Genomic DNA, 115,343 nt, shown 5'->3' with positions numbered 1-115,343 from the left:
TAAGTGTTGAAATTGCCTTGGCGTCAATTTCGTTGGCCATAGTTGCCGCATGATAACAAATGGACTTCGTAATATAGCGATTGGTCCTGATATGAGGTGGTAACTGTGGGACCTGAATTAACTCAGAATCCTCGACACTCTTTAAAATATTGGACATTTGTTTGATCACCTGAATGGGATATTTCCCCACTGATGTTTCTCCCGAAAGCATAACGGCATCAGCGCCATCCATCACAGAGTTTGCAACGTCATTTACCTCGGCTCTCGTCGGTGTTAAACTGGAAATCATGGTTTCCATCATTTGCGTCGCAATAATGACAGGAATTCTCGCTTTCTTGGCACGAAGCACCAATTGTTTTTGAATTAACGGCACCTCCTGAGCAGGAATTTCCACACCTAAATCCCCACGAGCCACCATGATTCCGTCACAATGAGCTACAATCTTATCGATATTTTCAATAGCTTCAGGCTTTTCAATTTTAGCTATAATTGGAATTTTATGATCGCCATGTTCGCTAATCAAATCCCGCAATTCCATTAAATCTTCTGCATGACGAACAAAGGATAAAGCAATCCAATCGACATCCTGACTGATGGCAAAAATGGCATCTTCAACATCCTTTTCAGTAAGGGCGGGTTGTGAAATATTGGTGTTTGGTAAATTGACTCCCTTTTTAGATTTCAGTGGTCCTCCTTGAATAACCTTTGCCTTAACTTCATTTTCATTATTCGTGGCTACCACTTCAAAAATTAATTTCCCGTCATCCAATAGAATGCGCTCACCCGGCTTGGCATCCTGAGGAAACCGATCATAGGTCATATACACGCGATCTTTGGTGCCTTCAAATGCTTTACCGGTTGCAAATATGATCTCATCGCCCGGATTTACAACAACTTCTTCTTTCATAACACCCACTCGAAGTTTAGGCCCTTGTAAATCACCAAGAATAGCGGCATTGTATCCATACTCCTCATTTAACTCCCGAATAAGTCCTATTCTCGCTTTGACATCTTCATAATTAGCATGAGAAAAATTTATTCTAAATACATCGACGCCCTCATCCAGCATTCCCTTTAAAACGTCCTTTGTACTCGTGGCCGGTCCTAATGTTGCTACTATTTTCGTCTTTTTTCTTGTTGGCATTAGCTAAAAATTAAATTGTTTTTAGATTTTAATTGATTTGCATCAATACAATATGCTGTTACAATTTGTGGAATCCTCAGAATCCTGTTAACAAAATATTTTTCTCGGGAATCCGTATATTCATTTTCGATTTTCAAAAAATAATTAACTTGTTTGTATTCCGGGATCAAATTATAGGTTTTGATGACGGGATCCTGAATTTCAAATAAGGAACCATAATTACGTTTTAGATCAACCTCCCGTTTACAAATATTCGAAACTAAGTTCCACGTTGTTAAATGTTTGTTATCCTTCCATTCAAAGACGGAATATGAGGACATGCTATTGTTAAAATCTAAATCTAACGGTTTTCTCAATAGATTAATTCCCAGATACCTATTGAGCAGATATGCTATACGGTAATCTTCAAGCGTGCAATGTAATCCAATTAAGGTATACGATGTTTCCTCGAATAAATTATCCAGTACAAGCTTGTGAACAGCCATAACTCAAATTAATTGGCTGTAAATATAGTATATAATGCGCGTATTCTCATTTTGTTTACTTTATTGTTCACAATTAAGCAAACTAAAACGTTATAGTTCTCGGTAAAATTACTAAAAATGCTAAATCATTTTCGAAATGCTCTTTTGAAATGCGAAAAAAGCACGTTTTGAAGCTTTTTCTTCGGCCTTTTTCTTAGAGGTTGCCCTGGCTTTAGCCACTACTTTATTATCTATTGACAGTTTCACAGAAAAATGTCTCACATCATCATTACCAGTATCTTCATAAACATGGTATCCAAATGTTTTCTTTTCCTTTTGGCACCATTCGATCAATAAACTTTTGTAGCTTATCACCTTACCCTCTAACTTTTCAATATCCACATAAGGGATGATAATGCGCTGGTAAATAAATTTTTCACAGTACTTATAGCCTCTATCCAGAAATATGGCTCCAACAAGAGCTTCAAATAAATTGCCATGAATGTTATCCCCAAACTGACCTGCCGGAATTTTACTCTCTACCAAGTTAATGAGATTTAACTCTTTCCCCAATTCATTTAAATGTTCCCTGCTCACCACCTTAGAGCGCATCTTTGTCAGATAACCTTCATCTCCACTGGGGACTTCAGTATACAGATGCAATGCAATTACTGCACCTAACATGGCATCTCCCAAAAACTCCAATCGCTCATAATTAATAGCATTGCCTTTCTTATCCTTCAGGTTCATTGAACGATGCGTAAAGGCTATAACATAGTGTTTGAGATGTTTCGGTTTAAACCCAAGAATTTTCGTTAATTCAACAAAAAAATTCCCGTTACCTTTATAACGGGAATTCAGTATGTTACGAATGATACTCATCTGATAATTGCAATTCTACTTTAATGTCAGATGTAAATAACCATGTTTCATTTATTGAGGATCTAATGTGAAGATATGGTCTGATTCATTCGGGATTTAATCTATTTTCTTGAACACTACGCAAGCGTTGTGTCCGCCAAATCCAAAGGTATTACTCATAGCTACTCTAACATCTCTTTTTTGAGCCTCGTTTAATGTTAAATTTAATTCAGGATCAATCTGCTCATCAACCGTACTGTGATTTATAGTTGGTGGTACGATACCATGTTCAATCGCCAGGATACTGGCAATGGCCTCTATGGCACCGGCGGCACCCAGGAGGTGTCCGGTCATTGATTTGGTTGAATTAATATTTATGTTTTTGGCATGGTCTCCAAAGACACTCGAAATGGCTTTTAATTCAGCTACATCACCAAGGGGTGTAGATGTTCCATGCGTATTGATATGGTCTACATCCTCAGGATTCAATCCTGCATTTTCCAGACAGTTCTTCATAACAGCAATAACACCTATTCCGTCCGGATGCGGTGCCGTCATATGATAGGCATCAGATGACAAACCACCTCCTGCAATTTCGGCATAAATTTTAGCGCCTCTTGCTTTGGCATGTTCGTATTCTTCTAATACCAGTGCTCCAGCACCTTCACCAAGCACGAAACCATCCCTGGTCGCATCAAACGGACGCGAGGCGGTTTCAGGACTTTCATTACGTGTTGAAAGTGCATGCATCGCATTAAAACCTCCCATACCGGCAATGGTAACAGCAGCTTCACTGCCTCCGGTTACGACCACGTCGCAATGACCAAGGCGAATCGAGTTTAGGGCGTCGAAAATCGCGTTGGCTGATGACGCACAGGCCGAAACTGTGGTATAGTTAGGCCCCATAAACCCATGTTTAATAGAGATATTTGCAGGTGCAATGTCTGCAATCATTTTAGGAATAAAAAATGGGTTGAATCTTGGTGAACCATCCCCTTCAGCAAAATTTAAAACTTCCTGTTGAAAGGTTTCCAGTCCACCGATTCCGGCACCCCAAATAACACCAACACGCAATTTGTTGAGACTATCGATATTTAAATTGGCATCTGCAATCGCTTCATCTGAAGCAACCATGGCATACTGCGCAAATTTATCCATTCTCCTCGCCTCTCTACGATCTATAAAATCGGTTGCGTTAAAGTTCTTAACCTCACATGCAAATTTGGTTTTAAACTTTTCGGTATCATAATATGTTATAGGCGCAGCACCGCTTTTTCCACTAATTAAGCCTTCCCAATACTCATCTTTGGTATTGCCAATAGGTGTTAAAGCCCCTAATCCTGTGACTACAACTCGCTTTAATTCCATAAAGTAATGTGCTTATTTTGCTTCTTCTATATAAGAGATAGCTTGACCAACTGTGGCAATATTTTCAGCTTGGTCGTCAGGTATTTGAATATCGAATTCTTTTTCGAATTCCATAATTAATTCCACGGTATCCAATGAGTCTGCTCCTAAATCGTTTGTGAAGCTAGCTTCAGTTACTACTTCGTTCTCATCAACACCTAATTTGTCAACGATAATCGCTTTTACTCTTGATGCAATGTCTGACATAATCTTTAAATTTTAAGTTTTAATTAGTTGGCAAAAATAAAGGATTTTATTTTTAAAACACATCTTTAGTATAAAAATGTGTCTGTAATTTACTAAAATTACCTTTAAGTATTTATATTTTCACTTCTATTTCTTAATAATTATTCTTTTTTTTGCTCGAGGAATAGCAACACCTTTAATTTTCTATGAAACGTATTGTAATCTTTGCTTCCGGCAGTGGTACAAATGCTGAAAATTTGATCACATATTTTGGAAATGATCAGAACATAAAGGTTGTTCAGGTTTTAAGTAATAATGCACACGCCCAAGTATTGGAACGGGCAAAAAGACGAAACATTAGTGCCTTGTCATTTAATCGCATTGCCTTCACTAAAACAAATGATGTCCTCAATATTTTAAAGGCTAATCATCCTGATTTAATTGTACTAGCCGGTTTTTTATGGAAGATGCCCATCTCCATACTTGAAGCGTTTCCAAATAAAATTATAAATATTCACCCTGCTTTGTTACCAAAATATGGTGGGAAAGGCATGTATGGCATGCACGTACATGAAGCTGTGGTTGCCAATCATGAAAGCGAATCAGGAATTACAATTCATTACGTCAACGAAAACTACGATGAAGGGGCGATTATTTTTCAGGCGAAATGTGAGGTCCTGGCCGGCGATACTGCCAATGATGTGGCTGCCAAAATCCATAAGTTGGAGATGGAACATTTCCCAAAGGTTGTCGAGAGACTATTGCGTAACGAAGATTTTGAAATCCCTTTTGAATAATCTTTTAATCCGTTTGAAGGCATAATTGTCGTTTTCAACACAGCTCATATGGCTAAAAAAAAACAGAAATACTACACCGTTTGGAAAGGTCACAAAACAGGGGTATTTGAAACCTGGGATGATTGTAAAGCGCAAATAAAGGACTATCAAGGGGCCATTTACAAATCGTTTAACTCCTTCGAAGCTGCCAAGAGAGCATTGAATGAAGACTACAACAATTATATTGGGAAACCATCGCCTTTTAAAAGTGAATTGTCTCAGGCAGAATTAGACAGAATCGGAAAACCAAACCCAAATGCCATTGCTGTAGATGCAGCCTCAAGCGGCAATCCGGGTATAATGGAATACCGTGGTGTCGATTTAAAAACCAAAAAGCAACTGTTCTATCAGGGGCCCTTCGCTGATGGAACAAACAATATAGGCGAGTTCCTGGCCATTGTCCATGCCCTGGCTTTAATAAAGAAAAAGAACAGTGGTCATATTATTTACTCTGATTCAAAAACAGCCATGAGTTGGGTAAAAAAGAAAATATGCAACACGAAATTAGAACGCAGCACAGATAACAAACCGCTTTTTGAATTAATTGAAAGGGCTATAAACTGGTTAAAACAAAACACATACACAACCAAAGTTGTAAAGTGGGAAACTAAAGCCTGGGGTGAAATCCCAGCCGATTTTGGAAGGAAATAATTCGAATCTTCGATTCGGTATAAATAGTCTTTTACAGCCATTTATGGACTGGGATTTCTTCTGTGAAAAACTAAATGTTGTTTAAAAAAATAATGTACTTTTGCACAAAATTAGCGCTCCTCCTCTATGGGTAAATTAGTTATAGTTGGCACTTTGGCATTTGATGCTATAGAGACGCCCTTTGGTAAAACCGATAGCATTCTTGGTGGAGCTGCTACGTTCATTGGCCTTGCTGCTTCTCATTTTAATATTGATGCCGCTGCGGTCTCTGTTGTCGGGGGCGACTTCCCGCAGGAATACATGGATCTGTTATCCAGTAAAAATATTGACCTGTCGGGAGTTGAAATCATTAAAGAAGGAAAAACATTTTTTTGGAAGGGCCGATATCATAACGATATGAATACCAGAGATACGCTGGTAACCGAACTCAATACCCTTGCAGATTTTAACCCAACAGTCCCTTCAGAATACAAAAATGCCGAATTTGTAATGCTCGGTAATTTACATCCCTTAATACAGTCCAGTGTTCTGGATCAGATGTCTGAAACACCAAAATTAGTGATTTTGGATACGATGAATTTTTGGATTGACAATACCTATGATGATCTATTAACTGTGATTAAAAGGGTTGATGTCCTGACTATAAATGATGAAGAGGCACGACAACTTACCGGAGAGTATTCCCTGGTTGTCGCTGCAAGAAAAATTCATGACATGGGTCCGGAGTATGTCGTCATTAAAAAGGGGGAGCATGGTGCGCTGTTGTTTCACAATAAACATGTGTTTTATGCCCCGGCCCTGCCATTGGAAGAGATATTCGATCCCACGGGAGCGGGTGATACTTTTGCAGGGGGCTTTGCTGGCTACATAGCTAAAACGGGTGACATTTCTTTTGATAATATTAAAAATGCGATTATTTATGGGTCGGCTCTGGCTTCGTTTTGCGTAGAGCGGTTTGGCACCGAGCGCATGATACATTTAGAGAGGAGTGAAGTGCATGATCGTGTGATGCAGTTTAAGCAGTTAACACAATTTAATATTGAATTGACATAAGTGGGACGCGCTCTGTAAAGAAGCGCGTTTTTTAATTTCTATATGCGTTTTGCAATAGAAGAATTAATTGATAATCAAAAATGAGTGATGTTTTAAAACACGAATGTGGAATAGCCGTCATAAGGCTTTTAAAACCTCTGGAATATTACAAAGAAAAATATGGTACTGCTTTTTATGGTGTGAACAAGATGTATCTCATGATGGAGAAGCAGCATAACAGAGGGCAAGATGGTGCAGGATTTGCCAGTATTAAATTAAATGTCGAACCTGGAAACCGCTATATAAGCCGCATTCGTTCCGTACAGCAGCAACCCATTCAGGATATATTTGCACAAATTAATGAACGCGCTAACATAGAGTTCAAAGCCCACCCGGAATATGTCGATAATGTGGCTTTACAAAAAAAGCACATTCCATACATTGGAGAGCTCTTACTGGGCCATGTCCGTTATGGTACATTTGGTAAAAACAGTGTGGAGAGTGTACATCCGTTTTTAAGACAAAACAATTGGATGCATCGGAATTTAATTATGGCCGGAAACTTTAATATGACCAATGTTAAAGAACTCTTTGGGAACCTGATCGAATTAGGACAGCATCCCAAGGAATATACGGACACCATTACCATTATGGAAAAAATAGGTCATTTCCTGGATGATGCCGTAAGTAAGATTTATAGAGACCTGAAGAAGGAAGGGTACAATAAAAGAGAGGCATCGCCGCTCATCGCCGAAAGATTAAAGGTGTCTAAAATCTTGAAGAAGGCTGCCAAAAATTGGGATGGTGGATATGCCATGGCAGGACTTATAGGTCATGGTGATTCCTTTGTTTTAAGAGATCCTGCGGGTATCAGGCCTACCTATTACTATAAGGATGATGAGGTCGTGGTCATTGCTTCCGAACGGCCTGTAATACAAACGGTTTTTAATGTCAACTTTGAGGCTATTCAGGAATTGGAACCCGGGCATGCCATAATCACCAAAAAATCCGGTAAGGTATCCATAAAAAAGATTTTAGAACCTTTAGAAAGAAAGTCCTGTTCTTTCGAACGGATTTACTTTTCGCGAGGGAGTGATGCTGAAATTTATCAAGAACGGAAAAAACTTGGAGAATTACTCATGCCTAAAGTGCTGCAGGCCATAAATAATGACACAAAAAATACGGTGTTTTCATACATCCCCAATACGGCTGAAACCTCTTTCTTCGGAATGATTGAACGCGCAGAATTTCTGCTTAACAAAAAGAAAACAAAAGCCATTCTGAGTGGACAACGTTCGATATCTGCACAGAAGGTAACCGAAATCCTTTCAGAACGTACGCGTGTAGAAAAAATTGCAATAAAGGATGTTAAGCTCAGAACTTTCATTACAGAAGACAGCAGTCGGGATGATTTGGTTGAGCATGTGTACGACGTGACTTATGGTGTTATTAAGCCAACCGACAATCTGGTTATTATCGACGACAGTATTGTTAGGGGCACGACACTAAAAAAGAGTATTTTAAAAATGTTGGATCGACTGCATCCGAAAAAAATCATCGTGGTGTCATCTGCTCCTCAAATTCGTTATCCGGATTGTTACGGTATTGATATGGCCAATTTAGAGAGCCTGGTCGCCTTTAGGGCCGCCCTCGCTCTCCTTAAAGAAAAGAATAGCTATCATATAGTGGAAGAGGTATATAAAAAATGTATTGAACAAACCGACCTGGAAGATCGCTACGTCCAGAATTTTGTCAAGGAAGTATACGCGCCTTTTTCAGATGAAGAAATATCGGATAAAATTGCACAATTACTAAGCCCTGAAAGTATTAAGGCGGATGTTAAAATCATATTTCAGAGCGTCGAAAATTTGAATCTCGCCTGTCCAAAGAATTTAGGGGATTGGTACTTCACTGGGAACTACCCGACGGTTGGCGGAAATAGAGTTGTGAATCGCGCCTTTATTAATTTTTATGAAGGCAATAATGAACGTGCCTATTAAGTTTTCCATTTTTTTAATTTTGACGTTTAATCTATAAAATTAGCTTTTAATCTAAAAAATATGCCGTTCGTCTAGAAAATACTTGAAATATGTGAATTAGATTTACTTTGGTACCACCATAACATAAGTAGGTTAAGTTCATGGTAGATTTGGGGCAAAAAAAGGTGAACTCTCGTTCGCCTTTTTTTATGCCCTTTTTTTATACTTCCTTATTCTTCCGGTTCCAACGCTGTTTTTCCTTACAATTCTTTTAAGCCGATATTTGTGTAGTTCAACTAAAATATTTCCCAGATGCAAAAGACTCATTTATATTCGAATCACCATAACATAAGTAGGTTAAGTTTATGGTAGATTTGGGGCTAAAAAGGTGAACTTCCGTTCGCCTTTTTTTTATGCGCTATTTTAAGAGGCCTAAATAACGAAATCTAATGATGTCAATGTCGCCGCTACATCTTTATCCCCTTTTAAGCCAATAAAATAGTATTTTAACTAAAATATTTTTTGAATCCGGATAACTGACGTAAGTTTGTCATTACCATAACATAAGTAGGTTAAGTTTATGGTAGATTTGGGGCAAAAAGGTGGACACTTGTTCACCTTTTTCATTTATATATAGACCCTGTTCAATAAAAAAATCACCTTAACTCCGGTTAAGGTGATTTTTTTTTATCCTACCCTATCAAAGGCATCCTATGCAACACGATACATAGCTAAACCTTCAGCTTCCTTCCAGGACATGAGGCAGTTGCTCAGGGTAAGCGACTCACACCATCCCAAATGGCTTTGCGATGGGTTCGCTTAGTGTAAATCGATCAACCCGAAAAGACCCTTCGGCTAAGCTCAGGGTAAGCGACTCACACCATCCCAAATGGCTTTGCGATGGGTTCGCTCAGTGTAAATCGATCAACCCGAAAAGACCCTTCGGCCAAGCTCAGGGTAAGCGACTCACACCATCCCAAATGGCTTTGCGATGGGTTCGCTGCTTACTTTGATGCGGCATAGCGACGTTCCACTTCATTCCAGTTAATGACACTAAGGAAAGCCTTGATATAGTCAGGACGACGGTTTTGATAATTTAAATAATAGGCATGCTCCCACACATCAATCCCTAAGATCGGGGTTCCTCCGCAACCAACACCCGGCATGAGCGGATTGTCCTGATTGGGTGTAGAACATATATCTACTTTACCGCCTTCATGAACACATAACCAGGCCCAGCCGGAGCCAAAACGCGTTGCCGCAGCCTTAGAAAACGCTTCGACAAATGCTTCCTTGGATCCAAAAGCAGATTCGATCGCGTCCTTCAATTCCCCAGACAAGTAGCCTTTACCCTCTGGATTCATGACGCTCCAATACAAGGAGTGGTTGTAAAATCCACCGCCATTGTTTCGTACGGCAGCATCACTCATGTCCAGATTGGTGAGTATATCTTCAATAGACTTACCTTCTAAATCGGTACCTGTAATTGCATTATTTAAATTATTGGTATATCCTGCGTGATGCTTGGTATGATGTATTTCCATGGTCCGAGCATCTATATGTGGTTCTAATGCATCGTATGCATAACCTAATTCCGGTAATTCAAAAGCCATAATGTTTTGTTTTAACTATTACTATTTATTTTCTCACAAAATTACGGATAAAACGCCTCAATTAAAAATAATATATCGTTATGGAACTATTAATAGTTTTTATCTTTAGTCAAATTTTTATTTGTGCATAACAACAGCTCTTTTACGGTTTACAATGCATCAGCGGGAAGCGGAAAGACCCATACGTTGGTAGAGGCATTTTTAAAGCTTTTATTGCAATCGGATAACCCCTACCTTTTTAAAAACACATTGGCCATTACCTTCACAAATAAGGCCGTTACCGAAATGAAAGACCGCATCATAAAAAGGCTAAAGGAATTTTCAGACGTGACTATTTTAGATCGTCCAAGTGCTATGTTTGGCCATCTCTGTTCCGATTTGTCTTTGGCCCCGGAACAACTTCACCTTAAGGCAAAAAACCTGTTACATCGAATGGCACACAATTATGCGGGTTTCAATATATCGACAATTGATGGCTTTACGCATAACCTCATCAGAACCTTTGCTTTCGATTTAAAGTTACCTCTCAATTTTGAGGTAGAGCTCGATCAAGATTCCTTCTTAAACGAAGCTATAAACAGTTTAATTGCGCGGACCGGTGAAGATAAGGCTTTAACAAATATACTGGTGGATTTCGCGATTGAAAAGGCCGATGAGGACAAACACTGGGATATCGTGTATGACCTCAATACCATTGGCAAGCTTCTGTTCAGTGAAAATGACAGTCCGTACATGAGATCCCTATCAACCAAAAGCCTTCAGGATTTTAAGGACCTTAAACAGCATTTGAGCACTGCTATAAGGGCCTTAACGTCCCAAATCATAGCAGATGCCAGTCACATCCTTAATATCATCCATGAAGCCGGTCTGGAACCGAGTGATTTTTCATCAGGGTATCTCCCCAAACACTTTTCAAACCTTAGCCAGCAAAATTTCGATATTAACTTTAACGCCAAATGGCAGGAAGATTTAGAACATAAAATCCTATACCCAAAACGCGTTTCAAATACCGTTGCTTCAGCAATCGACGCGATACAGCCACAAATAGCGAAAGCCTTTTACGATACAAAACGCGATGTTTATCAACTTAAATTTTCAACTGCCTTTTACAGGAACTTAACACCGCTGTCCGTATTGAACGCCATAAGTAATGAAATAGAAACCTTGAAGACAGAACAGAACAAGATTTTAATTTCGGAGTTTAACAGTATTATAAGCCATGAACTCAATAAGCAGCCCATACCCTTTATCTATGAACGCCTGGGTGAAAAAATTAAGCATTATTTTATTGACGAGTTTCAGGACACTTCAAAAATGCAATGGGAAAATTTAATCCCTCTTTTAGAAAATACACTGTCTTCAGAAAATGGGAGTGTCATGATCGTTGGTGACGCCAAACAAGCCATCTACAGATGGCGTGGCGGGGTGGCAGAGCAGTTTATTGATTTGTTTAACCGAACTTCAGAGCCCTTTCCAATTAAACAAGTCATTGAAAACCTCGAATTTAATTACCGAAGCTTATCAGAAATTGTAAGTTTCAACAATGGTTTTTTCGGTTTTTTATCCGAACTGCTATTTAGTAAGGATACCTACAAAAACCTTTATCGCAGCTCTTATCAAATACCAACCAAAAGCGACACCGGCTATGTTGAACTGTCGTTTTTGAATATTGAAAAGGACGACGATCGGGATGCAGTCTATGCCCAGGTTATCTATCAAACCATTCAGAAATGTCTTCAAAATGGGTTTGCCCTGAACGATATCTGTATTCTAACCCGTTACAAGAAAGACGAAAAAAACGTGGCCGCATATCTTTCAGCGCAGGAGCATATGAACATCATTTCAGAGGACGGACTGCTGCTGTCCAGTTCGCCTGAAGTACAGTTTCTAATTCAGGTATTAACGCTTTTGTCACAACCAAAAAACCCGAGCATTAAAGTCGCCGTTTTAAATCATTTAACCATCATGTTTAAGGTTGAGGATAAACATGCCTTTTTCCTGAAGCACCTGGACCAGTCCTTACCGGAATTATTTGAGGGCTTAAAGGCTTATGGGGTTCATATTGACTATACAGCATTATTGCAGTTGTCCTTATATGACCTTACGGAGACCCTGGTTCGATGTTTTCATTTGATAGACCATTCCAATGCGTACGTACAATCCTTTTTGGATGTGGTCTTTGAGTTTTTCAATAAAACGGGTTCAGATCTATCGGCCTTTCTGGACTATTTCGATAAAAAGAAAGATACCTTCGGCGTGGCATCCCCAAAACAGGAAGATGCCCTTAGTATTATGACCATCCATAAATCCAAGGGCCTGCAATTTCCAGTGGTTATCTTTCCTTTCGCGGATTTAAACATCTATGCCGAGCGCGACCCCAAAGAATGGTACCCTCTAAATCCCGAAGATTACAACGGCTTTACTCATACACTTCTTAACTTCAATGCGGATTTTGAACATTACGGCGCTACCGGAGAAGCCATTTTCAATGACCACAAATCCAAACAAGAACTCGACAATGTAAATTTGCTGTATGTCGCTTTAACGCGAGCGGAGGAGCAACTTTTTATCCTAAGCAAAAATGAAAACACTGCTAAGAAAGAGGTCTTGCCAAAGCGCTATTCGGAGATGTTCATCCATTATTTACAGGAGCTCAATCTTTGGAAAGACGACCAGCTAAACTATGCTTTCGGAACCCCGGAAAGAGCATATAAAAAGGAACCGGTCTCGACCGGTTCGCAAGCCGCTCCTCAGGTGTTATCGACAGACAAAAAAACACATCGTATTAATATTGTTACAAAATCAGGGTATTTGTGGGATACACGACAGAAAGAAGCTATCGAAAAAGGAAATCTGGTACACGATATTATGGCCCAGATACGCACCAGGGAAGATATTGATTTTGCCCTAAACAATCTGCTCAATCATGGTATTATGGATTCTCATCAAGCCGAACTGCTAAAAACGCAAATTACAACAGTTGTAAATCATCCAAAATTGAGTTCTTATTTTGAGCCAAACCTCACTATATACAACGAACGGGATATCATAACAGAACAAAACACGGTCTTAAGACCCGATCGCCTGGTTATTAATTCGAATAATGAAGCGGTAATTATAGATTACAAAACCGGGGCAGAAAACACCACTCACAGGCAGCAATTGCAACTATATCAGGATGTTATAGAACAGATGCACTATAAGGTTATAAAAAAGTTCTTGGTTTACTTTAACGCTGCACCACTCATTTTGGAGGCATGAAGTCCCACCTCAATGAAGGTATTTCCACACACCGGCAGAGGTTTTAAATTACAAAAGCAGCCACTAAATCTCATTAGGAAATCATAATCCCCTTCGAAATATCCTGAATATATATTGAATCTTGATTTAAACTGTCTTTAATATTTTTATATATTTGTCTTTGTTAATACATATTAACAACTTACTTTTGTTTACGATTAACACTTAAAAATTAAACTTTTGAATATGAAAAATCTTAGCAGATTATTGTTAGCTATGTTGCTTGTACTTGGTTATAGCAACGCAAATGCGCAAGACGAAAACAATCCATGGCAAATTACAATTGGTGTAAATGCAGTTGATGCTTACCCCTCTGGTGATGGTGCGCCATTCAGTGAAACCGTATTTAGTAAATACTTCGATGTAGATAATTATAACATCTTACCTTCATTATCTAGTGTTGCAGTATCTAAGTACATTGGTGATGGTTTTTCTTTTGGTGTAACAGGATCCATAAATAAAATCGAAAATTGGGGTGAAGATGCGAATGGTGAAGCTATCTCCGTTGATGATTTATCTTACTACGGTGTAGATGGAACCATTAAATACAGCTTTGGCCAAGCACTAGAGTGGAGTACATTTGATCCGTTTCTTGGTGTCGGTGGTGGTTATAGCTGGGTAGACGAAATTGGAGCTGGAACATTAAACGGAACTTTAGGTTTCAATATATGGTTTAGCGACAATGTTGGTTTTACCGTTCAGTCTGCTTACAAACACGCTTTCGAAGATTACTTACAAACCCATTTCCAGCATACTGCCGGTCTATCAATTAAATTTGGTGGAACAGACACGGATGGTGATGGCATCTACGATAAGGATGATGCTTGTCCTGACGTACCTGGTATAGAAGCATTCAACGGATGTCCGGATTCTGACGGTGATGGTATAGAAGATAGTAAAGACGACTGTCCTAATGAAGCTGGTCCTGCTGAGTTGAATGGCTGCCCAGATTCTGATGGTGATGGCGTTGCCGACAAGGATGATAACTGTCCTTCTGTTGCCGGTTTAAAAGCCCTGGCTGGTTGTCCGGATGCTGATGGCGACGGTGTAACTGATGGCGACGATGCCTGTCCAAACACTCCTGGTCCTGCCGCTAATAAAGGTTGCCCATGGCCAGATGGCGATGGCGATGGCGTTCTAGATAAAGACGACAAATGTCCGGACGTTAAAGGTACTGTAGCCAATAACGGATGTCCTGAAGTAACCGAAGAGATTCAAAAGACTTTGAATGAGTATGCTAAGACCATTTTATTCGATCTTGGAAAATCCACTATCAAATCTGCATCTGAAGCTGTATTGAAAGATATTATTGGAATTCTTAACGAATATCCAACAGCGAAGTTTACTGTAGAAGGTCACACTGACAGTACTGGTAGTCAAAAATTAAACCAGTCGCTTTCTGAAGCGAGAGCGCTTTCAGTAAAAGAATACTTGGTTGAAAATGGTGTAGATGAGTTCAGACTTTCTGCCCTTGGTTTTGGTGAGTCTAAACCAATAGACACCAACAAGACAAGAGCTGGTAGAGCAAATAACAGACGTGTTGAAATTAACTTGGCGAAATAAGCTAAAGCAATTATAAAATAAGTTATAAAACGCTTCGGTAATCCGAAGCGTTTTTTATTTTTATATGATGACTACATTTATTCTTGATGTTCTAACCGATTTACACCAAAAGCAAACGCCTCTCTCTGAAACAACTTTTATTTTACCCAGTAGAAGAGCCGGGCTTTTTTTAAAGCATCAATTACATAAATTTAGCAACATTCCGATCTTGGCACCAGAAATCCTGAGTATAGAGGAGTTTGTTGAAGACTTATCTCAGATTAAAAAAATAAGCAGCACGGAGCTCCTTTTTTTATTTTATGACAGTTATCTAAAATTAACACCAGAATCCGAAACTGAATCATTCGAATCATTCTCGAAATGGGGCCCTCATTTACTTCAGGACTTTAATGAGATTGATCGCCATCTAGTCTCCCAGGAAAAGATCTTCAACTATTTAAGTGCAATCAAGGAGATCGAACAGCATCATTGGTCCCTTGATGAACCTCAAACTGATTTCATTAAAAAATACCTGTCCTTCTGGAATAAATTACACACCTATTACAGCCATTTCTCGAACGCACTTCTTGAAAAAAAAACAGGATATCAGGGGCTGGTATACCGCGAAGCTGTAAATAACATAGAATCCTATATTCAAAACCATCCAAATAAATATCATGTTTTTTTAGGATTCAATGCTTTAAATGCTGCCGAAGAAACGATCATTCAGGAGTTACTGGAAAACGATTTGGCCAGCATATATTGGGATATAGACGCTGTATTTCTTGAAAACACTATACATGACGCGGGTCTCTTTATAAGAGCTTATAAAAAACAATGGCCGTATTTCCGGCGGCATGATTTTAACTGGGTGAGTACCTTTTACAGCACTCCAAAAAACGTAGCTGTATTTGGTGTTCCAAAACAAGTGGGACAGGCTAAATATATAGGGACACTTTTAGAGGACATCAACCGAAAAAAAGGATCATTGGAAAATACAGCTGTAGTCCTGGGCGATGAAAACCTGTTAACCCCATTGTTGAATAGCCTTCCGAAGGAGCTTGATGCCGTAAACATTACCATGGGCCTGCCATTAAAGTCCGTCCCCCTGGCATCGCTCTTTAAAAGTTTATTCGAGATTCATAAAAAGCAGGCAAGCGCATTTTATTTTAAGGATGTCATTAAATTGGTGTCCCATCAGTTTATCAGGCCCTTGTTTTTAAAAAAGGACACCGATTATAGCACCGTTATTATGAACAGTATTAACAGAAATAATCTGGTGTATTTAACGATGTCCCAGTTAAAAGGAATGACTGAGGACTGCGATGCTGTGCTGGATATGCTATTCTCCAGTTGGCAAGGCCCGATACATGGTATTATTGAAAACTGCAGGCGGCTCATTCTGCTGTTGAAAACACATTTAGACCAGGATAAATCCGCTAACATACTAGCTCTTGAGTATCTCTTCCGCTTTAATACCTTATTCAATGAACTGCACAGATTGAACGAGACCTACCATCATATAAAGGATATTTCAACCTTATATGGCCTGTACAAGGAGCTCCTGAATCTGGAAACCCTGGATTTCCATGGAGAACCCTTACAAGGTCTCCAAATAATGGGGATGCTGGAATCAAGGGTATTAGACTTTGAAACAGTGATTATAGCATCTGTAAATGAAGGTCTGTTGCCTTCCGGGAAAACGACGCATTCGTTTATTCCCTTCGATGTTAAATTAGAAAACAACCTGCCAACCTACAAAGAAAAGGACGCCGTTTACACCTATCATTTTTACAGGCTTTTGCAACGTGCCAAAAACATATACCTCTTGTACAATACAGAAGCTGATGCCCTGAATGGCGGAGAAAAGAGCAGGTTCATTACCCAAATGGAAATTGAAGGCATACATGAGCTATCGCACGACATCGTAGCACCCAAGGTTCCGATAATAAAACCCTCATTAATTCAAATACAGAAGACCAATACGGTCTTAAACAGGCTCAAATCTGTCGCTGAAAAAGGATTTTCACCTTCTTCATTAACCAACTATATACGGAATCCCTTAGATTTTTACCAGGAAAAAATTCTCGGCATTAAAGACCTGGAAGATGTTGAAGAAACCATAGCGTTCAATACCCTGGGTACCGTAGTTCATAACACTCTGGAAGACTTTTACAAGCCCTTTGTTGGGGAATATCTCTCGGTCGGCAACATCAAAGCTCTAAAACCGCAAATTGCCGATAGAGTGAGGTATCACTTCAAACAGGTCTATAGGGAAGGGGATATCAGGAAGGGTAAAAACCTTATTATTTATGAAATTACCAAAAGGTACATTTACAATTTCCTAAACTATGAAATTAAAGAATTGGAATCAGGTCATAGGATAAAAATACGTGCTGTTGAAGCCAACAATCACATCCCAATTGAAATCCCTGAAATTAATTTTCAAGTGCACCTCAGAGGTAAGGTCGATCGGGTCGATGAATACAATGGCATGACCAGAATAATTGATTATAAGACTGGGAACGTCCTTCAAAATCATTTGGATGTGGTTAACTGGGAAGACCTCACCACAGATTATACAAAATACAGCAAAAGTTTCCAGGTATTGACCTATGCTTATATGATGCACAAATCAAATCAAATTGATTTACCCATGGAAGCAGGGATTCTATCCTTTAAAAACTTAAGTTCGGGCATTATCAAGTTTTCCAAAAAAGACAAAAATGGAAGGGGGTCGAAAAAGGTGACATTAATCACTGAACACACCCTGGCCGCATTTGAAAATGAACTTAAAAAGATCATCATAGAAATCTGTAATCCAGAAATCGATTTTATTGAAAAAGACATCTGAAATGAATCGCATAAACCACATCATTCTTCAAGGGAAACACCATAAACCCATACTTGTAGACCTACACGACAATCATCCGGATATACGAAAACCTTTGGTTATTTTTTGTCATGGCTACAAGGGCTTCAAGGATTGGGGTGCCTGGAACCTGATGGCCAATGCCTTTACAAATGCCGGATTCTGCTTTGTCAAATTCAACTTTTCTCATAATGGGGGTACGATCAGGCAGCCTATTGATTTCCCGGATTTAGAGGCTTTTGGACAAAATAATTACACCAAGGAATTGGATGATTTGGAGACCGTAATTGATTGGGCTTTTAGCGGTGAAACCATTGGAAAACAATGGGATAAAGCAAGTTTGAGCTTAATTGGCCACAGTCGCGGAGGAGGGATCGTTACGATCAAGGCTGAAGAAGACGACCGTGTCAAAAAGGCAATAAGCCTGGCTGGTGTGTGTGATTTTGGAAAACGCACCGCCACCATCGGTGCATTGGAAGAATGGCAAAAGGAAGGGGTGAAATATGTGCTCAATGGACGCACAAAACAACTGATGCCACACTACTATCAGTTTTATGAGGATTTTATTGCCAACGAAGAACGATTAACCATTAAAAGAGCAGTGTCCGGTTTAAAGATTCCTTACTTAATCGTACATGGTAATGCGGATACGAGTGTATTGATAGATGAGGCTTATCAACTGCATCAGTGGTATAAGGAAAGCACACTGTATGTTGTGGATGGAGCAAATCACGTCTTTGGTGCCCGTCATCCATGGCCACATGATACCATGCCTGAGCAGCTCTTAGAAGCCTCCGAGCAGATGATCAAATTTCTAGGCACATCCTTATAATCGCTCTAAAAGCACAATATTAAAAGGGCTGTCGACCACCGCAATACCCGCTTTTACCACAATGGATGATCCGGAATAGGCATCAAACACCTGATCGCCATCATCAAAAACCTTTGAGACATCGAGGTGTTTTACACCAATGGGCAAATCCAAACCGATGACCACTAAATCCTCATAACCATTGTTCTGATAACTCCTGTAAAAAAGATAAGGTTCCTGGGTAATCATTTGGTGTATACCTGCGCCAATGGCCGGATGGTCCCTTCTGAATTTTCCTAATTTCTGCCAATGTTCAAGAATGGCTTGTGACTCCCTGTTGTTATTTATGGCCTCCCAATTCATAAACGATCGCAAAGTAGCATCGCCTTCTGTCCCTTCAATAATTAAAGATCGTGCGGATTCGTCTCCATAGTAAATTTGCGAAGCTCCTGGTGAAAGCAACAGTTTGGTAGCCGATTCAAAAGGCTTCGATCGATCCGGATCAAATGGTTGTCCATCATCATGTGAACTTAAATAATTTAAAACACCATAGCCGTTTAAATCCCCATTCAGGACGTCGGAATAGGTTTTGAAAAGCCCCTCATAGGTCCATTGTGCAGCATTCCATTTTAAATCAAAATTAATCAGACCATTAAAGGCATCATCGAAGTAATTGACTTTTCTATCACCAAAATCAAAAGCCTTGCCCGCAGAAATACCATAATTATAAACTTCTCCAACCAGATAAAAGCCATTGTCATCTAAAACCTTTTCCGGATTGTTCTTTTTATATTCCGCAAATGCCACATCGCATTCCTCTTTGAATTCTTGCCAAACGTATGGCTCGGTATGTTTTACAGTATCTACCCTGTAACCATCTATACCGAATTCCCTGATGTAGTCGGTAAGCCATTTGATAATATAAAATCGAGGTGCCCTGGGATATCCGGTACGTTCGAAAAACGCATCCAACGCTTTTAATTCCTGTTCCAGACGTCCTTCATTCTCCCACTTTTCAATTAGTTGTGAAGGCAATTCCACCGGGGCATCGCTCTCGGTTCTGACATCCGGTAAATTCTCAACCAGGGTACAAGTCACTGTTTTCTGGAAAGAGCTATAATCACATACCGGTGCTGTTCGAACCCAATCCTCCGGCCATACGGGGTCCTTTTCCGTTACTGGACCTGTATGGTTTACAACCGCATCCAACAGGATTCTAATCTGGTTTTCATGGGCAACATCAACCAATTCCTGTAGGTCTGCCCTTGTTCCAAAATTTGGATCTATGGCCGTCCAATCGCTTGCCCAATAGCCATGAAACGCATAGGTTAATCCGGTACCTTCGTCTGTTCCCCCATGTATCTGTTCAACAATGGGGGTCAGCCAAATCGCATTCACACCGAGCTCCGTGAAATACCCCTCTTTAATTTTTTGGGTTATCCCTTTAATATCGCCACCTTCGAAACCCCTTAATTTCCCCGTTTCTGAGGTCCTTCCAAAATTTACATCGTTTGTATTGTCGGCATTATAAAACCGATCCGTCAATAAAAAATAAAGATTAGCCCCCTCCCAAACAAATGGTGCCTCCTGCTTTACTATTGCGGGCTTTTCAGTACAAGACAGGGTGCAAATCAGGATCAAAACTGTAATTCTAAAGACGCTCATTTTATTCTAATTTTAATATTAATGATTCTAAGGGCTTAATGTCTATCGGGATGAATGCCCTATCTCCTTCCACCACTACATCCGTTGTATATTGCTCATACAATTGATCCGTTGCTTTAAGGTTTTGTTCTTGTAATCGCCAGGCAGCAACCACGTTTTCCGGAAGTGCCAAATTGAGACGATACCCCTTTTGATGATCAAAATTGGACAGGATTACAAGTCGTTCATCCTCACTCCATCTCACATAGGACAGCAACTTGCTGTTGTAGTCTTTTGTATGTTTACGATTAAAGATATGAATGTCCTGGTAGTTCCCGGCCAAAGCCGAGCTGTGTATTGTAAAATTTAATAGCCGTTTATAAAAATCTCTCAGTTCCCTTTCCGCTTTGGTCAACTGACCCCCATCAAAAGCGCCATTATTCATCCAGCGCTGATGCGCGGGCACTCCGGCATAGTCGAAAATTGTAGTTCTTGTAGGATCGCCAAATCCCGTCTCTTCCGAACCATCTTCGCCTACTTCCTGTCCAAAATACAGCATGGTTGGAGCGGTCGTGGAAGTGGCCGAAACCACCATGGCCGGCTTCCCCTTTTTAGCGTCACCAGCAAAATCCGGACTGGAAAGGCGTTGTTCATCATGGTTTTCCAAAAAATGCAACATATGATGCTCAATGTCCTGTAGTTCCTCAAGTATTGGAGGAACGTGGTCTGTCTTACCATGACCCTGTATGATATGCTTTAAGGTGTCATATAGCTGGACCTTATCATAGAGGTAGTCCATTTTACCCTTTTTAAGATAGTCTCTGTAAAGTGCCGGATTATAAACTTCAGCCAATAAAAAAGCATCCGGGTTCTTCATTTTAATGGCGGAATTCATGTAGCTCCAGAATTCAACAGGCACCATTTCGGCCATATCATATCGAAATCCATCTACCCCCTTATTCAGCCAATATAGCGCAATATCCTTGAACTTCATCCAGGAATTGGGCACGGTCTTATCCTTCCAGAATTCAAAATGCGCTTTAAAATCATTATTTTCAAATCCTTCAGGGAGTACATCAAAATCCTTTTCACCGTCAGGTCGTATCCCGTAATTCACTTTTACAGTTTCATACCAGTCTCCCATTTTAGGACGTGACAGTCGAGAGCCATTCCCGGTCCATTTCGCAGGATATTCATCGAACTTACCATCACTAAGTACGTGGGGTTCACCCCCAAGGGGGCTATAACCATCCTCCCATTGTGGCACAGCAAATGCTTCATTCGGATTATAATAAAAATTATTGTTGACGTGATAGGTCAGGGTGGTATCGTCCTCTTCACCAAAATCCTTGACATGCTCCGGCTTTGATATACTTTTGTAGTTTCGGGCCACATGGTTAGGTACAATGTCTATAATCACTTTTAATCCTACAGCATGTGTGCGTTCAATCAGTGCTTCAAATTCCTCAATCCTATTTTCAACATTAACGGCCAAATCCGGATTTACATTATAATAGTCCTTTACCGCATAAGGCGAACCCGCTCGTCCTTTAACCACATCCGGATCGTCATTTGATATGCCATATTGAGTGTAATCGGTGATGACATCATGGTGTGGTACACCTGTATACCATATATGAGTTACACCCAAATCTTTTATTTCTGTAAGGGCTTTTTCTGTAAAGTCATTAAATTTCCCCACGCCATTTTCTTCAATTGTTCCCCAAGGCTTATTGGTGGTGTTCGTGTTTCCAAATAAACGTGTAAACACCTGATAAACAACGTGTTTTTTAGGCAATTTAACCGAAGGGATCTGACTTTGTGTCTCTTTCTTACTCCTATTGCCACAGGCCAATAAGAAGAATAAAACGATCCCTGTTAATTTGAATACTATTTTTTTCATAAGTCCTAATTCACATTAAAGAGCCAGCTAATGGCGTTTTTAAATTCTGATTTCCAAAAGGTTTCATTATGTCTCCCGTCTTCCACTATAGAAGTCAAAAGATGCTCTCGTGGAAAACTACTGGATTTCAATATATTGGTCATTCTTTTAACATTTTCAATTGTATGCGCCCCCTCCTGATCGCCGACAGCCAGATACACTTTAAGATCACCTTGATGGGCCTTTCGTTCTGTAAATTCATAACATTCCGGGGCGCGCCAATACGATGGAGAGAACACTCCGGCCTTTCCAAAGACCTCCGGATAGGCGAAAGCCGCATAATGCGTAAGTAGACCTCCCATAGACGATCCCATAATAGCCGTATGCTTTTTATCTGGTTTTGTTCGGTATGTGTTATCTATGACGGGCTTAAGGGTGTTCACCAAAAAATCCGTAAAGGCTCGACCTTCACCCTTACCATATGTTTCATGATCCCAGGGAGCATATTCTTTTAAACGTGATTCTCCACCGTGATCAATGGCGACAACGATTAATCCAAACCGTCCTTTTTTAAACAGGGTATTCAGGGTTTCGTCTACCTCCCATTCCCCTGTATAAGATGTTTTGGCATCAAATAGATTTTGTCCGTCGAGCATATACACTACCGGATAGCGGTCGGTAGAATCCTCATAATTTGGTGGTAAATAGATGCTGATCCTGCGTTGTCTTTCTAATTGCGGTATGTCGAAAGCTTCATCAAATACGATTACGTTGTGCTGTGCAGTTGACGGCGATTCCTCATTTGTCAGGTCCTTCCAGTTAACAATGCTGATGGGTATGGTATCGTTCTTTCCTGTAAATGTATACTCCCTGTTTTTAATGGGATGACCGTCGCTTTCGCACTCTACCGTCGCCCATTGGCCCCTGGTGAACTTAAAATTTATGGTATGCCTATATTTCGGAATGCTTAGGGTATACTTTTGGTCTTGTTTCACCAATTTAAACTGTTCTCGGCCGCCCGACCAGCCTTCAAAATCTCCTGATATGTAAATATCTGTACTGAAATCATGATGCTCCGGTAATGCTGCGATATTGAAAGAAACCTGTTCATCGCCCAGAATCGGGTTGTCACTCACCAAAACGGATTTATCCTTACAGGCACAACAAAGGCATAACATAACACAACATAAATTAACCTGAAGATTCACCGCTTTCATTAAAATTTCGACGTTAAAATAAGGCTGCCCGGCTTTGATAATGTCAACCGATCCTTCCAAAGGACTTCATCGCCATTGATGATATCCTTAAATACCGTACCAGTGAGCCCCAATTCGTCATAACGCTCCAAATCAATAGCTATAGGCTCAGTGTTGCTGTTGAGAACATGTATGACGATTTCATCTTCTGCCTTTCTAATCAAAAGATAAACGCCATCTTTAGGAGCAAAATGTAGAGTCTTTCCCTGTTGGATGGCCTTACTGTGTTTTCGATAGTTTAAGAGGGTCTTCAAGAAGCCTTTCATGTCTTTTTGATCGTCGGTTAATCCTTCACCGGTAAAAACATTAACAGGGTCCCCTTCCCAGCCTCCCGGATAATCAGTGCGAATCAGACCATGATCTCCGGGTTTTTCGAAATCGTTCATTAAAATTTCCGTCCCGTAATAGACCTGCACAACTCGTGGTAATACCAACATGTAACTTAAGGCCATTTTTGTCTTTACAATATCACCTCCCAACTGAGTAAAAATTCGGTTCATATCATGGTTGTCCGGGAAGATCAGAATGTCGCTCGGATTTGGATAGGCAAAATCGTTTGCCAGACCGTTATATAAGCGAATCAATCCGGTGCCCCAGGTTTCCGGTTCCAGGAGCCCTTTTACGATTTGCTCCTGCATGGCAAAGTCCATGGTCGATTTTAAATTGGAATCGTAACCGTCCTTATTGTTTGCTCCTTCCTGCCAATACCCAATTAATAATGGATTGGTAGACCATTCTTCACCAACGATACTAAAATTCGGATATTCATCCATAATAGCCCCTGCCCAATCACTGAGAAAGGACTTATCGGAATACGGGTAGGTATCCTGTCGAATACCGTTAAGTTGAATAGTTTCGATCCACCAGATACTGTTTTGAATAAGATAGCTGGCCATAAAGGGATTGCGCTGGTTTAAATCGGGCATGACTGGTACGAACCAACCTCCCGTTTCAAGTGCTTTATCAACTTCTGAGGCATACAGATCCTGATTTGTTGTTCTGTGGTGTTCCGTAATAATGGCACGTCCTTCATTTTCAAAATAGTGCTGATAATTCAACCAATCTTTAAAAGGCAAATCGCTCATCCACCAGTGTTCAATACCGCAATGGTTGACCACCTGATCCATGACATGCTTCATACCGCGTTGGTGTAATCCTTCAGATAAGGCCTTATAGGTTTCCAATGTCCCAAAACGTGGATCCACGCGGTAATAGTCGGTTATAGCATAGCCGTGGTAGGATGCTTCAGGCATATCATTAATAAGTAAGGGACAGGGCCACACTGCGGTAAATCCCAGGTCATGAATATAATCTAAATGATCCGTAATGCCTTCTATGTCGCCACCGTGACGCGCATAATCATCTGTCCTGTCTATACGTCTTTCTTGGAGTGTTTCAACTATATCATTCTCTGAATTGGCATTTGCAAACCGATCTGGTGTAATCAAATAAATGACATCACTGCTATCAAAGCCAATGTAGTCTTCGGCTGGCTTTAACCTGGGCATTAAGGTATAGGTGTACATTAAGGCCTCATGGTCCTGATGTTCGAATAGGATATTAAATTTCCCGGGTTCGGTTGTTTTCTCAATTTCAAGATCAATGAACAGATAATTCGGGCTGTCGGCCTTATGGATCGCTTTAATATGCACCCCCGGATACGAAATACGGGGTGTTCTCTCTGAAATATCCGAGTGTTTTACAAGCAACTGTAATTCCGTATTCTTAAAACCCACCCACCAATTAGGGGGTTCCACACGTTCAATATCACGTATTTCAGTTGTGATTTTCTCAGCTCCTTCAGACATGGCTGCCGTATTAGGCTTTTCCTTGCAGGACACAAGACCCAGGGCTATTGCTATAACAAAGGCCTTTAAAAAGAAGGCGGTTCTAAAATTTCGATAGTGCATTCGTCTTTGTGTTTATCATCTTAATCCGGCCTCAAGACTCACTAAACAGTAACCAGGCTATTGGGGTTTACTGTTACCGGAGTATCGTTTACCAGCACCTGTAGTGGCCTATCGCCTTCCAACTCGAAGGTGGTATCCTTGTGGCACACGTTCACTTTTAGAATATGATTTCTGAAATTGACCTTAAATGAATAGGCCTCCCATTGTTTTGGAATTCTCGGGGTAAAGGACAGGGTATCATCCTTGACACGCATCCCTCCAAAACCTTCAACAATGCTCATCCAGGTTCCTGCCATTGAGGTAATATGTAATCCTTCATGAACCTCATGGTTATAGTCGTCCAGATCTAACCTGGAGGTTCTTAAATAGAGGGTATAGGCCTGATCCAATCGGCCCAGTTTAGCAGCCTGAATACTATGGACGCAAGGCGATAATGAACTTTCATGAACCGTGAAGGGCTCATAAAAGTCAAAATGGCGCTCCAGCTCCTCCAGGGAAAATCGATCTTCAAAAAAATAAAAGCCCTGCAAGGTGTCGGCCTGCTTTATATAGGGCGAACGTAAAATGCGGTCCCAACTCCATTTTTGGTTAATGGGTCGTTGCGATTTAGGCAATTGATCCGCCGGTATCATTTCCTTGTCTAAAAAACCATCCTGCTGCAAATAGACCTTGTGTTTTTCAGAATAAGGGAAATACATATTATCTGCCACAGCCTTCCATAGTGCCACTTCTTTTTTTGAAAGTTTTACTTTTTCTGCTATTCTGATAAAATCATCCGGGTATTCAAGTTCTACTTTTTTTATGTTCTCTATGGTATAATTGATACACCATTGTGCCAGATAATTGGTATACCAGTTATTGTTTACATTGTTCTCATATTCATTGGGTCCGGTTACCCCTAAAATGACATATTGCTTTTTGGGTTGAGAATAGGAGGCCCGTTGTTGCCAAAATCGTGAAATGGCAATAAGAACCTCAAGTCCTTTTTCCGGTATGTAACTGTAATCGCCTGTATAACGGCAATAGTTGTACATGGCATAGGCTATCGCTCCATTCCGGTGAATTTCCTCAAAGGTTATTTCCCATTCGTTATGACATTCCTCACCATTCATGGTCACCATTGGATAAAGTGCCGCACCATTTGCAAAGCCTAATTTCTCAGCATTTTCGATCGCCTTATCCAAATGGTTATACCGATATTCCAAAAGTGTTCGAGCTACATTTTGGTCTTTGGTAGTCATATAAAAGGGAATGCAATAGGCTTCGGTGTCCCAATAGGTGCTTCCGCCATATTTCTCACCCGTAAATCCTTTGGGACCAATATTTAATCTCGAGTCTCTTCCCAGGTAGGTCTGATTGAGATGAAAAATATTAAAGCGAATACCTTGCTGGGCTGTTACATCGCCATCAATAGTGATATCCGATTTGCTCCAGATATCTGCCCATGCCCGTTTTTGGTCCTCCAGCAACCTTTGAAAGCCTTTTGCTTTGGCCAGACCCAAGACCTGTTGAGCTGCCCAAACCAGTTTGGTGTTCTTGTGATTTCTGTCTGAGGTATACCCTCCAAATTTATGAATGGTCACGCTTTCACCCTTTTTGGCGTTATAGGTATAGCTAAAAACCAACTTTGTATCTGTGGCATCCACCTTTGGCAACAAATCCAGAGGCTTGTTATTTGCGAAGAGTTGAGACTCCATAAAGGGGCATACATGGAACTCTGTTTTCATTGTTTTGGCCACAATAAACCCCTGTTTATCCTTTTGATCCACTTTTAAAATCTGCCAAAATTGATCTTCCCAGTTGGTGTCTTCGTTGGAGATTCCGGCATCCAGGTAAGGCTCCATCACGACAGTAGCGTCTGTGTTGAGTGGTCTGACCTCATAGGAAATAGCACCGAGCTCATCGGCCTCTAAACTCAGAAACCGTTTCGTTGTGACTTCTACCTGGGTATTGTTTTTCAAAGTGGCGGTGAAACTGCGTGATAACCAGCCCTCCTTCATATGAAGCTCTCGTCTGAAATGGGCCACCTTTTTACAGCTGTACAAATCCAGCGTTTCACCGTTTATAATTATGTTTATACCAATCCAATTCGGGGCATTCAAAACTTTTGCAAAATACTCGGGATAGCCATTTTTCCACCATCCCACTCTGGTTTTATCCGGATAATATACCCCTGCCACGTAGCTTCCCTGAAAGCTGGGACCCGAGTAGTGCTCTTCGAAGTTGGCACGTTGTCCCATGGCACCATTGCCTATACTGAATAGACTTTCGGACGATTTAACGCGATTCGCATCAAAACCCTCCTCAATGATGGACCAATTATCTGGTTTTATGTAATCTTGATTCATTAGTATCTGTTCTTTGGTCTGAGATGAAGGCTTTAAAAAAACCTTCGTTTATTTCAGTTAAATTGTTAACATTATAATCTGCTGCCTTCAGGATGGTTTTATCACCCACCCCAACAGCCATCATACCTGCATTTTTTGCGGCTTCGATGCCCGCTATGGCATCTTCAAATACAATACAGTGTTCGGGTATACGTTCCAATAGTTTTGCCCCCAGTAAAAACACTTCGGGATCCGGTTTCGCCTTAGAGACACTATTGCCGTCAACGATTCCCTTGAAACGCTCCAACAAATGGACCTGTTTTAAAATGAGCGATGCATTTTTACTCGCCGATCCGAGGACATAGGGAATGCCTAAGCGGTCCAACCGATCTAAAAGCTGCACCACACCGGCTAATATCTCTTCAGGTCCCATTTTGGTGATGTAATTTAAATACGCCTTATTCTTTTGCTCTAAAACGACCTGTCTTTTCGCGTCTGACAAGGAGACCTTCCCAAGATCCAGAAGGATATCGAGAGAGCGTTCGCGACTTACGCCTTTTAGCAGTTCATTATGCGCTTCCGTAAAGGCGATTCCAAGTTCGTCTGCCAGGCTTTTCCAAGCCAGAAAATGATATTTTGCAGTATCCACAATAACACCATCCAAATCGAATATGACCCCTAAATTATTCATAGACTAAGCGCTTTCTTCCTTAATGTCCAATTCGGCCTTATCGTCTACTCTCAAGGTCAAAATTCCAGCCAAAATCATAGATACACCTCCCGTAATCAAGGCATAAATAGGCTGTGAATTAAAGAAATTTGAAACGATGAACCCTAAAATGGTAGCTGCCACCATCTGAGGAATCACTATAAAGAAGTTAAACACCCCCATATAATAGCCCATTTTATTCGACGGCAACGCGCCTGTCAGCATAGCATAGGGTATAGAGAGAATACTGGCCCAAGCCACACCAACACCTAACATGGAAAGCATCAACAACTGTGGTGATGTGATAAAGTATACTGAAATCAATCCCAATCCACCGGCAACCAGGGCGATGAGGTGGGTTATTTTTCTACTGGTCTTCTTAGCGATCACCGGTAATACAAAAGCGACCAGGGCAGCCACCCCGTTATAAACCGCAAATAACACCGTGACCCAATCGGCACCGTCGTTATATAATTTCGATGTTACATCGGAGGTGCCATAAATATGACTCGTTACCGCCTGTGTCGTGTAAATCCACATAGAGAACAAGGCGAACCAGGAAAAAAACTGAACTGAGGCCAGTTGCATCATGGTTTTAGGCATGTACAATAAATCGGTCATAATGATCACAAAACCAATGCGCCCCTTTGCTTTTCTGACTATCGAAGCCAATACAAACAGGAGTCCTACAACAAGGATACCGACGGCCAGGACATACAATTCTTTTTCCAGATCCAGATATAGCAACCCTGCGGAAAGAATGGCCCCTAAAAGGGTCATCACCAAACCATAGTGTTTTAATTTTGCAATTCTTCTCAGATTTTCTTCGGGTGTCATGGCTACGGTTTCGGTAGCACTATGCGCTTCAAAGGCCTCCATTTCCTCTGGTGAATATTCCCTGGAACGCAGCACTGTCCATAGTACCGTAATAAAAAACACGGCAGCCCCGAGATAAAAGGACCATTTTACCGAATCTGGTATGACCCCTTCAGGTGCTGTGTTACTGATTCCAAGCCAATTGGTAAATACGTAGGGCATCATAGATCCAACTACGGCACCTACACCTATAAAGAAACTTTGCATTGCGAATCCCAAAGTACGCTGATCTGCCGGCAGATTGTCGCCAACAAAGGCTCTAAAGGGTTCCATGGAAATATTGATGGAGGCATCCATCATCCACAGCATTCCGGCAGCAATCCAAAGGGAAGGGGAATTGGGCATAAAGCACAGGGCCAACGAGGCCAGTATGGCGCCCACCAAAAAGTATGGTCTTCGTCTGCCCAGACGCGTCCAGGTTCTGTCACTAAAGTAGCCCACTATGGGTTGTACAACCAAACCGGTTACCGGTGCAGCAATCCAGAGAATAGGAATATCCTCGACCTGTGCCCCAAGGGTTTCAAAAATTCTGGAAGTGTTGGCATTTTGCAGAGCAAAACCAAATTGTATTCCGAGAAAACCAAAACTCATATTCCAGATTTCCCAGAAACTTAATTTACGCTTTTCCATGAAATAGTATATTTAGATGAATACTATTTGATAAGCGATGTCTACTTATCAAAACTTATATGAGAGAAGTGAAAATATAAGTTTCGATCGGGTCAAAGATATAAAAGAAATTTTGTTATATCCAAATAAAAATTTATTTCGTCGATTCTCTCTCAATAATTTCGGTCTCTATGACCACCTTTATAAAATCCGATTTTGAATCGGCACTTCCCAGGTATTGCGTAGATTCAGTCTCTATGGCTTCAAGCCTGTCAATCAACAGATTAGCCGCCTGCTCCCCTATTTTCTGACCATGCTGACTCACCGTAGACAGACTGGGTGTGGCATGTTTAGACAATACCCCGTCGGTAAATCCAATGACCTGTACATCGTCGGGAATGGATCGGCCTAATTTTCGGGCTACCTTCATGGCGGTGACAGCATACAATTCATTCACTGCAAAGACCCCATCAATAGCAGGATTCAACTTAAAGAAATGTTCTATTTCGCTTTCCAGATCCTCGAGGTGGTTATCTACATTCAGACTATCTTCTATCTTGAGAATCAACTGCGGATCCGCCTCAATTTTGTTTAACTGCAGCGCTTCTAGATAGCCTTGTGTACGCAGACGACCCACACTTACATAGTCGACTGTTGTAATGAGTGCAATATGTTTACACCCTTTATCCAGAAGCATCTTCACCGCCTTTACAGCACCGTTAAAATCGTCAACAATCACTTTATCGCATTCCACTTCATTGACAACACGATCAAACATCACAATAGGAATGCCCTGGTTAATGGTGGCATTGAAATGGTGGTAGTCCTGTTTCAAAAGGGTTTCCTTGGAAATGGATAAAATAAACCCGTCAATACTGCCATTGGCGAGCATTTCCATATTGATAATTTCCTTGGTAAAGGACTCATTTGACAACCCGACGATAACATTGTACCCCCGTCTGTTGGCAATGCGTTCAATACCGCGGATCACAGTAGAGAAAAAATGATGGACAATCTCCGGAATCAGAATCCCAATGGTTTTGGTTTTTCTGTTCTTTAGGCTCAACGCAATATTGTTGGGCCGGTAATTATAGAGCTTGGCGAAGGCCTGAATCTTTTGGGTGGTATCTTCGCTTATTTCCTTACTCCCGCTTAAGGCCTTTGACACGGTCGAAACAGAGACATCTAACTCCTTGGCAATCTGCTTTAATGTGATTTTTCTTTTCATGCGAACCCGTTAGGTCTAAAATACTAATTCTTAAGAAAATGACATAGGCCTTTAGCATATTTAAAATCTAAAAAATTATACGGAATTATCAGTATTCAGCTCATATATAAAAAACTTTTCAACACGAAAACGTTTTCGCTAAATATTTCGTAATTGTTAATTATTTTTTAACATTTTCTTTACATAAGTTTGACCTGAGAAGTGAGAATATAAACGGACTATTTAAAAGACATTTTAAACTAACTCGTATGAAAACAACTACTAGAAGTTTGCTGTTTTTCCTGCTGTTTGCACCCCTTTTAGTAATGGGTCAAACCATAGTAACAGGAACAGTAATCGAACAATCGACCTCTATACCACTTCCTGGCGTCAACGTATTGGTAAAAGGAACCACTACAGGGACGGCCACCGATTTCGATGGTAATTACCAGCTGGAAGTCAATGAGGGCGATGTTATTTTATTTTCTTATGTCGGATATCAATCCCAGGAAATTACGTTTTCAGGTCAGGCCACGATAGACGTGATGCTCATGGAAGATGCAGCACAGCTTGATGAAATTGTAATTATTGGATATGGTTCCGTAAAGAAAGAAGATTTAACAGGGTCTGTCGATGTGATCTCATCAGACGACTTTAATCAAGGTGCCGTGGTATCTCCGGATCAGCTACTGGTCGGTAAGGCCGCCGGTGTACGGATTACAAACGATGGAGGACAACCGGATGCAGCTCCCAATATCCGCATCAGGGGCGGTTCTTCCTTATCCGGAAACAATTCACCGCTTATCGTGATCGATGGTGTTCCTTTGGACAATGGCGGAATTGCCGGTGTAGGCAACCCTTTGAGCCTAATTAACCCGAATGATATTGAAAGTTTCAGTGTGCTCAAAGATGCATCTGCCACTGCTATTTACGGGTCGAGGGCATCCAATGGGGTACTCATCATTACGACCAAAAAAGGAACTTCAGGTGAAGCCAAATTTAACTTTTCTGCGAGGACTTCCTTAAGCAGTATAAGTACCAGAAACCAAATTGAGGTTATGGATGGCAGTACCTTTGTCAGGTTCGTAGAAACCTACCTGCCCGATAGTCTGAATGCCTTAGGTGTACCGGTGGGGTCTGCAGTTACCAACGAAGAAGTGGCCAGGATTATTTCCACCCCGAGTGGTAATCGGGCGATTTACAATACCGACTGGCAGGATGCCATTTACAGGACAGCCGTGACCAAAGATTATAACTTTGGCGTACGGGCTAATCTATTTGAAAAGATTCCCTTCCGGGCGTCGATCGGATATAACGAGACCGAAGGGGTTGTAAAAACCAATGACTATGAAAGAATTACCGCATCGGTGAGAATTTCGCCAAAGTTTTTTGATGATCATTTAAAGGTTGATATCAATGCAAAAAGCACTTCCGTTCAAAAGAATTCTGTTGATGAAGGTGGCGCTATTGGTGGTGCCGTATCTATGGATCCTACTAAACCCATTTACGATGCCAACTCCATTTTTGGCGGGTATTATCAGCAACTAAGACCGTCTGATGATCCGAATGCCCCCAATGAGAAAATTGGATCAACCAATCCACTGGCCGTATTAATGCAACGCACACGACCTGAAGATGTCGATCGTTTACTGGGTAATATTGAGCTGGACTATAAGTTCCACGTTCTTCCTGAATTACGAGCTGTGGTTAACCTGGGTGTTGAAGCCTCACGTGCCACAATAGGTGAATACTTTACTGAAGGTGCTGTTAACAGTTATACACTGGTAAGCAGCGCAGACCCTAATAATCCACTGCCCAATGGCACTTATATCCTTCAACCGGGTGAAAGTTTTGGAGAAAATCAGCATATCACCAATACGACCATGGAATCGTATTTGGCTTACCGCAAGGAATTCGATAACTTCTTCATTCATAATTTCGATATCCAGGCGGGGTATTCTTATCAAAACTTTAAAAATGACGGTAACAAAAGGGAATACACCAGCGATCCGGCATACAGCGCGGATCTCAACCCGGATCAATACGATTTGGATAACGACGGTATAACCAACGACCGTGTGAGAAACATCAATCCAAATAACCCGAACAACCGTTATTTTAACGAGGTAAACCTGCAATCGTTTTTCGGCAGGGTTAATGTGAATTTAGCTAACCGCTATTTATTAACGGCTTCCTTCAGGGCTGATGCCTCCTCGTTTTTTACAAAAGAAAACCGTTGGGGTTATTTCCCATCTGCAGCATTAGCTTGGAAAGCGAAGGAAGAACCCTTCTTACAGGATGTAGCATTTATTAACGATTTTAAAATTCGTCTGGGCTGGGGGCAAACCGGTCAGCAGGATGTATCCGGACAGGTTGGATTTTACCCCTCCATCCCGCTATTCGAGATCGGGTCTCAACAGAGTCAATACATTAGTGGAGTCAACCTCTACAATGCACTCGAGTTCAACCCGGATTTAACCTGGGAGAAAACATCTACTTATAATGCCGGGGTCGATTTCGACTTCTTCAATCGAAGTATATTATCCGGATCGTTCGATATATTTTACAGGGAAACTACCGATTTATTGGTGTTGACAGGGGTTCCTCCGGGACAGGCCCTGAGTGACCAGGTAATTCAAAATGTAGGTGAAACGGAAAGCAAAGGTTTCGAATTAAACCTCAACCTGAATCCGATTCAGAATGACGTTGTTAACCTGTCCCTGAACGGCAACCTATCCTATAATATTACCGAAGTGAAGGATTTAAAAGGCGTGGAAAGAATCACCGTAAATACGGATGAAGCCCGATTAGACATTGGAACCGGTAACTTCCTGTTGCGTCACGCTGTTGGCGAACAAGCCGGATCGGCCTGGGTTTTGAAACAGGTCTATGATACAAACGGGGATCCTATTTTAGGTTCTTTTGTAGATTTAAACGGGGATGGAAGAATAACCGACGAGGACCGTTATTTTAAAGCGATGCAGCCCAATTGGACCTTCGGTTTTGGATTTACCTTCAATTATAAAAACTGGGAACTCAGTTCAAGTCTTAGAGGACAGTTAGACGGTTACATTTATAATTCCAGAAGATTGTCACAAGGTACCATTCAAGGAGCAACATCCTTAGATGGGAACTCCCTGTTTAACCAGTTGAATTTCTATACGGGTGCAGCCAATCCGGTATTTACCAGAATTGCTGACCCTGTTCAGTATTCCGATTATTTTATTGAAGGAGCCTCCTTTTTAAGATGTGAGAACATTGTTTTGGCACACACCCTTAATGACGTCATTAAAAATGCAACGTTACGTGTTTTTGGGGCTGTTAACAATCCGTTCTTAATTACCAATTATTCAGGACAGGATCCTGAGAACTTTGCAGGTATAGATAAAACCTTCTATCCACGGGCAACGATCTATAATTTGGGTGTAACTATTGATTTTTAAACAAAATGACTATGAAAAATAACATATTAACTTTATGTCTTGTGCTATTCGTTGTCAGTACCTTTAATATAAGTTGTACCAGCGATTTAGATACAGAACCTTTAATCGAGCTATCGCTTGATGAGCTTTTGCAACAAGATCCGGATGCTGTAGAAGGTATTTTATCCCGACTTTACGGATCCTTTGCGTTGTCCGGTGCTCAGGGCTCAGGTAGCTCCGATATTAGTGACGACGCGGGTGAATCGCCCTTCTTACGAGGGATTATCAACCTTCAGGATTTCGCGGCGGATGCCATGAAGAACCGTTGGGGCGATAATGGTCTGGACCAATTGACAACAACCAGCGACTGGACCCCTGAAAATAAATTCTTCAGGTATTTGTACAACAGAATCTATTTTACGGTTCCACAGTGTAACAACCTGTTATCCATTTTACCCAATGTGGATGTGGAAAACAAGGAAGGCATCATTTCAGAAGTCCGCTTTATCAGGGCACTGGCCTATTACTATCTTATTGATGTCTTTGGAAAAGGGGTGTTAGCTACCGAAGAGAACTACGGTCAGACGGAATCCCTTCCTGAAGTAAAACGTGTTGATCTATTTAAATATGTTGAAGGAGAGTTGTTGGATATTGAACCGCTTATTCCGGAAACAAACACCTATGGCCGTGCAACGAAAGGAGCTGTGCAAATGTTGTTGGCGAAATTATATCTAAACGGCAAAGTTTATAACGGAAACGAATATTATTCTGAAGATGAATATTATCAAAAAGCGGCAGAGTATGCCAACAAAGTGATTACCAGTGGTAATTATTCCCTGGCACCTAATTTTGTAAGTATATTTTCAGGAGACAACAATACCTCTCCGGAGATTATATTTCCATTAATTGCCGATGCTACGGTAAGTCAGAGTTTCGGGAACACCACCTATATCGTGAATGGCAGTCTCAATTCTGCTACCATGCCTTTGGCCGAATTTGGAGCCACCGAGGGATGGGGCGGACACCGATCCAGCAAAGCCTGGTATGGCCTGTTTGGTGATTTAGACACCTCGCCCGACGATCGTGCGAAACTCTTCTGGACGGAAGGACATAACTACGAAATGGAGGACTACAAGACATGGACTGATGGTTATCCTTCCATTAAATTTAGAAACTCCAATTTTTCAGGAGGATCTACTCCAACCAGTTTCTCCGGTACCGATTTCCCGCTTTTCAGATTGGCGGATGCCTATCTGATGTACGCCGAATGTGCAGTTCGAGGCGCCTCGGGAACCGATATGAATACGGCGGTACAATATGTGAATGCCGTTCGTAACCGATCGAATGCCGGCAGTATCACACAGAGTGATCTCACGGAACGCTTTATCATAGACGAACGCGGAAGGGAACTCAACTTGGAAGGACATCGAAGAACCGATTTAATTCGTTTCAACATGTTTACCGGGAGTTCTTACCTCTGGCCTTGGAAAGGCGGGGTAAGAGATGGCGTTGCCATATCGGATACCTATAAATTGTACCCTATTCCATCGTCGGCCTTACAAGCCAACCCCAACTTAAGTCAAAATCCAGGATATTAAAAATCAATACAATGAAAAAAAATATAACATATTTATCGCTTTTAATTATCGCTTTATTAAGCTTTAATTCCTGTGATCAGGAGGACGATCTCGTGTTCACAGCTGTAGAGCCTGTAGAAGGCGTTAGTTTTTCGAACAGTTTTTCGGAAGAATATATATTGAACAAAAATGCCTCAGGAAACCTCGGTGAGCGCTTTACCTGGGAGGATGCCTATTTCGGTGTACCTACCAATGTGTCATACGAACTTGAGAATTCCATTCTTGGCGATTTTACCGATGCCACGACCGTAGGAACCACCGACGGAAATGAATTGGCCGTAACCATAGGACAGATGTTGGCCTTTGCAACAGCTGCCGGCCTTGACGACGATCCGGATACCCCGGAACCCAACATGGGTAAATTGTACTTTAGGTTAAAGGCCTTTGTAGGAACGGAGGGACTGGAAACCTATTCCGGAGTGCAGGAACTTAACATAACCATCCCTGAAATAATAGTTGGTGGTGGTGCCTTTGAAATATCATCATGGGGTGTTGTCGGATCTGGTTATAACAACTGGGGTGCCTTTGAAGATTCTCCATTCTATACCACTGCAGACGCTGGTATTTTAGCAGCCTATGTAACCTTGGTTGATGGTGAAATCAAATTCAGAGAAAATAACGACTGGGCCAACAACTTCGGTGATACAGGTAATGATGGTGTATTAGATGCGGGTGGAGATAATATCGCCGTCACTGCAGGAACCTATAAGATTACCTTCAACACCAACGATAACACCTATACTATAGATCCTTATTCTTGGGGGGTTGTAGGATCCGGATATAACGACTGGGGTGGTGCAGGTCCAGATGCAAAATTCTATTATGATTATTCCACAGACACCTTTAAGGTAAGCGTACAGTTATTGAACGGAGAGATTAAGTTCAGATTGAATAACGACTGGGGTACCAATTTTGGTGATACCGGTGCAGATGGTACCCTGGATGCCGGCGGAGACAACATTGCCTCTACTGCAGGTTACTATAACATTACCCTGGACTTTAACGCCAATTCCTTTACCATGGAAGCCGCCAATGTATTAGGTATTGTTGGATCGGGTTATAACGATTGGGGTGGTGCAGGTCCTGATTTTAGTATTACTCAGGTGCGTCCGGATGAATACGAAGGCGATATTGTAACCCTGGTAGACGGTGAAATTAAATTTAGGGTAAATAATGCCTGGGACACAAATTATGGCGATACAGGAGCCGACGGGACCCTGGATGCAGGTGGCGATAACATTGCAGTTACTGCTGGTGCTTATCGTGTGAAACTGAATTTAGCTGACGGTAGCTACGCACTTAACCAAGTGCAATAAATAAGAACTCTAATAGTTAGAAGGGCAGATTCATTCTGCCCTTTTTTAAACCCTAAACAAGTGAAAAGACTATTACTCCTAATTCTCGGTTGTATTTCGTTCTTTGGGTATGGCCAGGTTCAAAACGTCGATGTAAGCACAACACCTGCATCCTTTGTGGTCACCGAAGAAATTACGATAACCTTCTCTAATGTCGATCCGACGCTATGGAATGCCAATGAACCGGATAATATTTATCTTTGGGCCTGGTATTATGATTTAAGTGGTGCATTTGGTGCGGATTCACCCACGAATGGGTCGTGGACCAATTCCGATGAATCCCAGAAATTAACCAATAATGGCGATGGCACCTATAGTATTACATTAACCCCGAGCACGTTTTACGGCACAACGGATATATCGCGTATGGGCGTATTGGTAAAGGCAAAAAATGGTTCGGACACCGGTTCCGGAGAAAAAAAATCGAACGATAAGTTCCTGTATCCTGCAACCAACGAACTCACTCTAACGGCGCCCGTCGATAATGTCACTATCGTTGATGCGGGAACCACCATAACCATTTCGGCCACTACCACCTTTACGTCAAATTTTTCTCTAAAGGCCAATGGGAATGAAATAGATACAGCATTAGGAACAACCACATACAGCTATGATTATATCTTAAACGAAGACACCGATTTTGTACTTGAAGCAAATGACGGAAACGTTGTTCTAAGTGCCTCATTTAAAGGTCGCATAACACCCCTGTTCCCTGTGCCTGACGGGATGCTGGACGGATTTAATGCAGACCCCGACGACCCGACCAGAGGGACATTGGTACTCTATGCTCCGGGAAAAACAACCGTTCATGTTATTGGCGATTTTAATAACTGGACCGAAGACGCTGCCTATTTGATGAATAAGGACACAGCGCGTGATCGGTTCTGGATTGAACTCACTGGACTCACCCCGCAGTCCAATCATATGTACCAGTATCTTGTCGATTCAGCTATTCGTGTGGCAGACCCCTATTCCACAACCATTTTAGCAGAGACGAACGACCAGTATATCGACGCTGTTACCTATCCGGATTTACCCGCCTATCCCACAGGTTTAACAAACCATGCCGTAACCTTGTTAAGAACGGGCGATACGCCATATAATTGGGAAGTCACCAATTTTCAACGTCCGGAGAAAACGGATCTGGTCATCTATGAATTGCTCATCAGAGATTTCGATGAGTTGCATAGTTTTGATGCGGTCAAGGCCCGGCTGGATTATCTCGAAACCCTGGGGGTTAATGCCATAGAATTCATGCCACTCAACGAATTTGACGGCAATTTGAGCTGGGGCTATAACCCATCATTTCATATGGCCCTGGATAAATATTACGGAACACCAACCGCCTTCAAACAACTTATCGATGAATGCCATAAACGCGGTATGGCTGTAATCGTAGATGTGGTTTATAACCATGCCACTGGACAACATCCCTTTTATCGCATGTGGAATACCGACAACGGTGGTTATCAGGGACAACCCGCCGCCGATAATCCGTTTTTCAATCAAACGGCCACACATGCCTATGCTTTTTTCAATGATTTTAACCATCAGTCGGATGCGACCAAATACTATGTGGAACGCACCGTAAAGTATTGGATGGAGGAATATCATATCGATGGATTCCGATGGGATTTAACCAAAGGCTTTACCCAAAACTGTACGAATGATGAAGGCTGTACCAACGGTTTGCAAGAGGACCGAATTGCGGTTCTAAAAGAATATGCCGATTACCAGTGGGAAGTAGATCCTGATTTCTATATTATCTTTGAGCATTTAGGCGGCATCGAGGAGGAAAAACAATGGGCCGATTACCGTGCCGATGAAGGTAAAGGGATTATGTTCTGGAACCGACTGGACGAACGCTACGCGGCACTGGTTAAGGGTGGTAACAGTAATATTTCCGATGTCTCCTATAAAGTGAAGGGATTTGATGGCCCTTCGGCGGTTTCCTATATGGAGAGCCACGACCAACAGCGCCTGATGTATGGCGTGAGCAATATCGATGCCTCACTTGAGTTGTTAAAGTCGGCAGGGGCGTTCTTCTTTACAGTTCCGGGACCAAAAATGATATGGCAGTTTGGAGAATTAGGTTACGATATTGATATCGATTTTAACGGACGAACCGGTGAAAAACCCATACTCTGGGAATACTACGACGACGTGAAGCGCAGAGCAGTCTATGAGACCTGGTCTAAACTCCTTAAATTAAAGTTGGAAGCCCCTGTTTTTAAAACTACAGATTTCAGTATTGATCTGGCGAATCCTCTTAAAACGATTCATCTCACGCTTGACAGTGCCACCGGGGATGAGATCAAGCATGTGACGATTATCGGGAATTTTGGGACCTCCGATGCGAGCATCACCCCGAATTTTCAACAAACAGGTACCTGGTACGACCTGATGGACAGAAACCATCCTGTCGAGATTACCAGTGTAACAGATCCCATTACCTTAGCCCCCGGGGTTTACGTGATCTATGGCGATAAACCATTTATCGATCCTGATGATCTGGATAGTGATGGTGTAAGCAATCCAAACGATACCTGCGCCAACACGCCATTGGGAGCAACAGTCAATTCGAGCGGTTGTGAAATTTTCAGCTTACCATCCAACAACTTTGCTTTACAAATATTCAACGAAACCTGTCGCAGCAGTAATAATGGAGGGGTTTCTATTACAGCCGTAACTACCTTAAACTATCAGGTTGTTATTACAGGTAATGGCATGACCATTCAAGAGAACTTTACATCCACATATAGCAACATGACTTTAGAAGCCGGAGACTATACCCTGTGTATTACGGTCGACGGACAACCCGATTTCGAGCAGTGCTTTGATATCAGTATAACAGAGCCTGAAGACCTTGCAGTGCAGTCGAAGGTAGATAAGACCAAAGGCACGGTATCCTTAAACTTGAGTGGTAGTTCCATTTACCGTATTGACTTAAACGGGACAACGATTACAACCTCAGATTCTCAGATCTCCTTAGTTTTGCGATCTGGGAGTAATAGCTTAAAGGTCACCGGAGATAAAGTATGTCAGGGGGCTTTTGAGGATACCTTATATTTTGGAGATACTGTCAGTGCCTATCCGAATCCGGTTAGGGACATTTTAAAGGTTTACCTCGGGGATGCTACCTCAGAACATACCATTCGCTTGTATACGGCCTTGGGTAAGTTAGTGTATCAAACCACACAAAATGAAGGTTACGTTAGCATTAATATGTCGCGTTTTTCCAAGGGGATCTATGTATTGAACGTCTCCGGTGCCAAGAATACTCAAAGTTTAAAAATTGTAAAACAGTGATGAAAACCATATATTCTATTTTCTACATTATATGTGCCGCCATCTTATCTGGATGTAGCGGGGGAAGTGATGATCCGAATCCCGATCCGGGTCCGGTGGAAGTCGATCCGCCGGGAGCAGCCACACTTGTGTTCCCAAATGAGAATTCGGAATGCACGGAAGGTACCAATATAACCGATACCGAAAGTGATGTGCTGTTCAATTGGAATGACGCTACGAATACAACATCGTATCAGCTCGTTGTTAAGAATTTGAAGACCCAGTCCACCGCACAGTTCACCACGTCCGATTCGCAATTAAACGTCACCCTGCTCAGGGCCACACCCTATTCATGGTATATTGTTTCCAGAAATTCCGGGACGGAAACCACACAGAGTGCCACCTGGAAATTTTATAACGCAGGCCCGGCGACCTCGTCTTATGCCCCTTTCCCGGCTGAGCTGGTAGCGCCGCAAATGGGGATGTCTTTGCCCTCGGCATCACCAAACACCTTATTGGAATGGGAAGGTAGCGATGTCGATAATGACATTACGGGATACGATGTCCTATTTGGAACAACCAGTCCCCCGACCAACACCGAGGCCACCAATTTGAGCGCTACGGAGTTGGAGGTCGATGTGACCTCTGGTACGACCTATTACTGGCAAGTGCTTACACATGATAACGAAGGTCATAGTTCCAGCTCGCCCATTTTTGAATTTAAAGTGAATTAATACGATTTTGAATATTATAATTTGAGTTAGTCAACAACCTCAATTGTATCGTTTCGTTTTTGAGAATTTACACCTGTCTATTGGCAGGTGTTTTTTTTGCGGTTCTGATGTCGAATAATAAAATGAATCGCTTTGAGAGCAGAGCCAGGTTCATATTACCAAAACATAGCCCGGATGATAAACATAGTTACTTCCAATCAGATCCTTCCAAAGCCCTAAGCACAGAAACAATTGATCATCCGTATGTTTTAAAAATTTAGTAGGCATAAATGGTAGAAATTGTCCTGTGAATTTTTGAAATTGTCCTGTGAATTTCAAAAATTCACAGGACAATTTTGAGACATCCTGCTTAAGGAATTTCAAAAACAAAACTGGAAATAAATTGAGATCTGCCTGCAGATAGCATTAGGATTGCGGATTGAGACTTCAATGGATACAAACACCCTGCTGGTGTACTACCTTATTTCGCCTTTAGAGGAATCTGCACATTAAACGATGCGCCATCTTTTCGGGGATTGATGTCGACTATGGATCCTGCACAATATAAAACCCGTGGATCACCATTTTGATCTACTAAAAGTTGTGGCCGTTCCAATCTGTTCATTTTAATGGTATCCCCGTTTTTAAGAACGACTTCCTTCTTCATGAAAAAGGAATTATTCGGTTTTGTCCATGCAATGCCATCAACCGATTCCAGAAGTGCAAGACCCGGTTTATTGAATGTTATTTTTCCGGTAAAGTCTTTAAGGACCACATAAAATTTTTGATGCCCATGATGATACCACACATAAGGATCTTCACCATTGGCAATGGTACCATCGGCATTTCGTATATCAAACACAAAGTGGTCTGTTGCCGTAAATGGCCCATTGGGTGTGTCCGCTATCGCAACGCCATGAACGCCTCTCCAATGTGGGTCATAAAAGTTGCCCTTGAAATATAATAAGTACTTCCCATCCGAAGGTCGTCTGATTACCGACGGATTAACAACAATAATATTATCCGGTTTCGGTTTGGTGCCTTCAGGAGAAGGATCGACAACATTAGTTTCCTTTACCCGTGTTCTGGGTGAAAGCAGCGGCTGGTCCGGCCTTACAAAATCACCTGAAAGAAGCGCGTCAAAGTCCTTAAATGCTATGACCCCCAACTTCTGCGTTTGTTGCACACGATTGCGCTTGTTTAGCTTTTCTCCCTTCGATCCAATGGGCTGTATTCCGGGATCGACTGAGCCTACATAGTACAAATAGTATTTTCCGTCGAATTCCTTTACATGAGGATTGGTTACCATTTGCGCATCCCAGGCTGTGGAATCGCCCTCAAACCTGCGCCCTTGAAGCACTATTTTTTGAAATTTAAACTCTTTATCCGGATAATCAGAAACGGCATAGGCAATCTTGGAGTGGAGCACCCATGAGTTGGTGAATTCAGGAACCGAATCGCCACATTCCCATGTATTGTAAAGCATATGGTATCTTCCATCCGTGCCCTTCAGGACGCTTCCTCCCCACACAAAACGATCGGGGTCATTTAAAACGGAAGGCCCCCTGAGGATATCATCGTGGACCTGAGCATCTACAGGGAGGGCTTCTATATGTAATTCAGGTTCCTTCTCCCCATTACAATTTAACAACATCCCCATTAAACACATAAAAAGGGCCTTAATCCCTGTTGACTTCCATTCCATAAAACCATGCATAATTGTATTTCTTTAAATTAATGTTTTGTTTTGACGATCACCGACCCATCCATCTGATCTCTTCTTTCAAACTGGAAGGTTACAACCCTTGCACAAAACAAAATAAACAAAATATTTAACCCTCAGCATCGATTCGCTAAAATGGATTTAACCCCGGATACAACCTTTTAGCTAGATATTACCTTTTAAAAGCTGAGTTATTAACAAAAAAATAGGGCATATTACTATTTTTTTTTTTCGGGTAATATCTAGGTCAGCATTACAATTGAATTATTCTTAAATTGTAATCCATTATGACCAACCACTAATCCATGTTTAAATTCTTTAGATTATCGAAACACAATTTTGCAAAGCAAAATTAAAGATCCTGAAGACCTTTGGTTGAAATAGCCGCTTGCGGAAAATAAAACAAGATAATATTATGATTAAGTTTTTTAGAAGCATACGCCAGCGATTACTTTCTGAAAATAAATTCAGTAAATACCTTATCTACGCCACTGGGGAAATTATCCTGGTAGTTATCGGTATATTAATTGCCCTGAGCGTTAACAACTGGAACGAAGGAAAAAAAGACCTGTCGCGTTGCATCACCCTGCTTGAAAATTTAGTGGAGGAAATCAAACAGGACAGTATCTACTTTAATCATGTTTATCAAACCGAAAAGACCCTTTTTCTGTATTCGTCAGAATTGCTGTTTCAGGCCCATGCCAACCCGGATACTGTCATTGAAAATGATTCTATTATGGGTATGGCCTTTCGATTTGCATGTTTTACACCAGTGATTCATTTCTCAGACAATGCCTATAAAGAATTGATCATGTCTGATCTTTTAAGCTTACTGGATTCTAATACGCTAAAAGGCAATTTACACGAGTATTATGCCCAAATAAAATTTCTAAATATGTACTCGGAACAAAACCAGCAAATCAGTAACGATCTGATTTCACAACTTGCCAACTATTATAGCGTGATACCATCACAGCACAAGGAATCACGGATGATTTCAAATTTTTCCGGAGCAGCGGAAGAATCATTTTCTACAACTTACAATTTAGCCGCATTCCGGGCAGATAAAAGTCTTAATCCAAAGTTATACGATATGATGGATATTCATAAAGACCGTCTGGGTGGAATGGAAATTATACAAAACCTGGGGAGCACTATTCGAGATCAGATCGCGGATATTAAAGCAACCCATTGAAAATTGATTTAAATAATTAGAGCACTATGAGAACTAAATTGAGCCGAGACGAATTCATTAAACTGGGAGGTTTATCACTATTAGGTGTTTTAACACCTAATTTGACATTTGCCAGGTCTATTTCAGACCCTAATGATGCGATGATTTCAGATAAAGAATTGATAAAGAAGTTCGTTCAAAACAACGATATTCGAGTAGCGGACATATTAAAAACAGACGACCTTGACCGGGTTCATAAACTGAGTATTTTTAGGGGTTTAGGTTCTGAGATTTCAATTATGGTGGCCTCCTTATGCCATAATATGTCCCAGTTTTACAAGTCTGAAGCCGTGGCCAAGCGCATCGACCGATCTCTGGATGCCATGCTACGGGTACAATACGACAATGGCACTTTAGATGCCGGAGGTAACAGACAATCGCCACCCGATACCGGATTTATTTTGGAATATATGTGTGCCTCGGCCGCGGTGTTAAGGTCGAGTAAGAATAAGGAACTGCAGGTTTTGGAAGATAAATTTAAAACCTTTATTCTGAATGCCGGAGAGGCCATGGTTACAGGCGGGGTGCATACCCCAAATCACAGATGGGTGGTTTCTGCCGCATTAGCCAATATAAATGCCCTCTATCCCCATCCTAAATATATACAACGAATTGACCAGTGGCTGGCCGAAGGTGTTTATTTGAACGCAGACGGGCATTACTCCGAACGCAGTGGCGTCTATTCGGCTGTTATAAACAAAGCTTTGATAACAATGGCCAGACTACTAAATAAACCGGAGTTACTCGAAAAAGTAAGTAAGAACCTGGAAACCTACTATTATCATACAGAACCGAATGGCGATGTGGTATCAGTGGATTCCAGAAGACAGGATCAGTTCATGACCGGAACGGTAACGAAATTTTATCTGCAGTATCGCTATATGGCCATTTATAAAAAGAATCCCTTATTCGCCTACATGGTAAGATTTATTGAGAATCTGCCGGACTTTAAGAAAAGTATACTATCCAGGGATCTGGTGCTATTAATGGAAAATGAAATGCTTCAGCAGGAAATAACGGTTAAGCCTGAACCCATTACGGATTATGAACTGTTTTTTGCACTGTCAAATTTAGCACGAATAAGACGCGGCGATACGTCCATTACGCTTTTTGGAGGCAATGATAAACCCATCAGGATTGTTTCGGGGCGATCATCCAATCCAAACTTTTTAATGTACAGGAAAGGCGATGCCATATTAAAATACATGCGCCTGTCAACATCATTTTTTAGAATGGGGTATTTCAGTAGTGACGGTATAAAAAAACAAGGGAACACATACATTTTAAACGAAACTAAAGAAGCCCATTATTATCAACCACTTGAACAAAAACATCTCAGGGAAGATGGAGATTATGAATTATCAGAGTCTTTAGACCGGCGATTCTGGAATAAGATGGATTTCAAATCCAGAAGAATCAGCGATCTAAAACAACAACTTACCATTATAGAAATTACCGAAGACCATGGGACATTAGATTTAGATTTTAAAGTAGACGGCCCTCCGAATATCGAGGTGACTATAGAAATGTGCTTTAAAGAAGGAAGCAACTTTTCGGGAGCAGAAAAGGATGCCGATGGAAACTTTTTATTGCAATCGGATTATGGTATAGCTTCGGCAGGCGCAGACAGCATTAAAGTGGGACCAGGGAAACTGGAGCATTTAAACGTTAACAGATTAGACAGCGAGCAGTACACCTATCATCAGGGCAGTTTACGCACCGATGGCGTACATGTTTACATAACAGGATTTACTCCTTTTCATCATAAAATGACCATCGAATAGCGCACATAAGGTTTTGATATCAGTCTTATGGCTTCCTGTTTTACAAATCATTACACTTTATTTTGATACTTTACTATGCATAACTCAAACCGATTCACAATGAAAACACCGCTTTACCCAATTAATACATTGTCAAAATGCATCATTTTAATGGTACTGGCCTTAACAGTGCAACTGACCTTCTCTCAGGATAAACCCATTAACGATGTGACAAAGCCTTTACATCTCATGGAACCCGACTACCCCACACTTTATGATGCACCAACAGCCGAAAGTGTTAAAGCAGCTATTCATCGCATATATACCTTTCTTGACGAAGCCACACCGGCAAAACTCATGGACAGCAGAACAAAGGAGGTATGGAGCAATCCTGAAACACTGAATAGTCATGCTGTTTTCGCTGAAGGTCTCTTCAGACTCACCAGTTACGAATGGGGGGTAACCTATGCAGGTATGCTTCATGCCGCCAAAGCAACCGGAAATGACAATTATACAAATTATACCCAAGAGCGGTTGAGCTTAATTGCGCATCTGGCAAACTACTTTAAACAACATAATGCAACTAATGAAGCCAAAGATTCTCCGGTTCATTCTGTCATCCATCCGGGAGCGCTGGATGATGCAGGAGCTATTTGTGCCGCCATGATAAAACTCAACCGAATGGGAATGGGAGATCAATTAAGGCCCTATATCGATAATTTTATTGATTACATTAGTGCTAAACAATTTCGCTTAAGCGATGGCACCCTGGCCCGGAATCGTCCGCATCCGAATACCCTCTGGCTTGATGATTTATTTATGAGTGTTCCGGCACTGGCACAAATGGGAAAACTTACAGGCGAAAAAAAATACTATGACGATGCTGTGAAACAGGTCATCCAGTTTTCCAACCGAATGTTCAAAAAGGAAAAGGGCCTATACATGCATGGCTGGTGTGAAGACATGGAGGTACACCCGCAATACCATTGGGCCCGTGCCAATGGTTGGGCCATAATGGCAATCGTAGAGTTATTGGATGTGCTTCCGGAAACACATTCCGGATACGCTGCCGTATTAAAGCAGTTACAATTACATGTCGCTGGATTGACTGCGTATCAGGACCAGACAGGATTCTGGCATCAGCTCATTGATCGTAACGATAGTTATTTGGAAACCTCCGCAACCGCAATATATACCTATGCCATGGCACGCGCCATTAACAGGGGGTTTATTGATAAGACGGCCTATTCGCCTGCGGTTCTTTTGGCCTGGAATGCCGTAGCAACCAAAGTGAACGAAAAAGGGCAGGTTGAGGGGACATGTGTGGGTACGGGTATGGCTTTCGATCCTGCATTCTATTATAATCGGCCTATCCATATCTTTGCCGCTCATGGCTATGGCCCTGCGATTTTGGCCGGAGCAGAGATCCTTGAACTTATAACTAACAATGATTTTGAAATTAATGACGCGTCACTGCAATTAAAGCGTAAATGATATAAGTGTTATATGACTTAGGACCGGGCGGCTTGATTCATTTGTAAAACGTTTTATCGTGCGGTGAAGAAATCGTACGCTCTTCACTTTGACTGCGCTCAGGGTAAACGCTCTCCATTTTTCGGCTGGCTCCTCTCAGGATAGGCTTCCTACCATAGGCAGGTAAACTCGCCTGATTTAGAATAAAAAAACCACTGCTGTGGCAGTGGCTCATGTGGAGAAGATCGGGCTCCCTTCGTCTGCGTGCTCCCTTTTCAATGGCACGCGCTCAGGACAGGCTTCTCGCCCGTTTTAGATCAAAAAAAAACCACTGCTGTCGCAGTGGCTCATGTGGAGAAGATCGGGCTCCCTTCGTCTGCGTGCTCCATTTTCAATGGCACGCGCTCAGGACAGGCTTCTCGCCCGTTTTAGAATAAAAAAAACCACCGCTGTCGCAGTGGTTCATGTGGAGAAGATCGGGCTCGAACCGACGACCTCTTGACTGCCAGTCAAGTCTTTAATGCAAATCAAACAATAAATAAAGCTCAATAAAACTGAAATAAAACGAATTATTTAAGGCCTTTATTGAATTATTATTCAAGTTAAATAGCTGTTTATTTTGTGTTGTTTAGTTACATTTGTGTTACAAATGTGTTACAAATAATGAAAAAAGCAGACGCAATTATCTATTTAGATACATTAAGGCCAAATAAAAACGGTAAATGTTCAGCAAAAATTAAAATCACCTATAATAGAAAAAGAAAGTATTTCTCAACTGGGCTGTATTTTGAGCCCAATGAGTTTGAGCAAATAATGTTTGGCAAAAGAAAGACCGATAAACAAAAAGAGTCTTTCTTAAAACTAACCTACTATTTGGATAAAGCCTCAAAAATAATAGAAGGCATGACTATTTTCACTTTTCAATTATTTGAAGAACAATATTTGGAAAATAGAAATATAAAAGACAGTGTTTCTTATGCCTTTGAAAAGCGTATCCAGTCCCTAAAAACTGAAAAGCGACTAAGTACTGCTATAAGCTATGAATATGCTTTAAAAAGCCTTGAAGCATTCAAGCCTGATTTGACATTTGCCGATATAAACAAAGATTTTTTAGAAAGGTATGAATCGTCAATGCTAAGTCAAGGGAAAAGCAAATCTACAATCGGTATCTACCTAAGAAGTTTAAGGGCTATTTATAATATGCAAAACCTAGATAAGAGTATTTATCCGTTTGGAGAGGGGAAAAATAAATATTCAATACCAACAAGCCGAAACATTAAAAAAGCTTTAACAACAGACGAAATTGTCAAAATATACAATTACTCTGCAGAGGTTGGTAGCATAAAGGAAATGGCAAAGGATTATTGGATATTCTTTTATTTGTGTAATGGTATGAATGTAAAAGATTTCTGTTTTCTCACATGGAAGAACATTGATAACAAAATCCTTACCTATAAAAGAGAAAAAACCAAAAGAAGCAAGAAAGACGAAAAACCTATTACGGTTGCATTAAAAATGCAGGCTTTGGAAGTTATAAAAAAGTGGGGGCAACCATCAATTGATAATGAGGCTTATATTTTTCCTCACCTAAAAAAAGGGATGTCAACTCAAAAAGAAATGGCAACCTATAAGCAATTGACCAAAACAATTAACAAATACATAAAACAAATAGCTAGTGAAGTTGGTATAGATAAGAATGTAACAACCTACTATGCTAGGCACAGCTTCGCCACGGTACTTAAACGTTCAGGCGCAAATATTCAAATGATTAGTGATTTGTTAGGACATAGCGATATAAGGGTTACCCAAAACTATTTAGATAGCTTTGAAAATGAGCAAATACAAGCCCAAACTGATGTATTAACAACAGGATTTAAACAAGCCAATTAAAAAGAATTTCGGAAATTAAGGAATTAACGGAAATATTTATGGATAAACCCCAATACTTGGAATATAGAAGATAAACGAACAGCAGCCAATTAAATTAAACTGGGTATGTAATACCTTAAAGCATTATAGATAATGGACAAAGACTTTGAAAAATGGCTTAAAAAAGATGAATTATTTGAATACTACAACGCCAACCCCGAACAACAGGCTGAAATCTACAAAGACTATCAAAGGGAAAAGGAATATATCAAAACTGAAAACATTGATGGATGGGTTAAGTGGTTATGCAACAACCCTGAATTAGCAGAAAAGCATTACCCTTTATTGGTAAATGGTTTAAAAAAGCGAATACAGAATACCGAGCCTTTCCAAGTTGCAAATATTATTCAGGAATTACCCGACCATTTCCCTAAGTGGAAAACCGAAGCTGAAAAACATTTTGGTATCAAACGAACAAAAATAATACAGGGATATATTGACCTCATAAAAGCTGTTTTGATTGAATACGATTACCAAACCGAAATAGAACAAAAGGCAGCTGAAAGCATAAGGGCTGAACTTACCGAACAACTGGAATACTGGGAAAGCGAATTAAAAGCCTTATCCCCTCAACAAAACGCAAGGGTACACTCTGAACAGGAAACCCCGAAAACGTTTGAAGAACTTTTTTATAATCCTGCACATGCTGAAGCTTGTTTGAAAATTTTAAACGAATTACAAACACCTGTAATTGATGCAATAAATAATTACATAGGCAAAGCAAAAGGAATATTTCCTTTGTGGATTAAGGTGTTAAAGAACCATAAACCCAAACCCTTAATAAAGCATTTTAAGGATACCGTTTACAAAGATTTACTGAATCAGAAAGTAAAAGGGCTGAACCTTTCAAAAGATGCAAGTGAATTCAGGAAGCAGTACAAAAGGATTGAAGACAATAAAGTTGAATTAGATATTAAAGCAATACTTTCCCAATATTCCCAAAGTGGAAAACTGGGAAAATAGAGCCTGTAAATAGCTATTTGTTTGTATTAAAATATATTTAATATGAACAAAACAGTATTTATTTCATTACCGATTGAGGACTTGCAAACGGTAATTATTGATTGCGTTAATTCTTGTTTAAAAAACAATACGCAGGAAAGTAAACCTCCCACCGAACAGCTAGAACAACTCTTAACTGTTCAGGAAGCTGCACAATTCTTAAACCTTACGATGCCTACCATTTACAGCAAAGTAAGCAAAGGTGAATTACCTGTAATGAAAAGAAGCAAACGCCTGTATTTTTCCAGTACCGAACTAATGGAGTACCTTAAAGAGGGGCGTAAAAAGTCAAACGCTGAAATTGAGCAGGAAGCAGAAGCGTATTTGTATAACAATAAAAAAGGGCTGAAATAATGGAAAACCATGAAAACAGCCCAAATAAAAGACAAGGGCAAGATACGATATTTAAGGCACAGTTACAAAGGGTTTTAAACGCTTTCAGGGTTAAACCTATGACTATTAAAGAGCTTGATGTTTATATGGGTATTATGCGTGAAAATATATGTAGGCATTTAGATAATCTTTTGGAACAAGGACGAATTGCAGTTATTAGAAAACGTAAATGTTCAGTGACTGGGTATCCGTATGTAAATGAATATACGGCAGATCCTAATTTGATCCCAAAGCCCAATCAACTCATATTATTTTGAGTCATGAGGGTAAGCAAGCCTATAATCTTGTATTTGCCTGAATTGTTAGTTAGTGAATTGGATAAATATCTAAGGGAGTACCCTCCTAACTTTAAGTATCAAAGAGTTTATTTCTATTATGTAATTCATCATTTGACTGTCATGCAGATACAATACAAGAACGAAGCATATTTTTCACTTAACAGAACATTTTTGAGAAGCATAACTATAAGCAATATAGATAGATACATCAAAATAATGGAAAATGGTGAATTTATAATCAGTGACAAAAGTTATTCATCGGGAATTAAATCATTAAAGTATAAGTTGAATCCAAAGTTCATAGTTGGGATATCAAAATTTGAACTCCCAACAGACATTAAATTATACAAGAGAATTGTAAATAATCTTTATAAAAGGAAGGCTCATTATAACAGATTAGAGCCTCATTTAAAGGTTATGAGGGACGAATTTATGAAGATGGAGCTGGACTATCCAGAAGCAAATAAATGGGTTCTAAACAACTCAAATGAAGCTCAAAAACTATCTTATTTAACTTCACTTAACCACATGGAGGACAAGCGTTTTAGATATTTTAAAAGGAACAAAACAAATAACAGACTTGATACAAATCTGACCAATTTAAAAAGTAGTTTAAGGCAATTTATATTAGGAGATTATGTAAGTATAGATATTAAGAACTCTCAACCTTTCTTGTTAGGTATATTGATAGATAATATAATAAACAACAGGGATACCTTATGTTGTTATTTACATAAAGAAAAACTATTACAAACCTTTGGTATTAAAGTAATTAGAAAGGTTTTATTATTTCACCAAAACCAAGAAAAATCGACAATGGTGAAATTAAGAGACTTCTACGATTCAGTCTTTAACGGTACTCTGTATGATGAGTTTGTTATAAGATATTCAGGAGAGATTACAAGAAATAAAGTCAAGGATATTATGTTCAAGGTTCTCTTTTCAAGAAATGAATTCTATTCTGGTTACAGGAAAACAATTCCCTATGAAAAAGACAAAAAGGTATTTGCAAGTGTCTATCCATTCGTCTATGAAACTGTAAAGATTCTAAAGAAAAAAGAACACAGAATCCTCCCTATCTACTTACAGCGAATTGAAAGCTATTTGTTTATTGACTGTTTGGCAAAGGAACTTGTAAAACATGGGATAATACCTTTCACGATACACGATTCAGTTATTGTAAAATCCGAACACCTGCAGCAAACCATTGAAATCATGGATGAAGTTTTTAAAGAACAAATAAGAGCAGTCCCAACTTATGAAATAAAAAAACTTAACGATACATTATATCAGAACATAAAAAGAGCAGTTTAACAAATAAGAATAATAATGAACATAAAAGAAAAAATATTGACCAATGATTTAAGGAACAACCTTAAAAGCATCATCCAAAATGAAATCAAAAAAATGCCTGAAACTCTGGATGAACTAGACCCAAAAGAGAGGGCAAATGTGATATGTAGGCTTATGCCCTATGTATTCCCAAAAGTTGAAACAGTACATTCAAAGGATGGAGAGCCTTTCAGTTTTGATTAAAGTTCCTTAATGATTTAGGTTAAAACAATGGGGAGATATTCAAGCTATCCATTTCTATTCGATGAGGTAAAATCTATATCCATTTCTGATTTGAAAAAATGGAACTATTTGGAAGAGGGAACCTATAAAAGAGGAACGATAACATGGAGTTTTAGGGGTGAAAAAACAGGAAGTATCACTGTTATATTAAATCAAGACAATCTGCTAACTTTGGATTATAAATGTAATGGAACAGATTATAACTATAATATTAAATTGACTTCAATACCATCAAATTTGGGCATTGGCTATGTTTGGTTTTTCATCTGTCCATTTACACATAAAAGATGTCGAAAACTTCACCTCATCAGTGAAAGGTTTATGCACCGTTCGAACTTGCCAAGTGGTATGTATGAAAGCCAAACAAAAAGTAAAAAATACAGGTTATGGGATAAGGTTTATGGAGGCTTTTTTGAACTTGACAACCTTTATCATCAACTTTATACAAAACATTTTAAGAAGACTTATTCAGGAAAACCTACTAAGAAGTATTTGCAAATCATAAAAAAAATACAAAAAGCCGAAGAAATACCAGAAGAAAATATTGAAAGGTTATTTATTAAGTAAATAACATATTTAGTAATATGAGGACTATTATGTATCTTATTTGCGCCTCAAAAGTATAACCGACTGAATATTAGTATAAATTACTTTCATTAAAAAAAAGTAACCTTTATTATTCAACAAAAAACTAAAACATAATATTAGCAACATGACATTCTTCAGCCTAATTTAAAAACATTTCTAAATTACTCTCATTTAAAAAATGTCTCAAAAATATCACCCTAAGTATAGATTTTGGGTCTTATTGATAAAAGATCAAGGACATTTTAGTTTGAAAAATTGAATTTCACAGTTTTTAATTATTAAAAATCCATCTTTTTACTATTGTAACACCACTAAATATTAATCTTATCGAACTTAGGTAATTTATTAGGGAAATGTTTGACGTTAACTAGAATTTAAATCATATGTCTAAGTCTTCAAATATTTCCTAAACATGTGTTGCAGTTAAAATACCTAATTGGGTTATATAGAAACTATTAAATTTATCTTTTAAGACCATGAAATTATTAACAAAAATTACTATTTCTTTTATTGCCATTGGGTTATCTTGTTGTAATCAAGCAAATATTGAAAACAACAAAACAATTATAAAGACTCCAAAAAATGTTATTTTCTTAATTAGTGACGGTACTGGATTATCTCAAATATCTTCTGCTTTTTATTTTAAAGAGTCTATGCCAAACTACAAACGATTTCAAAATATTGGATTAATAAAAACTTCTTCAGCTGAAGAAGATGTGACTGATTCAGCAGCTGGAGCCACGGCTTTTGCTTGTGGAGTTAAAACATATAATTCTGCAATTGGTGTTGACGTTGAAAAAAAAGACCTTCAAAATATAGTTGAAATTGCATCGACAAAAAATATTAAAACAGGTGTTATTGCTACTAGTTCAATAACTCATGCAACCCCCGCTAGTTTCTATGCTCATGTTTTTGACAGAGGTCAAGAAGAAGATATTGCCTTACAATTACATAAGTCTGAAATAGACTTTTTTGCAGGTGGTGGTTTAAACTTTTTTACAAAACGTAGTGATAAACAAAATTTGTTAGAAGAATTTAGACGCAATCATTTCACCATTTATACAGATAACTTGAGTGATTTCTCCCAAATCGCTTTTTCACAAAAAGTAGGTTTCTTATTAGCAGAATATAAAATGCCAAAGATGGAAGATGGAAGAGGTGATTTTCTATCAAAAGCTACTGAGCTAGGTATTGAATTTTTAAGTAAAGATAATTTAGGGTTTTTTTTAATGAGTGAAGGCTCGCAAATTGATTGGGGAGGGCACAGTAATGATGCGCCTTATTTAATTTCAGAATTAATTGATTTTGATAATGTGATTGGTAAGGTATTAGACTTTGCTGAAAAAGATGGCAATACATTGGTTGTTGTAACCTCCGATCACGAAACGGGAGGGTTTACATTGGCGGCTAAGAAAAGGAAAAAAGAAGATGGTAGTGTATCAAGTGATTATCGCGAAATAAGCCCAACTTTTTCAACTGGAGGTCATTCAGCTACTTTAATACCTGTATTTGCTTATGGCCCTGGGTCCGAAGAATTTGTTGGTATTTATGAGAATAATGAGATCTTTGAAAAAATACTTAAGGTGACACATTGGGATAAGTAAAGTGTTTTTTTTATGGCTTTTACAGTTTTGTCTATTAAATATTTTTTTCTAATAAATTTGATATATTGAATTTTTAAAAAAAATATTTTGGATAGAATAAAAAACATATTTAATGAAAATTATAAGGATTTATGTATATGTGCTTATTATTATCTGAAAGATATAAATGAATCTGAAGATGTCGTTCAGGATGTTTTTGTTAAAATAATAGAACAAAATAAACTTAATGAAATAGACAATATTAAGGGCTACTTGAGGATTTCTGTGAGAAATGCTAGCATAAAAAAAATCCAGTTCAAAAAGAAACAGCGAGGATACCAACAATTTATTTCCAAAGACAGTCTTTTCTATACCGATCAAAACACAGAGGTTCAAGAGTTAGAGGCACTTAAAAATAAAATAGAACTATACAAACAATTAGATAAGCTCCCAAAAAACTGCAAAAGAATCTTTTTACTGTGCGTTTTAGACGGCTTAAAGTATAAGGAAGTGGCCGAAGTTTTAGGTGTTTCAGTCAATACTGTTAAAACACAAATGAAGAAAGCTTTTAGAACCCTAAGACAATCATTAAAAGGAATATATTTGACCCTCGTTTTTGCATTAATAAAGAAATCTTAAAAAAAATTTAAAAATGCATCACCCAAATTTCATTTTTTTGATCTTAAAAATAAACGGATCTAATTCAAACTAGTTCAAGTAAGGCATTTTGATCATTACAATATGTTATCAATACTTCAACAATAAAAAATACATCATTCAAAGATGAAGATGTTAAGAATATTGAAGAATTATTATTAAGGAGGAAATATTGACTATGGCCTTGCTATTAGTAAGTTTAAGGTGAAAAGCGAATATTAAAATTTTGATTATTAAGTAGTTAGTTTAAGTGTTTAACTCAATGTTTGAGTTAGTTAAGAAAAGGGAAGGTTGGAGATCTTCCCTTTTTTAAACTCAAAACCCTGCTTTTGGTTTAATAAAGGAATTTTAAAATTATTTATAAAAAATCATCACCCTATTTTCACTTTTTTGGTCGTACTAATAAAAGGAAAGTTTATTCAATAATAGAAAAAGGTGAAAATAAAGGAAATTATATTAAAAAAACTTAGAAATAAGCTATCAAAAGAAGAAGAAAGTATTTTTCAAAACTGGATAAAAAAGTCAAATGAAAATTTGATGTTATACGAGCTGTTGCTTCAACTTAAGAACGAAGGTCAAGATGCTCACGAGATATTAGAATTAGATATCGAAGCTGCATGGGAGATGGTCAAGAAAAAGATAAGATCCAAGCATAAAATTAAACCAATACCATTTTATAAAAGAAAAATAATCCGGTATGCAGCAGCAGTATTAATTTTAATACTTATAAATGGCTATCTGTTTCGACTGAACATAATTAATAAATCTAACGATACTACCGTTGATGATTACCCTATAATTAACACAGAGATAATTCAAACTGGCTCCAGTAAGGCTATATTAACATTACATGACGGCACTAATATACCAATAGGAAAAGATATATCATTCCAAAATGAAGATGCTAGGAACGTTGGAGAATTACTGGTTTACAATAAGGAAAATCCCAATAAGAATAGTGTTGAATACAACTATTTAACGGTGCCAAGAGGGGGACAATATCAATTAGACCTTTCGGATGGCACAAAAGTATGGTTGAACTCAGAATCACAAATTAAATATCCTGTTGTTTTTGAGGCTACAAAAAGTCGTAAGGTTGAACTAATTTACGGTGAAGCTTATTTTGAAGTGAGTCCAAGTTCACAAAATAACGGCGTAAAATTTATAGTTCATAATCAGAACCAAGATATAGAGGTTTTAGGGACAAAGTTTAATCTAAAAGCCTATAAAGATGAAACAACGATTCATACAACCTTGGTTGAAGGTGTTGTAATGGTTAAGGTTAATGATAATCAGCAAAAGTTGATTCCAAATCAACAATCTATTTTAGATAAGGATAATAACAATATTGCTATTAAGACTGTAGATGTTTATAATGAAATTTCATGGAAAGATGGCGTGTTCGTTTTCGATTCCAAATCCCTTCAGGAGATTATGAAAGTGATGTCCAGATGGTACGATATGGAAGTTATTTTTATGAATGATGAAGTTAAGGATGAACAATTTATTGGTGTTTTAAGAAAAAATAGAGATATAGAAACCGTCTTATCAAGTGTTAAAAACTTTGGCACTATAACGGACTATACTATCAGCGGTAAAAATGTGATTTTAAAATAATAGATTAGATTTTTCGGGTTAAGTGCTTTACCGTTTAATCCAGAAGTAATTTAGTAAAAATATAAGGAAGCGAAGTAGTGAAATTTCCAGAGTCAAAACTTCGCCCCTTTTAGACGTATTAATTAATTGTTTAACTAACACATTGCAAACTTATGAAAATTAAACTAACCTATGTCCGTTTTTTTACAAAACGGCTGCTAACTTCAATTATGAAGACTTTCATTTTATTATTTTGTACTGCTGTATTTAGTTTTAATGGAGAAAACGTATTCTCCCAGCAGAAAGTTATGATAGAGAATGATCAAGATGCAACTATTAGACAGGTCTTTAAAATCATTCAAAGACAAACGAATTATGATTTTATCTATCCTAAAAAATTGTTTGTAAATGCACCCAAAGTGAAACTGGAAAAAGGGGAAATTTTGGTAGAGGATTTATTGAAAAAAGCGCTAACGCTTGCCAATTTTAATTTCGAATTATCTGAGAGTAATGCCATTATTATTAGTGAAAAGGTAACCCCTATTGATGATAATATACAAATTACCGAGGTTTCTGGTCAAGTTGTTGACCGAAATGGTGCCCCCATTCCAGGAGTTACTATATCGGTAAAAGGTACAGATAAAGGTGTTGTAACCGATTTTGATGGCAATTACACAATTATTGAAATAAGCGCAAATGATGTTCTGGTCTTTTCTTATGTCGGTATGCAAACCCAAGAAATAGCGATTGGCTCGCAATCAACTATCAACATTACTTTGTTGGAAGATCTTGTTGGTTTAGAACAGGTTGTGGTAATTGGGTATGGTACTGCCAAAAAAGCAGATTTATCATCTTCAATCGCAACAGTTTCTGGATTAGACAAAATCAATAGCCGACCTTCGCTTTCAATATCCGATTTCCTACAAGGTAATGTCGCTGGTGTGACCGTAGTTCAAAATGGTGGTTCACCTGTTTCAAGTCCATCAGTAGTGATACGAGGGATTGGTACTTTAAGTAATGAAACTCCACTTTTCGTAGTAGATGGAATGCCTTATTATGGAGGCCCTATAAATCCAAATGACATTGAGTCAGTGAGTATTTTAAAAGACGCGGCAGCGGCAGCAATTTATGGGGCACAAGCAGCATCAGGTGTTATTGTGGTAACCACCAAAAGCGGTAAATCTGGAAAACCAAGGGTGAATGTTGAAATTTCATCTGGATTCTACATTGCAAGTAATTTACCTACCCCTTTAACCGCACAAGAGCAAAGTGCCGCGTACAACCAAGCAACAGACAATGCAGGTGTAGGTAGATTACCTGCACACGATCCAGTACAAAACCCTTGGGGAGCAATAAACCGCACGAATTGGATTGACGCCATTTTTAGGGATGCTTTATTTACAAATGCAAGCGTAACCTTTTCTGGCGGAAATGATAAGGGCAATTATATGACCTCCTTTAACTTTCAAGACAGGGAAGGTACTTTGGTTGGAACGAGTTCCAAAAGACTTATTTTAAGGCTTAAGGGCGATTTCAATATTTCAGATAAGATAACCATAGGCGAAAATGTAAATATCACGCGTACCGACGGAAACGGCGTTAATACGTCTTCCAGTTATTCTGGAGCCATTATTAATGCCATGTATATGCCATCTGCCGCACCAGTTTACGACGAATTTGGTAATTTCCACGGGGTAGCACCAGAAGGCTCTGCTTTTGCCGGAGCCTATGGGGACGTGTATAACCCTGTTGCTCTATTATTGCGTCCCACTGTGGATAACCCATCCACTCAAATTAATGCTAATGCATTCTTAAATTATAATATTATAGAGGGATTAAAGTTTAGGTCCGCGTTTTCAATAGATTTGTTAAAACAAGAAAATAAGACCTTTACCCCACAAATTCCTGAGTCTGGTCGACGTACGTTACAGAACTATCTGGATCAATCTTGGACAGAAAGGTACATATGGAACTGGGATAACCAAATAAGCTATGAGAAAAATTTTGGGAAGCACCATTTAGATTTAACCGCTGTATATTCGGCTCAATACACTAATTTTGAAAGTAGTTCTGTGGAGGCTCAAGACTTTCTTAGAGAAGAATCCTGGTACCAGTATTTAAGAAATGCTAGAGATATTACAAGTTGGGGAAGTAGTGCTTATGAGGAAGCACTAACCTCTGCCATAGGTCGGGTTAGATATAATTTTGATAACAAATACTACATAGCGGCAAGTATCCGTCAAGATGAGACCTCGAAATTAGTAAGTGGTAGCCGTAAAGATGTATTTCCATCCGTTTCTGGAGCTTGGCGAATTTCGTCAGAGTCCTTTATGGAAAATGTGGACTGGCTGAGTAACCTAAAACTTCGCGCTTCGTGGGGACAAATAGGTAACATCCGTTCGGTAAACAGTTATGCATTCAATATACCTATAAGTTCGACAAGAAGCGTGTATCTTGGTCGTGATGCTGAACGGGTCCAAGCCTATTTTATAAATTCACAATCCAATCCAAATTTAAAATGGGAAACTTCTGAAACTACCGATTTTGGTTTAGATGCTAGTTTATTCAAAGGAAAATTGGAGCTTACTGCCGATTACTTTAAGAAAACCACCAAAGACATGATTCTTATCAATGCACCAAATACACATACTGGTGTTTCCAATGGGCCTCCATCTAATGTTGGTACGGTTGAGAATGTTGGATATGAATTTAGTGTGAATTACAGAAATTTTGATAAGGCATTAAAATACTCGGTAGGGATGAACCTGAGTTCTATAAAAAATGAATTAATCGATTTAGGTGGATACACCAGCGATAATATTTCTCACAGTGATGATGTACGGTCATCACTACGCCCTTTTCGGTCTGAAGCTGGACAGCCTTTATATTCATACTACTTAGTTCCTTGGGAAGGCATCTTTAATAACCAGGCAGAAATTGATAGTCACCAAAAAGACGGTAACCTTATTCAACCCAACGCGGTACCAGGTGATTTTAAATTCACGGATACAAACGATGATGGGGTCATATCAGATGACGATAGGGTATACCATGGCAATGCATTCCCCAAGATTACCTATGCAGTAAATGCTAATTTGGAATACAAAAACTTTGATTTATTCGTTTTTTTCCAAGGGGTTGAAGATATAAATCTGTTTAATGGTGCTAAGTATTCCACCTATGCGATGAATGAGCAAACCTACAACCGCGATAACCGAATTTTGAATGCCTGGACACCAAGCAACCAAAATACCGATATACCGAGATTATCAACGTTGGATAATAATAGAAACTTTGGCACTAATTCTACCTGGTACTTGGAAGATGGTTCGTATCTTAGGTTAAAAAACATCACTTTGGGCTATACATTGCCAAAAAGTGTCTTCGATCATGTTATGAAAGGTGCGAGTTTAAGAGCATACCTTTCAGGTGAAAACTTGTTTACAATTACTAATTACTCGGGAATCGACCCCGAAGTTGGTGGCATTGGGTTAGATGTTAGTGGGTATCCTGTTTCAAAAGTGTACTCTGTTGGGCTTTCGCTTACGTTCTAGTCATTAAAAATAAGTATGTTGAATAACTTATAAAATTTAAAAGAAATGAGATATTTAAAATTAAAAAACTATATAGCCATTATTATGGTTATGCTTATGTTAGGTTGCTCAAGTAACTTTACGGACCTAACTCCCTTAGGAGGTGCAACCTCTGGAAATTACTGGCAAACGGGCGACGATGCCGTTGCCTACTCCAATGTCATGTATTTTTATATGACAAATGAGGAATATTTTTCCCGTGGTTTTATGTGGTATATTAATGCATCCGATGATATGGTTACCGGAAGGCCAAACGCCAATGCTGATGCTGCCGTATATTTTACGCTAGGGGGCAACGAGAGTTATTATAGAAATTCGTATGAAGGGAGTTATAGGACCATTGGCAAGGCAAATGATATACTCGAGAATGTTCCAGACATAGATATGGATGAAAACCTTAAAAAAAGGGTACTTGGAGAAGCCTACTTCATGAGAGCATTTAGTTATTTCTGGGTGGCACATACCTATGCTGACAATGGCGCCAATGGAGGGGTGCCTATCGTTACAGTTGAGAATCAGTACGATCTCACATTTACACGAGCTGCGAGTATTATTGACAACTACCAACAGATTGTTGAAGATTTAGAGAAAGCAGCCGAACTGCTTCCGCTGTTTACTACCTATGGTGATAGTGATTTAGGTAGGGCGCATAAAGATGCAGCTTTGGCTTATGCAGCAAAAACCTATATGTATTGGGCACAGTACGACAGTTCTAAATGGGCCAAGGTGGTTGAATATTGCGACAAGGTAACCAATTCGGGATCGGGTCGTGGCTTGCTAAACACAGGTAATCCTGCGGAAGATTTTGCCAATGTATTTACAGAAGCGCAAGATTTTGGAAAAGAATACATTTGGTCGGTTATTTCAGGTGTACAAAGTGGAAGTAAATTACCTGGTATTATGCTCGAAAACAAAGGTTGGGGCGATTATAACGGATGGGGGTATTACCAGCCTACACTGGAACTGTACAACGAATTTGAAGCCGGTGATGCTCGTAAAAAAGCCACGATTCTAGAGTTTGGGCAAGAGTTTCAATGGTTTGGTGAAACACGCCGTTACTCTTCTTCAAACTCACAAACTGGATTTCAGTTCAATAAATATATGGATGCTTGGGGTTATGCCGATCCTGTTGGAACAACCGTTAATCCAAATGGTAATAATCCATCATGTGTCATCGATGTTCCATTGCTTAGGTATGCCGAAATTTTATTGATGAAGGCTGAAGCAAAAATCATGATGGGACAAAGTGGTGATGCCGAAATAAATATGGTTAGGAACAGAGCAGGACTTGGGGGAATTTCTGGGGCAACCATGGACGATTTAAAACACGAACGCCGTGTAGAGTTGGCAGGCGAATTTGCAAACCGTCATTTTGACCTAGTTCGCTGGGGAGATGCCGATGCGGTATATGCGCAGCCCTTGCATGGAAGAAATCATGCGGATAAAAACGATCCGGACTCGAGCTACGAAATTATTGAAGTACGCTTTGCAAGACCTCAATTTGATCCCAGTATTCACCATGTATGGCGCATACCAAATAGGGTGATTGATAGATCTGGAATTGAACAAAACAAAGGCTGGTAATAACTCAAGGATCTCGAAAAGAGATATTAAAATTGAGAGAAAAGAAATAAAAGGCTAATTTAATAGTTAAATGGGCATAGTATATTTTATGCTTTGCCCATTTTTTATGTATGTATTTAGAGGTTGTTTTGCCTTATGATGGCCTTTATGATATTTTTTCATCATCTTTATTATACTCATTCCCACAATAACCATATGATAAGGACATATCCGTTATTTGAAGCGTTGAATTGTAGTTTAATCCAAATATCCTTTTGGAGATTCGTCCACGATTTACACAAAATTAAACTTGTGCGTACACATCGTGAGCTTTAGATAGAACCGTTGGAAAAACAAATTTAGAATGCAATAACTCATTTCTACATGAAGGCATTGCCAAAAAGTAGTTATTTATAAAATTAGTAGAAAAATTTATTCATGAAACGAACATTAACAAATAAAAAGTTCTTCACATAAGGAAATGTTTAAAATTTTTAATGTGAGGGCGCAGCACCTGCCAGCCGGCATAGGCAGGGTTGCACACGTTCTCAATTTTATAATTATCATAAAATCTATTAATTATTAAAATTTAACGTGTGAAAAAAAATATTAAGGATAGTTTATTAATCAAATTTTCGAAGATACTGGTCTTATGCATGGTTTTTGTTTCCTGTTCACATAAGCAGGACAAAAAATTAACATCATTTGTCAATCCATTTATAGGAACTGGAGCTCATGGCCATACCTTTCCTGGCGCTACTGTGCCTTTTGGAATGGTACAGTTAAGCCCAGATACCAGGACAGGAAACTGGGATGCTTGTTCGGGCTATCATTACAGTGACACATCCATTATCGGGTTTTCTCATACACACTTGAGTGGTACTGGTGCAATTGATCTGGGGGATATCTTATTCAGGCCAACTAATCAGGAAGTCCATTCATTGGTGGATGAGAGCAATAAAATGATACCAACTCCTTTCCAGCATAGTAATGAGTATGCTGAACCTGGTTACTACAGCGTGACACTTGATGAGGAAAAAGTTAAATGTGAATTAACAGTTACAGAACGAACAGGTATCCACCGTTATACGTTTTCTGAAAAATCAGATCCTCGGATAGTAATCGATTTAACACACGAACTGGGTGATGAAACAAGAGAGCTTCAAATAGCTTCAATAAGTGAATCTGAAATTACTGGATATCGGTTCTCAAAGGGGTGGAGTTCGAATCAGAAGCTGTTTTTTGTGATTCGCTTTTCACAACCTATGAAACAAACCAAAATCTGGAGCAAGCAGGCGATAGTTGAAGTTGAATTTCCTTTCTCATCAGATGATATTCGCTTGGAAGCTGTTTGGGAAGCCACCAATGAAAATGTAATTCAGGCGCAAGTTGCTATCTCTGGTGTAAGTATTGAAGGTGCCCGAAAGAATCTGAATGCAGAATCCATTGGATTTGATTTTGATAAGTATCGTTTAGCAGCATCCGAAAAATGGAATGAAGAACTTCAAACAATACAGATTAATGATAACTCTGAAGAAAATAAGAAAGTATTTTATACGGCTTTATACAGAAGTCTAATTGCTCCGATTACTATTAGCGATGTGGATGGGAATTACAGAGGGGTAGATGATAAAATATATAGTGATACTGAAAACAATCATTATACGGCATTGTCTTTATGGGACACGTTTAGGGCCTGGAACCCATTAATGACATTGAAAGATGAAGCTTTTGTAAATGAAATGATCAATTCCATGTTGGCATTCTATAAGCAAAGTGGAGAGCTCCCTATTTGGCCCTTATGGAGCAGCGAAACGGAAACCATGATTGGATATCATTCGGTTTCGGTTATTGTAGATGCCTGGCGAAAAGGTATACGTAGTTACGATGCAAGGCTAGCTTTGGAAGCTATGGTTGCAAGTTCAAATACAACAAGAAAAGGAAATGACCTGTATCGGGAATTGGGCTACATCCCGTCAAACTTTAAAAGAGAATCTATATCCTGTTTACTAGAATATGCCTATAACGATTGGTGTATTTCACTATTCGCCGCAGATATAGGAAGGGATGATATTGCTGAAAAATATTCTGAAAGGGCTTTACAGTACAAGAATGTGTTTGATGGAAATACCTTGTTCTTTAGAGGTAAAAAAGAGGACGGTAATTGGACGACGCCTTTTAATACCTATGAAGTTTCTAGGGATATGACCGAAGCCACAGCGTGGCAATATCGCTTTTTTGTACCCCACGATATAAACGGACTGATAAATTTATTTGGCAGCAAGGAAGCGTTTGTTAAAGCACTAGACGAATTGTTTAATGCCGAAGAGGAAATGAGCGGCCATCTGGTAGATATTACCGGTCTTATTGGGCAGTATGCCCATGGAAACGAACCCAGTCATCATATGGCTTATTTGTATTCTTATTTAGGACAACCCTGGAAGACACAATACTACATAAATAAAATCCAAAATGAAATGTATAGCAATACCCCAGAGGGGATTGCGGGTAACGAAGATTGCGGACAGATGTCGGCATGGCATATTATGAGTAGCCTTGGATTTTATCCAGTCTGTCCGGGAAGTAACGAGTATATACTTACGACACCTCGTTTTGAAGAAATGGTTTTTAAGCTTAGCAATGATAAATTGCTTAAAATAGAAACAGACAAGGATCCCTTGAAAAACCCCTACATTAAACAAGTACATTTGAATGGTGAGTTATTGGAATCGATGTTTATAACCCATCATCAGATCGTGAATGGTGGAAGTTTATCTTTTGAGCTTTCCGATACTCCACAGAACGATGTAGAATATTTTCTGCCTTATTCTTTAACACCTCATAAAGAGGTGTCTGTACCTTATGTAACCGATGACATAGGCTTTTTCCTGGATTCCTGTCAAGTTGCAATGGGTGTTGCCACAAAAGGAGCTGATATTTATTATACTTTGGATGGAAGTGAACCCACAAAGCATTCGATAAAATATGAGGGGCCTTTTACCATTACAGAGGATAAAACCATCAAAATGAGATCATTTAAAGCGGGTATGGAACCAAGCGCAATTAGCGTGGTAAAGGCAAAAAAAAATAAACTATTCCCTACTTTGCAGAGATCACTCGTTAAAAATGGTGTTCATTTTAAATATTTTGAGGGTGAGTTCAATAAAGTGGCAGATATGAAGGATAAATCGCCGTTACAGGAAGGTTGGATAAGTGACTTTTTATTGGATAATGCAGTTGTAGAAGATCATTTTGGATATATGTACGATTGTTACATACAAGTCCCGGAAGATGGCATCTATGAGTTTTACACGGAGTCCGATGACGGTAGCGTCCTTTGGATAGACGGTCAGGAAGTTGTAAACAACGATGGAAGTCATGGAGCGGTTAAAAACACGGGGCGTATTGGCCTAAAAAAAGGAACTCATAAATTGGAAGTGCATTATTTTGAAGATTACGAAGGGCATTCCCTTGAAGTTGGTGTGGGTGTAAATGGGAAAGAAGGCTTTAAATTTCAACCAGAAGATTTATGGAGGTAAGAGGCTATGGTATTTCTTGTCATGAATAAAAAAATAAAAAATATCGTTAATTACATTGTTTAGTTTGTTTATACGTTACTCTTATTGGGCTCAAAATGAAATTAGCAAAAATAATATCAAATTTCTATGAAAAATAAAATTTTAATATTCCTCTTATTTATTACATTTTCTGTAATTGCTCAACAAGAGAATAGTACCGCTCCTTATTTTTTTATCCAAATAAGCGATACGCAGTTTGGTATGTTTGAAAATAATAAGGGGTTTGAAAAAGAAACCGAACTTTATGAAGAAACGGTGAAACATATCAATCGTTTAAAACCTGACTTTGTAGTCATTACAGGCGATTTAATCAATAAACCGGATAGCAGGGAGCAACTTGCTGAGTTTAAAAGAATTACCTCTAAAATCGCTTCAGATATTCCTGTTTACCTTACACCAGGAAATCATGATGTTAAAAATGAACCAGATCGATTTAGTATAAAACAGTATTTGAAAGATTATCAATACCAATGGTTTTCATTTGAACATAAAGGTTCTCAATATATTGGGGTTAATTCGAGTGTGATTAAAACTAATTTCTTAAAATATGAGCGTAAGCAATTTAATTTTGTTAAAAGGGAACTAAAAAAATCTAAGGACGCCATCCACAAGGTGGTATTTTGTCATTATCCTTTCTTTAATTCAAAATTTGATGAAGAGGAAGGCTATTCGAACATCGGTTTAGAAAATAGGATGAAATACCTTGATCTCTTTGCTAATTATGGAGTAGATGCTGTTTTTGCTGGCCATCTCCATGATAATAACGAGGTGTCATATAAAGATATGCAGTTCATAACAACCTGTGCTGTGGGTAAACCTTTGGGAGATGCCCCGTCTGGTTTTAGGGTAATAAAAGTCTATCCAGACCGTATTGATTCTATCTACTATGGGTTAGAGAAAGTTCCCGAAGCCATTACTTTAGGTAAGTAATTAACAAATGCTCAAAAAGCACTGAACTTGCTTTTCAAAATATGTTTTGAAAATTGTGCAAAACGTATTTGATAAAAAATTCTTTTGGATATCAATTAAATTCAAATACAAATGAAACGCCGATCATTCTTTAAAAAATCTTCATCTGCCCTTCTGGGAATTGGGCTTGCAACCAATTATTCTTGTGATAATACAAATAAAAAAAGTGCAGAGAATCCTTTTAAGACCTGTGTTACTCTAGATCGGCAAGACGTATTCTTTTATGCCCAGGCAATTAAAGACGCTATAAAAATAGTCCATATAGCCGACACCCATTTGTTTAAAGATGATGAACGAGGGATACCTTATCAAGAGTTTAGTAGTCGAATGGCAAAGGCGTATAACCAAACGAGACATTTTATAACACGGGAAAATACGAATCCTGAGGAAGCTTTTGAAGAAACCCTTGCATTTGCAAAAGAAGTGAATGCAGATCTCATCACATTGATTGGGGATATTTTCAGTTTCCCTTCTGAAGCAGCGATAGAGTGGGTACTCTTAAAATTGAAGGAAACGGGTATTCCGTACATTTATATCGCTGGGAATCATGATTGGCATTATGAAGGAATGAAAGGCTCTTTGGAGTCTTTACGTGATACTTGGATTGAAAAGCGATTACTGCCATTGTATCAAGGTAATAATCCATTAATGGCGGCTTATGATATTAAAGGAATTAGATTCTTGGCCATTGACAATTCTACCTATCAGATAAATGAGAAGCAGTTGGCCTTTTTTGAAGAACAGGTTGCTAGCGGAATGCCGTTGGTTTTATTGGTTCATATTCCAATGTATGCTCCAGGAAAGCATGTTTCTTTTGGTTGTGGAAATCCGAATTGGGGAGCCTTTACAGATCGCAATTTCGAATTAGAAAGACGTCCCAAGTGGCCAGAAAGTGGACATAGTCAAACAACCCTTAATTTTCACAGAAAAGTTTTTGATGCCCCAAATCTATTAGGCATTTTTACTGGACATATCCATCGAAATTCTATTGAAATAATTAAGGGGAAACCTCAAATAGTTACTGATGACAATGCGAGTGGAGGTTATTTAGAAATAAACTTTATACCAATAGCAGAGACAGATAAAAGGTTAATCATATAATATTTGAATAAGGGTTTAAGGGATAGATTACGAGACATATAAAAAATTAATCTGTGTTAAGATAAGAAACAACGAGGTTTTGGTATATATTATGACTCGATTTATACCTTATTTGTACTCTAAATCTATAATTATTAGATAATCAATTTAAAATACATTTTGTATCGAAGTTTAAAAATAAAAGTGTAATTCCTCCAATTAATATCGAATTTGTGTTACAAATGTGTTACAAAATTAAAATAAAAAAGAGTTACATTTCTGTAACTCTTTGATTTACTAAGTGGAGAAGATCGGGCTCGAACCGACGACCTCTTGACTGCCAGTCAAGCGCTCTAGCCAACTGAGCTACATCCCCTTTAGCTTTATTTACAGTATTTACAAGCGTTTTGCCCATTTTAAGCAAAGCTGCATTTCACTGCAAAAGTATGCAAATGTATACATTTTTATGCAAAAACCCACCACCAAAACCCACCACCATATTATTTTTTTATTTGGACAATAATCCAGAAATTAAAACCTTTTTTTATTCTTAAATTGTCATCCATTATGCCCAACCAATAGCCAATGATAAAATTTTTTAGAAAAATTAGACAAAAACTACTATCTGAAAACAAGTTTAGCAAATATTTAGTTTACGCACTTGGAGAAATTATTCTCGTAGTTATTGGGATTTTAATCGCACTTCAAATTAATAATGCTAACGAGCAACGAAAAGAAAATGAATTTGAACTAAAAATCTTAAAAGAGATTCGCAGCAATCTTCAAACCGACCTAGAAGAAATTTTAGAGGACATAGGCTTAATGGAGGATATCAACAATGCTTGTTCAGTGGTCAAGAATTATATACTCACTCAAGATGAACCAAATGATACCTTATCTTATTATTCAGCTCAATTACGTGTTACACCTCATTTCAGTCCAATAGTTGGTGGATATGATTTACTTAAATCTGGTGATGTTGGAATAATTAAAAATGATAGTTTAAGAAAAGAAATTTCATACTTATATGATATGCTTTATCCTTATTATAAAACCTATGAGGAGGAACGTTCAAGATTCCACATTCTTCATAGTGAACATAAGCTATTAGAATATTTTTCAATGAATTTCGATATAAAACAAAATATAAGCTACTACGGACTTTTTTTTGAGATAAGTCAGGAGGACTTCACAAAGCTGAAGACCGATACACAGTTTCTGAAGCTCTTATCTGCAATTTCGTTTGAAAACAATGCAACTCTGGACAGAGCAAAAAGAATTGAACAAAGTATTCAAACGCTTATTGAAAATATTAATTCGGAATTAAAATCGGAATAACAAAGGTACAGTTAAAACCCTCCACATTTATTGCAGTAATAATAATGTCATGTGGAGAATCTATTCTAAGCAGCAACTCCTTTATGCAAAAACCCACCACCAAAACCCACCACCATTACATTTTTTGTTTGATAAGAAAGGAAACATTATTGTGATATTTGTATTGTAGGAGTTATCTTTAATTTTTAGCAGAGAAATATACTTGGTGTTTATCCCGTTGTTGGGCACAAGTTTAATAAAAATGTTTGGCTATACAGTCTTTAGTTAATTGAAAAACCTAACTCAAAAATGAAAACTGGAATAATAACTGGATGCAGTAGAGGAATTGGATTTGCAACAGTTGACCTACTAACGAACAATGATAACTTAAAAATAATCGGGACTTCTACTTCTGGAAATTGCTCAATTTCAAAACCAAATTTTGAATGTTTAAAATTAAATCTTTCCGAGAGTAAATCGATAAATGAATTTATTAATATCATAGGAAAGACAAAGATTGATTTTCTTATCAATAATGCTGGAATTTTAATAGAAAACTGGAATGTATCCAAAATAGACCTTGAACATTTAAGACAGACGTTTAACGTGAATTTGTTCGGAACAATTGAATTAACGGAAAAACTGATTTCTAATTTTAATCCAAATGGACAAATAATCAATGTTACTTCTGATTGGGGCTCGTTCAGCGAAAAGAATTTTGACGAATTTCAACCACACTATAAAATGTCAAAGACTGCCTTAAATATGTATACAAAACTACTGGCTAAAAGACTTAAAAAACAAAACATAATTGTTTCGTCTTTTGACCCAGGATGGACACAAACTGATATGGGAGGAAATGAGGCCTCAAGAAAACCGATAGAAGTTGCTAATGATTTTAAAAATTTACTAAACAAAATCCCTGAAAGTGGAAAATTTTGGCATCAAGGAAAAATAAGAAATTGGTAAAATACGTTGCACTTGTCGTGGCCTAATTAGAAAGTAGAGGCCTCCGTTCAATCGATATGTAGCCCTAGTTTGTTATTTGATATTAATTCTTTAAATTGAATTCATTCATAACCAAACCGAATTGATTTACAAAGAATCACATACACTAATACTTAATAATATTACTAGGTTTATAGATTTAACCGAGCTTGAAAAACAGAAGTATATTTCTTTGCTCACAGAAGTAAAAGTGAAAAAGAAGGGGTATTTAATGCAAGCTGGTGAAATTACCAAATACGAGTATTTTATAACCAAAGGCTGCTTAAAAGTATATACCTTGGATGTAGATGGCTCACCTCACATATCTATGTTTGCCATTGAAGATTACTGGACTGGAGACTTGGCCAGTTTTATGACCAAAGAACCATCACGTTATTTCATTAAAGCTACTGAGGATTCAGAATTATTAGGTATCTCAAGAACTAATTATGATTTACTGTTTCAAGAAATACCAAAATTTGAAAAGTTTTATCGTATGCTTTATCAGAGGTCTCTCATAAGTTATATAAGGCGTTCCAATCACGGCATATCCTTAACCGCAGAAGAAAGATATATCCAGTTCAAAAAGAAGTATCCGAAAATTGTCAATAGAATTACTCAGAAAGATTTAGCGGGTTATATTGGTATTACCCCAGAATTTATGAGTAAAATCATTACGAAGGTCAACAGAACGCAAAAGTCTTAAACTAGTTCATTTTTTTTCATGTGCTCCAGTCGGAATTTTGAAGCATGAAAAAAATAATAATCATTTCATCATTTTTAATAATTGGCCTTTCAGGCTATTTACAAGCACAATTTACACAAGTAGAACTGCTTTCAGGCCTTGATAAAACAGATTTCACTTTATATTCCAGTTATGCCATCAATGAGAGCCACACTCTTAGTATTAATACTCTGGCCTTCTTTCAGAAATTTAAAGATGATGAAAACCAAGGCTTTGATGAGATAGGTGTTCAGCCAACCCTGTTTTGGAATATTAACAAAAAAATTGCGATTGGTCCATCTATATATTACAACAGTTTTGCTGGATATTCAGAACGCCTATCTGCAATGCTCACACTAAAAAATTCACGAATTTTATTCGTAATTATTCCCTCCATTGCATATTCTGAGCAAAAGGATGCTGGCTATGCCGAAGCCTTTGTACAGTTTCAGATAAATACACCTATAAATAAAAAAATCTCTCTTTGGTTGAACGGACAGTTTTTAACTGTGTGGGATGAGTTTAAAACTCATTCGAGGAGTTTTCAGCAATTACGTACAGGAGTATCGTTTAACGGCCATCAATTGGGTATTGGTGTGGACTTTGACCAATATGGGCCAAATCCAATAGAAAAATCATCTTTTGGTATGTATTACCGAAAAACATTATAAACAATTTTAAATCTTAAACATTATGAAAAATCTAGTAAAAACGCTTTTAACCACACATCCAAATATTGGATTTAGTATTGCACGATTAACACTTGGTATAGTCATATTTCCACATGGAGCACAGAAATTATTAGGACTGTTCGGAGGTTATGGTTATTCAGCAACCATGGAATCATTTACAACCCAAATGGGCTTGCCAAGCGCTGTAGCATTATCAATAATAATGATTGAGTTTTTTGGCTCTATTTCCTTAGTACTGGGAATCTTCAGTAGATTCTGGGCATTATCACTTACAGGAATGTTTATTGGTATCATTTTTACCACTCAGTTAGAACATGGTTTTTTTATGAACTGGTTCGGTAATCAAACTGGTGAAGGTTACGAATATTCTCTTCTAGTTATCGGTCTTGCCTTATCTATACTATTAAATGGTAGTGGAAAATGTTCAATAGACAGTCTAATCTCTAAAAAACAATTATCATGAAAAAAATAATCACAATAGCAGGAAGCAATAGTCAAAAGTCCATCAACAAAAGTTTATTAGCTTACACCGCAAGTTTATTGGAAAATGTAGAGAATATTCCAATCGACTTAAACGATTATGTCTTACCCTTTTACGGTGTTGATTTTGAAAATGAAAATGGTATTCCGACTGCAGTTAAAAGACTGGACGAGCTATTTGATACTGCCGATGGATTTATAGTATCACTGGCAGAACATAATGGGTCTTATGCTGCGGTATTCAAAAATACAATAGACTGGTTGTCTCGTGTAAACATGAAAGTATGGCGAGAAAAACCTATGCTGTTAATGGCAACCTCCCCAGGAGGTAGAGGTGGAGCAACTGTTTTGCAATCTGCAAGCGCCTATTTCCCGTTTATGGGAGCCAGCATCACAGATACCTTTTCATTGCCCTCCTTTTATGATAATTTCAATGACGGAAAAATCAATGACGAGAGTTTGAAAGGGGACATTCTTTCTAAGATTAATAAATTTCAAGCAATAATCAACTAGACAGATACAATTATGCCACATTTTATAATTCACTGTTCAAAACAAATTGTAGAACAGAAATCGCCAGAAGATATCATGCAAAAAGTATATGATGTCGCAGAAGTAACCAGATTATTTCTACCAGAAGAAATAAAAGTACGGATTAACCCCTTTGAATATTACAATACGGGAAACACAAGTGACGACTTTATCCATGTTTTTGCGAATATAATGGAAGGAAGAAATACCGAACAAAAAGCTAATCTATCAAAAGAAATTGTACGAGAACTAAAAGCACTGTTCCCAGAGGTCCCTATCATTTCTATGAACATAAGAGCTTTTGAGAAAGCTACGTATTGTAACAAGGAAATGGTTTAAAACCAATCTCAATAAAAAAATAGTATTCTTGACTTTTATTTCTATAAGTGTAATTGAATGTCTTAAACGAAAGTTGAACTTTTTGGGTTAAAATCTAGTAAATGCTGAGACGAAGAATCCCCCATCCAAAAGAACATCTGTGATTGTATTAAATGTGGGGGTAAATAATGATGTTTATTTGTGAATTATTAGGAGCACCATTTAATTAGCAATTGAATATATGCGTTGTTGCAGCCAGTTGATTTCTTGGATTAAGAAGAATTTTTCTTGATTTAATTATCAACAATTGATATAAATTCCTCTAATAAATCAAGGTCTTCCTTTTTATCGAACCAACTTTGTTTGAAATGTTGAGTAATTAAGATTATTGTATTACTTTCAGGATTAATTAGCAAACATTGGTCACCTGCTCCATAGGCAGCAAAATATTTTTTTTCATTTGCCTCCATTATCCACCATAAATATCCATAACCTATTTGATTTACTTCATGTCCTCTAAGAAAAAACTTATCATCTGTATCGGCATAATTTTTAAAGCTTTTTTCTATCCAAAGTGTATCTAGTATTTGCACATTGTTTACGTTGCCTTTCTGAAGGTATAGCGTTCCCAGTCTGGCTAAATCTCTTGGTGTAAAATAGGTGCCACTTCTTCCTGAATAGTAGCCTTCTTCCTTTTGCCAATATGCACAATTTATTTCCAGGGGCCTAAATAAATACGTCTCGGCATATTCTCTGATAGAATGGTTAGTTGCCTTACTAATTATGGCCGATAACATATGTGGAAGTGCGTTGTAATATAAAAATTTGTCACCTGGTTTTGATTCAACTGGAGCTTTTAAAAGGGCATATTTAATACTAGGATTCCACCACTTATCAGGATGAAGCCCTCCAGACATAGTTAACAAATGTTTTATGGTTATATTGTTTTTCCTGTCATCATTTATCTTATCAGCATATTCAGGGAAATATGCCATTATTGATTCGTTTTCAGATTGAATTAATTTTTGCTTAATAGCAATCCCTATCAAGGCTGATGTTATACTTTTTGTAACTGAAAAAGTATTGAATGCAGAGTACTTGTCACACCCTTTATAATACTTTTCCAGTATTAGCTTATTATCCTTTATCACTAAAACACTTTGTAAATTCTCCCATTCCGATATTTTGCTTAAAAAAGTATCTAATTTATCTTTTTCAATATTATGATTTCCAATTGATTCAGTTTCCCAATTATAAGGTTCATATGGAACTCTAATAGTTTCGTTTACCTTTAATTCGTCATAATTTTGAGAAGATAAGTTCAAGAACAATTGCAATAAAATCAAAGTAAAAATAAATGTAAGTTTCATTTTTAGTAATTTTTAATAAAAGCCATTTATTTAATAGTCTACGACCTCTAGTATGTGCCTAATATTTGTCTTTATTTCGAATTCCACATATAAGGAACAATAATCGCAGTTATTATCTCCATATGTTTTTCTGTAAAAATAACTGATATTCCCTAAACCATTGATTCTAAAAAACCACCCAATAAAAGAACATCTGTAATTGTATTAAATGTGTGGGTGGGATTAGTTAATTTTATTAAATAGGTGGAATATGTCTAGTGTTTTACGAGCTGTGTATAATGGAAACTGTTGTGCTTTCGTCATTTCAGATTATCTATTTCCTTTTTAATTTCTATTCTCAAAATATTATTTAATGCTAGAGCCATGTTCCTATAAGGAATAGAATATTTTTTGACATTTATTTGATATTTGGCAAGTTGTATAAGATTGGTCGTAGCAATCTTTTCTTTAACTAGCTTTTCATCAACTAAAAAGTTATCATCCCAATTCAAATTCAATAATAAAAAAGGTATTATTCTATCATTGGTAAAGGTCTCTCCGTATTCTGTAACATCTTTTAATTGGCCATACGCTTGTTCATAATACAATGTCAAATTACTTTTTAGGCTGTCATTTTCTATTTCCGTGAATAGACCACTTGACTTTAAATTTGAATAAGAATTATTGCTCTCGATAAAGGAGAAGTAGTGGTCAAGATTATACAGTATTGAATCTAACTTAATGTTGTTATAATTTCTGTATGATAGTGCCTCTAAATATTGAATGTGTTTCTGTTCCATCTCCTCGTACATTTTCAAAGTTTCTTCATCTTGCTTCAAATCAATTATAACTTGTCCAAGAGCTTTTCCGAGGCTTATATTTTTCTTTCTTTCCTCATTCCAGTTGTTAATGGAGAGGGCAATTAGTATACCAATCACTACCAAAACAATTTCTCCTACGGCATATTTTAGATATTTGGTGGTTTTGCCTTCTGAAAGTAGTCGCTGACGAATTTGCCTGAAGAACTTAATCATGATTTGTATTTTTTATTTTCCCGCAAGCGGCTATCTCAACCAAAGGTCTACCAGACCTTTGATTTTGCGTTGCAAAATGGTGTTTCGATATTCTAAAATATTTTATCATTGGTTAATAATTAGTATTATTAAATAGATGCAATATACCCAGTGTTTGATGAGCTATTGATTACTGGTTTTATTGTGTTTTCCTAATTTTTTTATAGAGTAAAATTATTTATCCAGTCGTTCTAATTCTTTATCAATGTCTGCTATAAGTAATTCTACCTTCTCTTTGATTAATTCTAACCTTGCAAATAACCAAATTCTCAGTCCATAGTACTCCATAATTCTATTGCCATTCCGTTTGTTGCTTTTTAAATCATTAAAATCATCATGAGAAAGTGTTGAATCATAAAGTATCATGTTATCATGCAATATTGGTCTAAACTCATAAGCATAAAACTGATTAACCATATTAACTCGATTTTCAATTTCAGGGTAGCCATTACTGTAAAGAGATGATATTTTGGTACGAAGAGAATCGTTTGAAATAATATCAATCCCCGTAGATTTTAGATTTTCGAATGCTCCTTTATTAAGAATGATATTCCACAGACCCAAGTTGCTACGAAAGTATTTCAGAAGCGAATCCTTGGGAATAATTTCTTTATTAAGGTAAAATTCTCTAAGACGACTTAAATCTTTGTTTCTATTAGAGTAATAACTAATTCCAGGATTAAATTCTGTATTCAGGTCATTTTCTAAATCATCTTTTATTGCTGTTAAGTTGACAGTTTCTTTCTGCCTTTGTTTTCTTTCTTCATTCCAATTGTTAATGGATAGGGCAATTAAAATACCAATCACTACCAAAACAATTTCACCAATGGCATATTTTAGATATTTCGTGGTTTTGCCTTCTGAAAGTAGTCGCTGACGAATTTGTCTGAAGAACTTAATCATGATTTGTATTTTTTATTTTCCCGCAAGCGGCTATCTCAACCAAAGGTCTACCAGACCTTTGATTTTGCGATGCAAAATGGTGTTTTGATAATCTAAAGAATTTTATCATTGGTTATTGGTTAGTTTTAATAAAAGGGAACTCGTGATTTGTTGATTATATATCTCTTTATCCCGACAATTCAATTTAGGAACAACAATAGCTGTTGTTTAGTTCATCAATATGTAATCCTAAAGATAATATATTAAATTCTAGTAGATGTTGATGTAAAGAATCCACCGAGCATAGAAACATCTGTGATGTTATGATGTGGAGTATCAATTCTTGGTAGCAACCACTTTTATGCAAAAACCCACCACCAAAACCCACCACCATTATATTTTTTATTCGGTAAGAAAGGAAACATTATTATGATAATAAGTTTGTAGGACTTATCTTTAAAACTTAATAGATTAATACATTCATGTGTTTAATCAGTTCTTGTAAACTATTTGAGAAATGAAAAAAACAGCTTCAATTAGCGATGATTTAATATACAAGATTAGACCAGCAGCTAGATTGATTCATACAATCGGTAGTGATTTAATTGGAGACTCTTATGCTGCATTGGTTGAACTTGTAAAAAACTCTTACGATGCAGATGCCACAAAAGTTGACATCATTTTTAAATATACTGAAATTGACAATGAAAAGGCTTTGATAATTTCTATCAAAGATAATGGTCACGGAATGGATTTCGACACGGTAATTAATAAATGGCTCGTTCCTGCGACTGATGATAAACTAAAAAGAAAAGTAAGTAAAAAAGGTTCGAGAATCTTACAAGGGAGAAAAGGTATTGGTCGTTTTGCTGCTTCAATTCTAGGTCAAGAAATGACACTTTCTACTGTAGATGAAAATGGTGAAAAATCAGAGGCTGTTATTGATTGGAGAATTTTTAAAACCGATGAATTCCTGGAGAATATAGAGCTTCTCATCGAGAGGAAGGAGACCAACGAATCTTCGGGAACTGAAATTTTAATTATTGCTAAAGATGAAGATTATCAAGAGATAGTTATTGATGAAAATGGCAATGAAAAAGTCATAGAAAAAACTGATTCAAAACTGTCTTATTGGAATAGTGATTCCTTAGAGAAATTAATAAATGAATTAAGGAAACTCATTTCACCATTTGAAGAGTCAACCGAAGATGAATTCAAAATAAATTTATCATTTGAGAATTCACCGTTCCAAGAGATTGATGAAAAACTCACAATTGATACGTACCCAATCATTAAATATTATGATTATCGAATTTTCGGGACTATTTCTGATAATGGGACTGCCAGTTTAGTATTTGAGAACAACATCAATCCAGAAGCAGTACAAAAGGAAGAAATCTCAAAGAAGCTCGAACTTTCTGGCAACAATAAATATTGCGGTCAAATCAACATTGATTTTAGGGTATTTGACCGTGAACCCGATGCTATTGACAACTTGATTAATAAAGGACTAATAAACCCAGTATCTAAAAAATATATGGGCAAAAATGAAGCACGAAGACTTTTAAATGAAGTTTATGGGGTAAACGTTTATAAAAACAACTTTAGAATTCGACCTTATGGAAATGGTGGTGTTGATTGGCTCGATTTAGATAAGGATAGAATACAAAATTTCACATTAAAGATTAGTAATAACCAAATAGTTGGATTTGTAACAATTCAATCGGAGGAAAAATCTGGATTAGAGGAAAAGAGTGCGAGAGATGGATTAAAAGAGAATGAGTACTATTTTGGTTTAAAAGAATTAGCACAGAAAGCCTTATTTGAGCTAGAAACCAGACGACTAGCGTACAGAATTAAAAGTCAGAAAAGTAGAGGAAAAACAACTAAGGTTCAAGACACGATAAATTCACTGTTTAGTCTAGCAGAAGTTAAGTCATCAATTGGCAAAAAACTTTCAGAGTTTAACATAGATAAGAAAGCAATTAATGAGATTGATAATATTTTAACCGATGAAGAGGCTAAAAAGGTTGAACTCAAGGAGGAAATTGAAAAAACAATAGCGATTTATCAAGGTCAAGCAACTTTAGGTAAAATTGTCAACTTCATTCTTCATGAAGGTCGAAAACCATTACAGTTCTTCAATTCAGAAACTAAGGTGATGGAGCGTTACTTAAAATTCTATCTCGCCACAAATGATGAAGAACATCTGAATGAACTGAACAAAAGTATCAACGGATTTAAAATCAATAGCAAATTCATTTCTACTCTTTTTAAGCGAATATCGCCATTAGCCAAACAGAATAGGGAGAAAAAGTCTGACTTCTCTGTTCTTCAAGTAATTAATGAGAGTTTTGACGTCTTCAAATCAAGTATTGAGGAAGCAAATATTGATGTTGAAATCATCGGAGATGAAAAAGTTGAAATTTTTGGATGGTCAGAAGATTTATATATCGCTTTAACAAACCTAATCGAGAATAGTATTTATTGGCTAGGCATATCAAAAGCAGATGAAAAGAAAATAGCAATAGAACTTATTCAAAATAAAGAAACTGTTATTATTGACTATAAAGACACTGGACCAGGATTAACAGATTTAGAAATTGAATCTGGAGCCATTTTTGAGCCTGGTTATTCTAAGAAAATTGATGGTACAGGCCTTGGTTTAGCAATTGCTGGTGAAGCATCTGATAGACTCAATGGAGAACTTTCTGCCAGAAAAAGTAAAAAAGGAGTGAACTTTCAAATAGAAATCGGTAAATAAATATGGAAGAGTTAAGGATATTAATAGTTGAGGATGATGAAGCTATCTACAATGATGTTTACAAAAGAAATATTGAATTATTCAATAAAGAAAATAAAGAGCATCAAATTACCGAGGTTTGGATACAGAGGAAAGATGAGGCACTTGCTACATTAAAGAATCCTGAAAATATTTTTGATGGGGCAATTGTAGATTTAGACTTAATGGGGTCTGGAGGAACTGATAAATCTGGGAATGAGGTTGTCAAAGAAATCAAAGAAAATTTACGTTTTCCAACTTTTGTTATCACTGGAACACCACATCATATCTCAGCCGAATTAGATGCACGAAATTCAGTGTTTAATGTTTTTGAGAGAGATAGCATAGACATTATGGATACTCTTGATAGATTCAAGAAAATTAAAGCTACAGGCATTCTGAACCTTTTAAATCGTAATGGAAAAATTGAAGAGTTAATCCAAAATATTTTCTGGAATCACATTTCAACTTCTTTAGACAATTGGGCTCTAGATAACAAACGAACTTCAGCTGAGAAAGAAGACTCACTTCTGCGTTACACTATTTTGCATATGTTAGAGTATTTAGATGAAAGCAATGTACATCCTAGTGAGTTCTATATAACTAAACCTGTTAAGGAAAGTCTTTCAACCGGAGACTTAATTACTTTGAATAGAAACAGGTACGTAGTTCTTACACCAGCCTGTGATTTTGCCCAAAAGAAAGTTTCTAAAGTGTTTTTATTGCGAATTAAAGATATTTCAGAAGAAGTAAGTGGGATTGAAGAAATACAAACTATTGAGGGTTTGAGTAACTCGAAAAAGGGGAAGTTAGAAAAACTCATTCAAAACAGTAGTTCATATTTTCATTTTATTCCTCAACATAACGGCATTAACGCTGGAATTATTGATTTTCAGAATAAACTGTCGATTCCAATTGAGGATATAGAAAAAGATATAGTAAGTAGAAAAATTGACAGATTTGCTACTATTTCAATGCCATTTTTGAAAGACTTGATTGAGCGATATTCGAGTTATTATGCTAGACAAGGTTCACCTGATTTCGACTCGGTTGAAATTATTGAAACCTTGATGAATGAATAGCCAATATGTTTCTAGAACATTGCAATCCTCGTTCTAGCCGTTGCAAGAACTTTCACGCCATTGCTGACTGACAGGTGGAATTTAAAAAGTCAGCTTAACGTTGTGTATAAGTAATAATTGCTTAAGTGATTATACGAAAGTATAAATAAAAAACTTGAACGAATAAAAAAAATCACAAACGAACTCTGTTTGTCGCAAAAATACAAAAGTGGAATAAATAACACTAAATATAAAAACGCACCTTAACAATAATTTTAAGTAATTGCTTGTGCTCGCCTAACTGTGAAAATCGTTATGAGAATTCAGTCTGTAGTATCCATATCTAGATAAAGTCTATCATGAGTTACCTAAAATAGCTAATAACTACGTCACTAATTAAAATATGAATAAGTTTGATGATATAGATTACTGGAAGGGGATAGTGCTATATGGGCTAAATCAGGCGACATATAAAATTGCGCTTGGAAAAACCATAATAGAACTGGCTTCTTCAGGTGAAGAATCTGTTGATTGGAATCTGCTCTCTAAAACCTATCTTGATAATTACCTCAACAGACTCAAGGAGAATTCTCATCCACAACAAAACAATCCTTCTAGGAAAACCAAAATGGAACGAATAATTGATTCCCTTAACAAAGGAATCATTGATTATCAAACAGCAGTATCACAAGTTGAAACCGAAGCGTTTAATGATGTCATTCCAAGGTTTCAAACAATTGGCACAAACAAGGAAATTGTCGGAGAAAGATTCTACCATTTTGATTTTGGTAAAAAACTTTATTTACATGACCCAACATTCAAGATAATCGAGGATTCCAAAACAGAGCTACTTGAGGAATTGGATGCCAGATGGAGCGTGTTAGAAGGCCACTTTTTAACTGTTCACGATGATTGGGAGTTGTCAAACAGTATCAGGGATATTTATTTAGTCAATGGGCATGCAAGAAAGAATATTACTCATAATATACCATTTTTACAAGGGTATCAGGGTAATATCTGTTTTTATTGCGGTGAACCTATAGAAAGGAAAGATATTCATGTCGACCATGTTTTACCCAGACAATTCATTCAACATGATGAAATTTGGAACTTGGTTCTCAGTCATGATATTTGCAATCTTCACAAGAATGACTCACTAGTAGGTAAACATTATTTTGAGAAGCTTATTGCAAGAAATGAAAATATAATGGGCAGCAACCATCCTTGGAAAAGGAAAATCTTAAATGCTTTGGGAAATTCTAAAACCAAAAGGGGAATGACAATGTGGAAACATTACGAAAACGCAAAAATTGTTTTGAAAAACAACTTTTGGGAGAATTCACCAAGTTATAACAGAGAGACTGACCCCTTCTTCAAAAAATTAATAACAGTTCTAAACAATAGATAAATGAGTGTCTTTTCTGAAATATCACCTATGGATTATGTTATGGAAACTGAAAACTTCTTTGTAATTTATGACCAATATCCCGTTTCGCCTGGACATATATTAATCATATCTAAGAAACAAAAGGAAGATTTTTTTAATCTTGACATCCAAGAGCGAACTGAATTGGCTGATTTAATTGTCAAAACAAAGAAAATTATAGATTCCAAATATACCCCCGATGGTTATAATATTGGGATGAATTGCGGTGAGGCAGCTGGACAGACGGTTATGCATTTTCATTGTCACATGATTCCCCGCTATATTGGAGATATGGACAATCCCAGAGGCGGAATAAGACATTGTGTTAGCGGTAAAGGATATTATTAAAAAATCTAAAGAAACTATCTATGAAACTTTATAAAATCGCCAATCAGGACCTTTCCCCCATTTCGAGCAATCCATTCAAGTTAGAAAAGGACATTCAGAACCTCATTGAAAAGAATGTAGACACCTTATTCAACTTGGAGTTTGTAGCAACAGAGTTAAAGGTGGAGAATTTTAGGTTTGACTCCCTATGTTTTGACAATGAAACGAATTCCTTTGTTATAATTGAGTACAAAAAAGGTTCAAGCTATTCAGTTATAGACCAGGGCTACACCTATTTATCCTTGATGCTTAACAATAAGTCGGACTTTATTCTGGAGTATAACGAAACATTAGGTAGAAATATAAAAAGAAACGAGATAGACTGGAGTCAGTCTAGGATTATTTTCGTGTCACCGAAGTTTTCCAACTACCAGAAAACGTCAATCAACTTTAAGAATATTCCATTCGAGCTTTGGGAGGTTATGAGATATAAGAATGGTATCTTAGGGCTTAACAAGGTCAATACGGATTCAGATGTCGAAATCAATTCAACTTTAACAGATGAAAAAGGGACTAATATTGTTAAGAAGGTTTCCGAGGAAATTATCCGATATGATGAAGATTATCACCTTTATAAAAATAAAAATAGACCAGCTTTTGTTATTGAATTGTATAATGAGCTGAAAGAACGAATATTAAATCTGGGTGATGATATAGAGTTCAATGTTCGTAAACAAACAATTGGTTTTAAAGGTAACCGAATCTTCACGGATTTGATTATATACAATAAGGGTGTGGGTGTCATGATTAACATGAAAAAGGGCACTTTGGATGATTATTTAAACTTAACTGAGGACTTGAGCGAAAAAGGTCATTGGGGTAATGGGGACTACAGGGTCTGGATGCACTCCAACGAGCACATTGACTACGTGATGAACCTTATTAAACAATCCTATAAAAATCAGCTTAATCATTAATTATGGTTTTTGTAAAGATTCCAGAATGAAGCTGTGTACCTGATACATTAAACAAGAATTTAACTTAGAATGAAAAAAATCATTTACATTGATATGGATAACGTTCTTGTTGATTTTAAATCGGGAATAGCAAAACTCGATTCTGACACCCTTGAGGCATATGAGGGAAAACTGGACGAGGTTCCAGATATCTTTTCATTGATGGAACCCTTCCCTCATGCAATAGAATCGATACATAAACTTGCAGAATGCTATGACCTTTATATCCTATCAACGGCCCCATGGCTGAACCCCAGTGCCTGGATACATAAACTCGAATGGGTGCAAAAATATTTCGGTAAGGAAAAAGACAGCCTGTTCTATAAAAGACTCATAATATCCCATAACAAGAATTTAAACACTGGACATTATCTGATTGATGACAGACCAAATAACGGTGCCAAGGATTTCAAGGGAGAGTGGATTCATTTTGGAAGTACTGAATTCCCAAATTGGCATAGTGTAACAGAATATTTATTATTAGAAACAAAATAAGAGGTTGAACAACTTTATTTTCAATATGAATTAGCCTTACTTCAATTCATGGGCAATTCTCTTTATAACTTGGTTTATATTTTTTTTTATCTCACATTCCCATACAACAACAACTCTCCAATCCTTCCTTATCAACAATTCATATTTTTCCAAGTCACGTATGACATTCCCCTCGAACTTACTCCACCAAAATTCCCTATTGGATTTTGGCAGTTTAGGTCTGCAATATGGGCATCTATGCCAGTAACAGCCGTTTATAAATACTGCAATCTTCTTATTCACAAAGGTTATATCTGGTCTTCCAGGGGCCTTTTTATAATGCAATCTGTATCCCCTGATTTCCCCTTTATACAAGGCTCTTCTTAAGGTTAATTCAGGTCTTGTGTTTTTGGACTTATTTGCCCTCATTGTTTTTGATATGTACTCCGATTTTGATATTGGTATCATATCAGTTCTTAAATGATTAAACATTCTATTCCAGAAATATATTTCAACTTTTTCATGTTCTTGAAATCTACACAGAATAATGTGACCTTAAATTATTCTTTATCCAATTGAATGCAGTCTTAAAGACAATATAACATAATATATTCACTGATATGAATAAATCCTGAAAGAAATTCACTAAATTTGTATAAGTATCAGGAACGCATAATTTGCGTACCAACCGAGCACAAAAGCCACGGTGGTTAAGTATACGGACAGTTCAGTCAAAATAAATGATTTCAACCTGTTTATTATCTACTCCTGATGCATAACCTTTTAAAACTATGCATTATGAAAACCGTTTTTACAAAAAAAGAAGGTGTTTGGATGAATTTTGGAGACACCAAAAACATCGCCCATGAGTTCATATATCTGATGGATAATTCGGATTTGGACTGGGGTACTGAATTTAAATACTTTTACAGGATTACAGATGATAATTACATTCAGTTAGCCCACAGATTAAATGGGGGAGAATTAAAAATTAGCGCACAGTTCAGACTAAGATTTAAAAACCTCAAAGAGAATATCATCTTTATTGTCAAAGAGAATATTGAAGCGCACCTCCCTTATGAAGGCTTTCCTGTTTTTGAAAAAAGTACTGTTATTACTGAAAAGGAATTCAACAGTATAATTCAAACAATAAGAGACGAAAGAAATCTCATGATTGAACAGGCAATAGCTTTTCAAACACCCTTAATCGATTATCTAAGAGAAAAGAATCTGAACCCAAGGCCTTCAGGCAATAACCCCTATAGCTGGGTAGCCAAGTGTCCATGCGGAGGAAATCATTTTTTAATGATTGTAACCAAGACTGATAATTGGGGTTGTGGTTATTGTAGACGAGTAGGGAAATTACCAGAACTACAAGCATGGTTAAAAGAAATAAAAATCAAAGAGGACCAGAAGAGGCTGTCAAAAATGTTAAGAGAACTTAAGGAGAATGGGGGGCTCTCAAAAGAAACAACTAAATGGTGGTTGAAACGTTACTAAAACTGACTATATGGAATATGTATATTATCCAAGAGATGATGATGAGAAAATTATCTCTGAATACAAACACATGTTTGAATTAAAGACACTTGAAGAATTAGTAAAAGCCTATAATAAGGAAGCAAAGTGTGGTATTGTTGGGGTCCACCGTCAGGCCCTGTATTTAATTGCATTAAGAAAGGAATTTTTGGAACGCTTTGGTGAGAGTCCGATTTATATTGTAGACAAAGTTGTTTTAGGCATGGTTGGTGGGATAGGTATAAAATCTGGACAACTTAAAATACTGGAGTAGTACGCTATGGTTTTTCTTTTTATCCCAATACAAAGAATTTATCAAGAGTCTTTAGTTATTATAAAAATTATTTGAAGTACTAAGATAGAGTATCAGGAATGCATTTTATGCATAACTCCCGAGTACAAGAGCATGGTGGTTCAGAATACGGACAGTCCAATCAAAATAAGTGATATTCAAGCTTTTTATAATATGTTCCAATCACAAAACCTTTAAGAGCTGAACAAACCTATTTCTGGGTCTGTCAAAGACCCTATGAGCAGGGCTCTGTCCAAAAACTTGTTCATATTGCAACAGCTTGTCTCTGGAAGTAAACAACATGAATGACACGCCCCCAAATTCACAGCCATAAACCCTTTACCACTTTTGGTTTCAAGACACAAAGGGTCAGAACTACACCATGAGGCCTTGCCAATTGCTTTTTCAATCACATTACATAAAAAGGTCGGCTCACCTTTTTCTACCAGACCACCCAAAGTTCCCTCTGAATCCGAAGTACTTGTATAAATCAATATTCCATTCATTTTTGAATCTGAATTGTTGCCCGTATAAATTATTTCAGATAAAGATGAGCTTCCGTATCCGCATTCTATGGCCAACTCATTTATTAGAATATGACTCAATGTGTGTAATAATACATACCTTGGACTTATCATTTCATCCTCTTCCAACCCAAAAGTACGTCTATAATGATTATTGTTATTTTGAATTATCTGAAATCGTGATTTGACGCTACTTCTAGCCTCCCAATCTCTCAGAACTTCATTATTGAATTTGATGAAAATCCCCTCCCCTTTAACTTCTGAACACGGTAATGTATTGGTTCCTTTTTCACTTCTCGGGTCCTGAATTCTGGCAAATTCCCTTTTTCTACGACCAGTGATTTTTTCAGGATTGTCAAAGATGAGGTCATCGAACATTAAGGGTTTAATTCTGGTAAATCCCCTGAAAATTTTTAATTCTTTCAATTTATCCAAAAGAACAACCTTATCAATCAAATTCTCAACAGCTAACCTATATTGCTTCCCATCCAAAATTCTAGAGCTATACCATTCACTCTTTTTGGAATGTACATTTTCATTCAAGAAACAATTGAATTCTTGTTCACGGAGCTGTTCAACCGTATATTGTGGTTTTTGAGATTCAAAACTTTCAAAATACTTTTTTGCCAACTTTACACATTGGTCCAATGAGTAAGGCAAGTCGCTGAATTTTTTCGAGTGGACTTTTCGTAAAAGCTCAATATATTCTTCAATGTCTCCAGTGTCCTGAATAATATCCTCCCAACTTTTAATGGCATTCTGAAATCTCATTACAAAATCCTCTGGGATACTAACATTGTAACCATTTTTTGGTAAACTAATTCCTTTGTATACAATAGGAAAATATAAATTTCCAGCTCCACGCAGTAATGTTCTTGGGTATTTTGACAATTGTCTTCTCTTCTCTTCCTCAGTCGCATCTGTATTATATGGTGGATAAGGTAAATCATCCACAACATAGGTTTTAAATTCTTTAATCCCTCTGTTAGATTTAACAGACAACCTTCCATACCACGGTTTAGGAAGTCTGTTTTTTACATATTGCATGTAATCTCTGCGGGGGTCCTCCAAATCTACAAATGTGTCTTCCTGGTCAAATATTCCTGCCAAGGACACAAATCCCAATAAACTCCCTGTATTCCTGTGCCTACTTTCCAGCTTTATATTTTTTAATGATGCTGAATTACCACTGCTTTTTAAATAAAGTCTATTGCCTTTACCTATTTCATCCAGTAGCCCCAATTTGACATGAACATACCAGTCAAACGGAAAATCATCCAGATACCCATCTTCTGTTGCTATAACCCATCTAACAGGAATCAACTTTCTATATTTATTATTTGGAGAATCATATCCACTGAAAGTTTCGTCCACAGTTTTGGATGAACGACTGGTACGGTCAATGTAATATTCATTTTCATTGTCCATTTCCATTTCACGAATATCGAATAGTTCACCTGTTATTGGACATTGAGCAATTGAAGGAAACCTGACAGTTTGAATTTTAGCTCCCGTGACCGATTCACTCGTAGGTGCCGAAACAAAACAATCAACATTAAAGGCACTGGCCAATCTGTCGTCAATTATTTTATTGTCTGGGGATTCTGCATCTTCACCCCAAAATTCTGCATTTTCGAATCTGTAGTCCTGTGGAATGTCATGGGATAATATTAGCACAGATAATTCTGGGAAATCTGCAATTGCCCCTGGGCCATAGGTGTGAATAGTCTGTGAAGACCTTATTTCTTGTTCCATCAGTCTATATAACTTTTAATTTTCATAATTGAAGATGTATCGACATCTCTCAATGATGTCATGGCAAACAACATTCCCTTGGTCATTTGATGGTCCCTGAATTTTGCATCCATGAATAATTTTGAGTTAAGATTCTCTTCACTTAAGGGATACTTCATTATATCTCTGAATTCAGTGAAATCAACACCACCTAGTTTTTCCCATCTATCAATAATGTCATCAAACAACAAATTTATTTCATGTTTCTTTCTTTCAATAACTTCAAAATTCGAATTCGAAAGGGCTGAATTTATTCCAGTATACCTTTTCAGCATTTTACTCCTTATCGTATCCAACTGTACTTTTGCCTCAGAATCCAAAAAAGCATTCGATTCGCCCTTATAGTGAAAAGCCTTCATCAAGGCTATAACTACAGAATCTAAGGTTTTTTCCAAAGCTGGCAGCGAAAATGGTGTGACACTTGTTGATTCGACATATTTGTAATATGCCTGATGATAATCTTTAAAATTCTCATAATGAGACCTGTCTCTATTCTTAGCCTGATTATAAAGTGTAAATACTATTCCTGGAACTTCTCTTCCAACCCTTGAACTTGCCTGAATGTATTCTGCTGTTGTTTTAGGTTGCCCCGAAATTGACATGACATTCAGTCGTGGAATATCCACTCCAACTGAAATCATATTTGTTGACATCGCCACCTTTATTGGGTCCTTTACGTCACCATCAATGCTCTCCTTCAATGCGCCTTTGAAAATATGAAAGAAAATATCAAAAGCCTCTTGGAATTTCTGTTTCTTATCATCATCCAAAGGATAGCCGTCAATTCTCAACCCTTCATCCAAACCGCATAATTCCTTCATTGTTCCCCATCTATTAACCATTATTGGTATCCATCTCCATTTATTGTATTTCGATTGCTCTAAATCCTTTATGGAATTAATCCCAATCTCACTTAGAAATTTAACGCAGTTAGAATGAATGTTTGTCTTATGCAACCTTACATTCTCCAAATCATCCAAAGTGGTGTTGATTTGGTCCGCTGTCATTTGACTGGAAAGTTCTGCAATTCTATCTGGATTATACCCTATATAAATATTGTGCAAATGATTTGTTAGGAATTTTCTATACGCCACCATGTCATCTTCAAGGAGGGTACGATATTTTCCCAATTCCTTGACCGTGTTAAAATAGGCCAATAATGTATAATAATTGTCCAATACCTTATTCTCAACTCCAGAAATACAATTGATTCCTTCATATAGTAAACTATCCAAACGTAGTTTTGCTGTTGTAGAGGTATTCCCGCTGGGCATAATTCCAACATATAATCTGCCATCTGGGTCTTTTTCCTTCTTCCTTGAATAAAATGAATCATCAATATCTATTCCGACAGGGGGAAATTGAGTGTATCTTTCACGATTATAGATTTTAATACATTGCTGTTCAGCGTTTCTTACAGTTGCTGTTGCCCCAATTATTTTTGGTTTCACTCCATTGTTATCAGACAGCTCATCAACAGCAAATTCAAACAAACTGTAAATAGTGCCCAGAGAAGAACTGATGAGATGTAACTCATCCTGAACGATTAGAGATGGAGGCGAACAAATCAGATTAAAATCACTGTCATAATTGAATAATCTGAACGCTTCATTTCTCCATGCCAACTGCGCATACTTGTCTATCGTTGAAAACAGCAATGTTGGTCTGTGTAGATATATATCCTCATCCACATAGTAGATAGGAAGACATCTCTGCGATATAATTTCAGACTCGTTTTTAGTCAATCGGAAGTCATCCTTTGACAGATAAAAATGACACTTTGAATTTGTACAGTGCAAATAATATGGATTGTAATTGGATTTATCGTGATTAAATGGTTTACCCCTGAACTTGTTTATTTTCTGACTGTACCCCCATTCTCCGATTACTATTGGTTTCTTGTTAGTGTCAAGATGAACTTCTTTGACCAATTTGTTCCCACAGCAGGGGCAATTGAATACAGGAGGGCTGTATCTTGTATTACTGCTATTCTTCTTTTCAATATCGGCAATATAATCCAGCAGCAACTCATTATTGCCCTTATATTCTCTATATCCCTTGTGTTTATTAGGAAAATAGGAGCCTCCAACCCAAAGCCCGTTGGATATCCTCGTTTGACCATATAACTCAACATTTTCACTTCGAATTATCTCACATGAACAGATAAGAATGTTTGCCCTGTCAAATTGCTGCTTGTTCAGCATCCTGAGAGTATACCTCATCATTACGGACACACCCTGACTATCGAACTCAGTAGTCATTCTTCTGTAAAAGACTGTGAACGCTATTAATCCAAGGTAAGCTTCCGTCTTGCCACCCCCAGTGGGAAACCATAGTAAATCAACCGTGCTTCTGTCCTCAGAATTGGGGTCAACGATTCCCTCAATCTGTGACAAAAGGAAAGCCAATTGAAATGGTCTCCATTTAGCAAGATATCTATTGCCCTTGACTGGCTCAGATGGGATATTCAATTTTCCGTCCTTCCATAGCGAACCCGAAATCGAATCATAGGGTATTTTTGAAAAATGTGGAATTCCATCATCGTTCTCAGAGTTGCCAGCATCAGGAATATTCCTGTTTTCCTGTTGTCTGTGTTTGGAGAAATCTCCCATAACCCTTTGCATGAACATTGCCCTATTTGCGTCCAAAAAGGCCCTCAGAACTTTATTGTCATCCAATAATGAAATACCCTTATCCATTCTTTCCAAAAGTTTCTTGCATTTTGAAATTATAGAATAAGACGCCTTTTCAAATTCAGGGACCATTTTTTCTCTTTTCAATTTTTCCTCTTGGCCCCCTATCCAATCTGAATAGACAGAAACGAAATTTGACAACTCCCTCTTTAATTTTTCTCTATCAAAATCGATTCTCAAATCTGTCAATCTCTTCATAAATAGAATGTCATCAACACCTTCCAATTCAGTAGGACTGAAATTCACTCCATTGATTTTCTCAGTGGGTATAATGGCAGAATGGACAGATTTAACCAATTGGTCTTCATTATTCCAATCACATGCACATCCATGACCCAGTCCATAGCTCTTATAATGACGATAAAGAAACTTAAGTTCAATCTCCTCCTCATTCAAGAACTGTAGTTTCGTGTTGTCAGGGAAGGGTAAAAAACTGTTATCTGAGTACAGTGATATCCTTGGTTGGAACAGACATCCTTCTAAGGACTTTCTGGAACCTCCTTTCTTTGTATTGCAATTTATGAGAGAAACTGTTATTATAGAATGATTACCTGACAGGCCATACTGTTTTCTCTTTATTATTTTTATCTGAACAGACAAATCTGTATTGGTCAATGAAATTATATTTCCTTGACCATTAGTTTCCCAAATATGCTCTGATTGTATTTCACCGTTCAAATTACCTGAAGCAACATTATAATTAAAGATACAGTCAATGTTAAGTCTTGAAAATTTGGCCCCAAGTTCTTCCTTGATTTGATTGCTGCTTGGGTAGTACTTCCCGCAATTAATAGAAACTTCAAGGTTGTCCGATTCATCAACAATTGAAGAAATGGCTATTGATGAAGGATAAAATTCAGTAGTAAGTCTCAAATCCTCTTCAGTGTCATCCTCTATTACCTTCTTATTGTATGTATTTTTATTTGAAGGGTTTCCCGTTCCTGTTTCACCATTGATTTCAACGTCATTATATTTATCATCATTATTAGGCTGGTCATCATCAAAAAAAGAGCTTTCTGAAGTTGATTGTGGATATAATATTCCAGTTGTATAAAAGTCCATGGGGTAGAACGATATATTTTCCTTTAAATCGGGTTCTCCTTGCTCATTTAATTGAAATGGCCCCTTGTAGGTTCGATTTATCCATTGTGCTATTTCGTTTCTTACCTCTAAATTCGATTTGCTCATATCTAATCCATTGCTTTGATAGCCAGTTTTATTTTATTGTCTTCTGAAAAACAGATTGCCAGTCCAAGCCTTGCCCTGGTGTAACCAACATATAGCAAGGACATATTTTCTTTTTCATCAGGGAAATAATTCTCAATACCAGCCACAATGATAAAGTCATTTTCCAATCCTTTATAGCCGTGAATAGTAGAGATAGTAACTTTTCCCTTCACTTTATGGGATACTTCATCCACTCTGTGAAATCCAAATCCAACATTTTGCATAATCTTTGAAATCAATTCATTTTCTGTTGTTAAAATGGTAATATCACTGCAATCAATTTCATCCTTAATCCACTCTCCACAAATTCGTTCAATTTCCTTGTACAGATTATTCAAACTGGAGTAAAAACTCGTTTTGGTTTTAAAAGGAATATTGGTTCGCCTACATGGCATCATTTCAAATCCACTATGTCTGCTCGCCACTTTCACTATATCATCATGATTTCTACAATTTAAAGGTAAATTTGACATAGAACATGGATATGTGCCTACAAATAGCTTAAAATAATCCTCATCGAATCCTTCATAAAACCCTTGGTATTTATAATCTATAAAAATAGACCAGTTCCCCGATTCGATACCCCCCTTCAAACTACAAAAAATCGCATCAATGATGTTTTCCGTAAAAATATCCTGGCCCTCATCTATTATTAAATAATCATATTGAGAAATATTTAAACTGTTATGCCACATTTTGAACTGTGCTGGTAATTGCTCCCTCCAATATTCATCAGATTGTCTATCTCCGTTTGGTATGAGGGATGCCTTCGAAAGATGTTCATAAATAAAACCATGTACATAAAAAACATTGACAGATATTCCTTCGGTGTTTCTGAAGTATCGATAAACCTCGGCTGAAAGGTTTTTATTAAAGCAGAAATAGGCCACAGTACTTCCTTCTAGATTTTTTCTAACAGCCAATTCCTTGGCTATTAATGTTTTACCCGTTCCAGGTCCTCCCGAAACAATAAAGCCTCTATTGGTCAGGAAACTCATTGAATCAAGAACATGATACTGTTCTTCTGTATATTGGTCTATTTTTCTGTTCTCGTCAATTGACACTTTTTTTAAAGGAATTTCAAAAATCAAATCTTTTCTGAAGACTTTTCTGATGTCATCAACCCCTTTCAATCCAATACCATAGAACTCTCGATTTACATACTTGTCATGATTCTTCCAGTAAACTTTAAGTCGTTCCAAATAATTGAGAAAAGACATGGGAGTCGCATGGTCAACAGCAGAATAGACAATCTCAGGGTCATACTCAATCGTCTCGTATTTGAAAGTTTGAGATTTTTTTGAATTCTTGGTGAACGTCAATTTTTTTTCAACATCGGGAAACATTACACCATATCCGAAAATTAATCTGGAACGATAGTTCTTATCGGGGAGGAACTCATTCAACAGATTATCTCTGAAATGAAATAAATAATCCGTTACCTGTTTAAATGGGTCCCCCTTTTTTGTCCCTCCCAGAACCCACCAGGTATCCGATACACTATCGTATTTAACGGCTCCTCCTTTTGATTCAAGAAAAAAAATGAAATGTTCGTCCAGATAAACAAAATCAACCTCACCAACCACTTTTCTCTTGGCACTCTGATTCCTCAGGGAATGAATAAAATATCTTTTGAGGTTATTTTCAAAATAACCTGAATTCACAGCATGAGTAAAAATATCCCTCTCGGCATTATTGGTGAATTCAGTTCTGTATTTAGGTAAAATTGGCACTATTCCTTGTTAATCATTAATATCTCCTTTACTTCAACAACCTCATTTAAACTCTCTATAATATTTTTTAATTCAAGCTCTTTGATTTGATGCGTCATCCCATAAGTCTTATAAATATGATAAAGGTATATCTGTTTATGCAGCTTAGTTCTGAATTTTGCCAGCCATCCAGTTGCAATAAGTATCTCTTCCTTACTGAATCTACTGGATTCTGAACCATCTTGATTTATGAACAATGAAATTATCTCATTAATCGATTCAGGGTTTATGGTAAGACCTGTCAGCCACCTGTCCACCGTTGGTGAGGTGACGGTTATTCCATTGGCGTTTAAAAACCTTCTTAGGGCAGCAACATAGCCTCCCAATTCTTTATGTTTGTTCAATAAATCCTTTCTCCATGAGTTTGCGATGTCAAAATATCTGTTAAGCATATTGTATTTGGTTTTCAGATATTCCAGCAACTCATTAAAATCATCATTAAAACCACTCATCAAAAATATTCGGTCACCAACGTTCAAATCCCTTACCTGCTTTTTTATTTCCGAAGTGCTGTTTTCTGAATCATCTATTAACAAATGGAAATATTTAGAGCTTGGAACTCTAATGAATCCATCCTCAAAATATATTAAATTATATGTATTGCTATTTTCATTCCTGTTGTTGCCCCTATTAATTCTAGGTTGGGATTGAATCAATTTATTCATTATGAACGAAAAATCAAGCTCACTATTACCCATTTTGTCGAGAATATCATCCTCTTGGTATTCCTCATCCATTCCATTGTTAACTGAATTGGTCTCGGATAAAGTTTCCTCCCTAAGGTATTCTTTGTCGACATAATCTTCAATTTTGAATTCCAAGCTGGCATCATCAATTAAATACTCCTGACTCTCTAAATTCAGTAGCAATAGTTTATTGTCAAAATTTGACAGATTTGCAATAATGGGAGTGAACTGTTTGAAACAATGGCAAAAATAGCCGTACTCCATTCTGGAGTTCAGAATAACATATTGATTCCTACAGTAGTTATTCAAAAACAATGACTTTCGCAAATTTCCAGTATATGTAAGGAAAAATATATGATTGCAATCCCTCGTTCTTGAGAAATCTAAATCATCCACATAAAGGAAACTACATTTAACTTCAGTTTTATCATATATATACTGATAGGTAGAAATTTTGTCCAAGTCATTCTTATTCCTGCTGACAATTATGACATTTTCAGAAATGGATTTATCTAGAATAATTTCACAAATAGTTTGTAGTTTATTTTGTTGAATTATTTCATTTTCCAAATCGCAATCCAATTCATTAATTTTATTGTTGAATGAAATGGAGTTCAGATATTCACTGCAAATTTTCAATTCATTCATCAATCTCTGATAATCATTGGAAATATCATCAACACGATAAAAACTGTTAAGTCTGTCCAATATCGAGTAACCAAGTCTAATGACACTTAAATAATTGGATTTTAAAGATATATTCCTTGATTCAATAATTTCCTCCGTCAACTGTCTTGCTATCAGCCTGAAATTTCTCCAATAATCATAACAGAATATATCGCACACAGGTATGACTTTAAAATTACTCTCCATACTGGTATTATTGTCATTGAGACTAATTCTTTCCTTGTGATTCACCAACCATGGATAAATATCCAATCCATAGTAGGTGAAAACATTACTTAAATCAAATGAATAATCCTTTAATAGAAAATAAACATCCTTAATTTCATTCTCTCTCTGGGCCCTAATTATGTCGTTTGCAAAATTTTTGAAAAAATAATATTCACTTCTGGACTCCTTTTTCAATTGAATATCAAAATCATCCAATACAATTGTATTCACATGATTTAAGTTCAGCTCAGAGATTATCTCCTCCCAGCCCATATAATAATCCGAAGAGCAATAGTATATAATAGGATTCGAATCAGTTACACCCTCAGCATGCATCGAGAACTCATTGTTCCGAGAAACTTTAATTTCGGCTATTGGGAAAAGGGAGGAAATGCTCTGTCCGTTGAATCGAACATCCTTAATCAATTGCTTATACTTGGTTTTATTCGTGAACAAAAGGACCGCAGATGAGGGCTTTAAATTCATTCTTGTCCCAAGTTTAATAATGTCATTTAAACTTACATCCTGATTATCTGTGCTATTTATCTCATCAAACAGCAGATGAATCTTATTTCTTCTAATAAAGCTATCTAAATATCCTTGCAGTTTTTTCACAGATTGGGATATTTCCATGATGTCCAACCCCTTAATTCGTCTGAAATTATGCAACAGGTCCTGTAAACGAGGTGCACGAATCAAAGGGTTTCTTTCTATTGATTCTATCTCAAAATATATCTTGTTGTTTCTTGAGGTCCGAACCTTGAGTTCTCTGACTTTCCATGTTTTACCAATGTATGGAAAAGTTTTTGGGAACATGTCTTGAACTGCCAATAGATTCCTTTTTAATTGCGAAACATCAAATTCGACATCAGAGGGTGAATTTTCAATCTCTTTATAGGCTTTGAAGTAATTGGAAATACCGATATAGAATGGTAGGAGCTTTTGTTGCTTACTGCCTTCTCTTGTATAATACACAATTGGTCTATTGTATTTGTCCAGAGTATTTGTAAACGCCAAAAAAGGTGTCAACAAATTATATAAAGTACCATCAACAACTCTTCTATCGATAGAAATTTCTAAACTGTTGAGCTCGGTATAGCTGTTTCTGATATGTGTTATTAATTCCTTATTGAACATCTAATATTCCTAAAACAATTTCCGCTATCTGATATGCCAAATATGGCGGTACTGCATTACCGACCTGATGATACTGCATTGTGCGACTGCCTCTGAACAAGTAATTGTCTGGGAATGTCTGAATTCTTGCTGCCTCCCTAACTGTGAGACTCCTTACCTGAGTTTTATCATAATGAATAAAGTAATGACCATCCTTTGAGATATGGCTAGTGATTGTTGTAGCGGGCAATCCCCTCTGTTGAACCCTGAACCTATCTGTGAAGTTACCCGAATCAGCACTGAAATGGTCTGGCAATAATTCAGAGCTATGTTCTTTAAAGTCAGTCATTCTGGGAAACTTCTGATGCTTTTCTGTATAGATTGTTGAGAAGAGATACCTTTTCAAATCCTGGGTGAGATGACTTCTGGATTGGTGGTTCAATACACCCTTTAGATTTTTGTCAACATACCAGCTGTCATGAATAGATAGAGAAGAAGGGTCATTGTTAATTTCAATAAATTCTCCTCCAGTACCATTAATCGGGGATTCCAATCGATATAGGTCATCTGGTGAGAATCCGTTCAGTCTTATCAAATCTGAGATACAGGAATTCATAATTGTACACCATTCTGAATCAGTGTCTATGACCTTCCTGTACTTTCTGATTCTTTTATTTTTCTTGGATACAACATACTTATCAAAACATCTATTCAATCCGCTCCTAATTGGCGGTAAATCATTTATTACGTCATCGATATTCACACTGCGAGGGAATTTTTTCAGTTTTTTTGGTGTTCTGTGAATACCCTCTCTGACACCAATTAAAATTACTCTATGCCTTTTTTGTGGAATTCCAAAATCTTCAGAATTGATAACAAAATCCCTTGGGGAATCTATTTTTTCCTTGACCAGAGAATAAATTTTATATTTCGTCCTTCTTGAATCACCTGTAACGGCATAAGGAGCTGACAGGTCGTCCAACATCATCTGAAAGACACTTTTCCCCTCCACCTTGGCGGAAAGAAGACCCTTTACATTTTCCATAACAAAAACGGCTGGAGAATGTTTAGCAATAACCCTCAAATATTCCTTATATAGGTAAACCCTATGGTCCTCACTTGAAATACCACCTACTCTCGCCCTTCCAGCCATAGAATATGCCTGACATGGAGGCCCTCCTATTAATACCCAGTCCTTACTACCTTCAACTATACCCTCAATTTTATTGTCTAAAAAATCATTTGAATCCTTACCAAGTTCAAATTTCAAAGCCTCTGATTTCGCACTTTGAGCCTGTTGTGGAAATAAACCAAACAAGGCTTCAATTCGTCTTTCTCTTTCATTTATATCATTTAAACAAATTGCCTGATAATATTCTGGTGGAAGTTCTCCTTTTTTAAATTGTCGACAAAAGCTTCTTAGTAAAAGTGTTTTGTGAGCGGAATCATCCTTCTCTATAGACAGTTCTATTGAAAATCTTCTGTTTCCATTCAGCAACACCGAAGAAAAACCCTCAGCCAATCCTCCAGGTCCAGCAAACAAATCAATTACTTTGTATTCTTTTTTCTTGTTGCTCAATTAATAGTTGTTTAAATGATTCGCCCTTTTAATTACAAAAACCAATCATTGAAAGCAATTCCAATTCCCTATACTTTTATAAAATTGTCCGTTAATTTAGTTTAAAATAAAGAAAGAATTTTCATTCATAAATATAAGTCCTAAATTTTAAAATCGTTACAATGAATGTAAAAAATATCATTTAATTAATGATAAATGTTAGGATTACAACGATATTAAAAATAACAGAAATTCAGGAAGAAATATTACGGATTTCCATAATCAGTGAATGGTTTGATTAATGAAATTCAAACGGAATTGCATTAGACTAGAATCTTGCTTTGAGTAGCTCTAAAATCTTATGAAAATCTCAGTTTAATTTAAATGAAAAAAGATTTAATCATTTATTCCATGACCTTACCCATTTAAACACATCTATCAATAACAGCACAATCAGTATCATAAATGATAGGACAAGATTCATTAACAACGTAATAACAGAAATGCTTTGATTAAAGGAAACGGATTGGTGTTTCATTTCAGCACTCTTGAATGACCTATACCAATGCTCCGCCTCAAGGTCATAGCGTAATCTTGTTGTACTTGAATTATCATTCGGTCTCCATAAAAAATCCTGTCTTTCTCCTTGAGTTGGCATATTATTGAGCTTTAAAGGTTATTTACAAGGATATGAGGAAAACGGTTCACATACAAGAATAATAAGGAATACCCGTTATAATGCACTATTGTATATACAGGACCCAAAATAAATTCTTAAAATTGGTCGAAATTTTTTTTTCATGTCCGACCTGTATATACACAAGCATTAAAATCCATAATGTAAGAAAGGATACGAGGAACACCTCATCCTCATATTCGACCCCATGGTTCCATTTGACACCAAAAACGACACTTATACCACCGTCCACACTACGAAATACTTGAGATAGACATGACAGAACGGTACCGTTATTACCATATATAGGAACGTTTTCAATTATATTTTCTTTTTTTACAGTTGGTGACTATTTATATTAAAACAACTATCATGTCCAGATTACCAAAAACCGAGAACACCGAAATCCTGAACATAAGAATCTCCCCCAAGTTGAAGGAAAAGCTCAATGAACTTGCCAAGAAGAAACGTTACGGGACCAATGCCTCTGAAGTTGTACGATACCTTATCGAACACCACTACAGACGTTAACGGATGAAAATTAATCCAAAGGATTTTCATAGTTATCCACATCCTGAGTTTCGAAATCGTAGCCATACTTCTTAATCTTGTTTTTGTATTTGTCACGACTTAACTTAACTCGGATTTTGTTAACCTCTTCAGTTGTAGGTTTTTTGTGCTCATCCATAATCAATCGTCTAACCTCTTTTAGAATCTTAGCCTTTAATTCTTTGGAAGCATACCCGCTATTGACAAAATCCTCTAACTTATTATAGTATCTGAGCTTGTTATTTTTAACTTCCTTTTCTTGGACTTTCATTATTTCAAACACATCATTTCTACTTTTAATATTAGGAAGGGATTTTTCAATAAGTTCGACATTGAGGTACTCAAACTTAGCGTTTACAAAATTTAAAAGTTGTTCATAATCCTTTTGATATTGCTTAGTGTTCTTATAGGGTGTTGAAATCTGTCCATCTTTCTTTTCTTGGAAGCCGACTTCTTTGGTTTTACCTAAACCAACAGAGTTTTCAGGTTCTTTATTAAGGTTCCCATATTCAGAAATGGTATAATGGAAATACTGACCATGGGTTTTGGTCTTTTTGATGTAACCAAACTTTATTAACTCCTTGAGTGCTTTATCGAGTTTATACTCTGTTAGCCCCAACCTTTTAGAAAGTCCTGTTCTACTTACATCAAAACTGTCGGCATCTGAGAGTATTGAAATAAGCAATAATCTGGCTTCGGTTGAAAGTCTCTTGTCATGGATTATCCTGTGCGAAATGGTGGTGAATTTACCAGCAACCTTTTCAGCTCTGATAACAGTTTTGTTCTTTTTGCTATTGAAATTCATTTAAATTTATGTCTGGGTCCTTGTGTTATTAGATTGAGAGCAGACCAATTCTCGAATCTTACTTATATTATACTCAAAATGGAGATGATTGTAAAGGAAAACCACCAACTATTTTTATTAATTTTTTCGGTTGAAAGAGTGTATTGCCTAAAATATTTGGGTACTTAGTACCCTAAAAATTAGGGTACATACTATAAGAGTATTATATAAACGCTCTTGTAGGTGGTGTTTACTTACGTACACCACCTTACAATCGCTAAAAGAAAATTAACTTTAAAAGGTGTCTATGGTCAAATCTAAAAGGTAGCTATCTTCAACCAGATAAAGTGACTTTCATCTTCAATAAAGGAGTGTTCTCCTCAACTTGAACTTCACCCTCCCCCAATTGCGTTCACCCCCTCCCAAAGTCTACTTGAGATAAAATGTGTTTTATCAATTCGAGTGTAAACCCATTGCCGATGGCATGCTTGCATGCCGTTGGCCTGAGTATCCCATCCACATACCCATCTGGAAGCGTCTGCAATCTTTCGAGTTCGGTAACTGTCATAAGCCTGAACAGTTTCTTTACATCAATATCTGTCATTTGGTCAATTTGTTGGAGCTTTTCCAATTTAGGAAGCTCAGCAAATGATTTTTCACGGAAAACGACTTGGCCAATACTCTTTTGTAAATATCTTTTCAATCCGCATCTCGTTTGGGGTAGGTTCTTGGTCAGAACACAATTTGATTTGTCACGGTCCACATGACCATCTTCAATGATGTCGTTCAATATAACAGACCTATCATTTGGAATGATTATTCCCAATATATTGGTCCAGTAGATACGGTGACGGTTCTGTGCACTGACTAAATTCGAGTTAATGGATATGCCATCGACCCCGAGAAGCTCATCGAATATTTTTCTCTCCGATTTTACCATACTACCAACATTTTCAAATATGAAAAAACGAGGTTTCACTTCATTTAAGAGCCTCACAGCCTCGTAAAGCAATCCTGAATCCTTGGAGTCCAAACCTGTGCGCTCACGCCTTAGAATGCTTAAATTCTGGCATGGCGAACCCCCAATAATTAAATCAATATTAGGCAAGGTATGACCATCTATCTCACGAATGTCTCCCAATTGAATAGTACTGGGAAAATGGTGCTGTGTTACCTTGATTGTTCTTTTGTCTATTTCAGATGAATAATAGTTATTGATGGGAATATTCAATTGATTTAAGGCTAATTGTGCCACGCTAATCCCATCAAATAGTGATAGCACATTGATTCCTTGTGTCTTTTCCATTTATCTTTTTCAGATAAATAGTTTCGACAAGGAGCAAACGCCAGGTTAATTCAGTATTTGCAGAAAGAATATTGAAAATTGACGTTTTGATTCAATTTTAATTGAGAGTATTCTTACAATAAATTAAAAATCTCCAAAAACGGCAATATCAAATCCTTAATTAAAATATCATTTTATTCAGAAAAATCATTAATATAGGTATTCTCTATGTTTTTTATTATATCAATTGTTTTTGATTATATAATCTTGAATTAAAAACATAAATAATTGATATATAAATGGTTATATTTTATATTATATAGATTAAATCGAAAACAGGACCATTTTCAATTTTAATTTATCTAGATTAAAATATTCATTGAATTATTCGTAAAAATAACGATATCAGCCATTTAGCCTTTCCTAAGTGTTTAATTTTCAGTAACTTTGTAATGTTAGTTTGATGTGCCATTTAATAGTGCATTATCAAATCCCAACAGAAAACAAACAAATAATTTAACGGAAGTGATTTCGCTGTTTATAATGTGCATATATACGGTATAGGATTGGTCTGAAAAATTTAAAAATAATAATGAATTATTAATTAAAACTTTAGCATTATGAGAAAACCAGAGGAGCCAAAGGAATTCAAGGAAGCCTAGTTACAACTAACTGAGTTTAATAAAGGGGCAATTCATATTATTGACAAACCGAATAAGAACAGGACTTCCGTGAATAAAAAGCACGAAAAACACTGGCACGGGAACTATTTTCCTCCTATCCTTGTAATTGAAGTTTCACTTTGTGCAAGGAGTGAAACTTGAACTGAAACCCCAGCAATTGCAAGGGTTTCAGGGGACAATAAAAATAACCGATTTCACTTATGTTAAAATGACGATAAAAGTGAAAGTTTTAAAATCAAAAGATATGGCATTGAAAGGTCAAAAAACGAAAAGTGATTTCCTGAAATGGGAAATAATGCAATCATTAGTGCTAAAGCTGGAACGAGATGGAGAGCTGAAGTTCGCCTTGCTAATCGCAACTGGGTCCTATATAGGATTGCGAATCTCGGACCTTCTCCAATTGAGATGGTATCAATTGTTGAATCAGCAGCATTTTGTAATCACCGAGAAGAAGACAGGTAAAGAGCGAAGAGTCACCATCAATCCAGAGCTACAGGAAATAATCCAGCGTCTGTTTTATAAAATGGATGGAAAACCAGAGCAATTTATGTTCGTCAACCGATTCGGCAAGGAACCAGTATCCATTCAATATATCAATGCAAAGCTCAAGGAGCTTTTCGATAAATATGGAATAAGAGGCCAGTATTCCAGCCACTTTATGAGAAAGACCCTTGGAAGACGGGTGTGGGAGATGAACGAGTACAGTGACCAGGCATTGTTGCTGCTGTCACAACTATTCAATCATACATCTACAACCACAACCAAGATTTATCTTGGGATTAGGGAACAGGAAATAAGCAATCTGTATTTGAGCGTATAGAGACTGCTTAACCTCCAATCTGAACGATTGGAGCATATCACAACAACCTTAATATCATTTATTTAAAATTCAGGAAAGTCCTGAGGGTGGATAACTATATCCAAAAATGAACGATAAAAAGATAAAGATTATGAGTAAATCAAAAATCGAGTGGACCGAGTTCACATGGAATCCAGTCACAGGATGTGACAAAGTAAGTAAAGGCTGTAAGTTCTGCTATGCCGAGATAATGGCTAAACGTCTTAAGGCAATGGGTAATGCCAGATATCCAAATGCATTCAAGCTCACATTGCATGAGGATTTAATCGACAGACCAAGAAAATGGAAAAAGGGTAAAATGGTGTTCGTTAATAGCATGAGCGATATGCTCCATAAAGATATCCCCTTGGAATTCATCCTAAAGGTATTCCAGACTATGAACGAAACACCTCAGCACACCTATCAGATATTGACAAAACGTAGTGAAAGATTGGCTGAACTTAGCAATAAGCTAACTTGGACAGACAACATTTGGATGGGAGTATCCATTGAGGATGATGAGGTTTTGCATCGAATGGATGACCTAAAAAAATGTGGAGCCAAAACCAAGTTCATCTCTGCGGAACCCTTACTTGGCCCATTATACAATATGGATTTAAACGGTATCCAATGGGTAATCGTTGGCGGTGAATCAGGATTTAAAGCCAGACCAATGGATAAGGAATGGGTAATCGATATTAAAAACCAATGTGAAAATGCTAATGTTCCATTCTTCTTCAAGCAATGGGGCGGCAAGAACAAAAAGAGGGCTGGAAACCTATTAGATGGAGTTAAGTACGAGACATTTCCTAATAGTGTTGAGGTAATCAAGTAAAATATCGTGCAACTGCTTTTTATAAATATCAATTACCTTAAAATGACCGATGTCTGTGATATTCTAGGTCTAAAGGATTCTAGGTCTGCTAAAAAGTGGTTACACGATAATAATGTTGCTATTTCAATTATAGGAGGGCGTTCTGCTGTTTGCCAATTTACGTTTGAACTTAAAAGGCAACAATTATTGGTCGAAGAGCTAAGATTAAGCTACCCGAACAAGTGGTTCGAAATCTATGAAGCCAATACCCCTAATAAAGGCATGGTCAAAGCGATTAGGGAACTATATCCCGAATCCAAATTAATTAAGAAAGGAAACAAGAAATATAATAATTATAAATATATAAAATGATGAACCTAACAATAAAAAAGAATGATTATGGATTGCGAGTTTACTGTACAAAATGCAAAAAGCAGTACAACTATAATATTGATATATGCAGTCACAGTGAAAACCAACATTATAAATCATTAGTTTCAAATGGAGATGGAAGAAAAGCCAAAATGTATCAAACTAGAGACTTTGATGAAGCACTAATGTCTGCCATCCAGTTTAAACAGGATGTAAAGAATGGTGTTCTTGACAATTTCACTTCCAGTAATAAAATTGACACTGATAACATATCTATTTTGGAAGCTTCCAATATGTTCTTGGCGTTTAAGCATGGTGATGATGTTCCTGTACATCTAAAAAATGAAATAACTGATGACCACCTAAAAGACATAATCAGAAATGTACAACAATTCATGGACGTCTTAAGAGATAACAATATTAATGTGGAAACTATGTTAATTCAAAACCTTAATGATAACCATGTCGGATTGTGGTATCAGTTTGTTATCGATAACTATGCAGAGGGTAGTTACTCTACCAAATTAAAAATAATGAGTGCGTTTATAAACCACATGATAAACCAAGTGGGCATACTAATGCGCAACCCTTTTAAAAAGGTGCGCTTTGAGAGTTTAGAGTATAATACAGAATCCATATCAAAAGTAGAGTTCTACGGAGTTCTGGATGCCATAGACACCAAATCTCAATACCAGCAACTTGGCGGCAAAAGACAAGAGGTAAAAAACAATTACAGGCCCTATCTCAAAGATGGTTTCAGATTGGCCCTATTAACTGGTTTGAGGCGTGAGGAACTCGTTACTTTATCATGGAGTGATTTATACCATAGTGAAAAAAATGGTTGTTTGATGTTTATAACAGATAACCTCAAGGTTGAAAGGATGACAGGTAAGAGGTTTAAAAAGAAATTTATACCTGTGGGCCCAGATTTAATGGAATTTCTTATGGAATTAGGCTATGAAGATTTCAAGGATAGTGACTTATTCATTCTTGCTCCAAATAGAAAAGTTAAACATGCCACAATAATGTCCGCTCTTTCTAGAGGATTCAGTCATTATTATATGCAAGCTTTTCCAGATAATAAGCTCAAGCAGTTTAAGGTGCTAAGAAAAACATATATTTCCTATCTAAATAAAAAAGTTGGCGATAGTGTAATTGAACTCACATCCCATGGTAGCATGAAAATAGTGAATAAACATTATGTTGATGCTGAGGTCGTTGCCAAGGGATTGACCATGAGGATATTTGATTCGTAAGTTATCTTATCAGTGAACATTATTTTTTACTTTTAGATAAACTATAAAACACCCAACTAACTTTTCAAAAAACTACATTCATGAACATCAAATTAGTAAAGTCATATATTGAAAAATACAAATGGGAGTTTGAGACCATCCATTACCAGGAAATCTATAAGTGGCATGCAATAAAGCAATTCCAAGAAAATTTTGATATTGATTCAGTCAACTTTTATTCCAATGTAGAAACTTCCCTCAGTAAATCTGGGAATCTGCTCGACTCTCGTTTATATTTTCCCAAACAGCTGCTTCTTGAGAACATTGAAGTATCTCCCGAACAGGTCAGGGATATGTTTCGTTTGCTTTATGATGAAGATTTTGACCTTTTAGAAAGAATTGAAAATTTCCGTAATGATTTCGGAATATTAAGTAATAAGGTGTTCCCAGAGAAGATAAATCATTATCAGGACCATAGGGCGATAATAGTGTATCTTACCCTTATGTATCCCGAAAGATATTTCTTCTATAAGTTCGGGATGTTCAAGAAATTTGCTGAAAAAATAGAATATGCTCACAGACCTGTAGCTGGAAGGGTAGAAAATATAGGTTTGTTTCAAAATTTATGCGAACTACTTAGGTTTGAAATTGAGAAGGACCAAGAATTATTGACCCTACATGAAAATAGGCTCGATGAGAATTGTTATAGGGATAAAAATTACAATATTTTGACCCAGGACTTCATTTATGCAGTTGCAGAACATTTTGACAGTATAAAGTCGAATCAGGACCCACTTGCTGAAATAATATCTGTGGACGAGGTTTCTTCCACTGATTTGATTGCCAAAGTTGATGAAATAAGCTTTAGACCAAGCATTATCAACCATATACAAAACAATATTGAAAACAAAAGGATAGGAGATTTGGGTGAGATATGGGTCTATAAACAGGAAAAAATGTTCTTGGAGTTGAATGGAAAGAATAATTTATCAAAAAAGGTCAAACACGTAGCAAAGAATAAAGGGGATGGATTGGGCTATGACATCTTATCATATGGATTGAATGGCAACCCAAAATATATTGAAGTAAAAACAACCAAAGGAAGTAAAAACTCGACATTCTATGTGACAAGAAATGAACTTGAAAAGAGTATTATTGAAAAGGACAATTACTTTTTATATCGTGTTTATGAATATAATGAGGAATCCGAAAAAGCAAAAATATTGAAAATAAAAGGTCCACTTACCAATATTTGCCATACTCCAGTAAATTATAAAGTGGATTTAAAGGATTAAGGAATATAAGTATTATTAAGGATAACAGAGAAAACATCAGGAACAGTGATAATTTTATTGTATGATAAATCCCCGTTATTATATTTTCTTTTGGACACAAAATAATTCTATAAAACCTTTTGGAGCTTTTCAAGAATCTTGACCATGGCAAATGTGTCCATCTTACAATATTCCATCAACGCTTTCCTTGAACTTTGATAATCCCCTTCAAATTGACCTAAGACCATTTGGGTAAATGTGTAACTGGCCAGGCCCCCGTCACCTATTTCCAATTCATTGTAAGACAGCTCTGGGACCAATGCTGGTAGTACCGCCTTTATCGAATAACGGCCTTTCATTTCTGGAGTATAATACCACTTATTCTGAAATGGTAACATCAGGTCCTTTAACCTTCCCACTATATTCCCGAGTTCCTCACTGAACTCTGGATATAACTGCATTAAATCACATAACTTCCCCCTTTCAAAACCAATATTGTATACAAGGATATCCCCTTCATCGGAACAGTCACTTATCAATTGTTTGACAAAGGCCTTTCTAGGGTCTATGTCTGGATTTGCCTCAGCCAGATACTCACAATGTTTTAAATCTCCATGTTCGCTTTGAATATGGAGCGAATACTGAAATACCAACTGCTGGTATGGTCTGCTATTGTCATAAATCGGTATGGCGGTTGCCATTGTCTCAAAATCCAAGAAATGGAGCGGAGAATTCAAATCTTCCAAAAATGCATAGATTCTGGGTCTATCGATATAGGTTTGATTATCAAGTTCACTGGTGACCTGTAATAGTTGACTGGTATTGAATGACGTTACTTCCAAATCAATCTCATGAAAGGATACAACCCCTTTCTGATATAGCTCAAACTTCCTCTTGATGCTTAATCGAGAAATGTTGAATATGGAATAGTCAGGAATATGGCTCCAGCAATACCCCTTGAAATCACAATCGTATGGTTTAGAACAATGTGGTCCTATGTCAATATCTGGGACCCCATCCTGATTAATCACTTGCTTGAAGCGCTCAATTCGGTTAGGTATTCCAGGAATAACCTCTTGAACTTTGCCATAAACAGACTCAATAGTGAAAAGTTCATGAACATCAACATCACCGCTCTTCACATATTGATTGTTAATGTAAACAATGGAAATATCCCTGAGGTCCACCCCAGAATTTAATATGGTGTAATACTGAATGGCTGCATCATTTATGTAGACATCAGAAACGCTGGTTGAGCTTTTTACCTCATAGGCTTTCCATCCATTTTCATCTTTAACCAGAATATCAAGTGCAGCAAGAACACCATTGAATTGAAAAGTGGCCTCATAGATTATCGATTCCCCATTTTCTATGTATTCTTTGGTCTTAAATACAGATTCTTGCATTTTAAAATGGTCGGGAGGCGAAGCATCCACACCATTCGGAAAAAGTTCCTGAGCCAATAAACCAACATTGGTCCCCTGTGTGAAGATTGCCTGAAGTTGAGGTGAAACCTCATCCTTCAGGCCATAATGATGTTTGTAGAGATACATTGACTTTTCACATTGAAGTCCCCTTATGAACGTTGATTTTGAAAGAACAGCCTTTTCCATATCATTATTGTTATCTCATTTATCTCATCCCCCATTTTTTTAGGGATTCCAAGAAACGTTCTGTTATTGGTTCAGTACCATCCTCTTTCAGAACATTGCATATTTGTTCGAATGATATAATTTGTTTGGTGTTCTTATCATTTTCTGTAATTGTAGGTTGAATATATACTATTTCAATATTCTGGGGAGATTTCAAAATTCTAAAATTTTTGTCACAGCCTTTAATCCAATCTAACCTGTTCAATTTATCCAACAGGTAGAAATATTTCTTTCTTCCCTTACTATTGGTAGCCTTATAAATTTGTCTTAGGTCTTCTAGAATTCTATACATCCCCAATTCCCTTGCGCTTTCCAAATACCAATCCTGTTTTTGGTTTCGTGAACTCATCTCAGTCTTCAACTCTATGAAATAAACGAGGTCTTCGCTTTTTGAATAAGCCAGATAGTCAATCTTAAATGATTGGTTCCCATTCTTCGCTGGATTGATGTTAAACTCACCGTTTTGAGGTAAGCTACCCTTTCTTATCGGGAACTCAGGGATTATATAATCGATTTCGGAAGCACATATCCCAAGTAGGATTTCTTTGAGGTGCAGTGCAAAGAAAACATCCACTATCCGTTCAAGTTGATATGATGGTAGATTTTTCCAATCATCCAATAAATTGAAAAGTTCGTTTATATTAATCATTTAAACGAAATTTTATTTCAACAACTCAACTAATTTGTCGCCATTAATTACATCCAAATCAGGGATTTCACTGAAGAGCAAATCGCTTCTTTGTCTGCCTAGTTTTGCCATCTCAACTAAATTATATTCATTGGCATCTTTACCATTTATCATAATATCGTCCAAATATCTATGTAAATAACCCGCTCTTTCAATACACTCATTTAAACTTGCTGTTGCCCCATATTCATTGTATCCTACCGCAGCATAATAATAGTCGCCAATTGTACAAGGTATTGGAATAAATGAATATGACCCTAAATATTTTACACCCAGACCTTGAAGAAAATTCGAAAACTTATCAGTTATATATGCTCGATTTTTAAAACTATCACACATTATGTTGCCACCTATTTTTATATGATTACTTAAATACATATATGCAAACAAAAACAAATCATACTTACCACTATCGTCCTTGTTTTGACTATATAAATTTAGAAGCAAATAGGCAGCGGACATTCCCGCTGAATCTGAAAGTGATGTATTATAATTTTCAAAGCCACTTTCGATTTCATCTCTGATAATAGATTTATATTTTTTATAGCCAATTTCATGTAAACCATTATTAATATGAATAACAGCTAGTTGGTAATTTAAGGCTGGATGAATTGGACCAAATGACAAAATCTCCTTTTCAATATTCTTAGCGAAGTCAATTGATAGGTCGGAATTTTGTATTTTTAAAAGGTATTCGACTAATTTAGAATGTTCCATAATTTTAAATTTTACACAATTTCGTGAAATTATTAATATGAATAACCTTTATTTTAAGGAAAGGCCTCTTGATTTACATTCAAAAAATTATCCTCAGATAAAGGATTTGGTAGAAAATTATGTTTTATGCCATCAAAATTCTTTTCCTCTAAAGATAATTACTGGAAATTCAGATAAAATGAAAAATATCGTAGTTGAATGTTTGAAATCTCACAAATTCAAATATCAAATTGGCGATAAATACAACAAAGGTTACATCGTGGTTTTAAGATAAACTAATTATTATGGATAATTCAAAATACCAAAATACTTGGAAAAATGATATTGGGGCAAAACTCAGCGATATTGTCAATTTAGAATGCCCAATCGAAGCCAAGGCATTTCTTTTTAGGTTAAAACTTGAAGAAATTTTATATTACTATTTCGAACTAGATTTTAAAGAACATTACAGAAAACAAGATTATATGTCTATGATTCAAAAAGACTTAAAGCTTTTTAAATCTAAAATTGAAACTAAATTTGTGTTGCTTTATGATTTTTTTAATAAATGGTGTCATCCACAGGAAGATAGGTTGACTGAGGCAGATTTAAACCATTACAGAGAGAAACTTATAAAGCTTATTGAAATAATACTTGATATTCAAATAAACCTTAGTTTAAAGGAATATGAAGAATTATTAAATGTTCGTGAAATAGAAAATATCATAGATGAGAAACAGAGTATGGATTTAAATTCTGTTCAACCGAAGCAAGTAGGGCTAATAAATAATAAATTACATCAAGATTCAACCACTTCAAGTTTGTCATTCATTGACTTATTGAAGCAAGCTTTCATTGAATCCTATAAAGAGGCATTAAAAAATACTTCTGGACATAAAAGGATTCGGAAAAACAGAGGTTTCAATAAAAACATCTAACCCCAGACCATACCAACTCCTTATATGAAATAACCCACCACCAGTATATTTTTATATGGTTAGAAAGGAAACATTATTATGATAATAAGTTTAAAGGAATTAGAAATTTATGTTGACAGACAACATTTTAAAAGTACGATAGATTTTCTTGAAAAGTTCAATGAACTATATTGGACCGATGAAAATGTAACTAAAATAAAAACAAAAAGATTATGAATTTGTTTGTTGTGAAAGATGGTATCAAAAATGTAGCCTTTGTAAAAGACCAAAATGGCAAACAACTTTTAGGAACAAATTATTATCCAATTTCATATGATTTCAAATCTAATGAAGGTTATATTGAAAAAAAAGCTCGTAATATATGGAGACTATATACTCAAATAGGACAAAAACTTGAACAATCTCGATATTTAGTGCTTTTATTTTAGCCAAGTCTTGCGATACTTTCATCTAACATTTGGCTTGTAATTCCCATTTTCTCAAATATTACTCGGATTAAATGATTCTCTTCACTGGTGGTTTTGAAATCCGCATTCATCATTGTAAATGCAGTGAATATAAACCAGTCTTTTTGTTTCAAATCTAATGTGTTTAAGGTTTCCAGTAAATTGTCAGCACCCAAAGATTGGAATTGTCTAAACTGATAATCGTAAATATCATAATTCAATAAATCAGCCATTTGATTTAAAAAATTCATTTCATTATTGTGAACTTCCCCATCTGCTCGAGCAATTAAAATTAAACCGAATAAAATTGCTCTTTTCTGATTGTCAGATAAAGATTCTTTTACATACTTATCCAATTTTTCTACCGTAGTCAACTGATTTGAAAGTTTGTCTTGGGATAATGGTTGTTGAGAGTCATTGGAACTTTCAAAATTGTTCATTTGGTCTAACATAGTAAAATCTATTTCATGTGGATTAAATTCTAAATTTTCAATTGATATTGAATTAATAAGTGTAGGAAATTGTTGTTCTATATTCAATATTAAGTCGGTAATATAATTTTCTCCCAAATTAGCTCTCATATCCTTGAAATTTAGCGAGCTACTATTTATTGCAGTATCGATACTTTGTTCAGCTTTTTTCGCTAATTGGTATGCTAAAATAATATTACCCAACCAATAATTCGACAATGCCAAATAATAAAGTGTTTGTGGCTTCGCCATTTCTATGCCATCAGCTAATTCATCAGCTTTTATGAATTCAAATAGCGCTCTTTTCAAAGACAGTTTGTCCTTTTTTTCTAAAAGTGTTTTTCCAATTTGTATGTGTTCTGCAAACTTCATTTAATTTGATATGATTTTTTAAGTATTCAAGGCAACGATTTGTAAAACCTGCTGTTGCCTTGCTCTTGCGCTAAAATAGTCAAAAAAAGAACTAGCTTTTACGCATGTGAGGATTTTCGGATGAGGAAAATCAGATGAAAGTAAACAAGCATTAGTCTGGGATTGAGGAATAAACTTACGCATTATTTTTATGCATTGTTAGCCTTTCACTATTTCAGAATGTCTTTTTCCTTTCAAATTTCTATTTAATGCAAGTGCTATGTTCCTAACTATAATAGAATCTTTTTTGACCTTTATTTGATATTTGGCAAGTTGGAAAGGATTGGTCGAAGCAATCTTCTCATTGACAAGCTTTTTATCAACTAAAAAGTTTTCATCCCGATTCAACTCATGAAAAACAATAATCGTTGTTTTGTTCGTCAATATATAATCCTAAAGGTAATACAATAAAATCTAATATATGTTAAGACTTAGAATCCCCTATCTAAAGAAACATCTGTGATTGTGTAATGTGGAGAATCTATTGTTAGTTAGTAACGCCTTTTATTAAAAAAACCCACCACCTTAGTCCACCACCATTTTATTTTTATTTGGTCTCGGAACTAAATTTATTATGATAAATAATTTGTAGGGCTTATCTTTAAAATCTTATAAATAAACATAATGTGTTTATCTAGTTGTTGTGCTTAATTATAAGAAACCACCAATTACTGAACGAAACACAAATGATTGAAAAAGGAAATAGAAGCCAAGGAATACCATTTTTTATTTCAAATTCTAATACACAAAAATTAGAGCGAATTCCCTTAACTGAAAAATTATTTCAAGAAGAATGGATACAAAAATTAATTTTTGAAAACCCTCAAATCCTTCCCGTTGACAATCTAGAAATCGGATTTACACCATTAATTCCTCTTGGTAGAGAAATTTCAACAAGTGTAGGTTTTATTGATAATTTATTTATCTCTTCTGACGGGTATTTAACTATAGTAGAAACAAAACTTTGGAGAAATCCAGAAGCAAAACGAGAAGTAGTTGGACAAATTATTGACTACGCTAAAGACTTGACAAATTGGACTTTTGACAAATTGAATTCAGAAGTTAAGAATAGAAATTCAGAAAATAAAGGAATTATTGAAGCTATTCGAGAACTCGAGGAGTTAGATGAAGAATATGAAGCCAAGTTAATTGATAATATTGAAAGAAATTTAAAACGAGGAAGGTTTTTACTTTTAATCGTTGGTGATGGAATAAGGGAAAGCGTTGAAGATATGGTTGATTATCTTTCAAATTCAGCTCAACTTTTGTTCACACTTGGGCTTGTTGAACTGCAAGTTTACAAAGCTATAACTGATGAAAGTTATATTGTTGTTCCTAACCTAATTACAAGGACTAAAGAAATTACTAGAGCGATAATAAAAATTGAGAACAGTACAAATTCAATAGTAAAAGTAGAAAGTAATTTTTCAGAACCTAAAAACTCAAATACTAATACCCGAACAACTATAACTGAAGTTGACTTTTTTGATGAACTTGAAAATAACACTGACTCTGAAACGGCAGTTTTTGCAAAACAAATATTGGAACAGGCTATAAAAAGCGGCTACCATATTGATTGGAATTCTGGGAGTTTTTCGGTCAAAATTCTAGACCCAAATGGAAGTGGACAAAAAATAACAATGTTTGTAGTTGACAGAAAAGGGATGTTTTATATAGGTTGGTCTGGAACCCAATTAAAAAGGCTCGGACTTGACTATAATTTATCAAGTGAATATGTCACTAAAACGGCAAAATTATTACCAAATATTCAGCAAGACCTTAAGCACAAAGACTTTTGGAATAGAAATAGCAATTTAAAGGATTTAAGATTGGTTTATAATGAATTTATGGCTGAAGTAGAAAAGTATAAAGATTTAATAATTAAAAAAAGTGAGGCTATTGCTAACATTATATAAAGGTAATAATGGATTATTTGCTAAAATTGAACTTATGGACTATTATTAAACATGTCGGTCATTTGACTAGTGACTACTTCGTAATCACGTAATAAGCATTTACTTTATTGTTGGATGTTATATTGCCCGAAAATGGTCGTAAGATTATATTAAAAAAATACAAATGCACAGTAATTTTTATTATGGAAATATGCAAAAACTTTTGTTTATGGTAAAAGAGTTACATAAACGTGGTTATGGTAATTTAAGAGTGATTCCATATATTTCACCAACTGGATTAACTTGGCGTTGCGAATTTATTGACCAAAAAAAACAAAATGAGCCTATAGCTGCTTCTAAATGGATTCACAATAAGGGAAATTATAATTTGCAAGTAGAAATTAAATTATCACCTCAAGAATTGGCTGATTTATTTATTATGGAAAACATCAGCTTTCTTGAACAATGCAAAGGCAAAAACGATGAATATCAACAATGGTATAGTCAAATGGTTGAAAGTTTAACTGAAAAGGAACTACCTTATGAATTTGACGTTAGTGATGAATTTTTTGGAGCAGATTATTGGTTAACAACAGAAAACAGAAAAATAGTTACATTACCAAATGGAAATTGAACTTACAAAATAAGGAAGCACAACAATGGCCGTAATTAATTACTTTCTCTTATCATATTCCAAAAATTACATTTCCTCAACTGATTTAGTAAAATGGGTGATAATGTGAAGTTGAAAATCTATTCTCGAAAGCAAATTCTATTTTCAAAAAACCCACCACTATAGTCCACCACCAACATTTTTAAAAATTCTAATTCTCTGAAAAGCCTTGCTATTACTGGGATTGTATGAAGTGATAAGGGCGACCAGTCCCGACTGCCAGTCAAGCGCTCTAGCCAACTGAGCTACATCCCCAATTTAATTTTAAGTCTTTCACTTTCGCTTTCCCGAACAGTGCCTAAAAGGCACGAATCAAACGATTGCCAACTGACCCGGCCGAGTGAACACGTACAGGCGGGGCTACATCCCGGTAGAATGTATTATTGGTTTTTGCAGGTTTTTCAGGGAATTTTCTTTTAAAATAAAACACTGAGTTAAAAACCCTTGCAAATTTATATATTTTAAAGTAAAAACCTACTTCTTACACCCAGTATAATTTTTTTTATTTCAGTCAGTGCTTAAATTTATCTGTCTATGGGCCAACGCAGATAAATCTCTTTTTTTAAACTTATCTTTTCTAACGCATATGTAATCTATCCTCATATGAAAAATATAATAGCTATTCTTTAAAAAATTAAGTGCTTGTTTTTTTTCGATCTCTAATAAATTTAGCACTTCAAATATTATCATTTCTGGTTTAAAAATTTCCAAATTTAGTTGTGATAAAATCTTCCAATCATATCCTTCAGCATCTATTTGTACCAAATCTAGAGTCTTTATTTTATGCTTATTTAATAATTCGTCCAAATTCATACAGGTTACATCCAATTCTTCTATATAATTTTTTACTTCTTCAGACGATAATTTTTTCACTTGTTCTCTCGAGAAAGAACCTATTTGTTTATAATCTTCCGACAGATTAATAATTTTATCAAATGCTTCATCTCCTATTCTATAGAATTTTTGAGGTTTACCATCTTTATTAATGCCTGCGTTCTCGAATTTATACCTTTTATCTAAACCATAATTGACTTTTAGTTTTTCAAATAAAGAAGGAATTGGTTCTACAAATAAAACATTCCATTTATAATTTTTTTTAATTAATTTATTTAATGGGTCTCCACTAACTCCATCATTAGAACCAATTTGCAATACTTGAATATCTCGATTTGGTATGTACTTCTTTATCCAATAACTTACATTATTTTTATCTGGGTATATTTTTTTATAAAAGAATCTTAATAAGTTATATAAGTATGGGATGCCTTTTAAATATTTAGATATTTTTTTCATTAGAAAATTATGTTACCCACAAAAATTACGATATTATTATTTCTTAAA

The 115,343-nt window shown here is 37.0% G+C and carries 88 protein-coding genes, 1 tRNA gene and 1 riboswitch (1 of these 90 only partly in view); of the genes, 56 read left to right on the top strand and 33 right to left on the bottom strand.

All coding sequences use genetic code 11. The features are described from left to right. The 5 genes from pyk to MR041_RS12510 form a co-directional block, all read right to left on the bottom strand. Positions 1 to 1,144, bottom strand: the 5' portion of a protein-coding gene (gene pyk, locus MR041_RS12530) for a pyruvate kinase (protein ID WP_242094431.1). 299 nt of this gene lie to the left of the window's left edge; 1,144 of the gene's 1,443 nt are visible here — the first part of the coding sequence; it begins with the start codon at positions 1,142 to 1,144; the stop codon falls past the left edge of the window. After that, positions 1,144 to 1,629: an IPExxxVDY family protein gene (locus MR041_RS12525; RefSeq protein ID WP_242094429.1), complete on the bottom strand. Its 486-nt coding sequence runs from the start codon at positions 1,627 to 1,629 to the stop codon at positions 1,144 to 1,146. Before MR041_RS12525 ends, pyk begins: the two co-directional genes overlap by 1 nt. 120 nt (positions 1,630 to 1,749) lie before the next feature. After that, positions 1,750 to 2,490: a ribonuclease III gene (rnc, locus tag MR041_RS12520; protein ID WP_242094427.1), complete on the bottom strand. Its 741-nt coding sequence runs from the start codon at positions 2,488 to 2,490 to the stop codon at positions 1,750 to 1,752. Between the two features lie 96 nt (positions 2,491 to 2,586). Continuing rightward, complete coding sequence (gene fabF, locus MR041_RS12515) at positions 2,587 to 3,837, bottom strand: beta-ketoacyl-ACP synthase II (protein ID WP_242094425.1); 1,251 nt, start codon at positions 3,835 to 3,837, stop codon at positions 2,587 to 2,589. 12 nt (positions 3,838 to 3,849) lie between these two features. Continuing rightward, positions 3,850 to 4,083: an acyl carrier protein gene (locus MR041_RS12510; RefSeq protein WP_008269813.1), complete on the bottom strand. Its 234-nt coding sequence runs from the start codon at positions 4,081 to 4,083 to the stop codon at positions 3,850 to 3,852. A gap of 185 nt (positions 4,084 to 4,268) precedes the next feature. Here MR041_RS12510 and purN point away from each other — a divergent pair, with 185 nt between their 5' ends. The 4 genes from purN to MR041_RS12490 all read left to right on the top strand — a co-directional run bounded on the left by purN (position 4,269) and on the right by MR041_RS12490 (position 8,581). Next, positions 4,269 to 4,859, top strand: coding sequence for a phosphoribosylglycinamide formyltransferase (purN, locus tag MR041_RS12505; RefSeq protein WP_242094423.1), 591 nt, complete (start codon positions 4,269 to 4,271; stop codon positions 4,857 to 4,859). Positions 4,860 to 4,907: 48 nt separating this feature from the next. Next, positions 4,908 to 5,549: a ribonuclease H1 domain-containing protein gene (locus MR041_RS12500; RefSeq protein ID WP_242094421.1), complete on the top strand. Its 642-nt coding sequence runs from the start codon at positions 4,908 to 4,910 to the stop codon at positions 5,547 to 5,549. 126 nt (positions 5,550 to 5,675) lie between these two features. Continuing rightward, positions 5,676 to 6,602: a PfkB family carbohydrate kinase gene (locus tag MR041_RS12495; RefSeq protein ID WP_242094419.1), complete on the top strand. Its 927-nt coding sequence runs from the start codon at positions 5,676 to 5,678 to the stop codon at positions 6,600 to 6,602. 80 nt (positions 6,603 to 6,682) lie between these two features. After that, a complete protein-coding gene (locus MR041_RS12490; RefSeq protein ID WP_242094417.1) occupies positions 6,683 to 8,581 on the top strand; it encodes an amidophosphoribosyltransferase in 1,899 nt (632 codons plus the stop codon). Between the two features lie 983 nt (positions 8,582 to 9,564). Here the strand turns inward: MR041_RS12490 and MR041_RS12485 are convergent. Further along, positions 9,565 to 10,173, bottom strand: coding sequence for a superoxide dismutase (locus tag MR041_RS12485; RefSeq protein ID WP_242094416.1), 609 nt, complete (start codon positions 10,171 to 10,173; stop codon positions 9,565 to 9,567). Positions 10,174 to 10,296: 123 nt separating this feature from the next. Between MR041_RS12485 and MR041_RS15660 the strand changes: the two genes are divergently transcribed. The 4 genes from MR041_RS15660 to MR041_RS12465 all read left to right on the top strand — a co-directional run bounded on the left by MR041_RS15660 (position 10,297) and on the right by MR041_RS12465 (position 18,719). Then, on the top strand, positions 10,297 to 13,434 hold the full coding sequence (locus MR041_RS15660; RefSeq protein ID WP_242094414.1) for a UvrD-helicase domain-containing protein: 3,138 nt from the start codon (positions 10,297 to 10,299) through the stop codon (positions 13,432 to 13,434). Positions 13,435 to 13,659: 225 nt separating this feature from the next. After that, positions 13,660 to 15,036 carry an OmpA family protein gene (locus MR041_RS12475; protein WP_242094412.1) on the top strand — a complete coding sequence of 459 codons (1,377 nt, stop codon included), beginning with the start codon at positions 13,660 to 13,662 and terminating at the stop codon, positions 15,034 to 15,036. A 67-nt stretch (positions 15,037 to 15,103) separates the two neighbouring features. Beyond that, entirely contained in the window at positions 15,104 to 17,869 is a 2,766-nt protein-coding gene (locus MR041_RS12470; protein WP_242094410.1) for a PD-(D/E)XK nuclease family protein, read from the top strand. Position 17,870: 1 nt separating this feature from the next. Then, a complete protein-coding gene (locus MR041_RS12465) occupies positions 17,871 to 18,719 on the top strand; it encodes an alpha/beta hydrolase family protein (RefSeq protein ID WP_242094409.1) in 849 nt (282 codons plus the stop codon). On the opposite strand, the gene MR041_RS12460 is transcribed toward MR041_RS12465, so the two are convergent. The 8 genes from MR041_RS12460 to MR041_RS12425 form a co-directional block, all read right to left on the bottom strand. Beyond that, a complete protein-coding gene (locus tag MR041_RS12460; protein ID WP_242094407.1) occupies positions 18,714 to 20,363 on the bottom strand; it encodes an alpha-amylase family glycosyl hydrolase in 1,650 nt (549 codons plus the stop codon). The genes MR041_RS12465 and MR041_RS12460 overlap by 6 nt on opposite strands. Before the next feature lies 1 nt (position 20,364). Beyond that, positions 20,365 to 22,245 carry an alpha-amylase family glycosyl hydrolase gene (locus MR041_RS12455; RefSeq protein WP_242094405.1) on the bottom strand — a complete coding sequence of 627 codons (1,881 nt, stop codon included), beginning with the start codon at positions 22,243 to 22,245 and terminating at the stop codon, positions 20,365 to 20,367. A gap of 5 nt (positions 22,246 to 22,250) precedes the next feature. Continuing rightward, on the bottom strand, positions 22,251 to 23,441 hold the full coding sequence (locus MR041_RS12450; protein WP_242094404.1) for an alpha/beta hydrolase: 1,191 nt from the start codon (positions 23,439 to 23,441) through the stop codon (positions 22,251 to 22,253). Further along, entirely contained in the window at positions 23,441 to 25,390 is a 1,950-nt protein-coding gene (locus tag MR041_RS12445) for a glycoside hydrolase family 13 protein (protein WP_242094401.1), read from the bottom strand. The genes MR041_RS12450 and MR041_RS12445 overlap by 1 nt, the downstream gene beginning before the upstream one ends. A gap of 41 nt (positions 25,391 to 25,431) precedes the next feature. Continuing rightward, positions 25,432 to 27,738: a glycoside hydrolase family 65 protein gene (locus tag MR041_RS12440; RefSeq protein ID WP_242094399.1), complete on the bottom strand. Its 2,307-nt coding sequence runs from the start codon at positions 27,736 to 27,738 to the stop codon at positions 25,432 to 25,434. Beyond that, a complete protein-coding gene (gene pgmB, locus MR041_RS12435; protein WP_242094397.1) occupies positions 27,710 to 28,408 on the bottom strand; it encodes a beta-phosphoglucomutase in 699 nt (232 codons plus the stop codon). The genes MR041_RS12440 and pgmB overlap by 29 nt, the downstream gene beginning before the upstream one ends. Before the next feature lie 3 nt (positions 28,409 to 28,411). Next, positions 28,412 to 29,932: an MFS transporter gene (locus MR041_RS12430; RefSeq protein ID WP_242094395.1), complete on the bottom strand. Its 1,521-nt coding sequence runs from the start codon at positions 29,930 to 29,932 to the stop codon at positions 28,412 to 28,414. 133 nt (positions 29,933 to 30,065) lie between these two features. Next, positions 30,066 to 31,139, bottom strand: coding sequence for a LacI family DNA-binding transcriptional regulator (locus MR041_RS12425; RefSeq protein ID WP_242094393.1), 1,074 nt, complete (start codon positions 31,137 to 31,139; stop codon positions 30,066 to 30,068). A 248-nt stretch (positions 31,140 to 31,387) separates the two neighbouring features. Between MR041_RS12425 and MR041_RS12420 the strand changes: the two genes are divergently transcribed. From MR041_RS12420 to MR041_RS12400, 5 genes are read left to right on the top strand one after another with little or no spacing between them, the layout of a single operon-like run. Then, a complete protein-coding gene (locus MR041_RS12420) occupies positions 31,388 to 34,561 on the top strand; it encodes a SusC/RagA family TonB-linked outer membrane protein (protein ID WP_242094391.1) in 3,174 nt (1,057 codons plus the stop codon). Between the two features lie 11 nt (positions 34,562 to 34,572). Further along, complete coding sequence (locus tag MR041_RS12415) at positions 34,573 to 36,138, top strand: RagB/SusD family nutrient uptake outer membrane protein (protein ID WP_242094389.1); 1,566 nt, start codon at positions 34,573 to 34,575, stop codon at positions 36,136 to 36,138. Between the two features lie 11 nt (positions 36,139 to 36,149). Continuing rightward, positions 36,150 to 37,493, top strand: coding sequence for a SusF/SusE family carbohydrate-binding protein (locus tag MR041_RS12410; protein ID WP_242094388.1), 1,344 nt, complete (start codon positions 36,150 to 36,152; stop codon positions 37,491 to 37,493). 60 nt (positions 37,494 to 37,553) lie between these two features. Further along, positions 37,554 to 40,841: an alpha-amylase family glycosyl hydrolase gene (locus tag MR041_RS12405; RefSeq protein ID WP_242094387.1), complete on the top strand. Its 3,288-nt coding sequence runs from the start codon at positions 37,554 to 37,556 to the stop codon at positions 40,839 to 40,841. Continuing rightward, positions 40,841 to 41,554 (top strand): flagellar basal body L-ring protein FlgH, encoded by a 714-nt coding sequence (locus tag MR041_RS12400; RefSeq protein ID WP_242094386.1) that lies wholly within the window; start codon positions 40,841 to 40,843, stop codon positions 41,552 to 41,554. The genes MR041_RS12405 and MR041_RS12400 overlap by 1 nt, the downstream gene beginning before the upstream one ends. A gap of 460 nt (positions 41,555 to 42,014) precedes the next feature. Here the strand turns inward: MR041_RS12400 and MR041_RS12395 are convergent, their stop codons facing one another. Next, positions 42,015 to 43,250, bottom strand: a complete 1,236-nt coding sequence (locus tag MR041_RS12395; protein ID WP_242094385.1) for a glycoside hydrolase family protein — start codon at positions 43,248 to 43,250, stop codon at positions 42,015 to 42,017. A 421-nt stretch (positions 43,251 to 43,671) separates the two neighbouring features. Here MR041_RS12395 and MR041_RS12390 point away from each other — a divergent pair, with 421 nt between their 5' ends. From MR041_RS12390 to MR041_RS12305, 18 genes are all read left to right on the top strand, one after another. Beyond that, complete coding sequence (locus tag MR041_RS12390; protein ID WP_242094384.1) at positions 43,672 to 44,451, top strand: DUF6090 family protein; 780 nt, start codon at positions 43,672 to 43,674, stop codon at positions 44,449 to 44,451. A gap of 26 nt (positions 44,452 to 44,477) precedes the next feature. Next, the gene (locus MR041_RS12385) at positions 44,478 to 46,274 is read left to right on the top strand and encodes a hypothetical protein (RefSeq protein WP_242094383.1); all 1,797 of its coding nucleotides are present in this window, start codon (positions 44,478 to 44,480) and stop codon (positions 46,272 to 46,274) included. 99 nt (positions 46,275 to 46,373) lie between these two features. After that, the gene (locus MR041_RS12380) at positions 46,374 to 47,747 is read left to right on the top strand and encodes a glycoside hydrolase family 88/105 protein (RefSeq protein WP_242094382.1); all 1,374 of its coding nucleotides are present in this window, start codon (positions 46,374 to 46,376) and stop codon (positions 47,745 to 47,747) included. A gap of 642 nt (positions 47,748 to 48,389) precedes the next feature. Further along, positions 48,390 to 49,616: a site-specific integrase gene (locus tag MR041_RS12375; RefSeq protein ID WP_242094381.1), complete on the top strand. Its 1,227-nt coding sequence runs from the start codon at positions 48,390 to 48,392 to the stop codon at positions 49,614 to 49,616. A gap of 132 nt (positions 49,617 to 49,748) precedes the next feature. Then, positions 49,749 to 50,618, top strand: coding sequence for a hypothetical protein (locus MR041_RS12370; RefSeq protein WP_242094380.1), 870 nt, complete (start codon positions 49,749 to 49,751; stop codon positions 50,616 to 50,618). A 42-nt stretch (positions 50,619 to 50,660) separates the two neighbouring features. Beyond that, a complete protein-coding gene (locus MR041_RS12365; protein ID WP_242094379.1) occupies positions 50,661 to 51,011 on the top strand; it encodes a helix-turn-helix domain-containing protein in 351 nt (116 codons plus the stop codon). Then, positions 51,011 to 51,307, top strand: coding sequence for a hypothetical protein (locus tag MR041_RS12360; protein WP_242094378.1), 297 nt, complete (start codon positions 51,011 to 51,013; stop codon positions 51,305 to 51,307). Before MR041_RS12365 ends, MR041_RS12360 begins: the two co-directional genes overlap by 1 nt. 192 nt (positions 51,308 to 51,499) lie before the next feature. After that, a complete protein-coding gene (locus MR041_RS12355) occupies positions 51,500 to 52,642 on the top strand; it encodes a hypothetical protein (protein ID WP_242094377.1) in 1,143 nt (380 codons plus the stop codon). A gap of 15 nt (positions 52,643 to 52,657) precedes the next feature. After that, positions 52,658 to 52,864, top strand: coding sequence for a hypothetical protein (locus MR041_RS12350; RefSeq protein WP_242094376.1), 207 nt, complete (start codon positions 52,658 to 52,660; stop codon positions 52,862 to 52,864). Positions 52,865 to 52,891: 27 nt separating this feature from the next. Further along, positions 52,892 to 53,470 carry a hypothetical protein gene (locus tag MR041_RS12345; protein ID WP_242094375.1) on the top strand — a complete coding sequence of 193 codons (579 nt, stop codon included), beginning with the start codon at positions 52,892 to 52,894 and terminating at the stop codon, positions 53,468 to 53,470. Positions 53,471 to 53,967: 497 nt separating this feature from the next. Beyond that, positions 53,968 to 55,095, top strand: a complete 1,128-nt coding sequence (locus MR041_RS12340; RefSeq protein WP_242094374.1) for an alkaline phosphatase — start codon at positions 53,968 to 53,970, stop codon at positions 55,093 to 55,095. 87 nt (positions 55,096 to 55,182) lie between these two features. Further along, the gene (locus tag MR041_RS12335) at positions 55,183 to 55,713 is read left to right on the top strand and encodes an RNA polymerase sigma-70 factor (protein ID WP_242094373.1); all 531 of its coding nucleotides are present in this window, start codon (positions 55,183 to 55,185) and stop codon (positions 55,711 to 55,713) included. Between the two features lie 453 nt (positions 55,714 to 56,166). Then, entirely contained in the window at positions 56,167 to 57,348 is a 1,182-nt protein-coding gene (locus tag MR041_RS12330; protein WP_242094372.1) for a FecR family protein, read from the top strand. Positions 57,349 to 57,557: 209 nt separating this feature from the next. After that, positions 57,558 to 60,881: a SusC/RagA family TonB-linked outer membrane protein gene (locus MR041_RS12325; RefSeq protein WP_242094371.1), complete on the top strand. Its 3,324-nt coding sequence runs from the start codon at positions 57,558 to 57,560 to the stop codon at positions 60,879 to 60,881. 45 nt (positions 60,882 to 60,926) lie between these two features. Continuing rightward, positions 60,927 to 62,504 (top strand): RagB/SusD family nutrient uptake outer membrane protein, encoded by a 1,578-nt coding sequence (locus MR041_RS12320; RefSeq protein WP_242094370.1) that lies wholly within the window; start codon positions 60,927 to 60,929, stop codon positions 62,502 to 62,504. Between the two features lie 575 nt (positions 62,505 to 63,079). Then, positions 63,080 to 66,022 (top strand): GH92 family glycosyl hydrolase, encoded by a 2,943-nt coding sequence (locus tag MR041_RS12315; RefSeq protein ID WP_242094369.1) that lies wholly within the window; start codon positions 63,080 to 63,082, stop codon positions 66,020 to 66,022. Between the two features lie 126 nt (positions 66,023 to 66,148). Next, positions 66,149 to 66,991 carry a metallophosphoesterase gene (locus MR041_RS12310; RefSeq protein WP_242094368.1) on the top strand — a complete coding sequence of 281 codons (843 nt, stop codon included), beginning with the start codon at positions 66,149 to 66,151 and terminating at the stop codon, positions 66,989 to 66,991. Between the two features lie 111 nt (positions 66,992 to 67,102). Beyond that, positions 67,103 to 68,131, top strand: coding sequence for a metallophosphoesterase family protein (locus MR041_RS12305; protein WP_242094367.1), 1,029 nt, complete (start codon positions 67,103 to 67,105; stop codon positions 68,129 to 68,131). A gap of 281 nt (positions 68,132 to 68,412) precedes the next feature. On the opposite strand, the gene MR041_RS12300 is transcribed toward MR041_RS12305, so the two are convergent. Further along, positions 68,413 to 68,486: transfer RNA gene (locus MR041_RS12300), tRNA-Ala, on the bottom strand. 209 nt (positions 68,487 to 68,695) lie between these two features. On the opposite strand from MR041_RS12300, the gene MR041_RS12295 reads away from it, so the two are divergent. From MR041_RS12295 to MR041_RS12265, 7 genes are all read left to right on the top strand, one after another. After that, entirely contained in the window at positions 68,696 to 69,448 is a 753-nt protein-coding gene (locus tag MR041_RS12295; protein WP_242094366.1) for a DUF6090 family protein, read from the top strand. 288 nt (positions 69,449 to 69,736) lie between these two features. Then, the gene (locus tag MR041_RS12290; RefSeq protein ID WP_242094365.1) at positions 69,737 to 70,396 is read left to right on the top strand and encodes an SDR family NAD(P)-dependent oxidoreductase; all 660 of its coding nucleotides are present in this window, start codon (positions 69,737 to 69,739) and stop codon (positions 70,394 to 70,396) included. A gap of 121 nt (positions 70,397 to 70,517) precedes the next feature. Further along, the gene (locus tag MR041_RS12285; protein ID WP_242094363.1) at positions 70,518 to 71,120 is read left to right on the top strand and encodes a Crp/Fnr family transcriptional regulator; all 603 of its coding nucleotides are present in this window, start codon (positions 70,518 to 70,520) and stop codon (positions 71,118 to 71,120) included. Positions 71,121 to 71,164: 44 nt separating this feature from the next. Next, positions 71,165 to 71,809, top strand: coding sequence for a hypothetical protein (locus MR041_RS12280; RefSeq protein WP_242094361.1), 645 nt, complete (start codon positions 71,165 to 71,167; stop codon positions 71,807 to 71,809). Positions 71,810 to 71,831: 22 nt separating this feature from the next. Next, on the top strand, positions 71,832 to 72,293 hold the full coding sequence (locus MR041_RS12275; protein WP_242094359.1) for a DoxX family protein: 462 nt from the start codon (positions 71,832 to 71,834) through the stop codon (positions 72,291 to 72,293). Further along, positions 72,290 to 72,823 carry an NADPH-dependent FMN reductase gene (locus MR041_RS12270; RefSeq protein WP_242094357.1) on the top strand — a complete coding sequence of 178 codons (534 nt, stop codon included), beginning with the start codon at positions 72,290 to 72,292 and terminating at the stop codon, positions 72,821 to 72,823. Before MR041_RS12275 ends, MR041_RS12270 begins: the two co-directional genes overlap by 4 nt. Before the next feature lie 12 nt (positions 72,824 to 72,835). Further along, positions 72,836 to 73,180, top strand: a complete 345-nt coding sequence (locus MR041_RS12265; RefSeq protein WP_242094356.1) for a 5-carboxymethyl-2-hydroxymuconate Delta-isomerase — start codon at positions 72,836 to 72,838, stop codon at positions 73,178 to 73,180. 272 nt (positions 73,181 to 73,452) lie between these two features. On the opposite strand, the gene MR041_RS12260 is transcribed toward MR041_RS12265, so the two are convergent. The 3 genes from MR041_RS12260 to MR041_RS12250 all read right to left on the bottom strand — a co-directional run bounded on the left by MR041_RS12260 (position 73,453) and on the right by MR041_RS12250 (position 76,484). Beyond that, positions 73,453 to 74,529: a serine hydrolase domain-containing protein gene (locus MR041_RS12260; protein WP_242094354.1), complete on the bottom strand. Its 1,077-nt coding sequence runs from the start codon at positions 74,527 to 74,529 to the stop codon at positions 73,453 to 73,455. Positions 74,530 to 74,828: 299 nt separating this feature from the next. Then, a complete protein-coding gene (locus MR041_RS12255) occupies positions 74,829 to 75,542 on the bottom strand; it encodes a DUF6090 family protein (RefSeq protein ID WP_242094352.1) in 714 nt (237 codons plus the stop codon). A gap of 213 nt (positions 75,543 to 75,755) precedes the next feature. Then, the gene (locus tag MR041_RS12250) at positions 75,756 to 76,484 is read right to left on the bottom strand and encodes a DUF6090 family protein (RefSeq protein WP_242094351.1); all 729 of its coding nucleotides are present in this window, start codon (positions 76,482 to 76,484) and stop codon (positions 75,756 to 75,758) included. Positions 76,485 to 76,980: 496 nt separating this feature from the next. Here MR041_RS12250 and MR041_RS12245 point away from each other — a divergent pair, with 496 nt between their 5' ends. The 6 genes from MR041_RS12245 to MR041_RS12220 all read left to right on the top strand — a co-directional run bounded on the left by MR041_RS12245 (position 76,981) and on the right by MR041_RS12220 (position 83,570). Continuing rightward, complete coding sequence (locus MR041_RS12245; protein ID WP_242094349.1) at positions 76,981 to 79,227, top strand: sensor histidine kinase; 2,247 nt, start codon at positions 76,981 to 76,983, stop codon at positions 79,225 to 79,227. Between the two features lie 2 nt (positions 79,228 to 79,229). Continuing rightward, positions 79,230 to 80,327 (top strand): response regulator, encoded by a 1,098-nt coding sequence (locus MR041_RS12240; protein WP_242094347.1) that lies wholly within the window; start codon positions 79,230 to 79,232, stop codon positions 80,325 to 80,327. 382 nt (positions 80,328 to 80,709) lie between these two features. Further along, positions 80,710 to 81,714 carry an HNH endonuclease gene (locus tag MR041_RS12235; RefSeq protein ID WP_242094345.1) on the top strand — a complete coding sequence of 335 codons (1,005 nt, stop codon included), beginning with the start codon at positions 80,710 to 80,712 and terminating at the stop codon, positions 81,712 to 81,714. Then, positions 81,715 to 82,080: an HIT family protein gene (locus MR041_RS12230; RefSeq protein ID WP_242094343.1), complete on the top strand. Its 366-nt coding sequence runs from the start codon at positions 81,715 to 81,717 to the stop codon at positions 82,078 to 82,080. Between the two features lie 20 nt (positions 82,081 to 82,100). Further along, on the top strand, positions 82,101 to 83,036 hold the full coding sequence (locus MR041_RS12225) for a DUF5655 domain-containing protein (protein WP_242094341.1): 936 nt from the start codon (positions 82,101 to 82,103) through the stop codon (positions 83,034 to 83,036). A gap of 69 nt (positions 83,037 to 83,105) precedes the next feature. After that, positions 83,106 to 83,570, top strand: coding sequence for a 5' nucleotidase, NT5C type (locus MR041_RS12220; RefSeq protein ID WP_242094339.1), 465 nt, complete (start codon positions 83,106 to 83,108; stop codon positions 83,568 to 83,570). 36 nt (positions 83,571 to 83,606) lie between these two features. Here the strand turns inward: MR041_RS12220 and MR041_RS12215 are convergent, their stop codons facing one another. Further along, the gene (locus MR041_RS12215) at positions 83,607 to 84,017 is read right to left on the bottom strand and encodes a very short patch repair endonuclease (protein ID WP_242094338.1); all 411 of its coding nucleotides are present in this window, start codon (positions 84,015 to 84,017) and stop codon (positions 83,607 to 83,609) included. 186 nt (positions 84,018 to 84,203) lie between these two features. Further along, a riboswitch (SAM-I-IV-variant riboswitch) is annotated at positions 84,204 to 84,298 on the top strand. Between the two features lie 49 nt (positions 84,299 to 84,347). Here MR041_RS12215 and MR041_RS12210 point away from each other — a divergent pair. Together MR041_RS12210 and MR041_RS12205 are read left to right on the top strand one after the other, a co-directional pair. Further along, entirely contained in the window at positions 84,348 to 85,049 is a 702-nt protein-coding gene (locus tag MR041_RS12210) for a hypothetical protein (protein ID WP_242094336.1), read from the top strand. A gap of 10 nt (positions 85,050 to 85,059) precedes the next feature. Next, positions 85,060 to 85,341 carry a hypothetical protein gene (locus tag MR041_RS12205; protein ID WP_242094334.1) on the top strand — a complete coding sequence of 94 codons (282 nt, stop codon included), beginning with the start codon at positions 85,060 to 85,062 and terminating at the stop codon, positions 85,339 to 85,341. Positions 85,342 to 85,553: 212 nt separating this feature from the next. On the opposite strand, the gene drmB is transcribed toward MR041_RS12205, so the two are convergent. From drmB to MR041_RS12175, 6 genes are all read right to left on the bottom strand, one after another. Beyond that, positions 85,554 to 87,638: a DUF1998 domain-containing protein gene (gene drmB / locus MR041_RS12200; RefSeq protein WP_242094332.1), complete on the bottom strand. Its 2,085-nt coding sequence runs from the start codon at positions 87,636 to 87,638 to the stop codon at positions 85,554 to 85,556. After that, positions 87,638 to 91,432, bottom strand: coding sequence for a helicase-related protein (locus MR041_RS12195; protein ID WP_242094330.1), 3,795 nt, complete (start codon positions 91,430 to 91,432; stop codon positions 87,638 to 87,640). The genes drmB and MR041_RS12195 overlap by 1 nt, the downstream gene beginning before the upstream one ends. A gap of 128 nt (positions 91,433 to 91,560) precedes the next feature. After that, on the bottom strand, positions 91,561 to 93,330 hold the full coding sequence (locus MR041_RS15655; RefSeq protein WP_242094328.1) for a 3'-5' exonuclease: 1,770 nt from the start codon (positions 93,328 to 93,330) through the stop codon (positions 91,561 to 91,563). Continuing rightward, complete coding sequence (locus MR041_RS12185; protein ID WP_242094326.1) at positions 93,330 to 96,086, bottom strand: hypothetical protein; 2,757 nt, start codon at positions 96,084 to 96,086, stop codon at positions 93,330 to 93,332. The genes MR041_RS15655 and MR041_RS12185 overlap by 1 nt, the downstream gene beginning before the upstream one ends. Continuing rightward, positions 96,076 to 97,644: a DNA cytosine methyltransferase gene (locus MR041_RS12180; RefSeq protein WP_242094324.1), complete on the bottom strand. Its 1,569-nt coding sequence runs from the start codon at positions 97,642 to 97,644 to the stop codon at positions 96,076 to 96,078. The genes MR041_RS12185 and MR041_RS12180 overlap by 11 nt, the downstream gene beginning before the upstream one ends. A gap of 379 nt (positions 97,645 to 98,023) precedes the next feature. Continuing rightward, positions 98,024 to 98,281, bottom strand: a complete 258-nt coding sequence (locus MR041_RS12175) for a hypothetical protein (RefSeq protein WP_242094323.1) — start codon at positions 98,279 to 98,281, stop codon at positions 98,024 to 98,026. Between the two features lie 390 nt (positions 98,282 to 98,671). On the opposite strand from MR041_RS12175, the gene MR041_RS12170 reads away from it, so the two are divergent. Further along, positions 98,672 to 98,830 carry a ribbon-helix-helix domain-containing protein gene (locus MR041_RS12170; protein ID WP_242094321.1) on the top strand — a complete coding sequence of 53 codons (159 nt, stop codon included), beginning with the start codon at positions 98,672 to 98,674 and terminating at the stop codon, positions 98,828 to 98,830. Between the two features lie 10 nt (positions 98,831 to 98,840). Here MR041_RS12170 and MR041_RS12165 read toward each other — a convergent pair whose 3' ends face one another. Both MR041_RS12165 and MR041_RS12160 read right to left on the bottom strand, forming a co-directional pair. Then, complete coding sequence (locus MR041_RS12165) at positions 98,841 to 99,653, bottom strand: helix-turn-helix domain-containing protein (protein WP_242094319.1); 813 nt, start codon at positions 99,651 to 99,653, stop codon at positions 98,841 to 98,843. Between the two features lie 391 nt (positions 99,654 to 100,044). Next, positions 100,045 to 100,938, bottom strand: coding sequence for a DNA cytosine methyltransferase (locus MR041_RS12160; RefSeq protein ID WP_242094317.1), 894 nt, complete (start codon positions 100,936 to 100,938; stop codon positions 100,045 to 100,047). A 906-nt stretch (positions 100,939 to 101,844) separates the two neighbouring features. Between MR041_RS12160 and MR041_RS12155 the strand changes: the two genes are divergently transcribed. The 5 genes from MR041_RS12155 to MR041_RS12135 all read left to right on the top strand — a co-directional run bounded on the left by MR041_RS12155 (position 101,845) and on the right by MR041_RS12135 (position 106,154). After that, complete coding sequence (locus MR041_RS12155) at positions 101,845 to 102,420, top strand: tyrosine-type recombinase/integrase (protein ID WP_242094315.1); 576 nt, start codon at positions 101,845 to 101,847, stop codon at positions 102,418 to 102,420. 130 nt (positions 102,421 to 102,550) lie between these two features. Next, complete coding sequence (locus tag MR041_RS12150; protein ID WP_242094313.1) at positions 102,551 to 103,273, top strand: DUF5131 family protein; 723 nt, start codon at positions 102,551 to 102,553, stop codon at positions 103,271 to 103,273. A 42-nt stretch (positions 103,274 to 103,315) separates the two neighbouring features. Continuing rightward, a complete protein-coding gene (locus tag MR041_RS12145) occupies positions 103,316 to 103,624 on the top strand; it encodes a hypothetical protein (protein ID WP_242094311.1) in 309 nt (102 codons plus the stop codon). Continuing rightward, positions 103,621 to 104,880 carry a site-specific integrase gene (locus MR041_RS12140; RefSeq protein WP_242094309.1) on the top strand — a complete coding sequence of 420 codons (1,260 nt, stop codon included), beginning with the start codon at positions 103,621 to 103,623 and terminating at the stop codon, positions 104,878 to 104,880. Before MR041_RS12145 ends, MR041_RS12140 begins: the two co-directional genes overlap by 4 nt. An 80-nt stretch (positions 104,881 to 104,960) precedes the next feature. Continuing rightward, positions 104,961 to 106,154, top strand: a complete 1,194-nt coding sequence (locus MR041_RS12135) for a protein NO VEIN domain-containing protein (protein WP_242094307.1) — start codon at positions 104,961 to 104,963, stop codon at positions 106,152 to 106,154. Between the two features lie 107 nt (positions 106,155 to 106,261). Here MR041_RS12135 and MR041_RS12130 read toward each other — a convergent pair whose 3' ends face one another. Genes MR041_RS12130 through MR041_RS12120 form a run of 3 tightly spaced genes read right to left on the bottom strand, consistent with a single transcriptional unit; the run spans position 106,262 to position 109,190 of the window. Next, on the bottom strand, positions 106,262 to 107,746 hold the full coding sequence (locus MR041_RS12130; RefSeq protein ID WP_242094305.1) for a DUF2779 domain-containing protein: 1,485 nt from the start codon (positions 107,744 to 107,746) through the stop codon (positions 106,262 to 106,264). 19 nt (positions 107,747 to 107,765) lie between these two features. Next, entirely contained in the window at positions 107,766 to 108,434 is a 669-nt protein-coding gene (locus MR041_RS12125; RefSeq protein WP_242094303.1) for a hypothetical protein, read from the bottom strand. Between the two features lie 12 nt (positions 108,435 to 108,446). After that, entirely contained in the window at positions 108,447 to 109,190 is a 744-nt protein-coding gene (locus tag MR041_RS12120; protein ID WP_242094301.1) for a hypothetical protein, read from the bottom strand. 284 nt (positions 109,191 to 109,474) lie between these two features. Between MR041_RS12120 and MR041_RS12115 the strand changes: the two genes are divergently transcribed. Both MR041_RS12115 and MR041_RS12110 read left to right on the top strand, forming a co-directional pair. Continuing rightward, positions 109,475 to 110,107, top strand: a complete 633-nt coding sequence (locus MR041_RS12115) for a hypothetical protein (protein ID WP_242094299.1) — start codon at positions 109,475 to 109,477, stop codon at positions 110,105 to 110,107. Between the two features lie 212 nt (positions 110,108 to 110,319). Further along, positions 110,320 to 110,535, top strand: coding sequence for a hypothetical protein (locus tag MR041_RS12110; protein WP_242094297.1), 216 nt, complete (start codon positions 110,320 to 110,322; stop codon positions 110,533 to 110,535). On the opposite strand, the gene MR041_RS12105 is transcribed toward MR041_RS12110, so the two are convergent. Beyond that, the gene (locus MR041_RS12105; protein ID WP_242094295.1) at positions 110,532 to 111,395 is read right to left on the bottom strand and encodes a tellurite resistance TerB family protein; all 864 of its coding nucleotides are present in this window, start codon (positions 111,393 to 111,395) and stop codon (positions 110,532 to 110,534) included. The genes MR041_RS12110 and MR041_RS12105 overlap by 4 nt on opposite strands. Positions 111,396 to 112,120: 725 nt before the next feature. On the opposite strand from MR041_RS12105, the gene MR041_RS12100 reads away from it, so the two are divergent. Continuing rightward, positions 112,121 to 113,350 (top strand): PDDEXK family nuclease, encoded by a 1,230-nt coding sequence (locus tag MR041_RS12100; RefSeq protein WP_242094293.1) that lies wholly within the window; start codon positions 112,121 to 112,123, stop codon positions 113,348 to 113,350. Positions 113,351 to 113,558: 208 nt separating this feature from the next. Next, entirely contained in the window at positions 113,559 to 113,963 is a 405-nt protein-coding gene (locus MR041_RS12095; RefSeq protein WP_242094291.1) for a hypothetical protein, read from the top strand. A 546-nt stretch (positions 113,964 to 114,509) separates the two neighbouring features. Here MR041_RS12095 and MR041_RS12090 read toward each other — a convergent pair. Further along, positions 114,510 to 115,295, bottom strand: coding sequence for an FkbM family methyltransferase (locus tag MR041_RS12090; RefSeq protein WP_242094289.1), 786 nt, complete (start codon positions 115,293 to 115,295; stop codon positions 114,510 to 114,512). Positions 115,296 to 115,343 lie beyond the last annotated feature (48 nt).

Origin of the sequence: Aestuariivivens sediminicola (assembly GCF_022662015.1) — a bacterium.
GTDB classification, from domain to species: Bacteria; Bacteroidota; Bacteroidia; order Flavobacteriales; family Flavobacteriaceae; genus Aestuariivivens; species Aestuariivivens sediminicola.
The sequence above is the reverse complement of the archived record's forward strand: the minus strand, read 5'-3'. Positions and strand labels throughout refer to the sequence as shown.

Excerpts from the sequence above, each read along its gene's own strand:
- MR041_RS12525 (WP_242094429.1), bottom strand. The coding sequence starts at position 1,629 with ATGGCTGTTCACAAGCTTGTACTGGATAATTTATTCGAGGAAACATCG.
- rnc (WP_242094427.1), bottom strand. The coding sequence starts at position 2,490 with ATGAGTATCATTCGTAACATACTGAATTCCCGTTATAAAGGTAACGGG.
- fabF (WP_242094425.1), bottom strand. The coding sequence starts at position 3,837 with ATGGAATTAAAGCGAGTTGTAGTCACAGGATTAGGGGCTTTAACACCT.
- MR041_RS12510 (WP_008269813.1), bottom strand. The coding sequence starts at position 4,083 with ATGTCAGACATTGCATCAAGAGTAAAAGCGATTATCGTTGACAAATTA.
- purN (WP_242094423.1), top strand. The coding sequence starts at position 4,269 with ATGAAACGTATTGTAATCTTTGCTTCCGGCAGTGGTACAAATGCTGAA.
- MR041_RS12500 (WP_242094421.1), top strand. The coding sequence starts at position 4,908 with ATGGCTAAAAAAAAACAGAAATACTACACCGTTTGGAAAGGTCACAAA.
- MR041_RS12495 (WP_242094419.1), top strand. The coding sequence starts at position 5,676 with ATGGGTAAATTAGTTATAGTTGGCACTTTGGCATTTGATGCTATAGAG.
- MR041_RS12490 (WP_242094417.1), top strand. The coding sequence starts at position 6,683 with ATGAGTGATGTTTTAAAACACGAATGTGGAATAGCCGTCATAAGGCTT.
- MR041_RS12485 (WP_242094416.1), bottom strand. The coding sequence starts at position 10,173 with ATGGCTTTTGAATTACCGGAATTAGGTTATGCATACGATGCATTAGAA.
- MR041_RS12475 (WP_242094412.1), top strand. The coding sequence starts at position 13,660 with ATGAAAAATCTTAGCAGATTATTGTTAGCTATGTTGCTTGTACTTGGT.
- MR041_RS12470 (WP_242094410.1), top strand. The coding sequence starts at position 15,104 with ATGACTACATTTATTCTTGATGTTCTAACCGATTTACACCAAAAGCAA.
- MR041_RS12465 (WP_242094409.1), top strand. The coding sequence starts at position 17,871 with ATGAATCGCATAAACCACATCATTCTTCAAGGGAAACACCATAAACCC.
- MR041_RS12460 (WP_242094407.1), bottom strand. The coding sequence starts at position 20,363 with ATGAGCGTCTTTAGAATTACAGTTTTGATCCTGATTTGCACCCTGTCT.
- MR041_RS12455 (WP_242094405.1), bottom strand. The coding sequence starts at position 22,245 with ATGAAAAAAATAGTATTCAAATTAACAGGGATCGTTTTATTCTTCTTA.
- MR041_RS12450 (WP_242094404.1), bottom strand. The coding sequence starts at position 23,441 with ATGAAAGCGGTGAATCTTCAGGTTAATTTATGTTGTGTTATGTTATGC.
- MR041_RS12445 (WP_242094401.1), bottom strand. The coding sequence starts at position 25,390 with ATGCACTATCGAAATTTTAGAACCGCCTTCTTTTTAAAGGCCTTTGTT.
- MR041_RS12440 (WP_242094399.1), bottom strand. The coding sequence starts at position 27,738 with ATGAATCAAGATTACATAAAACCAGATAATTGGTCCATCATTGAGGAG.
- pgmB (WP_242094397.1), bottom strand. The coding sequence starts at position 28,408 with ATGAATAATTTAGGGGTCATATTCGATTTGGATGGTGTTATTGTGGAT.
- MR041_RS12430 (WP_242094395.1), bottom strand. The coding sequence starts at position 29,932 with ATGGAAAAGCGTAAATTAAGTTTCTGGGAAATCTGGAATATGAGTTTT.
- MR041_RS12425 (WP_242094393.1), bottom strand. The coding sequence starts at position 31,139 with ATGAAAAGAAAAATCACATTAAAGCAGATTGCCAAGGAGTTAGATGTC.
- MR041_RS12420 (WP_242094391.1), top strand. The coding sequence starts at position 31,388 with ATGAAAACAACTACTAGAAGTTTGCTGTTTTTCCTGCTGTTTGCACCC.
- MR041_RS12415 (WP_242094389.1), top strand. The coding sequence starts at position 34,573 with ATGAAAAATAACATATTAACTTTATGTCTTGTGCTATTCGTTGTCAGT.
- MR041_RS12410 (WP_242094388.1), top strand. The coding sequence starts at position 36,150 with ATGAAAAAAAATATAACATATTTATCGCTTTTAATTATCGCTTTATTA.
- MR041_RS12400 (WP_242094386.1), top strand. The coding sequence starts at position 40,841 with ATGAAAACCATATATTCTATTTTCTACATTATATGTGCCGCCATCTTA.
- MR041_RS12395 (WP_242094385.1), bottom strand. The coding sequence starts at position 43,250 with ATGCATGGTTTTATGGAATGGAAGTCAACAGGGATTAAGGCCCTTTTT.
- MR041_RS12390 (WP_242094384.1), top strand. The coding sequence starts at position 43,672 with ATGATTAAGTTTTTTAGAAGCATACGCCAGCGATTACTTTCTGAAAAT.
- MR041_RS12385 (WP_242094383.1), top strand. The coding sequence starts at position 44,478 with ATGAGAACTAAATTGAGCCGAGACGAATTCATTAAACTGGGAGGTTTA.
- MR041_RS12380 (WP_242094382.1), top strand. The coding sequence starts at position 46,374 with ATGAAAACACCGCTTTACCCAATTAATACATTGTCAAAATGCATCATT.
- MR041_RS12375 (WP_242094381.1), top strand. The coding sequence starts at position 48,390 with ATGAAAAAAGCAGACGCAATTATCTATTTAGATACATTAAGGCCAAAT.
- MR041_RS12370 (WP_242094380.1), top strand. The coding sequence starts at position 49,749 with ATGGACAAAGACTTTGAAAAATGGCTTAAAAAAGATGAATTATTTGAA.
- MR041_RS12365 (WP_242094379.1), top strand. The coding sequence starts at position 50,661 with ATGAACAAAACAGTATTTATTTCATTACCGATTGAGGACTTGCAAACG.
- MR041_RS12360 (WP_242094378.1), top strand. The coding sequence starts at position 51,011 with ATGGAAAACCATGAAAACAGCCCAAATAAAAGACAAGGGCAAGATACG.
- MR041_RS12350 (WP_242094376.1), top strand. The coding sequence starts at position 52,658 with ATGAACATAAAAGAAAAAATATTGACCAATGATTTAAGGAACAACCTT.
- MR041_RS12345 (WP_242094375.1), top strand. The coding sequence starts at position 52,892 with ATGGGGAGATATTCAAGCTATCCATTTCTATTCGATGAGGTAAAATCT.
- MR041_RS12340 (WP_242094374.1), top strand. The coding sequence starts at position 53,968 with ATGAAATTATTAACAAAAATTACTATTTCTTTTATTGCCATTGGGTTA.
- MR041_RS12325 (WP_242094371.1), top strand. The coding sequence starts at position 57,558 with ATGAAGACTTTCATTTTATTATTTTGTACTGCTGTATTTAGTTTTAAT.
- MR041_RS12320 (WP_242094370.1), top strand. The coding sequence starts at position 60,927 with ATGAGATATTTAAAATTAAAAAACTATATAGCCATTATTATGGTTATG.
- MR041_RS12310 (WP_242094368.1), top strand. The coding sequence starts at position 66,149 with ATGAAAAATAAAATTTTAATATTCCTCTTATTTATTACATTTTCTGTA.
- MR041_RS12305 (WP_242094367.1), top strand. The coding sequence starts at position 67,103 with ATGAAACGCCGATCATTCTTTAAAAAATCTTCATCTGCCCTTCTGGGA.
- MR041_RS12295 (WP_242094366.1), top strand. The coding sequence starts at position 68,696 with ATGATAAAATTTTTTAGAAAAATTAGACAAAAACTACTATCTGAAAAC.
- MR041_RS12290 (WP_242094365.1), top strand. The coding sequence starts at position 69,737 with ATGAAAACTGGAATAATAACTGGATGCAGTAGAGGAATTGGATTTGCA.
- MR041_RS12280 (WP_242094361.1), top strand. The coding sequence starts at position 71,165 with ATGAAAAAAATAATAATCATTTCATCATTTTTAATAATTGGCCTTTCA.
- MR041_RS12275 (WP_242094359.1), top strand. The coding sequence starts at position 71,832 with ATGAAAAATCTAGTAAAAACGCTTTTAACCACACATCCAAATATTGGA.
- MR041_RS12270 (WP_242094357.1), top strand. The coding sequence starts at position 72,290 with ATGAAAAAAATAATCACAATAGCAGGAAGCAATAGTCAAAAGTCCATC.
- MR041_RS12265 (WP_242094356.1), top strand. The coding sequence starts at position 72,836 with ATGCCACATTTTATAATTCACTGTTCAAAACAAATTGTAGAACAGAAA.
- MR041_RS12260 (WP_242094354.1), bottom strand. The coding sequence starts at position 74,529 with ATGAAACTTACATTTATTTTTACTTTGATTTTATTGCAATTGTTCTTG.
- MR041_RS12255 (WP_242094352.1), bottom strand. The coding sequence starts at position 75,542 with ATGATTAAGTTCTTCAGGCAAATTCGTCAGCGACTACTTTCAGAAGGC.
- MR041_RS12250 (WP_242094351.1), bottom strand. The coding sequence starts at position 76,484 with ATGATTAAGTTCTTCAGACAAATTCGTCAGCGACTACTTTCAGAAGGC.
- MR041_RS12245 (WP_242094349.1), top strand. The coding sequence starts at position 76,981 with ATGAAAAAAACAGCTTCAATTAGCGATGATTTAATATACAAGATTAGA.
- MR041_RS12240 (WP_242094347.1), top strand. The coding sequence starts at position 79,230 with ATGGAAGAGTTAAGGATATTAATAGTTGAGGATGATGAAGCTATCTAC.
- MR041_RS12235 (WP_242094345.1), top strand. The coding sequence starts at position 80,710 with ATGAATAAGTTTGATGATATAGATTACTGGAAGGGGATAGTGCTATAT.
- MR041_RS12230 (WP_242094343.1), top strand. The coding sequence starts at position 81,715 with ATGAGTGTCTTTTCTGAAATATCACCTATGGATTATGTTATGGAAACT.
- MR041_RS12225 (WP_242094341.1), top strand. The coding sequence starts at position 82,101 with ATGAAACTTTATAAAATCGCCAATCAGGACCTTTCCCCCATTTCGAGC.
- MR041_RS12220 (WP_242094339.1), top strand. The coding sequence starts at position 83,106 with ATGAAAAAAATCATTTACATTGATATGGATAACGTTCTTGTTGATTTT.
- MR041_RS12215 (WP_242094338.1), bottom strand. The coding sequence starts at position 84,017 with ATGATACCAATATCAAAATCGGAGTACATATCAAAAACAATGAGGGCA.
- MR041_RS12210 (WP_242094336.1), top strand. The coding sequence starts at position 84,348 with ATGAAAACCGTTTTTACAAAAAAAGAAGGTGTTTGGATGAATTTTGGA.
- MR041_RS12205 (WP_242094334.1), top strand. The coding sequence starts at position 85,060 with ATGGAATATGTATATTATCCAAGAGATGATGATGAGAAAATTATCTCT.
- drmB (WP_242094332.1), bottom strand. The coding sequence starts at position 87,638 with ATGGAACAAGAAATAAGGTCTTCACAGACTATTCACACCTATGGCCCA.
- MR041_RS12195 (WP_242094330.1), bottom strand. The coding sequence starts at position 91,432 with ATGGACTTTTATACAACTGGAATATTATATCCACAATCAACTTCAGAA.
- MR041_RS12185 (WP_242094326.1), bottom strand. The coding sequence starts at position 96,086 with ATGTTCAATAAGGAATTAATAACACATATCAGAAACAGCTATACCGAG.
- MR041_RS12175 (WP_242094323.1), bottom strand. The coding sequence starts at position 98,281 with ATGCCAACTCAAGGAGAAAGACAGGATTTTTTATGGAGACCGAATGAT.
- MR041_RS12170 (WP_242094321.1), top strand. The coding sequence starts at position 98,672 with ATGTCCAGATTACCAAAAACCGAGAACACCGAAATCCTGAACATAAGA.
- MR041_RS12165 (WP_242094319.1), bottom strand. The coding sequence starts at position 99,653 with ATGAATTTCAATAGCAAAAAGAACAAAACTGTTATCAGAGCTGAAAAG.
- MR041_RS12160 (WP_242094317.1), bottom strand. The coding sequence starts at position 100,938 with ATGGAAAAGACACAAGGAATCAATGTGCTATCACTATTTGATGGGATT.
- MR041_RS12155 (WP_242094315.1), top strand. The coding sequence starts at position 101,845 with ATGGCATTGAAAGGTCAAAAAACGAAAAGTGATTTCCTGAAATGGGAA.
- MR041_RS12150 (WP_242094313.1), top strand. The coding sequence starts at position 102,551 with ATGAGTAAATCAAAAATCGAGTGGACCGAGTTCACATGGAATCCAGTC.
- MR041_RS12145 (WP_242094311.1), top strand. The coding sequence starts at position 103,316 with ATGACCGATGTCTGTGATATTCTAGGTCTAAAGGATTCTAGGTCTGCT.
- MR041_RS12140 (WP_242094309.1), top strand. The coding sequence starts at position 103,621 with ATGATGAACCTAACAATAAAAAAGAATGATTATGGATTGCGAGTTTAC.
- MR041_RS12135 (WP_242094307.1), top strand. The coding sequence starts at position 104,961 with ATGAACATCAAATTAGTAAAGTCATATATTGAAAAATACAAATGGGAG.
- MR041_RS12130 (WP_242094305.1), bottom strand. The coding sequence starts at position 107,746 with ATGGAAAAGGCTGTTCTTTCAAAATCAACGTTCATAAGGGGACTTCAA.
- MR041_RS12125 (WP_242094303.1), bottom strand. The coding sequence starts at position 108,434 with ATGATTAATATAAACGAACTTTTCAATTTATTGGATGATTGGAAAAAT.
- MR041_RS12120 (WP_242094301.1), bottom strand. The coding sequence starts at position 109,190 with ATGGAACATTCTAAATTAGTCGAATACCTTTTAAAAATACAAAATTCC.
- MR041_RS12115 (WP_242094299.1), top strand. The coding sequence starts at position 109,475 with ATGGATAATTCAAAATACCAAAATACTTGGAAAAATGATATTGGGGCA.
- MR041_RS12110 (WP_242094297.1), top strand. The coding sequence starts at position 110,320 with ATGAATTTGTTTGTTGTGAAAGATGGTATCAAAAATGTAGCCTTTGTA.
- MR041_RS12105 (WP_242094295.1), bottom strand. The coding sequence starts at position 111,395 with ATGAAGTTTGCAGAACACATACAAATTGGAAAAACACTTTTAGAAAAA.
- MR041_RS12100 (WP_242094293.1), top strand. The coding sequence starts at position 112,121 with ATGATTGAAAAAGGAAATAGAAGCCAAGGAATACCATTTTTTATTTCA.
- MR041_RS12095 (WP_242094291.1), top strand. The coding sequence starts at position 113,559 with ATGGTAAAAGAGTTACATAAACGTGGTTATGGTAATTTAAGAGTGATT.
- MR041_RS12090 (WP_242094289.1), bottom strand. The coding sequence starts at position 115,295 with ATGAAAAAAATATCTAAATATTTAAAAGGCATCCCATACTTATATAAC.